At 45.0% G+C, this 102,332-nt stretch carries 107 protein-coding genes, 1 pseudogene, 1 riboswitch and 1 other annotated feature; of the genes and pseudogenes, 5 read left to right on the top strand and 103 right to left on the bottom strand.

Annotated elements, in window-relative coordinates:
- The 3 genes from MSA64_RS08015 to gpr all read right to left on the bottom strand — a co-directional run.
- Positions 1-927: GTP-binding protein (locus MSA64_RS08015; RefSeq protein ID WP_287891255.1), on the bottom strand; the 927-nt coding region annotated here is incomplete at its 3' end.
- Positions 928-1,075: 148 nt separating this feature from the next.
- A complete protein-coding gene (locus MSA64_RS08010) occupies positions 1,076-2,446 on the bottom strand; it encodes a stage II sporulation protein P (RefSeq protein ID WP_235904457.1) in 1,371 nt (456 codons plus the stop codon).
- A 181-nt stretch (positions 2,447-2,627) separates the two neighbouring features.
- A complete protein-coding gene (gpr, locus tag MSA64_RS08005; RefSeq protein WP_022172343.1) occupies positions 2,628-3,533 on the bottom strand; it encodes a GPR endopeptidase in 906 nt (301 codons plus the stop codon).
- Between the two features lie 278 nt (positions 3,534-3,811).
- On the opposite strand from gpr, the gene rpsT reads away from it, so the two are divergent.
- Positions 3,812-4,075 carry a 30S ribosomal protein S20 gene (rpsT, locus tag MSA64_RS08000; RefSeq protein WP_022172342.1) on the top strand — a complete coding sequence of 88 codons (264 nt, stop codon included), beginning with the start codon at positions 3,812-3,814 and terminating at the stop codon, positions 4,073-4,075.
- A gap of 199 nt (positions 4,076-4,274) precedes the next feature.
- On the opposite strand, the gene holA is transcribed toward rpsT, so the two are convergent.
- The 23 genes from holA to MSA64_RS07885 all read right to left on the bottom strand — a co-directional run bounded on the left by holA (position 4,275) and on the right by MSA64_RS07885 (position 33,390).
- A complete protein-coding gene (holA, locus tag MSA64_RS07995; RefSeq protein WP_277664242.1) occupies positions 4,275-5,264 on the bottom strand; it encodes a DNA polymerase III subunit delta in 990 nt (329 codons plus the stop codon).
- Positions 5,265-5,371: 107 nt separating this feature from the next.
- Positions 5,372-7,621 carry a DNA internalization-related competence protein ComEC/Rec2 gene (locus MSA64_RS07990; RefSeq protein WP_330639081.1) on the bottom strand — a complete coding sequence of 750 codons (2,250 nt, stop codon included), beginning with the start codon at positions 7,619-7,621 and terminating at the stop codon, positions 5,372-5,374.
- Between the two features lie 41 nt (positions 7,622-7,662).
- Positions 7,663-8,583 carry a GerMN domain-containing protein gene (locus MSA64_RS07985; RefSeq protein ID WP_277664244.1) on the bottom strand — a complete coding sequence of 307 codons (921 nt, stop codon included), beginning with the start codon at positions 8,581-8,583 and terminating at the stop codon, positions 7,663-7,665.
- A 17-nt stretch (positions 8,584-8,600) separates the two neighbouring features.
- Positions 8,601-10,037, bottom strand: coding sequence for a sensor histidine kinase (locus MSA64_RS07980; protein WP_227597732.1), 1,437 nt, complete (start codon positions 10,035-10,037; stop codon positions 8,601-8,603).
- A 113-nt stretch (positions 10,038-10,150) separates the two neighbouring features.
- Positions 10,151-10,840: a response regulator transcription factor gene (locus MSA64_RS07975; protein ID WP_106491853.1), complete on the bottom strand. Its 690-nt coding sequence runs from the start codon at positions 10,838-10,840 to the stop codon at positions 10,151-10,153.
- 10 nt (positions 10,841-10,850) lie between these two features.
- Entirely contained in the window at positions 10,851-11,480 is a 630-nt protein-coding gene (locus MSA64_RS07970) for a ComEA family DNA-binding protein (RefSeq protein ID WP_205839928.1), read from the bottom strand.
- A 103-nt stretch (positions 11,481-11,583) separates the two neighbouring features.
- On the bottom strand, positions 11,584-12,015 hold the full coding sequence (locus MSA64_RS07965) for a DMT family transporter (protein WP_154432064.1): 432 nt from the start codon (positions 12,013-12,015) through the stop codon (positions 11,584-11,586).
- Positions 12,016-12,095: 80 nt separating this feature from the next.
- Positions 12,096-14,363: a glycogen/starch/alpha-glucan phosphorylase gene (locus MSA64_RS07960; protein WP_022399955.1), complete on the bottom strand. Its 2,268-nt coding sequence runs from the start codon at positions 14,361-14,363 to the stop codon at positions 12,096-12,098.
- 32 nt (positions 14,364-14,395) lie between these two features.
- Positions 14,396-15,424, bottom strand: a complete 1,029-nt coding sequence (locus MSA64_RS07955) for a LacI family DNA-binding transcriptional regulator (RefSeq protein WP_022172333.1) — start codon at positions 15,422-15,424, stop codon at positions 14,396-14,398.
- Between the two features lie 20 nt (positions 15,425-15,444).
- Positions 15,445-16,920 (bottom strand): 4-alpha-glucanotransferase, encoded by a 1,476-nt coding sequence (gene malQ, locus MSA64_RS07950; protein ID WP_287891245.1) that lies wholly within the window; start codon positions 16,918-16,920, stop codon positions 15,445-15,447.
- A gap of 167 nt (positions 16,921-17,087) precedes the next feature.
- Positions 17,088-17,957 carry a DegV family protein gene (locus MSA64_RS07945; RefSeq protein WP_106491848.1) on the bottom strand — a complete coding sequence of 290 codons (870 nt, stop codon included), beginning with the start codon at positions 17,955-17,957 and terminating at the stop codon, positions 17,088-17,090.
- A 68-nt stretch (positions 17,958-18,025) separates the two neighbouring features.
- Positions 18,026-19,279, bottom strand: coding sequence for a S41 family peptidase (locus tag MSA64_RS07940; protein WP_277664247.1), 1,254 nt, complete (start codon positions 19,277-19,279; stop codon positions 18,026-18,028).
- Between the two features lie 164 nt (positions 19,280-19,443).
- On the bottom strand, positions 19,444-20,361 hold the full coding sequence (gene ftsX / locus MSA64_RS07935) for a permease-like cell division protein FtsX (protein ID WP_154432062.1): 918 nt from the start codon (positions 20,359-20,361) through the stop codon (positions 19,444-19,446).
- Positions 20,351-21,034, bottom strand: coding sequence for a cell division ATP-binding protein FtsE (gene ftsE / locus MSA64_RS07930; protein WP_022172328.1), 684 nt, complete (start codon positions 21,032-21,034; stop codon positions 20,351-20,353). Before ftsE ends, ftsX begins: the two co-directional genes overlap by 11 nt.
- Positions 21,035-21,221: 187 nt before the next feature.
- A complete protein-coding gene (locus MSA64_RS07925; protein ID WP_154432060.1) occupies positions 21,222-22,307 on the bottom strand; it encodes a PucR family transcriptional regulator in 1,086 nt (361 codons plus the stop codon).
- Positions 22,308-22,460: 153 nt separating this feature from the next.
- Positions 22,461-23,336 (bottom strand): YitT family protein, encoded by an 876-nt coding sequence (locus MSA64_RS07920; protein WP_154432059.1) that lies wholly within the window; start codon positions 23,334-23,336, stop codon positions 22,461-22,463.
- 168 nt (positions 23,337-23,504) lie between these two features.
- Positions 23,505-23,843: a PqqD family protein gene (locus MSA64_RS07915; RefSeq protein WP_118576045.1), complete on the bottom strand. Its 339-nt coding sequence runs from the start codon at positions 23,841-23,843 to the stop codon at positions 23,505-23,507.
- Positions 23,843-25,786 (bottom strand): OPT family oligopeptide transporter, encoded by a 1,944-nt coding sequence (locus MSA64_RS07910; RefSeq protein ID WP_154432058.1) that lies wholly within the window; start codon positions 25,784-25,786, stop codon positions 23,843-23,845. Before MSA64_RS07910 ends, MSA64_RS07915 begins: the two co-directional genes overlap by 1 nt.
- Positions 25,787-25,923: 137 nt before the next feature.
- Entirely contained in the window at positions 25,924-27,702 is a 1,779-nt protein-coding gene (locus MSA64_RS07905; protein WP_173884339.1) for a cobaltochelatase CobT-related protein, read from the bottom strand.
- Complete coding sequence (locus MSA64_RS07900) at positions 27,703-28,617, bottom strand: AAA family ATPase (RefSeq protein ID WP_022172322.1); 915 nt, start codon at positions 28,615-28,617, stop codon at positions 27,703-27,705.
- A 658-nt stretch (positions 28,618-29,275) separates the two neighbouring features.
- Complete coding sequence (locus tag MSA64_RS07895; protein WP_154432056.1) at positions 29,276-31,390, bottom strand: glutamine synthetase III family protein; 2,115 nt, start codon at positions 31,388-31,390, stop codon at positions 29,276-29,278.
- 182 nt (positions 31,391-31,572) lie between these two features.
- Positions 31,573-32,436 carry a class II fructose-1,6-bisphosphate aldolase gene (gene fba / locus MSA64_RS07890; protein WP_022172320.1) on the bottom strand — a complete coding sequence of 288 codons (864 nt, stop codon included), beginning with the start codon at positions 32,434-32,436 and terminating at the stop codon, positions 31,573-31,575.
- 63 nt (positions 32,437-32,499) lie between these two features.
- On the bottom strand, positions 32,500-33,390 hold the full coding sequence (locus MSA64_RS07885) for a diacylglycerol/lipid kinase family protein (protein WP_227617954.1): 891 nt from the start codon (positions 33,388-33,390) through the stop codon (positions 32,500-32,502).
- Positions 33,391-33,652: 262 nt separating this feature from the next.
- Here MSA64_RS07885 and trxA point away from each other — a divergent pair, with 262 nt between their 5' ends.
- A complete protein-coding gene (gene trxA / locus MSA64_RS07880) occupies positions 33,653-33,964 on the top strand; it encodes a thioredoxin (protein ID WP_117523987.1) in 312 nt (103 codons plus the stop codon).
- A gap of 209 nt (positions 33,965-34,173) precedes the next feature.
- Here trxA and MSA64_RS07875 read toward each other — a convergent pair whose 3' ends face one another.
- From MSA64_RS07875 to MSA64_RS07700, 36 genes are all read right to left on the bottom strand, one after another.
- The gene (locus MSA64_RS07875) at positions 34,174-34,845 is read right to left on the bottom strand and encodes a Crp/Fnr family transcriptional regulator (RefSeq protein ID WP_277664249.1); all 672 of its coding nucleotides are present in this window, start codon (positions 34,843-34,845) and stop codon (positions 34,174-34,176) included.
- 262 nt (positions 34,846-35,107) lie between these two features.
- Complete coding sequence (locus MSA64_RS07870; protein WP_022172315.1) at positions 35,108-35,299, bottom strand: hypothetical protein; 192 nt, start codon at positions 35,297-35,299, stop codon at positions 35,108-35,110.
- A gap of 38 nt (positions 35,300-35,337) precedes the next feature.
- Positions 35,338-36,513, bottom strand: coding sequence for a glycoside hydrolase family 27 protein (locus MSA64_RS07865; protein ID WP_287891238.1), 1,176 nt, complete (start codon positions 36,511-36,513; stop codon positions 35,338-35,340).
- A gap of 300 nt (positions 36,514-36,813) precedes the next feature.
- Positions 36,814-37,350, bottom strand: a complete 537-nt coding sequence (locus MSA64_RS07860; protein WP_022172313.1) for a bL17 family ribosomal protein — start codon at positions 37,348-37,350, stop codon at positions 36,814-36,816.
- Between the two features lie 130 nt (positions 37,351-37,480).
- A complete protein-coding gene (locus MSA64_RS07855; RefSeq protein ID WP_022172312.1) occupies positions 37,481-38,440 on the bottom strand; it encodes a DNA-directed RNA polymerase subunit alpha in 960 nt (319 codons plus the stop codon).
- An 89-nt stretch (positions 38,441-38,529) separates the two neighbouring features.
- Positions 38,530-39,123, bottom strand: a complete 594-nt coding sequence (gene rpsD / locus MSA64_RS07850; RefSeq protein WP_154432052.1) for a 30S ribosomal protein S4 — start codon at positions 39,121-39,123, stop codon at positions 38,530-38,532.
- A gap of 18 nt (positions 39,124-39,141) precedes the next feature.
- Positions 39,142-39,534, bottom strand: a complete 393-nt coding sequence (rpsK, locus tag MSA64_RS07845; RefSeq protein ID WP_022172310.1) for a 30S ribosomal protein S11 — start codon at positions 39,532-39,534, stop codon at positions 39,142-39,144.
- 52 nt (positions 39,535-39,586) lie between these two features.
- A complete protein-coding gene (gene rpsM / locus MSA64_RS07840) occupies positions 39,587-39,955 on the bottom strand; it encodes a 30S ribosomal protein S13 (protein ID WP_154432051.1) in 369 nt (122 codons plus the stop codon).
- A gap of 347 nt (positions 39,956-40,302) precedes the next feature.
- Complete coding sequence (gene rpmJ, locus MSA64_RS07835) at positions 40,303-40,416, bottom strand: 50S ribosomal protein L36 (RefSeq protein ID WP_003497809.1); 114 nt, start codon at positions 40,414-40,416, stop codon at positions 40,303-40,305.
- 405 nt (positions 40,417-40,821) lie between these two features.
- Positions 40,822-41,040 (bottom strand): translation initiation factor IF-1, encoded by a 219-nt coding sequence (gene infA / locus MSA64_RS07830; RefSeq protein ID WP_106491835.1) that lies wholly within the window; start codon positions 41,038-41,040, stop codon positions 40,822-40,824.
- A gap of 16 nt (positions 41,041-41,056) precedes the next feature.
- Entirely contained in the window at positions 41,057-41,323 is a 267-nt protein-coding gene (locus MSA64_RS07825) for a KOW domain-containing RNA-binding protein (protein ID WP_022172088.1), read from the bottom strand.
- A 10-nt stretch (positions 41,324-41,333) separates the two neighbouring features.
- The gene (gene map / locus MSA64_RS07820) at positions 41,334-42,089 is read right to left on the bottom strand and encodes a type I methionyl aminopeptidase (RefSeq protein WP_022172087.1); all 756 of its coding nucleotides are present in this window, start codon (positions 42,087-42,089) and stop codon (positions 41,334-41,336) included.
- Positions 42,090-42,092: 3 nt separating this feature from the next.
- Positions 42,093-42,737 (bottom strand): adenylate kinase, encoded by a 645-nt coding sequence (locus MSA64_RS07815; RefSeq protein ID WP_117523995.1) that lies wholly within the window; start codon positions 42,735-42,737, stop codon positions 42,093-42,095.
- Between the two features lie 85 nt (positions 42,738-42,822).
- Positions 42,823-44,139: a preprotein translocase subunit SecY gene (gene secY / locus MSA64_RS07810; protein ID WP_106491833.1), complete on the bottom strand. Its 1,317-nt coding sequence runs from the start codon at positions 44,137-44,139 to the stop codon at positions 42,823-42,825.
- Between the two features lie 13 nt (positions 44,140-44,152).
- Entirely contained in the window at positions 44,153-44,587 is a 435-nt protein-coding gene (rplO, locus tag MSA64_RS07805) for a 50S ribosomal protein L15 (protein ID WP_022172084.1), read from the bottom strand.
- A 23-nt stretch (positions 44,588-44,610) separates the two neighbouring features.
- Entirely contained in the window at positions 44,611-44,784 is a 174-nt protein-coding gene (gene rpmD / locus MSA64_RS07800; RefSeq protein ID WP_022172083.1) for a 50S ribosomal protein L30, read from the bottom strand.
- Positions 44,785-44,797: 13 nt separating this feature from the next.
- The gene (rpsE, locus tag MSA64_RS07795; RefSeq protein ID WP_022172082.1) at positions 44,798-45,307 is read right to left on the bottom strand and encodes a 30S ribosomal protein S5; all 510 of its coding nucleotides are present in this window, start codon (positions 45,305-45,307) and stop codon (positions 44,798-44,800) included.
- Between the two features lie 20 nt (positions 45,308-45,327).
- Positions 45,328-45,696: a 50S ribosomal protein L18 gene (rplR, locus tag MSA64_RS07790; RefSeq protein WP_022172081.1), complete on the bottom strand. Its 369-nt coding sequence runs from the start codon at positions 45,694-45,696 to the stop codon at positions 45,328-45,330.
- 17 nt (positions 45,697-45,713) lie between these two features.
- On the bottom strand, positions 45,714-46,253 hold the full coding sequence (gene rplF / locus MSA64_RS07785; protein ID WP_287891233.1) for a 50S ribosomal protein L6: 540 nt from the start codon (positions 46,251-46,253) through the stop codon (positions 45,714-45,716).
- Positions 46,254-46,349: 96 nt separating this feature from the next.
- Positions 46,350-46,751 (bottom strand): 30S ribosomal protein S8, encoded by a 402-nt coding sequence (rpsH, locus tag MSA64_RS07780; RefSeq protein ID WP_022172079.1) that lies wholly within the window; start codon positions 46,749-46,751, stop codon positions 46,350-46,352.
- A gap of 134 nt (positions 46,752-46,885) precedes the next feature.
- On the bottom strand, positions 46,886-47,071 hold the full coding sequence (locus MSA64_RS07775) for a type Z 30S ribosomal protein S14 (protein WP_022008349.1): 186 nt from the start codon (positions 47,069-47,071) through the stop codon (positions 46,886-46,888).
- Between the two features lie 18 nt (positions 47,072-47,089).
- The gene (rplE, locus tag MSA64_RS07770) at positions 47,090-47,629 is read right to left on the bottom strand and encodes a 50S ribosomal protein L5 (protein WP_022172078.1); all 540 of its coding nucleotides are present in this window, start codon (positions 47,627-47,629) and stop codon (positions 47,090-47,092) included.
- 22 nt (positions 47,630-47,651) lie between these two features.
- Positions 47,652-47,957, bottom strand: coding sequence for a 50S ribosomal protein L24 (rplX, locus tag MSA64_RS07765; protein WP_022172077.1), 306 nt, complete (start codon positions 47,955-47,957; stop codon positions 47,652-47,654).
- Between the two features lie 12 nt (positions 47,958-47,969).
- Positions 47,970-48,338 (bottom strand): 50S ribosomal protein L14, encoded by a 369-nt coding sequence (gene rplN / locus MSA64_RS07760; RefSeq protein ID WP_022008346.1) that lies wholly within the window; start codon positions 48,336-48,338, stop codon positions 47,970-47,972.
- Positions 48,339-48,374: 36 nt separating this feature from the next.
- On the bottom strand, positions 48,375-48,629 hold the full coding sequence (gene rpsQ, locus MSA64_RS07755) for a 30S ribosomal protein S17 (protein WP_022172076.1): 255 nt from the start codon (positions 48,627-48,629) through the stop codon (positions 48,375-48,377).
- A gap of 22 nt (positions 48,630-48,651) precedes the next feature.
- Complete coding sequence (rpmC, locus tag MSA64_RS07750; RefSeq protein ID WP_022172075.1) at positions 48,652-48,858, bottom strand: 50S ribosomal protein L29; 207 nt, start codon at positions 48,856-48,858, stop codon at positions 48,652-48,654.
- Entirely contained in the window at positions 48,848-49,285 is a 438-nt protein-coding gene (gene rplP, locus MSA64_RS07745; protein WP_022172074.1) for a 50S ribosomal protein L16, read from the bottom strand. The genes rpmC and rplP overlap by 11 nt, the downstream gene beginning before the upstream one ends.
- A 2-nt stretch (positions 49,286-49,287) precedes the next feature.
- Positions 49,288-49,944 (bottom strand): 30S ribosomal protein S3, encoded by a 657-nt coding sequence (gene rpsC, locus MSA64_RS07740; RefSeq protein WP_022172073.1) that lies wholly within the window; start codon positions 49,942-49,944, stop codon positions 49,288-49,290.
- A gap of 14 nt (positions 49,945-49,958) precedes the next feature.
- Positions 49,959-50,345, bottom strand: coding sequence for a 50S ribosomal protein L22 (gene rplV / locus MSA64_RS07735; RefSeq protein WP_287891229.1), 387 nt, complete (start codon positions 50,343-50,345; stop codon positions 49,959-49,961).
- Positions 50,346-50,382: 37 nt separating this feature from the next.
- Entirely contained in the window at positions 50,383-50,667 is a 285-nt protein-coding gene (gene rpsS / locus MSA64_RS07730) for a 30S ribosomal protein S19 (protein WP_022010392.1), read from the bottom strand.
- A 13-nt stretch (positions 50,668-50,680) separates the two neighbouring features.
- Positions 50,681-51,526, bottom strand: a complete 846-nt coding sequence (gene rplB / locus MSA64_RS07725; protein ID WP_154432047.1) for a 50S ribosomal protein L2 — start codon at positions 51,524-51,526, stop codon at positions 50,681-50,683.
- Between the two features lie 83 nt (positions 51,527-51,609).
- A complete protein-coding gene (gene rplW, locus MSA64_RS07720) occupies positions 51,610-51,909 on the bottom strand; it encodes a 50S ribosomal protein L23 (protein WP_022172070.1) in 300 nt (99 codons plus the stop codon).
- Positions 51,909-52,523: a 50S ribosomal protein L4 gene (gene rplD / locus MSA64_RS07715; protein ID WP_022172069.1), complete on the bottom strand. Its 615-nt coding sequence runs from the start codon at positions 52,521-52,523 to the stop codon at positions 51,909-51,911. Before rplD ends, rplW begins: the two co-directional genes overlap by 1 nt.
- 64 nt (positions 52,524-52,587) lie before the next feature.
- Positions 52,588-53,223: a 50S ribosomal protein L3 gene (gene rplC, locus MSA64_RS07710; protein ID WP_022172068.1), complete on the bottom strand. Its 636-nt coding sequence runs from the start codon at positions 53,221-53,223 to the stop codon at positions 52,588-52,590.
- Positions 53,224-53,383: 160 nt separating this feature from the next.
- A complete protein-coding gene (gene rpsJ / locus MSA64_RS07705) occupies positions 53,384-53,701 on the bottom strand; it encodes a 30S ribosomal protein S10 (RefSeq protein ID WP_287891227.1) in 318 nt (105 codons plus the stop codon).
- A gap of 302 nt (positions 53,702-54,003) precedes the next feature.
- Positions 54,004-55,212, bottom strand: coding sequence for a hypothetical protein (locus MSA64_RS07700; protein ID WP_287891225.1), 1,209 nt, complete (start codon positions 55,210-55,212; stop codon positions 54,004-54,006).
- Positions 55,213-55,441: 229 nt separating this feature from the next.
- Here MSA64_RS07700 and MSA64_RS07695 point away from each other — a divergent pair, with 229 nt between their 5' ends.
- A complete protein-coding gene (locus tag MSA64_RS07695) occupies positions 55,442-56,197 on the top strand; it encodes a GNAT family N-acetyltransferase (RefSeq protein ID WP_154432043.1) in 756 nt (251 codons plus the stop codon).
- A gap of 233 nt (positions 56,198-56,430) precedes the next feature.
- Here the strand turns inward: MSA64_RS07695 and MSA64_RS07690 are convergent, their stop codons facing one another.
- From MSA64_RS07690 to MSA64_RS07545, 30 genes are all read right to left on the bottom strand, one after another.
- The gene (locus MSA64_RS07690) at positions 56,431-56,685 is read right to left on the bottom strand and encodes an HPr family phosphocarrier protein (RefSeq protein ID WP_022172064.1); all 255 of its coding nucleotides are present in this window, start codon (positions 56,683-56,685) and stop codon (positions 56,431-56,433) included.
- Positions 56,678-57,643, bottom strand: coding sequence for a DNA-binding protein WhiA (gene whiA / locus MSA64_RS07685; protein ID WP_287891223.1), 966 nt, complete (start codon positions 57,641-57,643; stop codon positions 56,678-56,680). The genes MSA64_RS07690 and whiA overlap by 8 nt, the downstream gene beginning before the upstream one ends.
- A gap of 6 nt (positions 57,644-57,649) precedes the next feature.
- The gene (rapZ, locus tag MSA64_RS07680; RefSeq protein ID WP_106491828.1) at positions 57,650-58,543 is read right to left on the bottom strand and encodes an RNase adapter RapZ; all 894 of its coding nucleotides are present in this window, start codon (positions 58,541-58,543) and stop codon (positions 57,650-57,652) included.
- A gap of 18 nt (positions 58,544-58,561) precedes the next feature.
- The gene (gene murB / locus MSA64_RS07675; RefSeq protein WP_287891220.1) at positions 58,562-59,473 is read right to left on the bottom strand and encodes a UDP-N-acetylmuramate dehydrogenase; all 912 of its coding nucleotides are present in this window, start codon (positions 59,471-59,473) and stop codon (positions 58,562-58,564) included.
- 125 nt (positions 59,474-59,598) lie between these two features.
- Positions 59,599-59,955, bottom strand: a complete 357-nt coding sequence (spoVAE, locus tag MSA64_RS07670) for a stage V sporulation protein AE (protein WP_106491961.1) — start codon at positions 59,953-59,955, stop codon at positions 59,599-59,601.
- Entirely contained in the window at positions 59,955-60,983 is a 1,029-nt protein-coding gene (locus MSA64_RS07665; protein WP_287891219.1) for a stage V sporulation protein AD, read from the bottom strand. Before MSA64_RS07665 ends, spoVAE begins: the two co-directional genes overlap by 1 nt.
- A gap of 3 nt (positions 60,984-60,986) precedes the next feature.
- Positions 60,987-61,439 carry a SpoVA/SpoVAEb family sporulation membrane protein gene (locus MSA64_RS07660; RefSeq protein WP_106491825.1) on the bottom strand — a complete coding sequence of 151 codons (453 nt, stop codon included), beginning with the start codon at positions 61,437-61,439 and terminating at the stop codon, positions 60,987-60,989.
- Positions 61,440-61,568: 129 nt separating this feature from the next.
- Positions 61,569-61,973 (bottom strand): stage V sporulation protein AB, encoded by a 405-nt coding sequence (locus MSA64_RS07655; RefSeq protein WP_022172057.1) that lies wholly within the window; start codon positions 61,971-61,973, stop codon positions 61,569-61,571.
- Complete coding sequence (locus tag MSA64_RS07650) at positions 61,970-62,587, bottom strand: stage V sporulation protein AA (RefSeq protein WP_287891218.1); 618 nt, start codon at positions 62,585-62,587, stop codon at positions 61,970-61,972. The genes MSA64_RS07655 and MSA64_RS07650 overlap by 4 nt, the downstream gene beginning before the upstream one ends.
- On the bottom strand, positions 62,580-62,726 hold the full coding sequence (locus MSA64_RS07645; protein WP_154432033.1) for a hypothetical protein: 147 nt from the start codon (positions 62,724-62,726) through the stop codon (positions 62,580-62,582). The genes MSA64_RS07650 and MSA64_RS07645 overlap by 8 nt, the downstream gene beginning before the upstream one ends.
- Positions 62,727-62,774: 48 nt before the next feature.
- On the bottom strand, positions 62,775-63,488 hold the full coding sequence (locus tag MSA64_RS07640; RefSeq protein WP_106491823.1) for a SigF/SigG family RNA polymerase sporulation sigma factor: 714 nt from the start codon (positions 63,486-63,488) through the stop codon (positions 62,775-62,777).
- 11 nt (positions 63,489-63,499) lie between these two features.
- Entirely contained in the window at positions 63,500-63,943 is a 444-nt protein-coding gene (gene spoIIAB / locus MSA64_RS07635; protein WP_022172053.1) for an anti-sigma F factor, read from the bottom strand.
- Between the two features lie 12 nt (positions 63,944-63,955).
- Positions 63,956-64,285 carry an STAS domain-containing protein gene (locus MSA64_RS07630; RefSeq protein WP_022172052.1) on the bottom strand — a complete coding sequence of 110 codons (330 nt, stop codon included), beginning with the start codon at positions 64,283-64,285 and terminating at the stop codon, positions 63,956-63,958.
- A 103-nt stretch (positions 64,286-64,388) separates the two neighbouring features.
- Positions 64,389-66,002 carry a tetratricopeptide repeat protein gene (locus MSA64_RS07625; protein ID WP_287891215.1) on the bottom strand — a complete coding sequence of 538 codons (1,614 nt, stop codon included), beginning with the start codon at positions 66,000-66,002 and terminating at the stop codon, positions 64,389-64,391.
- Positions 66,003-66,012: 10 nt separating this feature from the next.
- Complete coding sequence (locus MSA64_RS07620) at positions 66,013-66,162, bottom strand: hypothetical protein (protein ID WP_022172050.1); 150 nt, start codon at positions 66,160-66,162, stop codon at positions 66,013-66,015.
- A gap of 11 nt (positions 66,163-66,173) precedes the next feature.
- Positions 66,174-67,481 (bottom strand): bifunctional folylpolyglutamate synthase/dihydrofolate synthase, encoded by a 1,308-nt coding sequence (locus tag MSA64_RS07615; protein ID WP_328597440.1) that lies wholly within the window; start codon positions 67,479-67,481, stop codon positions 66,174-66,176.
- 131 nt (positions 67,482-67,612) lie between these two features.
- Positions 67,613-69,808 (bottom strand): LTA synthase family protein, encoded by a 2,196-nt coding sequence (locus MSA64_RS07610; RefSeq protein WP_287891213.1) that lies wholly within the window; start codon positions 69,806-69,808, stop codon positions 67,613-67,615.
- A gap of 175 nt (positions 69,809-69,983) precedes the next feature.
- Positions 69,984-72,629: a valine--tRNA ligase gene (locus MSA64_RS07605; RefSeq protein ID WP_287891211.1), complete on the bottom strand. Its 2,646-nt coding sequence runs from the start codon at positions 72,627-72,629 to the stop codon at positions 69,984-69,986.
- A 61-nt stretch (positions 72,630-72,690) separates the two neighbouring features.
- Positions 72,691-72,966, bottom strand: a binding site (T-box leader).
- 285 nt (positions 72,967-73,251) lie between these two features.
- Positions 73,252-75,783, bottom strand: a complete 2,532-nt coding sequence (locus MSA64_RS07600; RefSeq protein WP_154432028.1) for a beta-mannosidase — start codon at positions 75,781-75,783, stop codon at positions 73,252-73,254.
- A 469-nt stretch (positions 75,784-76,252) separates the two neighbouring features.
- Positions 76,253-76,447, bottom strand: a riboswitch (cobalamin riboswitch).
- A 111-nt stretch (positions 76,448-76,558) separates the two neighbouring features.
- The gene (locus MSA64_RS07595) at positions 76,559-76,732 is read right to left on the bottom strand and encodes a DUF4250 domain-containing protein (protein WP_022172045.1); all 174 of its coding nucleotides are present in this window, start codon (positions 76,730-76,732) and stop codon (positions 76,559-76,561) included.
- Positions 76,733-76,744: 12 nt separating this feature from the next.
- Positions 76,745-79,333 carry an ATP-dependent chaperone ClpB gene (gene clpB, locus MSA64_RS07590; RefSeq protein ID WP_154432027.1) on the bottom strand — a complete coding sequence of 863 codons (2,589 nt, stop codon included), beginning with the start codon at positions 79,331-79,333 and terminating at the stop codon, positions 76,745-76,747.
- Between the two features lie 275 nt (positions 79,334-79,608).
- Positions 79,609-80,658, bottom strand: a complete 1,050-nt coding sequence (locus tag MSA64_RS07585) for a C39 family peptidase (RefSeq protein ID WP_287891209.1) — start codon at positions 80,656-80,658, stop codon at positions 79,609-79,611.
- A gap of 97 nt (positions 80,659-80,755) precedes the next feature.
- Positions 80,756-81,322 carry a phosphatase PAP2 family protein gene (locus MSA64_RS07580; RefSeq protein WP_287891207.1) on the bottom strand — a complete coding sequence of 189 codons (567 nt, stop codon included), beginning with the start codon at positions 81,320-81,322 and terminating at the stop codon, positions 80,756-80,758.
- A 124-nt stretch (positions 81,323-81,446) separates the two neighbouring features.
- Positions 81,447-81,626 carry a DUF2179 domain-containing protein gene (locus MSA64_RS07575; RefSeq protein WP_287891206.1) on the bottom strand — a complete coding sequence of 60 codons (180 nt, stop codon included), beginning with the start codon at positions 81,624-81,626 and terminating at the stop codon, positions 81,447-81,449.
- Positions 81,623-82,333 carry a YitT family protein gene (locus MSA64_RS07570; RefSeq protein ID WP_287891205.1) on the bottom strand — a complete coding sequence of 237 codons (711 nt, stop codon included), beginning with the start codon at positions 82,331-82,333 and terminating at the stop codon, positions 81,623-81,625. The genes MSA64_RS07575 and MSA64_RS07570 overlap by 4 nt, the downstream gene beginning before the upstream one ends.
- Positions 82,334-82,457: 124 nt before the next feature.
- A complete protein-coding gene (locus MSA64_RS07565) occupies positions 82,458-83,306 on the bottom strand; it encodes a Cof-type HAD-IIB family hydrolase (RefSeq protein WP_287891203.1) in 849 nt (282 codons plus the stop codon).
- Positions 83,307-83,365: 59 nt separating this feature from the next.
- Positions 83,366-85,210 (bottom strand): restriction endonuclease subunit S, encoded by a 1,845-nt coding sequence (locus MSA64_RS07560; RefSeq protein ID WP_287891201.1) that lies wholly within the window; start codon positions 85,208-85,210, stop codon positions 83,366-83,368.
- On the bottom strand, positions 85,203-86,693 hold the full coding sequence (locus MSA64_RS07555; RefSeq protein WP_287891200.1) for an N-6 DNA methylase: 1,491 nt from the start codon (positions 86,691-86,693) through the stop codon (positions 85,203-85,205). Before MSA64_RS07555 ends, MSA64_RS07560 begins: the two co-directional genes overlap by 8 nt.
- Entirely contained in the window at positions 86,663-87,190 is a 528-nt protein-coding gene (locus tag MSA64_RS07550) for a metallophosphoesterase family protein (RefSeq protein ID WP_287891198.1), read from the bottom strand. The genes MSA64_RS07555 and MSA64_RS07550 overlap by 31 nt, the downstream gene beginning before the upstream one ends.
- 12 nt (positions 87,191-87,202) lie before the next feature.
- Entirely contained in the window at positions 87,203-87,841 is a 639-nt protein-coding gene (locus MSA64_RS07545) for an endonuclease III domain-containing protein (RefSeq protein WP_106491809.1), read from the bottom strand.
- A 351-nt stretch (positions 87,842-88,192) separates the two neighbouring features.
- Here MSA64_RS07545 and MSA64_RS07540 point away from each other — a divergent pair, with 351 nt between their 5' ends.
- Positions 88,193-88,990, top strand: coding sequence for an HAD-IIB family hydrolase (locus MSA64_RS07540; RefSeq protein WP_154432020.1), 798 nt, complete (start codon positions 88,193-88,195; stop codon positions 88,988-88,990).
- Between the two features lie 149 nt (positions 88,991-89,139).
- Here the strand turns inward: MSA64_RS07540 and MSA64_RS07535 are convergent, their stop codons facing one another.
- The 3 genes from MSA64_RS07535 to MSA64_RS07525 all read right to left on the bottom strand — a co-directional run bounded on the left by MSA64_RS07535 (position 89,140) and on the right by MSA64_RS07525 (position 92,554).
- Positions 89,140-90,579, bottom strand: coding sequence for a citrate/2-methylcitrate synthase (locus MSA64_RS07535; RefSeq protein ID WP_277664262.1), 1,440 nt, complete (start codon positions 90,577-90,579; stop codon positions 89,140-89,142).
- A gap of 36 nt (positions 90,580-90,615) precedes the next feature.
- Complete coding sequence (locus MSA64_RS07530) at positions 90,616-91,812, bottom strand: NADP-dependent isocitrate dehydrogenase (protein WP_106491806.1); 1,197 nt, start codon at positions 91,810-91,812, stop codon at positions 90,616-90,618.
- Positions 91,813-91,915: 103 nt separating this feature from the next.
- Positions 91,916-92,554 carry a GntR family transcriptional regulator gene (locus tag MSA64_RS07525; RefSeq protein WP_118617970.1) on the bottom strand — a complete coding sequence of 213 codons (639 nt, stop codon included), beginning with the start codon at positions 92,552-92,554 and terminating at the stop codon, positions 91,916-91,918.
- 488 nt (positions 92,555-93,042) lie between these two features.
- On the opposite strand from MSA64_RS07525, the gene MSA64_RS12195 reads away from it, so the two are divergent.
- Positions 93,043-93,249 carry a DUF6783 domain-containing protein gene (locus tag MSA64_RS12195; RefSeq protein WP_441133788.1) on the top strand — a complete coding sequence of 69 codons (207 nt, stop codon included), beginning with the start codon at positions 93,043-93,045 and terminating at the stop codon, positions 93,247-93,249.
- Between the two features lie 299 nt (positions 93,250-93,548).
- Here the strand turns inward: MSA64_RS12195 and MSA64_RS07520 are convergent, their stop codons facing one another.
- The 8 genes and pseudogenes from MSA64_RS07520 to MSA64_RS07485 form a co-directional block, all read right to left on the bottom strand.
- Entirely contained in the window at positions 93,549-94,631 is a 1,083-nt protein-coding gene (locus tag MSA64_RS07520; protein ID WP_287891194.1) for a M24 family metallopeptidase, read from the bottom strand.
- A 156-nt stretch (positions 94,632-94,787) separates the two neighbouring features.
- Positions 94,788-94,946, bottom strand: a complete 159-nt coding sequence (locus tag MSA64_RS07515; protein WP_418888227.1) for a hypothetical protein — start codon at positions 94,944-94,946, stop codon at positions 94,788-94,790.
- Positions 94,947-95,261: 315 nt separating this feature from the next.
- Complete coding sequence (locus MSA64_RS07510; RefSeq protein WP_287891191.1) at positions 95,262-96,884, bottom strand: glycoside hydrolase family 36 protein; 1,623 nt, start codon at positions 96,882-96,884, stop codon at positions 95,262-95,264.
- Positions 96,885-96,983: 99 nt separating this feature from the next.
- Positions 96,984-97,895, bottom strand: a complete 912-nt coding sequence (locus MSA64_RS07505; RefSeq protein WP_277664265.1) for an AraC family transcriptional regulator — start codon at positions 97,893-97,895, stop codon at positions 96,984-96,986.
- A 5-nt stretch (positions 97,896-97,900) separates the two neighbouring features.
- On the bottom strand, positions 97,901-100,189 hold the full coding sequence (locus MSA64_RS07500; RefSeq protein WP_287891189.1) for an alpha-galactosidase: 2,289 nt from the start codon (positions 100,187-100,189) through the stop codon (positions 97,901-97,903).
- A gap of 73 nt (positions 100,190-100,262) precedes the next feature.
- Complete coding sequence (locus MSA64_RS07495; protein ID WP_277664267.1) at positions 100,263-101,102, bottom strand: carbohydrate ABC transporter permease; 840 nt, start codon at positions 101,100-101,102, stop codon at positions 100,263-100,265.
- 16 nt (positions 101,103-101,118) lie between these two features.
- Positions 101,119-102,018: a carbohydrate ABC transporter permease gene (locus MSA64_RS07490; protein ID WP_287891187.1), complete on the bottom strand. Its 900-nt coding sequence runs from the start codon at positions 102,016-102,018 to the stop codon at positions 101,119-101,121.
- An 88-nt stretch (positions 102,019-102,106) separates the two neighbouring features.
- A pseudogene (locus MSA64_RS07485) lies at positions 102,107-102,332 on the bottom strand (ABC transporter substrate-binding protein); the annotation flags it as partial.

Here is a 102,332-nt window from a genome sequence, read left to right as displayed (position 1 = left end):
GTCTGCCGGATAGACACCGCAGTATACCATCGGGTTAACCTTTTTGTAGCCCGGCAGCGGTTCGCTGCACGGTCTGCTGTTATCAGTTACGGTATCACCGACACGGGTATCTTTTACATTTTTGATACTTGCGGTAAAATATCCTACCATACCGGCGGATAACTCCTCACACGGAATAAACTGTCCGGCTCCAAAATAACCGACTTCCACCACATCTTCCACAGCACCGGTCGCCATCATGCGAACAGTTGTTCCTTTTCGGATCTTTCCTTCTTTGATCCTGCAGAATACGATAACACCTTTATAGGAATCGTACACGGAATCAAAAATCAGTGCCTGCAGTGGTGCTTGCGGATCTCCGGTCGGTGCCGGAACTTTTTCTACAATCTGTTCAAGAACCTCTCCTACGTTCAGTCCGGTCTTTGCGGAAATCTGTGGGGCATCCTGTGCCTCGATACCGATCACATCTTCGATCTCGTTGATAACACGCTCCGGCTCCGCACTTGGCAGATCGATCTTATTGATCACCGGCATAACATCCAGGTCATGATCCAGTGCCAGATATACATTTGCGAGTGTCTGGGCTTCAATTCCCTGTGCCGCATCCACCACAAGGATCGCGCCATCACAGGCTGCGAGGCTTCTGGAAACCTCATAGTTGAAGTCTACATGCCCGGGAGTGTCGATCAGGTTGAAGATATATTCTTCCCCGTCTTTTGCCTTATATACGGTTCTCACGGTCTGTGCCTTGATAGTAATTCCTCTCTCACGTTCCAGATCCATATTATCCAGTACCTGGGACTGCATCTCTCTTTCTGTCAGCAGACCGGTCATCTCAATGATCCGGTCTGCCAGGGTAGATTTTCCGTGATCAATATGGGCTATAATACAGAAATTACGAATTTTACTTTGATCAAAATCTGCCACTTTAGTACCTCCGATTTCTTTCTTTATACTCAGGTGCTTGTCACTGTTGAACTTTTTCTTCTTTTGGTGCCATCTACCTGATTCTCTGATTGCATCGGGTATCCGGACACTCTGTAATTTTACATTGCCTTTTATTATAGCATAGTTTTTACTGTCCCTTCAATACTTTATCCAGAATCACACTGAAGGGTTCCATCGCATTCATCGCCTCTTCCACCGTATTGGTCTGTGCGCCCACTTCCAGGAGGATCGAGCGCGGCCGCACATGAAGATTATACCGATATCCTTTGAGATAAATACACCGTGTCAACTGTGGATAGTACCGCGCCGCCTGATAAGACAGCTGAAACGAAAATGAGAGATTATCTTCGATATAAGGATTGGGAAGTGTATCCAGATTCCCGTTTTTTACCGTTCTGCTGAGTCCGTTAAAATACATGATCTGCGCTGTCGGTTTTCCGTTGATTTCCGTCACCAGATGCTTTCCTTCCGGTACTCCATCCCTGTGCAGATCGATCACCACCTGAATCGTAGGATTTTCCTCCAACACCTGCCCGATCACCGGAAGTGCATAGTTATATGCCTTGCTCCGGTCCAGCTGACCTTCCATCAGATCGAAAGTATCCTTTCTGTGGATCACCTGATATCCATAAATGTCCCGCAGAATACTCTCAAGATAATTTCCCACACCGACCACGCTTGTTGCCTCATCTCCCTCGATAGAATCGGCAAATCCTTCCTGCGAATGAGTATGGTAAATAAGGATCTGCGGAACGCTGCTGTCTTCTTCCAGTGTCAGCGAATCTCCCAAAAATGTACTGGCATTGATCTGTGACCCGTCCACTGTTGTGTTCGGATCTACCACAAAGAAATTGTTCAGCAGATAGTGAAAATCACTGAGCCGCTCCATGGAAAGGTCTATCTTTGGTGTCGACTCTACTGCTGTAGTCCACGCCGGAAGCTGTGCAGTTGCTGTACCTGCATTCTCTGTTGTCTGTGGCTCATTCTCATCTGTTTTTCTCTCCTGTTGCTCTTCTTCATTCCCGTTTTTTTCCTGTTCTCCCTCCTGTTGGCTACTCATATCATTCTCTTCATTTTCCCTGGCCGTCTCGTTCTCCCGGGTCACTGCCTGACTCTGATTTTCTCCCAACAGCCGGTCAGCGATCGTATTGCCATTGGCATGGATCATCTCATAACAGGTACTTTCATCCTCAATCACCGGATGTTGTTCTTCTTCCTGATGCTCTTTCAGATACATGCCCAGCGGATACCAGTTTTCGATCTTTGTCCACAATTTTGTTATCAGCGGAGTAGTAGTCCCCTCCTCATAAAAAATCCCCGGCATATACCACAGATACGCTTCCCGCTCTGTCTCCATACAGATATCCCCGAGTATCTGCTGTGCGCGTGTTCCCGGAGACTGCCTAAGATGCAGATATCCCCGTGCCGCGAGATATCCGCCAAGGCAGACACACAATCCCCACACCGTTGCTTTTACAATCCGTTCTGATCTTCTCATCTTTCCCTCTATGATCTTTCCTGACTTTCACCATACATATTTTTTTCGGATAAATATATATTACATTCGCATAATTAAGAAAGAACCGGCGTTCCTTCACGACCTGTCCTAAAATGTGTTCTTACTTTTACTTCTGATTTTCCTGGAGTACATACTTGTATTATATGAATTCCCCTGCTTCTTATGCCTCCATCGCGATATTGATGCCCTCTGAGATCGTATAACTGAGCCTTTTGACTGTCTCATCCACATCTTTGGGCGTAACAAACATTCTGTGCAGCCGCGGCGTGATCAGTTCCTGCAAAAACTCTTCCATCTCCGCCTCTTCCAGATTTTCCAGCAGATGAGCGATGGCATCATGAACAATCGTGGCGCCGTCTACTACAGTCGGCACACCGATACCGATCACCGGGATCCCCAGTGTTTCTTCATTCAATCCGCATCTGTGATTACAGACACCGGATCCCGGATTGATTCCCGTATCCGTTATCTGAATCGTGCAGTTTAATCTCCGTACACTGCGTGCCGCCAGTGCATCGATGGCGATCACTGCATCCGGATCCGTCTCCCGGATCACACCACGGATAATCTCCATTGTTTCCATCCCTGTCTGTGCCATAACACCGGGAACCAGACTGCTGATCTGATGTGCTTTTCTCTTTCCCATACCTGCCTTTCCATATTCTTTAATAATGTGTCTGGTGATCTTCAGATTCTGAATCACCTGTGGTCCCAGTGCATCCGGTGTGATCTCCCGGTTGCCAAGTCCCACCACCAGAATGGATTTCTCTTTCTCCAGATGAAGAAGTTCTTTCAGATGGTGCGCAAGTACCTGAGAAATCCCCCGGTGATAATCCTCATCCGGCACAATCAGATTCGGGGCTTCCATGGTAATATACGTACCTTTCGGCTTTTCCATCGCTTTCGCTCCCTGCTCCGTCTGAATCCGCACCACCGTTGTATTCAGGTCCAGAGCCTCCTCATATTTCTCCTGAATCGCCACACCCTTAATCTCCACATTGTCCTTCTCATACTTCTCCTTACTCTCCACTGCAAGATCCGTTCGTATCCCAAAATTCCCGGACATCGTTGTCACCTTTCCTTTCTGAACACCTTTTCCTGCCTGCGTTCTTTTCTCCTTTTAGATTTCCCTTTTCCTTTCGATTTATCCCTGAAAATCATTACTGTTCGCTCCGTTCACAATAACTGGTTCAAAATACATTCCAAAATGCCTTTTTTTCGGAAAAACCATTGACAAACCACGATAAATGGCATAAACTATATGGGTATTTTGAGATTAGCCTGTCCGTGTCTGGGCTGATGAATATGATAAATGATGGAATAATTTATTGGAGGTTATGGAAAATGGCAAACATTAAATCCGCTAAAAAAAGAGTTATCGTAAACAGAACAAAAGCTGAAAGAAATAAAGCTATCCGTTCTGAAGTTAAAACATCTATCAAAAAAGTAGAAGCAGCAGTTGCAGCAAAAGATCTGGCAGCAGCTCAGGCAGCTCTGAAAGTAGCTACCGCTACAATCGAAAGCGCTTGCTCTAAAGGTGTATACCACAAAAACAACGCAGCAAGAAAAGTTTCCCGCGTATCCAAAGCAGTTAACTCTATTGCTTAATTCTAATTGATAGAATAAATGTAACTGTTCAGTACCTTCACAGTTACGAATAAATAAAGAATTTAAAAAGAACAGTCATCCCGTCAGTGACTGTTCTTTTTTGTTGCTCTGTATCCGAAGGAAACTGCCAGTGGTAACTTCTGCAGGTATTCGAAAATCCCGGAAACTGTCCATTTCGGACAGCTCCCAGGATTTTTAATCACACCGGATTCTTCCGCGCATATTTTACAATTAGAAGTTCCACACTCAACACATCGCTCAGCCTTCCGGTTTTCACCTCTTCCTCTGTCTGAGTAAAATCTTCCACCGCCTGACGAAGCTGAGCTGTTGTGTATCTTCCGGTACAGCCGGTATAATTTCGAACCACGAAACTCTGCAGTCCGATCCTTGATGCAATCGTTTTCTGATCGCATCCAAGCAGCTGCAGTTCTTTCACCTGTAACAGAAGATTAAACTGTCTTGCCAGCAAAAAAAGAATCCTCATCGGCGGCTCCTTCAGCGCCAACAGATCATAATACAGATCCAGCGCTTTCTTCTGGTTCTGCTCTGCCACCGCCTGTACCATCGCAAAGATCCGGTTATTGATCTGCGTAGTACATACCGCATCGATATCTTCCCCTGTGATCACAGATCGATCCATGGTATAACATAACAGTTTCTCCAGTTCTTTTTCGATATTACTCATATCCGTACCGGTTTTTGACAGAAAATGCTCCATATCTCTCTGAGTGATCTGTTTTCCCTCCCGTTTCATGATACCAAGCACCCAGCGTATCAGTGTTTTCTCATCCTGCACCGCAAAATCCACCACCCTGCCGATCTGCTTGACTGTTTTAAACATTTTGCTTCGCTTATCCACCTCTTCTTCCACAAACAGAAGATACAGATAATCTGGAAGATTGTTCAGATATTCTGCCAGTTCCGGGCACTGATTTTTGAAAAATCCGGTATTCTCCAGCAAAATGATCCGTCGATCAGAAAAAAACGGCATGGTTTCTCCAAGTGAGATTACTTCTTTCACATCAATTCCCTTTCCTTCGAATCTGGATTCATTCATCGTATCTCCATCCGGATTCCATGCCTGAAGCAACTTGTTGCGATACTGTTTTTTCAGATAACCTTCTTCCCCGAAAAAGAGATATGCCTGCTTATACTCCTGATTTTTTATATCTTCCAATACACTTTTCATCAAATCTTCTAACCTTTCACCCAATTTTCCTCATCTGAATTTATTATACTGTTTTTTTCCTGTTTCGGCAACCGGCATCATCAGCAAAACTCCGGAATGGTTACTGCTCAGTTACTGTTCACTCCGTGCCCTGCAACATGCTCTAGATATTCTGTTACCAGAACCTCCCTCCCCCTCTTCCTTATCGTAATCGCACCACTCTTCATCGTATACCGGATCTCACATCCGGTTTTTTTTAACCGATCTACCGTATCCGGTGACGGATGTCCATACCTGTTTTTCATTGCACAGGAAATTACTGCTAACGACGGTTGTACCTGTTCCAAAAACTCCCGGCAGGTGGATGTAGCTGAACCGTGATGTCCTACCTGCAGGATCTCGCAGGCAGGCAGATTCTGCAGCAATTCCCTCTCTTTCTCCTCCGGAAGATCTCCGGTAAACATCGCCCGGACTCCCTCCCATTTCCAGAAAAGTACCAGCGAACCCGCATTTGGTTCTGCAATCTTTTCCTGTTCTTTCGGGTAAAGAACCACGGCTTCTGCCTTTCCGATTGTCAACCGGTCCCCTGCCCGGATCTTCCTACAGGAGGCTCCCGCTTCTTCTGCCAGCTTTTTCAGTTGTTTTCCCTGTTCCGTCCCTTCCATCCAGTATGGATACATAAGATTTTTTACTGTTAGCCAGCCTTTTTTTCCTTCCTCCAGTACTTCTGTTACGCCATTGATATGATCCTGATCTGTATGAGTGAGAACTACTGCTTCCAGACAGGATATTCCCTGCTGCTTTATGTATGGAAGAATCACATAAGTTCCCACATTTTTCTGACTGGTACTTCCCCCGTCAAGCAAAAGTGTCTGTCCGCCGCTCTGTAACAGGCTGGCATCTCCCTGTCCCACATCCAGAAATGTAATCTTTTCTCTCTGCTGCCAGGGATGTGCCATCAGCAAAAGCAGCAGTAGCATACTGCATAGTTCCATTCCCGGAAATATTTTCCACCGTTTTTCTCTTTTTATCAGCTGTTTTTCCACTAAAACCAGCAGAAAAATCACCAGATAATACCCTGCAATCACCGGTTTTGACGGTTGACCCGGAGTCCACATACCAACCGGCAGCTTCTCGGATATGTTCCCGATTTCCTGATATAGCTGCAACATTCCATAGGCCGGACTTCCCGCAAGACTTCCCAGAAATATATTCCATCCTGCCAGAACCACTCCCAATCCCCCGGAAGCAATGATTACCGGAAGTAAGGGAATCGCCACAAGGTTCCACAATATCCCCACCACTGACACCTGATAAAAAGTATCCAGCATTACCGGAAGAGTAAAAAGCCACAGATACCAGCCGGCCCGTATGTTTTCCAGTATTGCTCCGGCACTGCTCCCTTTTCCTCCTTTCCCTCTGTTCTTTCTTTTTTCTTTCTCCCCGATGCTCCGAAAGATTTTGTTCTTTTCACTGACATACCACCCCACACCGATCACAGCACAAAAAGACAGTCTGCACCCACCATCCAATATCAGATCCGGGTTATCCAGGAGCATCAGAATCCCGGCAAACGCCAGCGCAGACAGCAGATCGTAGGAACGCCCAAGAAGTCTTGCACCCTGAAGTACAAAAAACATCAGTAAAGCCCGTACCGCTGTGGTGGGCTGTCCGATCAGGATACCGTACCCCGCCAGCACACCAACAGAAAGTATCACCCAAACCGGCATGGGAAAACCCAGCCGTCGGAGAATCCCGGCGACTGCCAGGGCAAGAAGGCTGATATGCAAACCGGAGATGACAAGCACATGGCTGATCCCCGCTGCCTGATAAAGTTCTTTGATGTCCCCGGACAGTTCCCTCTTTTCACCAAACAACATAGCCTCGAGTATACCTGCCTCCGCATCCGGATAGATTTTCTCACATCGGTTCATCATTTCTGTCTTCCATATTTCTACAACTTCCCTGACACCGGATCTCTGTTCTTTTACTTCCAAAACAGTCGGATTCTCCAGATAAAAATCAATTTTCTTCCCGCTTTCGTAGATTCTTCGGTTAAATTGTCCCGGGTTGCGCGGAAGTTCCGGCAATACAAGCATCCCCTCCAGTCGGACATACATTCCTTCCCGCAGACTGTTTATTTTTTCTTCTTTTCCTGTACATTTGATATTTCGAATGGGATAATTTTTTGTCGATCCGGAACGGATCAGAATTGCTTTTTTCAGATAAATAACTGTGCGGGTGGTTTTTTCAATACGGTACACCACTCCTTCCGCCTGTACCTTCTGCTCTTGTTCTGCCCACTGCCATGGTTTCTTCCCGGCGGGAGATTTCCATATCCAGGAACCTCCACACCAGTCCGTCACCAGAATAATCAGGATCAGTCCTGCAAACAGCAGGCAGAGAGGACGTTTTCCCGTCAGTCCTCTCCTCCTTTCTCCAATTCATGATTGACCTGGAACAGTTGATTCATATCCACTTTATCTTTAAATAGCAAAGAAGTATCTCCGTTAATGGAAATCTGTACCTGACTTACATTGCCTGCATCAATCAGAGAATTGACAATCGAGTATATCGGAATCTGTGCATCTACCGACAGTGCCTCATCAACAAACTGTTTTCCAAGATTCACATAAGCGATTCCATCTGCCACAGATACACCGACGATTCGTGTATCGGACGGAAGGGTGGCATAATGTCCACTCTCTCCCGGACCACGAAGCAATTGTTCTACGATAACCTTTTCAATCGGCGTGTTACCATTATAATATACCTGACGTGCCTCCGGTACCAGTTGATTGCCTTCTTCATTGGTAAAATAAAGGTTGAGTTCCTTATACTGATATGCCATAATTTCTTTTCCTGTGTTTTCCAGAAAGCTGTCCAGACTCATGGCTCCTATCTCCTGCCCCTGGGAATCAACGATAGGTGTTCCTTCCGCAGTAATCGTAACCAGATAAATATTTGGAATCTGTACATAATCTTTTACAATGGAAGCTCGCAAAAGCACCTCATCTACCGGATTCAAATCATGATATTCCTGATTAAAATCTACCCGAATCATCCCGTCGTCATCCACACAGCTCTGTATCTCAATATTCTCCGGGAGCAGTGTATGCCCTTCTGCATTTTTCTTATTCAATTTTTCTGTCATCTCTTCCAGCATGGTCTGCGTTGTCTCCTCGGACGGTACAAAACTTTCCGCAAGGACTTCTCCCTGTTCTTCATTGACATAATAAATTTTGTATTTACTCTCTGTCTCTTTCTTTCCGCAGCCGGAAAAAGCAACAGTCCCAAGTACCAGTGCCATCACCAATGCTGTTATTTTTCTTTTTTTCATATTCTCACCATCCTCGATCAGTCAATAAACGTCAGCGGGATCCGCACTGAAAATGTAGTTCCTTCACCCACCTGACTCTTCACACGGATTGCCCCGTGATGCATCATGATGGCACTTCTTGTAATCGCCAGTCCAAGACCGGTTCCTTCGATCTCTGCGGAATGCGATTTGTCTACCCGGTAAAATCGTTCAAAGATATGATCAATGGATTCCTCCGGAATTCCAAGGCCGGAATCGGTTACCGTCACATAAAAATACTTATGATCTGCATTCAGTGATACTCTTACCCAGCCTTCATCCTTATTATATTTGATTGCATTTTCCACCAGATTGCTGATGGCAAGTGACAGTTTTGTCTCGTCAATCTCCGCATCCACCGGACGGAAGCCTTCCAGAATCAGCTCAATATTTCGTTTCGCAGCGATCGGATGCAGACGTTTTAGGATCATATCCAGGAGTTCATTGATATTGACCAGTTCAATGTTCATGTTGGAAGCTTTCTTATCCAGTTTTACAAGCGTCAGCAAATCTGTGATGATCTTACTTTCCCGGTCAATCTCCGCTGCGATATCCTGCATAAATTCCTGATACAGTTCCACCGGTACATTTTCCTGCCCAACCAGTGAATCTGCCAGCACTTTCATGGATGTCAACGGTGTTTTCAGCTCATGAGACACATTCGATACAAACTCCTGACGGGAAGTATCCAGGGATTGTACTCTTCCAAGCATCTTGTTAAACGCATCTGTGATCAGCTCTGTTTCCGTATAATCCGGAACTGAAATTTTCTCATCCTGGAATCCATCTGTGATATCCTCAATAGCCTTTGTGATTTTTGCAAACGGCTTTATCAGGATTCCGGCCAGAATATATCCGAAGATCAGCACCAGGACACCGCTGATCACAAGAATCCGCAGTCCTTTCTGCTCAAGAATATCAATACTTGAGACAATTTCTTCCGTTGAAATACTGATCAGCAGAACTCCCTGTGCCCGTTCTCCATCTGCACCGGGAATCGGCATAGTCATCTCAATATAACTGTTTTTCCTGTCATAATAGCTGCTCTCTTTCAATTTCTGAAAGCACTTGACCACTTCCTTGGAAATCATATATTTTCCTTTGTCAAGATCATATGTATCCTTGATTACCTGAAAATCCTGATTCACAATCAGAATACGGCCACTATATACATTAGAGAGCATTGTCAGCTCACTGTTGATTCCCTCTGAGGACGGATCCTGGAGATAATTCTCTTTTGCCAGCTGATTCACCAGGATATCACACTGATTCTTTACATTCAGCTGTCGGTTTGATACCGCCCGATCCTCGTAACTGTTTACGATTCCCTTTTCCACAATGATACTTGGCACAATACCAATAATGATCAGAATCACTAAAATTCGAAATCGCAGACTTTTTACAAACTTAAATCTGACTTTCCAATTGACTTTCATACTGTTCCTCACTGCTGTTTTTTTATACGGACTTTGACTCGTTGCTCGCGTAAACAAAGAATGCAGGTTTACACGCCTGACATACCGGCTGTGTTTGACCTGCATTCTGGATCTTACGCCTGAAAATAATATCCTACACCCCATTTGGTATGTACGTATTTTGGTTCGCTGGGATTGCTTTCGATCTTTTCACGCAATCGACGGATATGTACATCCACCGTCCGCACATCTCCGGGATATTCATATCCCCATACGATATTCAACAGATTTTCACGGCTGTATACTTTATTGGGATTAAATACCAGAAGTTCCAGTACATCGAATTCTTTCGCAGTCAGATTGATCTCTCTGGTACCGATAAAGACTCTGCGGCTTTCACAGTCCAGTCGTAATTCTCCGACCTCTACCACTTTTGCTTTTGTCTCCTGTGTGGCATTCTTACCGGCACGGCGCATAATGGCTTTAATTCTTGCTTTTACTTCCAGAATATTAAAAGGCTTGGTAATATAGTCATCCGCTCCATACTCCAGACCAAGGATCTTATCCATATCCTCGCCCTTTGCTGTCAGCATAATAATCGGAACATCTGAAAATTCACGAATCTGCTGGCATACCTCAAGTCCATTCATCTTCGGAAGCATCAGATCCAGCAGAATCATATCATATTCTTTATTCTTTGCACATTCCAGGGCTTTCTCCCCGTCGTAGGCACAATCTACTTCCATACCGTCCTGCTCCAGACTGAACCGGATTCCTTTTACGATTAATTTTTCATCGTCTACAACCAATACTTTCTTCGCCATTCTTTACTCCTCAATTGATCCTGATCTGATCTTTCAGCTTTTCATATGTTTTTTCTTTGATGCCTTCCACCTGCATCAGCTCCTCCACACTGGAAAAGCTGCCATGTGTCTCACGATATGCAAGAATTGCCTGTGCCCTTGTTTCTCCAACTCCGGTCAGTGTCATCAGCTCTTCCTTTCCTGCCCGGTTGATATCTACCCGATCATCCAAAAGGGGATCTTCTTCCTGCAGCTTCTTTTCCATCTGCCCGGCTTCCTCCTTGGTATAGATCCGGATCTTCTGACCATCTGTTAAAAGATCTGCCTGATTCACTGTCTCTAATGAAGCCTTCTCTGTACAGCCGCCCGCCTGTTCCAACACCTGAAACACCCGGCTTCCGGCCTCGATCCGATAGACCCCCGGATTCCTGACTGCACCGCATACATCCACATAGATCCATTCCTGCAGAGGTTTCTCTTCCTGTTCCGGCTTTTCATCTTGCGTCTCTGACTCCACGTTGTATACCGTTTCCGTATCCTGCTGTTCTTCCAGCGAACCGGTTTCCGGTTGGCCTCGTTTCAATATGCTGTCCTGCGTACCACAACCGACAAATATCAGCACCGGCAAAAGCATCCATAGAATTTTCTTTTTCTGTTTCATCTGCACGCTCCTTATCGCTTTCGCTCTAAGGCTCCCTCCATGCATACACAATTTATTTTACCCAATTTTCATCTGAATTACAAGACTGTAAACCCGAAATAATTCACTCCCACTTAAAAAGAACAATTCCTGCAACAACAATTGCCGTACCTGCCAGTTTTTTCCATTCAAAAGGCTGTTTTTCCACACCGAAAAGTCCGAACATCTCGATCAGATAGGAAACCACCAGTTGTGCGATCACAATCAACATCGTTGCCTGTGCCGGTCCCAGTTTTCCCATACTCCTGATCACGGTCACAGTGATAAATGTTCCCAGAATTCCTCCAAGCAGTGTATATTTGTTTTCAACCTGCCACAGTGTTCCAACCGAATCTCTTCCTGTAAAAAACCATGCTGCCACACAGACCAGAAACGCCGTCAGCTGCACCCAACCTGTCGATACCCACAGACCGGACTGTTTTGTCACCTGTGTATTCCACACTCCCTGAATACTCATCAGTGTTCCTGAAAGAATTGCAATCCATATTCCAATCATAAAAAATCCCTCCATACCATAGATCTGTTTTTTACTATAGTATGGACGGATTTCTTACTTTTATGATTACTGGAATCGCATTATTTTAATTTCCAGATGTCCTCATTGTACTGCGCGATCGTTCTGTCAGATGAGAAGAATCCCGCTTTAGCAATGTTGATCAGTGCTTTTTTGTTCCAGGTCTTACGATCTTCATAATCTGCATAGACCTTTTCTTTTGTTGTGATATATTCTTTTGTATCCAGCAGTGTCATAAACCAGTCTTTTCCGATCAGTTCTCTGTGCAGACGGGTCAGACTTTCTTCATCACCGATCGCAAGCAGTTCTTCTCCTGTGATAAAATCTACCAGTTTGTGGATAAGCGCATCCTCTTCATAGATTTCTTTGGAACTGTAAGTACCTGCCTCGTACAGATCGATGACATCCTGTGGTTTTCTGCCGAAAATATAAATATTCTCTTCGCCAACCAGATCCCGGATCTCCACATTTGCTCCATCTTCGGTTCCCAGCGTCAGCGCGCCATTTAACATGAACTTCATATTACCGGTTCCGGATGCTTCTTTGGATGCCAGCGAAATCTGTTCGGAAATATTGGCTGCCGGAATAACCTTTGCTGCTTTGGAAACATTATAGTTTTCAATCATCAGTACGCGGAAATACGGTCTTACCTCCGGATCTTTCTCAATCAGTTCCTGCAGACACAGGATCAGATGAATAATATCTTTTGCAATCACATACGCCGGTGCTGCCTTTGCTCCAAAGATCATTGTGATCGGTGTGGACGGCTTGTTGCCCGCTTTGATGTCCAGATATTTGTAGATTGCATAAAGTGCATTCATCTGCTGACGTTTATACTCATGAAGACGTTTTACCTGTACATCAATGATGGAATGTTCATCAATAGTCAGTCCCTGGGTTTCTTCCATGTATTCTTTGAATTCCAGTTTCTTTTCCATCTTGATTTCTTCCAGCTTGTTCAGCACTGTTTCATCATTTTCAAAAGCCAGCAGTTTTTCCAGTTCTGTGGCATCTTTCTTGAATCCGTTTCCGATCAGAGATTCAATATATCTGGTCAGTATCGGATTACAATGCATCAGCCAGCGACGGAACGTGATTCCGTTTGTTTTGTTGTTAAAACGTTCCGGATAGAGGTCATAGAAATTTTTCAGTTCTGAGTTTTTCAGAATCTCTGTGTGGAGTGCTGCCACGCCATTGACAGAAAATCCGTAATGAATATCCATGTGTGCCATGTGCACTCTGTCCTGCGCATCGATGATGTAAGTGGACTCATCTTTTACTGTTTTTCGCACTCTTTCATCCAGTTCCTTGATGATCGGAACAAGATTCGGAACCACTTCTTCCAGGTATTCCATCGGCCATTTTTCCAGTGCTTCCGCAAGAATGGTATGATTGGTATATGCACAGGTCTTACTTACCACTTCCACTGCCTCATCCATGGTAAATCCTTTTTCTTCGGTCAGCAGACGGATCAGTTCCGGAATCACCATGGAAGGATGGGTATCATTGATCTGGATCACTGCATGATTATTTAATTCATGCAGATCATATCCTGCATCCTCCATCTCTTTTAAAATCAGCTGTGCCCCGCAGCTTACCATAAAGTACTGCTGATAAATGCGGAGTTTGCGTCCGGCGTCATCAGAATCATCCGGATACAGAAAGAGCGTCAGATTTTCCTGTACTTTTTTCTTATTAAAATTGATACTGTTTTCCGGTACGATACTTTCATCAATAGTATCCACATCGAACAGATGCAGGCGGTTACATCCGGAATCATATCCCGGCACATCGATATCGTACAGAACACCGTCCATTGTGAAATCTTTAAATGGTACTTTACAGGTAAAAGACTGTCTGTTTAACCAGCTTTCTTTTGTGATCCACGGATTTTTCAATTCCTGCTGTTTGTGATTGGTGAATTTCTGCTGAAACAGACCAAAATGATAATTCAGTCCGATACCGTCTCCCGGAAGACCAAGCGTAGCAATAGAATCCAGGAAGCAGGCAGCCAGACGTCCCAGTCCGCCATTTCCAAGAGAAGGCTCCATTTCCAGTTCCTCAATCTCACACAGTTCATATCCATGAGATTTCAGGACTTTTTCTGTCTCCTCATACAGACCCAGGTTGATCAGATTGTTAGATAACAATTTACCGATCAGGAATTCTGCAGAGATGTAATACAGTTTCTTCGATCCCTCGTTTCTCTTCAGGTTACCGGTCGCTTCTTTCGTGATCTCCATCAGTGCATGAAACAGTTCTTCTTTTGTACATGTATCCAGTGTCTTATGAAATCTTTTTTCCAGTACTTCCTGCAATCTTTTTTCCATAATAATTTTCTCCTCTAAATAATCTCCTCAATTTACTGTTTACATCGGGCAGTTGACTCCCTTTGTATTAACTCCCCTTCATAGATCAGCTGCCGTGGCTTTTCTTTTCCTTTGATCAGATCAAATAAAAGTCCTGCCGTTGCCTTCCCGATCTCTTCCACCGGCTGACGGATCGTTGTAAGACTCGGAATATAAAATCTTCCGGCATCCATACCGTCAAATCCCGCCACAGAACACTCCTCGGGAACAGATATTCCCGCCTCCTTCAATGCCCTGCAGGCCCCGATCGCCAATGTATCTGCCGTCGCATAGACGGCGGTAAATGTTTCTCTTTTCAAAAGCTCCTGCATCAGCCGGTAACCGGACTGATAAGAGTATGTGTCCCTTTTTTCATCCATGTAACACACCAGTTCTTCCCGGTAAGGGATCTGATACTGCTCCAGTGCTGTCCGGTATCCCATCAGACGCAGCTTTCCGATACTGGCATCATTTTTCGGGGCTGTAATAAAAGCAATTTTTTTATGCCCCAGCCCGATCAGATACTCCGTCATCTTATAGCTTTCCTTAAAGTCATCCACCGATACGGAAGCCAGGGATGCACCCGGCATCCCCACCGTACAGATGGTACTGAGTACGCAGGGAATCTCCATCTGACTGATCTTTTCCTGACTCTGAGAAAAACTTCCTCCCAGAAACACCAGCCCACGTAGTCTTTTTTCTTTTCCCACACGAATCGCCACGTCCCACTCATCTTCCTGTTCGTCCACATATTGCAGGATACAGCTGTAACCCTTCTTTTCGCACTCCCGTTCCAGAATTCCTACCAATTCACTGAAAAAGGTATTGCCGATACCTTTGACAAGCACCGCGATAGCCTTTGCATCATTTCGTTTCAGATTTCTGGCACTGTTATTCGGCACATAGTTGGCTTCCTCAATGGCTTTTAATATTTTTTCCTTGGTTTCCGGATTGATATCCGGATGATTATTCATAGCCCTGGACACGGTACTGACGCCAACATGGCATTTTTTTGCGATATCTTTGATTGTCATGCCTGCCACAAGACCACTTCCTCTCTCTTTTACAATCTTCCGAACAGCTTGTTCAGATGACACATCTTTTCAAGCATCTCGTCCGTTACCTGCCCCGGCACCAGACGCCACTTCCAGTTGTTGCCAAGAGTGGACGGAAGATTGATTCTTGCCTCTGTTCCCAGACACAGATAATCCTGCAGCGGAATCACCGCAAGGTCAGCCACGGAACCGAGTGCCAGACGGATGAACTCCCACGGACGTTCATCTTTCGGTGTATCCGCATTGTTCATGTAATCTTCTGCCAGTGCGTTGTCTTCCTCACACATATCGTCCAGCCATCCACGAACCGTATTATTATCGTGAGTTCCGGTGTAAACCACACAGTTATGCGGATAATTATGTGGCAGATAGTTACTTTCCTCTCTTGAATCAAATGCAAACTGTAATACTTTCATTCCCGGATATCCTGTATCTTCCACCAGTTTCATAACACTTTCCGTCAGATATCCCAGGTCTTCTGCAATGATGTTTGCATCGCCCAGTTCTTTTTTCACTGTATGGAACAGATCAATTCCCGGACCCTTTTTCCAGACACCGTTTTCTGCTGTCTTGTCACCGTACGGGATCGCATAATACTCATCAAATCCGCGGAAATGATCCACACGAACCACATCATACAGTGTAAAGCAATGTCTCAGACGGCTGATCCACCAGACATATCCTGTCTGTGCGTGGTAATCCCAGCGATACAGCGGATTGCCCCAGAGCTGTCCGGTAGCTGCAAAAGCATCCGGCGGGCATCCTGCCACTGCCAGCGGTGTACTGTTCTCGTCAAACTGGAACAGTTCCGGATTCGCCCATGCATCTGCACTGTCAAATGCAACGTAGATCGGAATATCACCGATGATCTGGATATCTTTTTCATTGGCATACTGTTTCAGTTTCTTCCACTGTTTTGCAAATTCATATTGCTGAAAACAGATAAAATCCATCTGTTCTTTTAATTCCACTCGTTTTTCTTCCAGGGCAGCTTCCTGTCTTGTCTTCAGTGGTGCCTCCCACTCGCTCCAGGCAATTCCGCCCAGGCTGTTTTTGATCGCCATATACAGACTGTAATCTTCCAGCCATTTTTTATTTTTTTCCACAAAGGTTTCATATGCCTGATCCGGTACAAATCTGTGGAACGCTTTCTCCAGAAGTTCAAATCTGCCCATATAAATTTTTTCGTAATCCACATATGCCGGATTACTTCCAAAATCCACACTGTCACACTCTTCTTTTGTCAGCAGTCCTTCCTCGATCAGTGTTTCCAGATCAATAAAATACGGATTACCCGCATAGGTGGAAAAGGACTGATACGGGGAATCTCCATATCCGGTCGGTCCCAACGGCAGAATCTGCCAGTACTTTTCACCGCCTTTTTCCAGCTGGTCCACAAACTCATAAGCTTCCTTTGAAAAACAGCCGATACCATACGGAGACGGCAGGGATGTTACAGGAAGTAAGATACCACTTGCTCTCATTTTTTATCCTCCTTTAAATTTCCAGTACTTTCGGAAACGTTATCGGTAACGTTTCCATTCCTTGTAATCTGACAGTATCATATTATATGAAAAAAAGCAAGAAAAAAATGTAGATTTATCTCACATTCTTTTCCTGCTTTTTATATTTTGCTTTTGTAACCTTTTTCCTACCGATATTCTCCCATAAAGAACAGCGCTACTGTTCCCGGTCCGGAATGGGTTCCGATCGTAGCCCCGATCGTATTGATCAGAAAACTTTCATATCCGAACTTTTCTCTGACCAGTTTTGCCACATACTGTGCATCCTCCTCACAGTCACCATGACTGATAAAGATAATATCATTTTTATCTTTCCAGCTTCCGATGCGCTCTTCCATCATGGAGACCAGCGTCGCCAGAGATTTCTTTCTTCCCCGTACCTTACTTAATGGAATCAGATGTCCCTCGTCATCCACGTGAAGCAGCGGTTTCAGATTGATCATTGTTCCCACGATAGCTGCGGCTTTTGATACTCTGCCACCTCTGTACAGATGGAACAGATCATCTACGGTAAATACATGGCAGAAGTTCTGTTTGTGTTCTTCCAGCCATGCAGCCACTTCATCCACAGATGCCCCCGCTTCTTTCATCTGTACCGCTTTGTAAACGAACAGGCCTTCTCCAAGAGAAGCACACAGCGAATCGACTACCAGAATCTTTCTGTCCGGATATTCTTCTTTCAGTTCTTCTGCTGCCAGACGTACACTGTTATAACTGCCACTCAGCCCGGAAGAAAATGCCAGATGCAGCACATCATTTCCGGCCTCCAGAAGCGGTCGCAGAACGTCTTTCGCTTCCTCACTGTTGACCTGGGACGTGGTCGGCATGGATCCTGCTCGCATCCGACTGTAAAACTCTTTAAAATCCAGCTCATTTTCTTTATTATAAGTGATTCCATCCAGCTGGTATGTCAGATACATATATTCTACCTGATGTTCTTTATAGTAAGAATAAGGCAGATCTGCTGTATTCTCTGTCGTAATTACATATTTTTCCATACTCTGTCCTCCCCGCACTTTTATGTATTACCGGAAAGCTCCCGAAATACATTTTTTTCATTTTACCATCACTGTTCTGCCTGTGCAACCTTTTCCGAAAGAACCTCTCTTGCTTTTTTCATCTGTGCATCCTTACTCTCCCATTCCTCCTGAGAAAGCTCGTTAAACTGATTCGGATTGGTAAATTCTTCTGCATTCTCCGGCCAGTCACTCTCCACATCCGGAGTGATTCCGGTTCCCTGGATATTCACACCGTTTGGGGTATAATATCTGGAAGTGGTCAGTTTTACTGCACTGCCATCTCCCAGTGAAAAAGTCTGCTGAACAATTCCTTTCCCAAATGTCGTGGTGCCCACCAGCGTTCCCACACCGTGATCTTTCACCGCTCCGGAAAAGATCTCTGCAGCACTGGCACTGTTTTCATTGACCAGAACCACCAGCGGAATATCGATCGGTGTTTTTCCTTTACAGGTATGCTCCGTCCGATGTCCGCTCTTATCTTCGGTATACACGATCATACCTTTCGGAAGAATCTGTTCCAGCGTATCACATACCGCTGTCAGAAGTCCCCCCGGATTTTCCCGCAGATCAACCAGAAGTCCTTTCATTCCCTGTTCATTCAGTTCACTGTAGGCTTTCTTAAACTGTTCCGAAGTGCCATCGGTAAATTCTGTAATCTGAATATATCCAAGGGAATCGTCAAGCATCCGGCTCTTTACTACCGTTACTTCCACCTTTTCCAGAGATACTGTGATATCGGCAGTCGTTCTATCCCGTTCCACAGTCAAAACCACCTGCTTTTTGTTATCTTCCCGGATGATTGTGGAGATCTCTGACAGTTCTTTTTCAGTAATATCCTTTCCATCCACTGCCGTCAGGATATCTCCTTTCTGAATCCCTGCCTGCTCTGCCGGGCCGCCTTCTGCCAGATCCACCACACTGACAACTCCGCTGTCCGGATCCTTGGACATCGTAAGTCCCACACCTGTATACGCCCCCTGTGTGGACTCCTGCAGCAGCTTGTAGGCATCTTCGGAATAATAGCCGGAATAAGGATCCTGCAAACTGGCTACCAGTCCACTGTACATACCTTCTTCCATCGTATACTGGCTGTCTTCATCACCTTCTTTGTAATCCAGATAATATGTATCCACTAATTTTGCTATTTTGGATGCTTTACCAAGATCACTGAGGCTCAGACCCTGTTCTCCGATCATTGGAACGGATCCAAAGCAGATAAAGTATCCGATACCACCCACAATCACGGTTACTGCCACACCCCCGGCAAATCCTTTGATCCAGGTTTTCATTTTTTCTGTCATCTCTGTTGTCTCCTGTCTGTTACTGTCTTCTCCTGCAATTTCTCAGTTTTTACAGAAACTCATTCATATACAAAGGGGGCTGCCGCTTTCCTGCTGCACCCCCCCCTTTGTATTATTTCCAATCACCTTCGGTGATGGCATTTTGATTTCTCTTTTGTTATTTATCAGACTCTCAGATGTTTGCGGATCGTGATCACACTTCCGAACAGTCCGATACCCATACCAAGGATCAGCGCCACCGGAGTCAGTACTTCGAATACCTTTGTAACGCTCATAAACTGTACCACACTGCTCAGCATACTGAACTTTGTAAGAACATATTCAATCACTTTCTTGTACATGACAAAAAGTAATACCAGCGGAATGATGGCTCCGATCAGACCGATGATCATACCTTCGATCAGAAATGGTGCTCTTACAAAGAAGTTGGTCGCACCGATAAGTTTCATGATACCTATCTCTTCTTTACGAATTGAAATACCGATCGCTACCGTATTACTGATCAGGAAGACCGCCACACAAAGCAGGATCAGAATGATTGCCACGGATATGTAGGTCAATAAGGTGTTAAAGGAAGACAAGGTCTGTGTCGCGCCCTTTAACTGATTCACTTCCCGGACACCATCAAGCCCCTCGATATATTTTACCAGCGCATCCTGATGCTCGATCTTATCCACATAGACGGAATAACTGGAAGAATTCGCCAGCGGATTATCATTCTTAAATCCTTCTGCCATCTCAGATGCCAGTTCTGTATCCCCAAAATACTGTTTTGACCATTCATCCCACGCCTCTTCAGCGGATACATATTCAACCTTCGTTACGCCTTTATACGCCTTGATCTGCTCCCCGATACTGTTGATCGTCGCCTGATCCACACCATCATCAAAAAGAACGGTAACCGCAACGCCTTCCTCTGCATTCTTTACAATATACCGAAAGTTGATCAACAACGAAAAGAACAGACCAAATAAGAAGATACATGCTGTCATAGTGGCTATGGAAGCCGCGGAGAACATGATATTTCTCCATATATTTTTGATTCCCTGTTTGGCACTGTAGCCGATTGTACTAATCCTCAAGATATCCACCTTCCTCTTCGTCGCTGACAATTACACCTTTTCTCATGGTAATTACACGCTTTCTGAATGAATTGACGATTTCTCTGTTATGGGTTACTACCAGAACTGTAGTTCCTCTCTCGTTGATCTCTTCGAGCAGTTTCATAATCTCCAGTGAATTCTTCGGATCCAGATTACCGGTAGGTTCATCTGCCAGAAGAATATTCGGACGGTTGACCAGTGCACGGGCCAGTGCCACACGCTGCTGTTCACCACCGGATAATTCTCTCGGAAATGATTTGTACTTTTCTGCCAGTCCTACCAGTGTGAGAATCTCCGGCACACGCTTTTTGATCACCCGGTTCGGCCTCTCGATCACGCGCTGTGCAAATGCTACATTCTCATATACATTTCTATCTTTCAACAACCGGAAATCCTGAAATACAACGCCTACCCCACGACGGTATTTCGGAACCTTTCTGCGTTTCATCTTGCCGAGATTCTGATCGTTAACAATGATTGTTCCGGAAGTCGGTTCCAGTTCCTTCAACAGTAATTTGATCAGCGTAGATTTCCCGGAACCGCTGTTTCCTACTATAAATACAAATTCCCCTTTATCAATGTGCAGCGATACGTCGTTTAAAGCCGGTTGGCCCTTGGCGTAAGATTTGCTTACATTTTCCAACGTAATCATATACTCCTCCTGTTTCTATTATGTACTCTCTGAATCTTTCTGTGCCTGATTTTGTGAGATGATTTTTGTCAGTTGTGCCAAAATTTCTGAGGCATACGCAGTGCGTACATTGCGGAAATTCGGGTGCGACCTGCGGAAAATCATCCACAAAAGCAAGTGCAGAAAGACTCAGATAGTACATTATTAATCAATAGTCTAAGGTTTCCATATACTTCATATATCGTACAACCATAAGAGCGATCTTGAAGGTGATTGCATCTTCAAACACTCTCAGATCAAGACCGGTGCTCTTCTGGAGCTTATCCAGCCGATATACCAATGTGTTTCTGTGAATGTACAGCTGACGTGATGTCTCAGATACATTCAGACTGTTCTCAAAGAATTTGTTGATGGTCGTGATGGTTTCCTCGTCGAAATCATCCGGCGATTTATTCTCGAAGATCTCCTTTATAAACATCTTGCACAGCGGAATAGGAAGCTGATAGATCAGCCGGCCGATTCCCAGTGAACTGTAGGCAATAATTTCTTTTTCATCAAAGAAAATCTTTCCGACATCCAGGGCCATCCTTGCTTCTTTGTAAGAACGTGAGACCTCCTTAAGTTCTTTTACAATGGTTCCGTATGCAATATGCACAAGTTCATCCTTCTCGCGTACCGCCTGCAGAATCGATTCTGCGATCTTTTGCATCTCTGCATAACCGTCGCCGGGATTTACTTCCTTCACCACGATAATACTCTTCTCATCCACAACGGTGATAAAATCGCCCTTTTTCCCCTGAAAAATATTTTTTACATTTTCAAGAGCCGTATAATCTTTTCCCTGACCGGTTTCCAGGATAAACACCACACGTTTTGTTTCCACATCAATGTGCAGTTTTTTTGCTCTGTTATAAATATCCACCAGAAGCAGGTTATCCAGTAACAGATTTTTGATAAAATTGTCTTTATCAAAGCGCTCTTTGTAGGCCACCAACAGATTCTGGATCTGAAATACTGCCATCTGACCGATCATATAAGTATCTTCACTACCCCCGCTGACAACCAGTACATATTCCAGCCGATTTTCATCATATACTTTGAAAAACTGGTTTTCCTGTACCACCTGACTGTCCGCAGGAGACGCGGCAAATCCTAAAATATCACTGCTGCTTATTTCCGGATTCTGTGCTGTGAATGCCAGGATTTTCCCCTCTGTATCGGCCATACAGAAATCACTTCTGGTAATATTTTTCAAACCATCCAGTGTGTTTTGCAGTATCTGATTTGAAATCATAATCATACCCTCTTTCAGTACATAGTTTATTTAGAATCTGCTATCCACCCCTGATAAGCAAAGTCTCTTAAATCATATTCTAATATAAAATATACAAAAAATAAAGAGAAAAACATGAAAAAGTAACAATCAGAGCAGATTTTCACATTTTGTTCACACCTTATATTCCTGAAATCCTTCTCCCAGAACCTCCCTGGCATCTGTAACGATCATGAATGCTTTCGGATCCACCTGTGCAACCACTTCTTTCAGCTGCACGATCTGTTTTTTACCTACAACGGAAAAAAGCATCAGCCGTTCTGTGCCGGCATACATACCCTGTGCATGGACGCCGGTCACCCCACGGTCCAGATCTTCGAGAATTCTTCTCGATACCTCTTCCTGATGATCCGTAATAATATATACTGCTTTCGCATAATTCAGTCCTTCCTGAAGACCGTCGGTTACTTTTCCCACGATATAAATTGCCACGATGGCATACATTGCTTTGGTCGGTCCGAAAACAAAAGCTCCGATCACCACTATCATCCCGTCGATCACCTGCATGATTCTCGCAATCGAGATGTGTTTTACATACCGTTGGATCAGAGATGCCACCAGATCCGTTCCCCCGGTGGTTCCACGCCCTAAAAATACCAGACCGATACCGGTTCCCTGGATAACACCACCGATCAATACTGCAAGCACCATATCCCCCTCCACCAGTGGAATCACCGGGATCACGGTCAGCCAGAAAGACAGACTGACCGTACCCCAGATGGTTTTTGCCATAAAACCGAAGCCCATAATTTTGATACCAAGGAAAAACATGGGGATATTCAGCAACAGGTTGGTCACCCCCAGCGGAATACCACCCGGAAGCAGCGGTTCCGTCACCGATTTTACAATAATTGCGATGCCGCTGAACCCTCCGTCTACGATCCCGTTGGTATCAAATGCGGATTTCAATGCGATCGACATAAGTGCCGTACCGATAAAAATCAGCAGATAATCTCTGATCCATGGTTTTTGTTTGATCATACTCTTCATTTCTTCACCACGCCTTTTCTTTACCTCAAAAAAGTATCCTGAAAACCAAAATTGGTCCACTGAACCACATTATGCCCGCTGTCTGAAAGCTCTGTCCTCCCGGTTATTCTACCCGAAATACAGGTTTTCATTATTTTGCATAGTAATGATTCAGTGAACCAATTTCAGTTATTTTTTATAAGTGATATATTTGTTCTCTGCCAGAATGCGAAAAAACGTTGTCAGCCGTTCATAAAGAGGTTCTGCCTCTTTGCCGAAATGTTCTTTCACTTTCTGTCCGATCTCATAGATGTTCTGTTCTCCGTCAATTTCTTTCCAGATAAAACTTCCGAATGCATCCATGTGAATATGGCTTACCTTTGGGCGGTTGAAAGCAATCTGTGCCACTTTGGCGGCAAGGCCACGGTGAGTGACCTCCACCGTGACGATTGCCCCTTCATCCTCCTGCCAGGGAAGCTGTGGATTCTTTACAGGAACAAAATCCAGATAATTTCTTTTATCTCTCATTATTTGCTTTTTGTCTTACTCCATACAGAGAATTTCAGCAGACTCAGGATCATCAGAGCCAGTACGATCAGTCCGACAATGTTTCCTGCTGCACCGGACAGATTGAACAGACCACCGATGATAGCACCGATACTGTTGTCACCCACTTTAATGATAGCAAGAACTGCCATCAGGATACCAACCAGACCTTCGCCGGCGATCATACCGGCACAGTACAACGTACCGTTGCTGATCATTTCTTTCTTCTTCGCTTCTGCTTCTTTCTTCTTATCCAGGAACAGACGAACCACACCACCTACCATAATACCGCAGGACAGGTAGATCGGCAGATACAGACCGATAGCAAACGGCATAACCGGTACACGAAGTACTTCCAGAGCCAGAGCCAGAAATACACCCATGAATACCAGTACCCACGGGAGTTTTGCATCCATGATACCTTCCACGATCATTTTCATCAGAGTAGCCTGTGGTGCAGGGATCTCTGCGGAACCAAAGCCCCATGCTTTGTTTAACAGAGACATAACGCCTGCAATTGCAAAACCGGAAGCAACAACACCGATCAGCTCACCTACCTGCTGTTTTGCAGGAGTCGCACCTACGATAAATCCGGTCTTTAAGTCCTGAGAAGTATCACCTGCGATCGCTGCGATGACACAGATGATAGAACCGATTGCGATAGCACCGGTCATACCTGCCATACCGGTGTTACCGGTAGCTTTCAGTACAAATGTGGAAATCAGCAGAGTTGCGATCGCCATACCTGAAACCGGGTTGTTGGAACTTCCGATCAGACCAACCATTCTGGAAGATACGGTTGCGAAGAAGAAGCCAAAGATTGCGATCAGGAATGCACCCAGAAGGCTTACCGGTACAGACGGTACCAACCAGATCAGGATGATCACGATCAGAATGATTCCGAGAACAACCGGCATCTTCAGATCACGGTCAGTACGGACATTTGTTCCGCCGGATGTATTTTTCAGACTCTTCATTGCTCCGGCAAATGTTTTTATGATCAGTGGCAGAGATTTCAGAAGGCTGATCACACCACCGGTAGCGATCGCGCCGGCACCCACGTATTTGATAACGTTAGACCAAATAGCACTTGCTCCGTTTGCTTCGTAAACTTCTGCGATAGTCTGACCTGCCAGACCGGTGTTGCCCAGTGTGGCAAAATCGACGCTTCCGCCGAAGAAAACAACTGCCGGAATCAAAACCAGCCATGCAATGATACCGCCGGCAAACATATAAGAGGAAATGGATGGTCCACAGATGTAGCCAACACCGATCAGTGCCGGGTAGATCTCCACACCGATCTGTCCTGCATATCCTTTAATATTCGGGGTTGTAATATCGGACGGAACAATTTTCAGGCCGTCTACGATAAATTTGAATGCAGCACCAAGTCCCATACCTGCAAATACAGTAGAAGCGTTAGAACCTCCCTCTTCACCTGCCAGCAGAACCTCTGCACATGCCATTCCTTCCGGATACGGCAGGGTACCGTGTTCTTCTACGATCAGTGCTTTTCTCAGCGGGATCATGAACAGAACACCCAGGATACCACCAAACAGGGCGATCAGGGTAATCTCCAAGTAACCGGGCATAGCAATTTTTCCTTCCTCTGCCCACAGGAATAATGCCGGCATGGTGAAGATTGCACCTGCCGCTAATGACTCACCGGCTGAACCGATAGTCTGGACCATGTTGCTCTCCAGAATGGAGTTCTTTTTCATGATCACACGAATCACACCCAGGGAAATAACTGCTGCCGGAATGGAAGCAGATACAGTCATACCGACTTTTAATCCCAGGTATGCGTTTGCTGCGCCGAATACCACTGCCAGAATAATACCCATCAGGATCGATGTCACGGTAAATTCCGGAAGAACTTTGTCCGCACTGATATAAGGCTTGAAGCTTTCGTTCTTCTTGTCCATTTTTCTTTTCTCCCTTGTCTCATCCTCCGAACGAAGAGGATTCATATTCAGACTCCAAACTGTTACTAAAGCTTCAACAGCTTAGAGTCATACTAATTTACTATAACAAAATCGTCTGTCGGATTCAATGAGAAATATTAACAATTTTCTTCTATTTGTTTGTTCAAATAGCTACCAACGATGCGGGAAAATCTGGAAATATCACGAATATAGGCAAAGTCCCGGCCAAAGATCTTTTTTTCTGCCTCCAGATCCTTCTCTTCTCCCGCGAACACGCCCAGTACAGACACTCCGAGATTTCTTAACCGTCGTACCTCTGTTCCGGTATCCCGCACCGCATATTTTCCCTGATACGGCTGGGGATTTCTCCCATTCGGGCGGTTTAAAATCACATCGTAAGGTCTTCCGTCACTGAGAATGATCATAATCTTACGCTCCTCTTCCCGTTCAAGGAGGCCCAGAGAAGCTGCCCGGATGGCCAGTCCATCCCGGTTATTGGAAGATGTGGTAAAATTAAAAATCTTTTCATTTGCCGATGCATCTTCATCATATTCCCGGTATCGCTGCAGGATCGTATGATCCCAGAAGGTACAAAAGCTCATCACACGATGCGGGATATGCACGCTGCTCAAAGCCTGCATGATGATATATGCCTGCAGTGCCACCTGTTCCTGCCGCACCCTCTGGGAACCGCTGGCATCGATCAAAACATCCACCACAAAGGTGCTTCCGTCTGCCGGACAGATCTGGGAAAACAGTTTGGCATCCCGGCTCCTCCCAATCTTCCAGAGTCTTTCCGGGCAGATCTTTCCCCTGTCGGAAAGGATTGTTATCTCTTCCTGTCGCATGGCCATAGCTTTTTTCAGGATTCCGGAAAGAATCACAATATTCTGTTTTACCGTCCGGTGATTGTCATAATAAGCGTATTTATTTTTCCCCTGTTGTTTTTTTGCATACTCCAGCTGATAATTTTTCTTCACCGGATTGGCCAGAATTCCATCCGTAAAATACAGTCCACAGTCTGCATGGATACCGCGGCATAACTGAAAATTAATCTTTTTTTCTTCCAGCGGCGACAGATAGGTTTTCCCGAAATTCAGCTCAATATACGTATATACTTTTTTCAGATCTTCTTCTGATACCCGGACGATCTTTCTCTTCTTGGAACTTTCTTTCTCGTCTTTTTTTTCTTCTGCGTGATTCTGTCCTGTGGCAGTCATCTGCTGGCTCATCTGTTCCAGGTAGGCTTCAAAGTTTTCTTCATACATATCTTCTGTCAGAAAATCCTGCCAGCTGTATTCCATCAGTTCTTCCACTGTGACAGCAAGCACTTTGGACAGATCACCGTGTATCTGTTCGAATCCAGGATCTACCCAGGCATTATAGCAGTCGTCGATCGTGCGGATCACTTCCAGCGTATCAGCTGCCTTCTCCAGCGGTTCGATCCGGTCCAGCTGTTTCCGGATCTTCTCTTCACACCGCCTTTCCCCGGTCAGTACCTGCCGCATCATCGCCAGCTGCAGCCGCCCGAACTCTGATTTCACCATCGTATCCATCTCGTGATCCAGCACATATTCATATGCTTTTTTCTGAATCGAAGACACACCTTTTCGCTCCCGGGCGATCCGGTCTCCCACCGCTTTTTCCATACACAGCTGCGCGATTGCCACCAGCGCATCCTCACGGGCACCCAGATAGACTTTTTTTACCAGATACATACTGAGCTTTTCTTTTTCAAAATATTTTGCAAAGGCTCCCTGTTTGATCCCGTCATACAGGGCAATATATTTTGATTTCAAAAAGGCTTCCACATCCGGCTTCGCCTCAAGCGTGTAATCGCCGCACACGGTCCAGATGATGTTTTTCATCCTGTTTGCAATCTCTAACTGTCTTTCTTCCAGTTCCTCTCTGTTCATCTAAAACACCTGCGCTGCGGTCCATTCTTCCGGAATTCTGGTCATGACCACATCTTCTACAATCTCTTTTTCAAATCCGTCAAAACACTTATTGATCACACCCATCCTCACAGCCAGAGACGGTTTCAGTCCCTGGCGGATCGCCCGCAACGAAGCAAGGATTCCTCGAAGATCCAGAGCTTTTGTGGATATTTCTCCGTTCTCCGCCTTTTTTTGCAGATCCAGAAAAAGTCCGATAAACTGTTCGATGGCTTCCGGTTTTCCCTCCGGGAATGAAGTGGTAAATATTTTTTCCAGGGTTTCTTCGTTCTGGTCCGGCATCTGAATCACCAGAAAACGGGATACCAGCGCTTCGTTCAGTTCCTTGGTCCCCGCATAGCCGTAGTTCATCGTTCCGATAAAACGTGCCGCGGGATGCAGCTCAATTTTGTCATATCCCGGCACATCGATACTTCTTCGATAGTCCAGAGTTGCATGCAGCACAGATACCGCATCGTTTTTTGCCATATTGATTTCATCCAGTATGCCAAATCCACCGTATTCCGCACATTGATAGATGCTTCCTTTTCGCAGTTTGACCTGATTATCTTCAAAGGTATCCGTTCCTATCAGATCACCGCTTCCTGTGTTGACATGGAAGGAAATGTTATAAGTGGGTCTTTGGAAGATCCATGCCAGATTTTCCGCCAGAACATTTTTTCCGGTGGCTTTGGAACCGGAAAGTAACAGGTTTTCTTTCTGCAGCAATGCGGCAATTCCCATCTCCAGAATCTCGGTTCCATAGAAAGGCATCATAGGATCGCTTACCCGGTATTTTACTTTTTCTTCTACCGGGTACTGATTTCTGAATTCTTCTACTGCGCGGATCAATTGGGGATGAACTTGCTGTTGTTCAAGATATGTTCGTACATCCATCGTTGTTTTTTCTCCTTTATTCACTATTTGTTCATTTTTCTTTCAAAATACATTCACTTTTGCATCATTATTTTTTCATTTCTGTTGCATATAATACATTATAACAAATCAAAAGAAAGATACAAGCGAATTACTTTTGATAACACTTTTTCATAATTGTGCCAGGTACCTTTGGAAGGAGGTAGCTGGCACCCTCCTTTTTATGGAGGAAATGAGTTGTGAATATGCGGACGCCGACAGAGGGCACACAGCCAGGGGCAGGGAACGTGGGCAGGGCAACTTTGAGCTAGCCGCCAACTCCGACTATGATTCACGAGGGTCGGCTGACCCTCGCGAAAGTCTGCGTAGGCGTCGGATCTCAAAGCTTGCCCTAAACGCCCACAAAGTGTTCCCTGCCCCTGGCTGTGTGCCCTCTGTCGGCTGGGTATTGACAACTGGGAGGGATGACGTTGTCGTATGTTATACGTTTTTTCCATAATATTATGGATTTAAATGAGTAACTGATTTACGTATTTTGGAGTGATTGTTTCCTCTCCTCATAGTGTTGCCATTTTCATACACTGACAGATTTTATGTTCTACGTAAGAATGCCCGTAAGTGGAAGGGGATTTTTCCACTTGCGGGCATTTATTTTTATATAATTGGTTTGATTTTTTGTTTAGACTTCGAACATCAGGTCGCCGTAGGATGGCATTGGCCACATTTCTTTGTCTACGATCATTTCCAGCTGGTCGATTGGTTTGCGCAGAGCTTCCATGGCGGTGTTTACTTCATCGTGGTAGTATCTTGCCTGGCGCTCGTTGTTTTCGATCAGGGATGCAGCTTCCGTTTTTTCCTTGAGGGTCTTGAGGGCTGTCTGGCTTTCTCTCAGGAGTTTTGTGGTTTCTTTCAGAAGTTCGGTCTCCACGCTCACGTCCATACCCGGGATGGTCTGGATGGAGATAATGGCATCAGCCAGATGCTTTGCGTATTTGATCACGGCAGGGATGATCTGTTTTGCGGCAATGTCGATCATGGCTCTTGCTTCCACGTTGATTTCTTTTGCGTAAGTCTCGTATTTGACTTCGGTACGGGACTCCAGTTCTGTCTTTGTAAATACATGGAAGTGTTCGAACATGGCGATGGATTTCTCTGTGGTCAGCGCTGGAATGGCATCTACCATGGAGCGGATGTTTGGCAGACCACGGCGTTTTGCTTCTTCTACCCATGCATCGGAGTATCCGTTTCCGTTGAAGATGATTCTCTGATGTTCTGCGCAGTTTGTCTTGATCAGATCATGAACTGCCACATCGAAATCTTCCGCATTTTCCAGAATCTCGCAGGCTTCCTGGAAAGCTTCTGCCACGATGGTATTCAAAACGATATTCGGTGCTGCCACAGAATCCTGGGAACCTACCATACGGAACTCAAATTTGTTTCCGGTAAAAGCAAATGGTGAGGTGCGGTTTCTGTCGGTAGCATCTTTTGCCAGATCCGGCAGGGTACGCACACCGGTCATCAGACGGCCGCCTTTTAAGCTGTGATCTGCAGTACCGGTGCTTACCAGCTGTTCTACCACATCTTCCAGCTGTTCGCCCAGATAGATGGAGATGATAGCCGGCGGAGCCTCGTTTGCGCCCAGACGGTGATCGTTACCGACATCGGATGCGGATTCGCGCAACAGATCTGCATGACGGTCTACAGCTTTCAGGATACAGCTCAGTACCAGAAGGAACTGTACGTTCTCATGCGGTGTTTTTCCCGGCTCTAACAGATTGATACCATCATCGGTAACCAGAGACCAGTTATCGTGTTTTCCGGATCCGTTAACACCTGCAAATGGTTTTTCATGCAGGATGCATTTGAGACCGTGTCTTCTTGCCACACGTTTCAGAGTCTGCATGATGATCTGGTTGTGGTCTACGGCGATGTTTGCCGGTGCGTAGATCGGAGCAAGTTCGTGCTGTGCCGGCGCAACTTCATTGTGCTGGGTCTTTGAAGATACACCCAGTTTCCACAGCTCTTCGTTGACATCTTTCATGTAACCGGCGATCTTCTGACGGATGGTTCCGAAGTAATGATCATCCAGCTCCTGACCTTTTGGAGGCATCGCGCCGAACAGGGTTCTTCCGGTATAAATCAGATCTTTTCTCTTCATAAATTTTGCCGCATCTACCAGGAAATACTCCTGTTCCGCACCAACAGATGGGGTCACTTTTTTGGAAGTAGTATTGCCAAACAATCGGATCAGACGAAGGGCTTCTTTGTTGATGGCCTCCATGGAGCGAAGCAGTGGAGTTTTCTGATCCAGTGCTTCTCCTGTATATGAACAGAATGCTGTTGGGATGCAAAGGGTTGCACCTGCAGCATCCTGGCGCACAAACGCCGGTGAAGTACAATCCCATGCTGTATATCCTCTTGCCTCAAAAGTCGCACGCAGACCACCGGACGGGAAAGAAGATGCATCCGGTTCACCCTTGATCAGCTCTTTTCCTGAAAAGCTCATCAGTACCTTTCCGTCTGCTTTCGGTGCTGTGATAAATGCATCGTGCTTTTCTGCAGTTACACCCGTCAGAGGCTGGAACCAGTGACTGTAATGGGTAGCGCCTTTTTCAATCGCCCATTCTTTCATCTCATGAGCGACCACATCAGCAATCTCCAACGTCAGTTCTTTTCCCTCTTCCATCGTCTGTTTCAGTTCTTTGTACACTTTTTTAGGCAGGCGGGCCTGCATGACCGCATCGTTAAATACATTTTCTCCGAAAATCTCAACCACGTTTACATACTCACTCATTTTTCCTATCCTTTCCGTCTTACCACGATTTCCATCTCCATGTTTTCCGCTGCCATGTTCTCCGCCATGGCCCATCGACTGCTGGCTTCAAAAAAGGCAGTCCACTTTTTTGATAAGCAGACTGCCTACTTGTTGCCATGTATATCAAAGCTGGTCTGACCGACCAATTTTGATTAGATTTCTCAAGCTTTGTTTACAGAACCGAACAGTTCCATTTTTTCTTTTACAGTAGCTTTGATTGCTTCTGCTCCCGGAGCCAGAAGTTTTCTTGGGTCAAAGCCTTTACCTTCCAGGTCTTTTCCAGCTTCGATGTATTTACGTGTAGCATCAGCAAATGCCAGCTGGCACTCTGTATTTACGTTGATTTTGGATACGCCCAGGTCGATTGCTTTTTTGATCTGATCAGCCGGGATACCTGTACCACCGTGCAGTACCAGAGGCAGTTCTCCTGTCAGTTCCTGAACTGCTGCCAGAGTTTCAAAACTCAGACCTTTCCAGTTTGCCGGATATTTTCCGTGGATGTTACCGATACCTGCTGCCAGGAAATCAACACCCAGATCTGCGATCATTTTACATTCCTTCGGATCTGCACACTCGCCGGCACCGATAACGCCGTCTTCTTCACCACCGATGGAACCAACCTCTGCTTCCAGAGACATTCCGTGTTCTGCAACGATCTTAACCAGTTCTTTTGTTTTTGCAACGTTCTCTTCGATTGGGTAATGAGAACCGTCGAACATGATAGAAGAGAAACCTGCTTCTACACATTTCAGGCATCCTTCATAGCTGCCGTGATCCAGATGCAGAGCAACCGGAACAGTGATATTCAGCTCTTCCAGCATTCCGTTAACCATTCCTACAACAGTTTTATAACCTGTCATATATTTTCCGGCACCTTCGGATACACCAAGGATTACTGGAGAATTACATTCCTGTGCAGTCTGCAGAATCGCTTTTGTCCACTCAAGATTGTTGATGTTGAACTGTCCTACTGCATAGTGACCTGCTTTTGCTTTTTTTAACATTTCTGTAGCTGATACTAACATAATCAAACCTCCTACGTTCACGTTTTAATTTCTTGTATATTATAACCCATCAACTTCTGAAATTCAAGAGTTGATAAGAATATCAAGCGCCTGCTTTCTGTTTTTTATTCTTACCTCTTTATGCTCGCCGCCGAATTCACCGTCAAGCGTCCAGGAAATCGCTTCATCTCCGTGGATATACAGGCTGTTCGCCTTAAATGCATCGATCATATCCGTGTCATCGTACGCATTGATCAATGCGGCAATGATCTCATTTAATTCCAGCGGATTTTTCGGTTTTTTGATCAGTGTAACTTCAAACAGACCGTCATCCATCTCCACATCGTTTCCCACCAGATTACGAAATCCTCCTATGGAATGGGAATTTGTGATCATTCCATAGATATAATCGCCCTCATGGACTTCTCCGTTGGCTTCCACACACAGATGGTAGGTCTTTACATCAAAGATTCTCTTTGCGCCTTCCATCACATAGGCAAGATGTCCCAGAATATTTTTCAGATCCTGGCTTGTTTCATACGAAACATCAGTAAACATGCCGAAAGCTGCCACATAGATAAAATTATCTTCATTAAAGCTTCCCACATCCACAGAAAACAGATGGCCGTCCACGATATCCTGCGCTGCTTTCACCATATCCCGCGGGATCTCGAGGCTGCTTGCAAAATCGTTTGTACTTCCCGCCGGAATATAACCGAGTGGTACATTCGCACCGATTTCCATCAGACCGGTAACCACTTCATCAAGAGTTCCGTCTCCGCCGCTGCACACGATCAGATCGACCTCTTCAGCCATGCTCTTTGCCATTTTTTCCGCATCCTTCGCCCCCTGGGTCGGATGCACCACTACTTCATAGCCGCCCTTGACAAAAACATCGATGATGTCCATCAGTTTGTTGCGGATCTGCCCTTTTCCGGATCGCGGATTGAAGATAAACAGCATTCTTCCTTTCATAGTACACCTCATCTCTTCATTCTTTCTTACAGTTTTCCCACGATAAACCCTCTTTTTCACAGACATTTCCCTGTCTGCCCGTTTGGGCTCATTATACCACGCCTTTTGTCTTTTGTAATCAGTTTGATTTCTAAAATTTTACAGAAAATTCACGAAAATACCGTCATATTTTCTTCAGATTTGTGTTTGTGACTTAATCACAGAATCTTTCCCGGCAGATGTGGTATCCTATTATCATAAAAATACAGGAGGTCATAGTACTATGGAATATACATTTACAACAGACAATTTTGAAGCAGAAGTGCTCGGCTCCGATGTGCCGGTGCTGGTTGATTTCTGGGCTACCTGGTGCATGCCGTGCCGTATGCTTGCCCCCGTGATCGAAGAGATTGCTTCGGAAAATGAAGGCAAAATCAAAGTAGGCAAAGTCAACGTAGACGAAAACCCGGATCTGGCAAGAAAGTACCGCGTGATGAGCATTCCTACCGTTCTGGTATTTAAAAACGGCGAGCTGACAGCTACCAGCGTCGGCGTGGACAGTAAGGAAAATATTCTGAAACTGCTGGAGAAATAAACAGATCACTACAGAAAAATCCCCCGGTAAGCGGAATGTCGTCCGATACCGGGGGATTTTCTGCTGTTACAGCCTCCAGAAGAATCTGATCGCCCGGTTCATACACATGATAGCACACCAGATTGACCTCTTCTTTTCCCTGTTCTGACACAATCTCTCTTCCCTGTTGCTCGATCACTTTTTTTCAAAAAATCGTGCATATTTTCTTCTTATATTTTTTTATATAATTCTTTCCGATCGACCACACGGACGCCACCGCGGAACAACTCCACACAGCCACCTTTTACCAGACCTTTCAGTGTTCTGCTAACTGCTTCTCTGGCACTTCCAATAGCTCTTGCAATCTGCTCCTGCGTCATATAAATCTTTCCGTCTTTTTCTCCGGCCGCCTCATCCAGAAGAAATCCGACCAGACGCTGCTCCAGACTGGCAAACAGAATTTTCTGTATCGCGGCGATAATATCAGAAAAACTCTCATTGATCTTTTTATAGATAAAGTTCTCCAGATAGATATTCTTTTCCATGATCTGTCGCAGGATACCCGTCGGAAGCAGATATACTTCACTGTCCGTCTCAGCATCGATCTGAATATCAAAAGGTAGGGCCGGAAGCAGGCAGGATGCCGAAATCACACAGAGTTCTCCCGGATGTATCCGGCATACAGTAGCTTCTTTTCCGGCTTCCGATACCAGATTGGCACGCAGGATACCATCACATACCAGAAAAATCCCCAGACAGTCTCTTCCTGTGTCCGTGACCATCTGCCCTTCTTCGTAGGTACACCATCGAATCTGTTCCTGAAGCATCTTCTTTTCCTCCTCCGAAAGATGTCTCCAGAAAGAATAATTTTCAAATAACTGCTCTATCTTTGTCCGTTCCATGCCGTCTCCTTTTTCCGATCTTTTCTGTCTGCATTATAAAACAGTTGTTGAGTTACTGTCAACAAACACAATATCGGACTGCCCCATAGTAAAACTTTGCTTTTTACCTGCATAACGAGATAAAACACACTTCACGAATTCTACTTGATATCGTGTCAGTCGCAAAGGTCTCATGTAAGCATGAATTTTGGCTCGTTGCTCGCGAAAACACAAAAGCCCTCTTCACCGGAATTATACTTTTCACGGTAAAGAGGGGCTTTGTTTATCGAAACAGCACACAATTGCCAGATTCCCGATAATATCGGATGCGCTCTTCAATCGCTTTTCGTTCGCAGTGTAACGCTTCCGCCAGACAGTCCATGCACAGAAAACTCGAAGCATTTCGCGATACCAGTTTCATATAGATGGCTTTCTCATCTGTGGTGAGATGTGCACCGCATTTTCTGCAATCCATTTACTTTTCCACAACTTTCTCTTTATTTTCCTAATTATTCAGCACTGTTCTTCTACTTTTCTACAATGCGCGCGCACAACCACACAGCCATGAGATGGTACAACCGGTGCAAATCGCTCGGTAAATTCGCCCAGTTCTTCCCCTGTGATGCAGTCGTGCAGAGACAGGGATACTCCGGCAGCATATGGAATACCCATATCCCAGAATTCCAGAGACAGTTCCCTCTGTGTATCACTGAAATTAAAGATACCGATCGCAAGATCTCCATCTGTCAGAGGTTTTACCAGAATAAATGCTTCATTCTCGTTATAAACATCCGGAAGTGGTTTGATCACATAAGCCCCGCGTGCTTCCAGGTCCTGATTGATAGCAATCAGATCTTTGTTTAACAGGGTTTTCTTTGTCTCTTCGGATGCTTTTCGCAGATCACAGCCCATGATCAGCGGGGATCCCATGATCGCCCACAGGGCAAAATGTGTCAGATATTCCTGATCGGTACAGCCACCGATCTTACTTCCGATAAATCCGTCATTGCTGGCACCGTGCATTCCTACAACCAGCATGTCCATATCGTTGTGGCAGAAATTGCCGGTATAGGGCTCTTTTCCCATCTGAGAGATTGCCAGATTTGTAATGGATTCCCAGTTATCCTGAATATCCCCGGTAGAACGATAGGTATGCGCTCCGGAAGACCGGATCCAGTCGTAGACTCCGTCAGTTCCCCAGTTACATGCAGCAAACAGGATTTCTCTGCCACAATTCTTTAAAGCAAGGCTCATGCGCTTATACAGGATTTCACCCGGAATCTGCCGTGGCTTGAAGCAGTAGTCGTATTTCAGATAATCCACGCCCCACTCTGCAAATTTCTTCGCATCCTGGAATTCATGTTCAAAACTGCCCGGATAGCCGGCGCAGGTATGGGTTCCTGCACAGGAATACATGCCGAATTTGAGTCCTTTTCCATGTACATAATCACTGACCCACTTCATTCCATGCGGGAATTTTTCCGGATCCGGAACGAGATTACCGTCCGCATCACGCTGTTTCAGGCTCCAGCAGTCATCGATGACCAGATATTCGTATCCGGCCTCCAGATATCCGTCTTCTACCATGCGATCTGCCATCTCACAGATCATTTTTTCATTGATATCCCAGGTAAAGGTATTCCAGGAATTCCAGCCCATCGGAGGGGTCAGTGCGATTGGTTTGTTCATTTTGTTATCCATCCTTTCTTATAATCCGTTATCTCTTCTGTCATTCATCCCTTCCTTCGCTGATATGATGTATTTTTGTAAAATCTCAGCTGTCCTGGATGCATTTTCAGAATCTTTGATGTCTCTATCATACCTGTTAACCTGATAATTTTATATGGTAATTTGTTGATTTTTATATGTAAAAAGATGCAAAAAAATACTGGACAGAGCGTAAACAGTCTATGCAACGCAGCAAAAAAGACACCGATCTATGTTTCCACAGATCGGTGTCCTGTTAATTATCGTTTGAACACTCTGAAATTATACCAGCTCCAGAACTACTTCCATAGCTGCGTCACCTTTACGCGGTCCGATTTTGATGATTCTTGTGTAACCACCGTTACGGTCAGCATATTTTGGTGCGATTTCGTTGAACATTTTGTCTGCCATGTCAACGTCTTTTGTGTTTTTCTTTCTTCCAGCAGCTTCTGTCGGAACAGCTTTTACCGGATAGAATACTTTCATCATCTGGCGTCTTGCATGCAGTCTGGAAGGAGCGTCTTTCTTGATTTCTTTCTGTACTTCATCGTAAACAGTTACTTTCTTTCCGTCTACAACTTCTTTTACTCTTTTGCCATCAGCATCTTTACGAGCAACTTTAGCTGTAACAGTTACTGTTTCAAAGTTGTCTTTTTCTTTTACAGCCAGAGCGATCAGGCCTTCAGCAACTTTGCGGATTTCTTTTGCTTTTGCTTCTGTAGTAACGATTTTACCATGATATAACAGATTTGTTACCTGGTTTCTGATTAACGCTTTTCTCTGTGCAGATGTTCTGCTCAGTTTTCTATATCCTGCCATTTTATTTTCCTCCATTTGTGGAACAGCCGGTCATGCTTCTTTGGTCTTACTGACGGACTGCTTTATCTTCTACAAATATTCCTTTACCCTACCGGCCAGTTACCGGCAGTTGCAGCAAACAAGCTGCTTCTTATTCTTCACCAGGATTTAACTGTAATCCCAGTTCTTTTAATTTTGCAAGTACTTCTTCCAGAGATTTACGTCCCAGGTTACGGACTTTCATCATATCTTCAGAAGTTCTGTTGCAAAGTTCTTCAACGGTATTGATACCGGCTCTCTTCAGACAGTTGTAGGAACGAACGGACAGCTCCAGCTCGTCAATGTTCATTTCCAGAACTTTCTCTTTTTCATTGTCCTCTTTTTCAATCATGACTTCTGCAGTCTTTGCATTTTCGGAGAGGTCAATGAACAGTTTCAGATGCTCGCTCAATACTTTTGCAGCCAGGCTGACTGCTTCATCCGGATCCAGAGTTCCCTTTGTATAAACATCCAGTGTCAGTTTATCGTAGTCAGTGATCTGGCCGACACGAGTGTTCTGAACTGTCAGGTTTACACGCTCTACCGGTGTATAGATTGCATCTACAGCTAATACGCCGATCGGCATATCATCTGTTTTTCCTTTATCTGCACTGACGTAACCACGACCTTTTGTAATGGTCAGTTCCATATACAGCTTGCTGTCTGGTCCGCCGTTTAATGTAGCGATTACCTGGTTTGGATTCATGATCTCGATATCCTGGTCAACCTGGATATCAGATGCTCTTACCACGCCTTCGCCTTCGAACTCGATGTATGCGATCTTCGGATCATTGCTTTCGCTTGTGTTCTTGATCGCAAGGCTCTTCAGATTCATGATGATTTCGGTTACATCCTCTTTTACACCCGGGATGGAACTGAACTCATGCAGAACGCCTTCGATTTTTACCTGGCTGACTGCAGCACCCGGCAGAGAGGACAACATGATTCTTCTCAGGGAGTTACCCAGAGTAATACCATAGCCACGCTCCAACGGTTCTACTACAAAGCGGCCATATTTTTTATCATCGGAAATTTCTGTAATCTCAATTTTTGGTTTGTTAAAATCAAACATACCAGGCCCTCCTTATTGGGATAATTATTTTCACTGAGGGTAACATATGGGAAATGGCCCACACGTAAACGGTGAGCCACAACTCACAATTATTTAGAATACAACTCGACGATAAGCATTTCGTTTACAGGTACGTCAATTGCATCTCTTGCAGGAACTTCTTTAACAGTTCCTTTTAATGCTTCCTGATCAACATCCAGCCATTCCGGAACCAGTCTTCCACCGGTCACTTCCAGAATGTCTTTATATCTCTGAGAAGATTTTTTAGCTTCTTTGATCTCAATCTGATCTCCGGCTTTTACCAGGTAAGACGGAATGTTTACCTGTTTGCCGTTTACCAGTACATGTTTGTGGTCAACGATCTGACGAGCTTCTCTTCTGGTTCTTGCGAATCCCAGACGGAAGATTACGTTGTCCAGTCTCATTTCCAGCATGGCCATCAGGTTACTACCTGTCATACCAGGCATCTGGTCAGCTTTCTTGTAGTAGTTACGGAAAGGTTTTTCCAGAACACCATAGATGAATTTTGCTTTCTGTTTTTCTCTCAGCTGCAGACCGTACTCAGACATTTTACGGTTTGCTCTTTTTAACTGTCTTGTGGATTTTTTGTCAATTCCTAAATAGATAGGATCCAGACCCAGGGATCTACATCTTTTCAGAACTGGTACTCTATTTACTGCCATAATCTACTGACCTCCTAATTAGACTCTTCTACGTTTTGGTGGACGGCAACCATTGTGTGGTACCGGAGTTACGTCTTTGATACTTACTACATCAAGTCCGCATGCGGAAAGAGCACGGATTGCTGCTTCTCTTCCTGATCCCGGTCCTTTTACGAATACATCAACAGTTTTCAGACCATGAATTAACGCTGCTTTAGTAGCTGTTTCTGCTGCTACCTGAGCTGCATAAGGAGTAGATTTTCTTGAACCTCTAAATCCCAGACCACCGGCACTTGCCCATGATAAAGCATTTCCTTCAGCATCTGTCAGAGTAACGATTGTGTTATTGAAAGATGACTGGATATGTGCCTGTCCGCGTTCAACGTTTTTCTTTACACGACGTTTTGTCGTTTTCTTTGTCACTTTAGCCATTTTAAAAACTAACCTACACTTTCTTCTATTCTATGTTACTGGTTGCCACGAATTATTTCTTCTTGTTTGCTACAGTTCTCTTAGGACCTTTTCTTGTTCTTGCGTTGGTCTTTGTTTTCTGACCACGAACAGGCAGGCTCTTTCTGTGACGGATACCTCTGTAGCATCCGATCTCCTGCAGACGTTTGATGTTCATAGCGATCTCTCTTCTCAGATCACCTTCTACAGTCTGAGTCTCATCGATTATAGCACTGATTCTTTTTACTTCTTCGTCCGTGATATCTCTAACACGGGTGTTCGGATCTACATTAGCTGCTTCCAGAATACGGGTAGCGCTTGTTCTACCGATTCCGTAGATATAAGTTAATCCGATTTCAATACGTTTTTCTCTTGGTAAGTCTACACCAGCAATACGTGCCATGTAATTTTCCTCCATCTTCTACTTGACCAGTCGGGGCAGCCCATATGTCTCCATATGTCTGAAATGTGTGTCCTATCCGGTCATATTAATATTTTCCTAATTGGGATGCCGGTATGTGAAGCATCCAGCCATGTCTCCATGACCTTTCCGGCTTAGCCGGTATTAAGCAATATTATAAGGGATGCAACGCTCTCTACGGCGTTCATCCGCCGGAGGCTCTCCGGTACACCACTCCGGAGCACTCTCATTATAATATCTAAACAGTACAACACATCCAGATGTGTCCTACTGCAGCCGCACTTAATTTTGAAGCTCTCGCTTCCAAACAGTCAGATCTAATTGACGGATTAGCCCTGTCTCTGTTTGTGTTTTGGATTCTCGCAGATTACTCTGATACTACCTTTTCTTTTGATGATCTTGCATTTCTCGCAGATCGGTTTAACAGATGATCTTACTTTCATGTGAATCCTCCTTTCTCCTTCTTAGCTAAGACGCATTCTTGCGCCTGCTCATGGTGGAAGAACCCTGTTTTTTGCGCACAAAAAAAGAACGCATTCACAAAAGTTCGTCTTACAGTATAGCATTCTCTTTTCAAAAAAGCAAGCCATTTTTTCAATTTTTTTCCTGCTTTTTCAGCCTTTCTCTCCGTTATCCCAAAACCAGCACCAGCCGGATACTTTCCTCCGTCAGCAACACTTTGTGGGCGCCTAGGGTAAGCTTTGAGATCCGACACCTACGCAGACTTAGGCTCGAGCGCTCTCGCGAGAGTCTTAGTCGTAGTTGGTGGCTAGCTCAAAGTTACCCTGCCCACGTTGCTTACGGAGGAAAGTATCCGGCTGGTGCGTACCCTTCGGGATAACTATTCTTTATTTATCTCTCCAGATAATTCTACCCTTAGACAAATCATACGGAGAAAGTTCCATAGTAACCTTATCTCCCGGTAAGATACGAATAAAATTCATTCTCAGCTTACCACTGATATGTGCCAATACCACATGTTTATTTTCCAGCTCAACCTTGAACATTGCATTTGGCAATTTTTCAAGGACAGTACCTTCTACTTCAATAACATCTGCCTTAGACATTGCATTCCCTCCTGTTTTACTTTTCGCCGTATTCTCTTCTTCCACGGATGACATCCGAATCCTGAAGATCTCTTCCTTCCCGGATCACATTCTGAATCCATTCCGGAATATGCCGATCCACCTGAACATGTTTGATCCTTTTCTTTTTCGGATGATCCAGTGTACGGATCTTCCCGTCCACCAGATACACAAAAGGCTCTTTCACATCCAGAACCATATAGACCTTTCCCTTATCATGACCGGCAAGGGATCTGGCCATCATGCCAACACCATATCCTTCCATCCGGGCACCTCTATTTCGTAAAGGTCAGGATTTCAGGTTCGCCCTCAGTGATGAGAATCGTATTCTCATAGTGAGCGGCCAGTGATTCATCTTCAGTCACAACCGTCCAGTCATCATCCAGCCAGCAGACTTCCGGTCTGCCCATGGTGATCATAGGTTCAATAGCAAGTGTCATACCAGGCACCAGACGGATTCCTCTCCGCTTCTGTGCAAAGTTCGGAATCTGCGGATCTTCATGAAGGCTGGTTCCGATTCCATGACCAACCAGATCTCTGACCACACCGTATCCAAAACTTTCTGCATAATTGCCGATCGCAGCGGAAATATCATACAGATGATTTCCTGCTTTTGCCATTTTGATTCCTTCAAAGAAACTCTGACGGGTTACATCAATCAGTTTCTGAGCTTCAGGGCTGATCTCCCCAACTGCATGGGTACGGGCAGCATCCGAATGATAACCTTTGTAGATGAGTCCGGCATCCAGGCTGACAATGTCTCCTTCTCGAAGAATTCTCTTCTTACTCGGGATTCCATGTACAACCTCATCATTTACAGATACACAGATGGATGCAGGATATCCATTGTAATGAAGGAAATTCGGGGTGCATCCGAAACTTCGGATCATTTCTTCACCCAAATGATCGATTTCCCAGGTTGAAATCCCCGGTCTGATTGCTTTTGCAAGTTCGTCATGAACTTTCTCAAGCAAATGGCAGGATTCCCTCATTAATTCAATTTCCCTGGCAGTCTTTATTGATACTGACATGTTTTACGCTCCTAAGATTTCAGTGATAGCCTGGAACACATCATTCAGATCCTGTGTTCCGTCGACTTCTCTTAATACGCCTTCTTTTTTGTAGAAGTCGATCAAAGGCTTGGTTTGTTCATGATATACACTCAGACGTTTCGTAACAGTCTCGGGTTTGTCATCGTCACGCAGCACCAGTTTTGCACCACATACATCACAGATATCTTCCACTTTCGGAGGATTATGTTTGATGTGGTAAGTGCATCCGCATCCAGGGCAGGCACGACGTCCACCCATTCGGTTTACGATGTTCTCATCCGGAACTTCAACGTTGATTGCATAATCAATAGTTTCACCCATTTTCTCCAGCGCAGCTTTTAAAGCCTCCGCCTGCGGAATGGTTCTTGGAAAACCATCCAATACATAGCCGTTTTTACAGTCTGCCTGATTGATTCGATCAACGACCAGATCACAGGTCAGCTCATCAGGAACCAGATGTCCCTGATCCATATAACTTTTTGCTTTATTTCCAAGTTCTGTACCGTTTTTGATATTCGCCCGGAAAATATCTCCTGTGGAGATGTGCGGAATCTCATATTTTTCCGCAATTTTTTTTGCCTGTGTGCCTTTACCGGCACCAGGTGCACCCAACATAATTACTTTCATCTTTGTACCCTCTCCTTCTTTTTTTCGTAATTAAATAATTACTTTAATAGCACTTTAAGGCTGTGGCGTAAAACGCCACAACCTTTTAGTTATCTAAAAAACCTTTGTAGTTTCTTACCAGCATCATGGATTCAATCTGCTTCAGTGTCTCAAGGATAACTCCTACAATAATAATGATAGAAGTTCCGCCGAATGACACATTCGCACCGAATACACCATTAAAGAAGAACGGGATAACCGCTACAATGGTAAGCCCAGCTGCACCAATAAAGATGATATAATTCAACATCTTTGTCAGATAATCTACGGTTGGTTTTCCTGGACGGATACCCGGGATAAAACCACCCTGCTTTTTCATGTTATCAGCTACTTCCAATGGATTGAAAGTAATTGATGTATAGAAGTAAGCGAAAAAGATTACCATAACGATATAAGCCACCAGGCCAATCGAATACCATGGATGTTCCAGGTCAAACCAGTTATTACTGTTCATACCTGCCAGAATCTTGCCACCAATACCTGTTCCACCGGTTTTGCCCAGGAAAGAAGCAATCACACTTGGGAAAGACATAATAGAGGATGCAAAGATTACCGGGATTACGCCGGCCGTATTTACTTTTAAAGGAATATGGCTGGACTGTCCGCCCATCATTTTTCTGCCCTGCATCTTTTTGGAATACTGAACAGGAATTCTTCTCTCAGCTCCGTTCAGGATAATTACCAGAATTACAACCCCAACAATAATCGCCGCTATAATAACGCCGGAGAGGAGTGCTTTTGCAATAATTTTTCCTTTCATGAAGCTTTCGTACAGTGTCGTCATATCACTCGGGATACGAGATACGATATTGATCAAAAGTACGATGGAAATACCATTTCCAACACCTTTTTCATTGATCTGTTCACCAACCCACATTAAGAACGCCGAACCTGCTGTTAATGCAACAACTACTACAACCATTTTAACAAAACTATTGTCCGGAATCAATCCTTTATTACCGAATCCGATTGCCATGGCAATAGATTCAAACAGGGATAATCCGATGGTTACATAACGGGTAATTGCACCAAGTTTCTTTCTGCCATCTTCTCCGTCTCTCTGCATTTCTTCCAGTTTTGGAATCGCGATTGTAAGAAGCTGGATAATAATGGATGATGTGATGTAAGGTGTAATGCTAAGTGCAAAGATAGACATCTGTGAAAATGAACCGCCTGTAAATGCGTCGAGGAAGTTAAATGCATCGCCCGTCTGACTTTCAAACCAGGTTTTGAAATAACTTCCATCGACTCCCGGAACAGGGAGCTGGGAGCCAATTCGGATGACTACCAGCATCATTAACACATAAAAGATTCTATGTCTGACATCTTTCACTTTAAATGCATTCTGAAGAGTCTTTAACATATAAGCTCACCTCTTATGCTACTGTTCCACCTGCTGCTTCAATTTTTGCTTTTGCGCCTTCGCTTACTGCAGTAACTTTTACAGTCAGTTTCTTTGTCAGTTCTCCGTTACCAAGAATCTTAACACCATCCTTCGGATTGGAAACCAGACCACTCTCAACCAGAGCTGCGATAGTAACTTCTGCTCCATCTTCAAATCTGTTCAGAGCTTCTACATTGATACCAACGATTTCTTTGGTATTTCTGTTCTTGAAACCTCTCTTAGGAAGTCTTCTGTATAAAGGCATCTGACCACCTTCGAAACCTGGTCTTGGAGCTCCGGAACGAGCTTTCTGTCCTTTATGTCCTTTACCAGCTGTTTTACCATTTCCTGAACCGTGTCCACGGCCTCTACGGAAGTCATCACTCTGTCTGGAACCTTCTGCAGGTCTTAAATTAGATAAATCCATTGTGGCACCTCCTTCTATTCTAATTACGCTTCTTCAACTTTTACTAAATGCTGAACCTGTTTGATCATACCTCTTGTTGCTGCATTATCCGGCAGTTCAACAGTTTTGTGCATTTTGGACAGTCCCAGAGCTTCAATTGTTTTTTTGTGTTTTGGAACTGCACCGATTGTAGATTTTACTAAAGTAATTTTTAACATTTTCCAGTCCTCCTTAAGCAAAGATCTCTTCTACGGATTTACCGCGAAGTCTAGCTACTTCTTCCGGAGTCTTTAACTGACTTAAACCTGCGATGGTAGCAAGTACAACGTTCTGTTTATTTCTGGAACCCATACATTTTGTACGGATGTTTTTGATACCTGCTAACTCGATAACCGCACGAGCCGGACCACCAGCGATTACACCAGTACCTTCCGGGGCTCTCTTCATCAGAAGTTCAGCGCTGCCGAATTTACCAACATAATCATGTGTGATACTGTTGTTTTCATCTCTTGCTACGGTTACTAATTTTTTGATAGCATCTTCTTTTCCTTTGCGGATAGCTTCCGGAATTTCAGCTGCTTTTCCAAGTCCTGCACCAACATGTCCGTTGCCGTCTCCAACAACTACTAAAGCTGTAAAACGCATGGTACGTCCACCTTTAACAACTTTTGTTACACGTTTGATTGAGACTACTTTTTCTTCTAATTCTAACTGACTAGCATCAATGATTGTATGTCTCATGTATTTCGCTCCTCTCTTTCCTAGAATTTCAGGCCAGCTTCTCTAGCTGCATCTGCTAATGCTTTTACTTTACCATGGTATACGAAACCGCCTCTGTCAAATACAACTTCTTCGATTCCTGCCTCAACTGCTTTCTTACCGATAACAGTTCCCAGGTAAGCTGCTGCTGCTACTGTGTTGGTCTGTTCCAGTTCTGCTTTTACGTCTTTCTGAAGAGTAGAAGCGGATACTAATGTTTTTCCAACGGTATCATCAATGATCTGTGCATACATATGGTTATTACTTCTGAATACAGCCAGACGAGGTCTCTGAGCTGTACCAACGATATGATGACGCATTCTTCTATGCTTTTTAGTACGAACACTCGCTCTTGATACTTTATTAATCATTTTTGCACTCTCCTTATTTATTTCTTACCAGTTTTACCAACTTTACGTCTGATAACTTCATCAGCATATTTGATACCTTTACCTTTGTAAGGTTCCGGTCTTCTCTTTTCTCTGATTTCAGCTGCGTACTGGCCAACTTTTTCTTTGCTGATACCTTTTACAGTAATCTTGTTGCCATCTACAGTTGTTTCCAATCCTTCCGGATCTTCCATTTCAACTGGGTGAGAATATCCTAAGGAAAGAACTAATTTCTTACCCTGTTTCTGAGCTCTGTAACCTACACCGTTTACTTCCAGAACTTTTTCATATCCTTCGCTGACACCAACAACCATGTTGTGGATCAGAGTTCTGGTCAGACCGTGCAGAGCTTTCATTTTCTTTGAGTCGTTTGGTCTTGTTACTACCACATGTCCATCTTCTACTTTGATGTCCATTTCTACAGGCAGATTTCTTTCCAGAGTTCCTTTAGAACCTTTTACAACAACGCAATTGTTCTCTTTAACTTCAACTGTTACACCAGCCGGAACAACTACAGGCAGTCTTCCAATACGTGACATACCATTTTCCTCCTATTAACTTAGATTTTCGGAGAGGACGCTCAGTCCCCTCTGTTTTCAGTTTCTATATCCTTTGCTTGCGCGAAGTGACCGATCTTACCAAACGAATGCCAGAACTTCACCGCCAACCTGCAGCTTTCTGGCTTCTTTATCAGTAATAACACCCTGGTTTGTAGACAGAATTGCGATTCCCAGTCCGCCCAGTACTCTTGGCAGTTCGTCTTTACCAGCGTAAATACGAAGACCTGGTTTGGAAATTCTCTTCAGACCAGTGATGATCTTTTCGTTTTTGTCAGCACCGTATTTCAGAGTAATACGGATGTTTTTGAAGTTTCCATCTTCTACGATTTCATATTTTGCCACGTAACCTTCTTTAACCAGAATGTCTGCGATAGCAACTTTGATTTTGGATGCCGGAACGTCTACAGTAGCATGTTTTGCTGTGTTAGCGTTACGGATTCTTGTAAGCATATCTGCAATCGGATCGCTCATTGTCATGATAGTTTCCTCCTAATTATTTAGACTTTTCATGTTCTTGTTTGTATGTGTAATACCCTCTCACTTTAGCGCAGCCTTTCGGCCTTGCCAAGTGATGTGGGCTTTCATCGGATCTTTCGATCCGCTTTCAACTCTTACCAGCTTGCTTTCTTAACACCCGGGATCTGTCCTTTGTATGCTAATTCACGGAAGCAAATTCTGCAGATTCCGTATTTTCTTAAGTAAGCATGTGGACGACCACAGATTCTGCAACGATTGTATTCTCTTGTGGAGAATTTCTGTTTACGCTGCTGTTTGATTTTCATTGCTGTCTTAGCCATGAATTTTCCCTCCTATTCTTACTTTGAAAACGGCATGTTGAATAATGTCAATAATTCACGAGCTTCTTCATCAGTCTTAGCTGTTGTAACAAAGATGATGTCCATACCTCTTACTTTATCAACTTTATCATACTCGATTTCCGGGAAAATCAGCTGTTCTTTAATACCCAGTGCATAGTTTCCTCTTCCGTCAAATGCGTTTGGATTAACTCCACGGAAGTCACGTACACGAGGCAGAGCCAGGTTGATCAGACGATCAGCGAACTCATACATTTTTTCCCCTCTCAGGGTAACTTTACAACCGATTGGCATACCTTCACGGATTTTGAAGTTAGCTACGGAATTTTTTGCTCTTGTCAGAACTGCTTTCTGTCCGGAAATTGTTTCCAGATCTTTTACAGCTGCTTCCAGAATTTTAGCATTTTCTTTGGCTTCGCCAACACCCATGTTGATTACGATCTTATCGAGTTTTGGCACTTCCATGATATTTTTATAACCAAATTTCTTGGTCATAGCATCTACGATCTCATTTTTGTAAGTATCTTTCAGTCTGCTCACTTTCAATTGCCTCCTCTCTCAATTAGTCGATTACTTCGTTGCTGCCTTTTGCAACACGAACTTTTTTTCCATCTTCAACTTTGAAGCCTACACGAACAGCTTTTCCGTTGTGGATCAGCATTACGTTAGATGCATCGATCGGAGCTTCTTTGTTGATGATTCCGCCCTGCTGGTTAGCCATAGAAGGTTTTGCATGTTTTGTGATCATGTTGATACCTTCAACGATGACTTTACCGTCTTTTACAGACAGAACTTTTCCTTCTTTATCTTTATCTTTACCGGCGATTACCTTAACGGTGTCACCTTTTTTAATTTTTAAACTTGCCATCAGGTTACCTCCTTATAATACTTCTGGAGCCAGGGATACAATTTTCATAAACTGTTTCTCACGAAGCTCTCTTGCTACTGGTCCAAAGATACGAGTTCCCCTTGGTGTTTTGTCATCTTTGATGATGACAGCTGCATTCTCATCAAATTTGATATAAGAACCATCTTTACGACGAACACCTTTTACAGTACGTACAACAACGGCCTTAACTACATCGCCTTTTTTAACAACGCCGCCTGGTGTTGCATCTTTGACGGAAGCAACGATAACATCACCGATATTGGCATATCTTCTAGTAGAACCGCCCATAACACGGATACACAGAATCTCTTTTGCACCTGTGTTATCAGCAACTCTAAGTCTACTTTCCTGCTGAATCATGCTGGTATTCCTCCTATACGAATTAACTGATAACGATTATTTTACTTTCTCAACGATTTCAACCAGTCTCCATCTTTTGTCTTTGGACAGCGGTCTGGTTTCCATAACTTTAACGGTATCACCGATGCTGCACTGATTCTGCTCATCATGTGCTTTCAGTTTATATGTTCTCTTTACGATTTTTTTGTAAAGAGGATGTTTAACATGGTCTTCGATAGCAACTACGATTGTTTTATCCATCTTGTTGCTGACTACTTTACCAATACGTGTTTTTCTAAGATTTCTTTCCACGATTTAGTGCCTCCTTCTTAGATTACTGTACGTTCGCCTTTTCAGCGATTACGGTCTGAATTCTGGCAATATTTCTACGAACCTCTTTGATTCTGCTTGTATTGTCCAGCTGATTGGTTGCATTCTGGAATCTCAGGTTAAAGAGTTCCTTCTTAGCAGCTACTAATTCTTCCTGTAATTCTGTAGCTGATTTCGCTTTTAAATCTTCTACATAATTTTTAATTTTCACTGTTATCACCGCCTTCTAAGTCTGCACGAGAAACGATTTTACATTTACATGGTAACTTATGCATTGCAAGACGTAATGCTTCACGAGCTGTTTCCTCAGGTACACCTGCGATCTCGAACATTACACGACCTGGCTTAACAACTGCTACCCAGTATTCCAGAGCACCTTTACCGGAACCCATACGTGTTTCTGCTGGTTTTGCTGTTACTGGTTTGTCCGGGAAAATTTTGATCCAAACTTTACCACCACGTTTGATATAACGAGTCATGGCAACACGGGCTGCCTCGATCTGGTTGGATTTGATCCAGCAAGGATCCATTGCTACAAGACCGAACTCACCGTAGTTAATTTTATTTCCTCTTAATGCTTTTCCTCTCATGGATCCGCGGAATTGTTTACGACGTTTAACTCTCTTAGGCATTAACATAATTATTTATCGCTCCCTTCCTTAGTTCCTTTGGTTGGAAGAACTTCGCCATTATAAACCCAAGCTTTTACACCAACTTTTCCGTAAGTTGTATCAGCTTCTGCGAAGCCATAGTCAATATCTGCTCTCAGTGTCTGAAGCGGAATAGTTCCTTCGCTGTAGAACTCTGTACGAGCCATATCTGCTCCACCAAGACGTCCGGATACGGATGTTTTGATTCCTTTTGCTCCGGCTTTCATTGTTCTCTGCATTGTAGATTTCATAGCACGACGGAAGGAAATACGGTTTTCCAGCTGCAGTGCGATGTTTTCTGCTACCAGCTGAGCATCTTTGTCTGGTCTCTTAACTTCTTTAATATCAACAATCAGTTTCTTTGTTGTATATTTCTGCAGTTCTTTTTTTACTTTCTCGATTTCAGAACCACCTTTACCGATTACAACACCCGGTTTAGCTGTATAAATAATAACTTTTACACGCTCGGAAGCTCTTTCGATTTCGATCTTAGCAACACCTGCGCTGTACAGTTTCTTTTTCAGAAATGTTCTGATGTTATAGTCTTCCACCAGGTTATCAGCAAAGTCTTTTTCTGCATACCATTTGGAATCCCAGTCTTTGATAACACCGACTCTAAGGCCGTGTGGGTTAACTTTCTGTCCCATGATTACCCTCCTTATTATCTTTCATCTAACACGATAGAGATATGACTTGTTCTTTTCTCAATTCTGTATGCACTACCCTTTGCTCTCGGTCTGATTCTCTTCATTGTAGGTGCTTTGTTTGCGTAGCACTCTGCAACGTACAGATTTTCAAGGCTCATGCCGTTGTTGTTCTCGGCATTTGCGATTGCAGACTCCAGTAATTTTTTGATTACGCTTGAAGCGTAACGTGGGTTGTATGTCAGAATTCCCAGTGCTGTCTGCACATCTTTTCCACGAATTACATCCAGTACATAACAAGCTTTCTGTACGGACATTCTTGCATAGGATAACTTAGCAGATGGTCTGGTATCTTTATTAGCATTTCTTGCTCTTTTAATCTGGCTTCTATGTCCTTTTGCCATGACTAAAATCCTCCTTTCAAGATTGGGCTATACCGCTTTATTTACGAACACCTGATTTTTTCTCGTCTTTTCCATGTCCTCTGTAAGTTCTTGTAGCAACGAACTCACCCAGTTTATGTCCAACCATATCTTCTGTAACATATACCGGCACATGTTTTCTTCCATCATGGACAGCGATTGTGTGTCCTACGAAAGATGGGAAGATTGTGGAACGACGTGACCAGGTTTTAATAACTGATTTATCTCCTGCTGCATTCATAGCATCAACTTTTTTAAGTAAGCTCTGATCTGCAAAAGGTCCTTTTTTCAATGAACGAGCCATTTACGTAACCTCCTTATTTCACTAATGTTTTACCGTCTCTTCTTCTTACGATATACTTATTGGACTGTTTGTTTTTCTTTCTGGTCTTCAGGCCCAGAGCAGGTTTACCCCATGGAGTACATGGACCAGGACGGCCGATACCGGTCTTTCCTTCACCACCACCATGCGGATGGTCATTCGGGTTCATAACGGAACCACGTACAGTCGGGCGGATACCCATGTGACGTTTTCTTCCGGCTTTACCGATATTTACCAGGTTGTGCTCTCCGTTTCCTACAACACCGATAGATGCACGGCAGTTGATCGGAACCATTCTCATTTCGCCTGAAGGCAGTCTTAAGGTTGCGTATTTTCCTTCTTTTGCCATCAGCTGAGCTCCATTACCAGCAGAACGAACCAGCTGTCCGCCCTTTCCAGGATGAAGTTCTACATTGTGTACCATAGTACCAACCGGGATTTCTGACAGTGGCATGCAGTTACCAGGTCTAACTTCTGCGTTAGCTCCGTTCATAACTTTAGCGCCGACTTTCAGTCCTTCTGGTGCCAGGATGTATGCTTTCTCACCGTCTGCGTAGCAGATCAGTGCGATATTTGCTGTTCTGTTCGGATCGTATTCGATAGCAACTACAGTTGCAGGGATATCATCTTTTCTTCTCTTGAAGTCGATGATTCTGTATTTTCTTCTGCTTCCGCCTCCGCGATGTCTAACTGTAATTTTACCCTGATTGTTACGTCCGGAATTCTTTTTCAGAGATACTACCAGAGATTTCTCTGGTGTGGATTTTGTGATTTCAGCAAAATCCAGGCTGGTCATATTTCTTCTGGACGGTGTATATGGGCTGTATTTTCTGATTCCCATTGTAATTATCTCCTTTCATTCAGCGATAGTAAGAGCGATCGGATGTTCGCTCAAGTCTTATTGACTTTGTCCGCTTTGCAATCTTACAGACCTTCGAAGATTTCGATGTCTTTGCTGTTCTCTGTCAGAGTAACGATTGCTTTTTTTGTCTTAGCTGTTCTTCCAACTGTGTAACCACGACGTTTTTTCTTACCGTCAAGGTTCATTGTGTTTACAGTTTTTACTTCTGTTCCTTCGAACATTTTTTCAACAGCTTCTTTGATCATAGATTTGTTTGCTTCCGGATGAACCAGGAAAGTATATTTTTTCTCGCTCATAGCGTTCATACTTTTTTCAGTTACAACCGGTTTAAGGATTACATCATAATATTGAATGTTAGCCATTATGCATATACCTCCTCAACTTTTGCAACAGCTGCTTTGTCCAGAACAACCGTGTTGTATTTCAGGATATCGAATACATTCAGTGTTCCAACAGATGCTGTGATCACATTCGGAATGTTTCTTGCAGATACGATTACGTTTTCGTTATCGGTAACAACCATTGCTTTTTCAACTTTCAGGTTGTTCAGTACATTCTGCATATCTTTTGTTTTAATAGCGTCTAATTTCAGTTCGTCCAGGACTACCAGTTTGTTTTCCTGTACTCTTGTTGTCAGAGCAGATTTCAGAGCAATTCTTCTTTCTTTCTTGTTCATTTTGAAAGAGTAATCTCTTGGTACCGGTGCGAATACAACTCCGCCGCCTGTCCACTGTGGAGCTCTTGTTGAACCCTGTCTTGCATGACCAGTTCCTTTCTGTCTCCAAGGTTTTCTTCCGCCTCCGCTTACTTCAGAGCGGGTTTTTGCTTTCTGAGTTCCCTGACGTTTATTTGCCAGCTGGCGCACAACTGCCATATGAACAAGATGTTCATTTACTTCTACACCGAACACAGCGTCGTTCAGTTCCAGTGTGCCAACTTCATTGCCTTCCATATTATAAACAGATACGTTTGACATCTGTGTGTTCCTCCTTTTCAAGAATCATGCCTCGCGGCATCGGATCCACCGATCATCCGTTAAATTATTTTGCGCTTTTAACGGTTGCTTTGATTGTTACTAAAGATTTTTTAGGACCTGGTACAGCACCTTTTACCAGAAGCAGATTGTTTTCAGCATCTACTCTGACAATTTCCAGATTCTGTACTGTAACTTTTTTGTTACCCATGTGTCCAGCCATCTTTTTACCTTTGAATACACGGCTCGGATCGGAACAAGCACCGTTGGAACCTGCATGACGATGGTATTTGGAACCATGAGCCATAGGTCCTCTGGACTGACCGTGTCTCTTGATTGCGCCCTGGAATCCTTTACCTTTGGAGATTGCAGTAGCATCTACTTTTTCTCCTGCTGCAAAGATGTCAGCTTTGATTTCCTGAGCCACTTCATAGCTTTCAGCATCTTCTAAACGGAATTCGCGAACGAATCTCTTGTAAGAAACGCCTGCTTTGTCAAACTGTCCTTTCATTGGTTTGTTCACCAGTTTTTCTCTCTTGTCAACAAAACCAACCTGTACTGCACTGTAACCATCATTCTCAACAGTTTTAACCTGAGTTACTACGCAAGGTCCTGCCTGCAATACAGTCACCGGAGTTAAAACTCCATCTTCGTTGAAAATCTGAGTCATTCCAACTTTTGTAGCTAAGATTGCTTTCTTCATTCTTTTTACCTCCTGTTTAAACTACAGCGGAACACCAACCCGGGTGTTCATCCTAGAAACAGCCGATATAAGTGGAACACTATGACCCATAAGGGATGTTGATTCCTAAGAATGTGTTGCTTCTATATCTAACTTTTCCGGATAATTCTTTTCGATGAAATTATTTGTTTTTCATCTTGATATCGATGCTAACACCAGCCGGCATCTCCAGTCTTGCCAGAGCATCCACAGTTTTCTGTGTCGGTCCGATGATATCGATCAGTCTTTTATGAGTTCTCTGCTCAAACTGTTCTCTGGAATCTTTGTAATTGTGTACCGCACGTAAGATTGTTACTACCTCTTTCTTAGTGGGAAGTGGTACCGGTCCACTCACTACTGATCCGTTCTTTTTTACAGTTTCGATGATTTTGCTTGCAGATGCATCAACCAGCTGATGATCATAAGCTTTCAGAATAATTCTCATTACTTGACTTGCCATAAAAAAAGTCGCCTCCTTTTCGCACTTTACGAGTACGACAAGCGGTGACTGTACACTTTCCCGTGTGTGTCCTCCGGACTTTCACGCGGTTTTCCACACTTCTGGTGGACGTATTTAACATGTATACAGTGACTTGTCGCCAGTTTCTTAACTTGACATTCGCTCCACGGAAAACCTGCAATTAATGCAGCAACCTCGCGCTTCATCGCTATCAATGTCACAACACGGGTTATTATAAACGAAACCCCTCGCAAATGCAAGGGGTTTTTCAAATTTTTTCAAAAATTTTTATTTTCTTATTTTTACAGGACGTCTGAATAATCTACCAGGGTAACTCCGCTGACTTCATCTTCGATTACTTCCGGCTCATCTCCATCCGCTTCGGCCTTCTGAAGAAGTTCTTCTTTTGTGTACACCGGCATCGCAAGTTTCTTATCTCCTGTCTCCTGTTTTTCTTCTGATACCGTCTCAAGAACTACCGGCTGTGTCTGCTCTGTCGAATCCAATGGATCTGTCTCTTCCGGTTCCTCTGTCTCTTTCGTCTGATTCTCACCCATCATGCTGGCGATATCAGCAGCGAACAGACTTGCTGTTTCTTCCAAAAGTGTTTTATCCGGATCTTCCGTTTCGTCTGTCGATTCCTGTTTTTCCTGAGTTTCTTCCGTTGGTAATACGATTTCCTGTGTGTTTCCTGCGGTCTGTTCTTCCTGCATCAGTTCCTGTGGAAGAACGATTTCCTGTGTGCTGCCGGCTGCCTGTGTCTCTTCCATCGGCTCTGCCGGTATCGCTTCCGGTTCCTGCTCTGACTCATCCATCATATGAGCCTTTTGGTTCTTCTTGGCAAGTTTGGCTTCCTGTCGTTCACGTTTCGCTCTTGCTTTCGCTTCGGCTACTGCAGCTTTTTCTTCCTGTTTCTGCTTTTTCTTATCTGCTTTTCTTGCTTTTTTCTTTTGCCGTCTGGACATTACTGCAGGTTCTTCTTCCTGTCCTTCCTCAGACTCATCTTCCTGCGCATCCTCATTCTCCTCGTCCTCTTCTTCGTCATCATCTTTTTTCCAGACCTCCGCAAGAATAAACAGGATAATAACAAATACAACAGCAAGTCCCACAATGATCAGCCCTTCTGTACTTCGAAGTGCCATGGATACATAACCAATCACCGGTACAACAAGCATAACTTTCTGAACCGTGCTTCCCAGCTCCTGCTGTGTAGTCCCACCATCTGTGCTCAACTGATCGTCCAGTACCACACCGCTGCCATCGATACTGTCTACCACATATACATATTGTCTGCCTTCCTGACTGATCAGAACTTTATCTCCCTGTTTCAGTTCACTGCGATCCTTCTCCACTGCATAGGCTACGGATCCCTGTGGCAGATTTGTCTGCATATCGACATCATCCACCATCACCGTAGTAATCCCTGCAAATGGTGGAATCAAAAGACCCGCCGCAACCACAATGGCGCAAAACAGGATCACATTAACAATCGTTTTTAAAACCTTCGACATGATCTACTCTCCTCATCTGTTTTCCTATCTGTAAACTCCGCTTTCCACATTTCCAGATACTCTCTTACTGATAATACTGCCTTTTAGGGCAGTATTCATATCATGCCCCTTATTATATCCCCTTTTAACAGCTTCTGCAACCTGTTTTAAAAATTGTAAGTTTTTTCTTATTTTTTGTTGCCTGTATTTTTCTTCTTTATTATAATGAAAGTATACGGAGGTATTTACTATGAAACCCACCATCAAAATGATCGAAGATCTTTCTTTGAACGCGTGGCCCTCTCATCAGATTCAGCTCTATGACGGATGGCTTCTGCGTTTTTCTTATTTTTATACTCACAGAACCAACTGTGTGGAACAGATTGGACCATCCTCGATCCCTATCGAAGAAAAAATTAATTTCTGCGAAGACGCTTACCATCGCTGGGGAACGCCTTCCATCTTCAAGATCACGCCTCTTCTTCCGGATGATTTTGAAAAGCGGCTGATCGACCGCAGATATGCAGTGCAACACGTCACGGAAGTAATGACCCTGGATCTGGCTCCCTGGCAGATCACCATGCCACCTGTCAGTGTGCGGCTGGAACGTACCATCAATGACCGGTGGATTCAGTCGTTGTTTGCCTTAAAAAGTACAACCAGTGCCATACATCGTCAGATTGTACCTTCTATGTACCATGCAATTCCAAAAGACACTCTTGCCGCTTCCATTACCAATAGCGACGGACAGATTGTCGCTATCGGACTCGGCATTTTGGATCGTTCCTACATGGGAATCTATGCGATCCATGTGCATCCTCATTACCGCGGACGCCAATATGCCCGTTCCATTTGTACTTCTTTGTTAAATCGCGGAAAAGAGCTGGGAATGACCGGGGCTTATCTGCAGGTCGTAGAGGGGAATACTCCTGCCAAGCGGCTGTATCTTTCTCTTGGATTCGAAGACTTTTACAGTTACCATTTCCGGGTAAAAGAATTATTTTAAAATTACAAAAGACAGGGACATTCTCTTCGGACGTCCCTGTCTTTTGTAATTGTTCGCGTAACTATTCAGTAGCCACTGTACCGCGAGGTGTTTTGGCATGAATATGCCAAAATCCCGAGACATACAAGCCAAAATGCCATCACCGAAGGTGATTTTAAATGCATTTTTGCTCGTAACTGTGAAGGTACTGAACAGTTACTTGTTCGCTATATAATTGGCAAATTACCTATCTATTACTTACTTGTCAGATATTTTTCAATTCCTTCGATAGCCGCTTCTTCATCTGTACCTTCTGCACAAATTGTAACGCTTTCACCTACATTCAGCCCAAGTGTCATCATACCCATGATACTTTTTGCATTGACATGTTTATCTCCGCTTTCCACCTGGATTCTGCTTTCATACTGGCTGGCAACCTGTACAAGCATCGCTACCGGTCTTGCTTCTAATCCATTGGAAATCTGAATTGTAATTGGTTTCTTAATCATTATAATCCTCCTTATTTCCCCGCAGTTCATCGGCAATTCTTCCAAGTTTACGAAGTCTGTGATTCACTCCTGATTTCCCCACCGGAGGATTCATCATCTCCCCCAGTTCTTTCAGAGTCGCTTCCGGATAACGTAACCGACAAACTGCGGTCTCCTCCAACTCCTCCGTGAGTTGTGAGAAGCCCACATGTGTTTCAATATACCTGATATCTTCTATCTGTTTTACTGCTGCCGAAACCGTTTTCCCGATGTTGGCAGTCTCGCAGTTCACTTTACGGTTAATATTGTTGCTGATTTCCTTCCTGATTCGAATATTCTCCAGATTCATCAGAGCGATTCCTGCTTCTACCACTCCCAGAAAATCTACGATCTGGGATCCCTCTTTCAGATAAACCACCTGGTTTTTCTTTCTTGTAACAATTCTCGCATCCAGCTCAAATTCTTTCATGATAGACTGTATCTGTTCCGCCCGTTCCATAGTTGAGCAGACAATTTCCAGATGATATCCTTTCTCCGGATCGCTGATAGAACCTGCAGCTAAAAACGTTCCCCTCAAAAATGCTCTTTTACAACATTCTTTTTGTATCACCAGACGGCTCATAACAGACAGGTCATCTGCAATCTCCTGTTCCGGCGACATAAATTTGGTAGCCTGAAGAATTCGAACCGTATCCTCATGGGAAGGTACTTCTACCTTATATACATTGGACTTTTTCAGGTAAGCATTCTTCCGAACGTGAATTACAGCTTCTATATTAAATGTTTTTTCTACTAATGTAAAGTACTTTCTTGCCACAGACACATTTTCTGTATGTACGGTCACGCAAAAGTGATCGTTAGCCGAGATACTGACCTGCCCACAGACACTTAAGATCGCAGCGATCTCTGCAATCTGGCAATGACGCGCCGTGGATATCTGCCGGGATAATTCCTCTTTCACTTTACCGCAAAAGGACATGCACTCTTACCTCACTTCATTCATTTTCTTTCGGATAGCATCCTTACCAATGTCTCTGTGTTCAATCCGTACTCCATATTCTTCTGACTGTTCCAGACGCTGATACAATGCATTTGCCAGTGTCACCGAACGATGTTTTCCACCGGTACATCCGATGCTGACAACCAGTTGATTCTTTCCCTCCAGAATATAGTTCGGAATCAGGAATGAAACCATGTCTGCCAGTTTATCCAGAAAAATTCTGGATGCTTCACAGTTCATCACATAATCACTGACCGGTTTGTCATTTCCACTTAACGGACGGAGTTCATCAATGTAATATGGATTGGGCAAAAATCTCACATCGAATACCAGATCTGAATCCGATGGAATTCCGTATTTAAATCCAAAAGACAGAACGGTGATCATCAGATTTTTAAAACCCAGATTTTTCACGAAGATCTTATCCAGTTCTGCCTTCAGTTCTCTTGTCAGAAGCTGGCTGCTGTCGAGAATATAATCCGCATGCTCTTTCAGATATTTTAATCTTCTGCGTTCTTCCCGGATGCCGTTCTCCACTCTGCCGCTTCCGGCCAGCGGATGTGTTCTTCTGGTTTCCTTATAGCGTTTTACCAGTACCTCATCTTCGGCATCCAGAAACAGTATCTCATATTCAAGTCCGGTCAGCCGGATCTCTTCCAGCGCTTTTTCCACTCCTTCCATCCCGCCGCCGCTTCGCACATCTACTCCAAGAGCCACCTTCTGGATACTTCCCGAGTTTCCTTCCACAATAAACTGTGCGAATTTTTCCAGAAGTGGAATCGGAAGGTTATCCACACAAAAATAACCTGCATCTTCCAGTATTTTCAGTGCAGTACTTTTTCCCGCACCGGACATTCCCGTAACAATTACAAATCTCATGTTGCTCCTCTTTCGCTTTTAAAATTCCCCAAGAAATTTCACTTCTGTATCCAGCTGCACCTGAAATTTTTCATATACGATCCGCTGTACATCGTGAATCAGATTCACCACATCTGTCGCTGTCGCATTTTCTTTATTGATCACAAAGCCACAGTGTTTTTCCGATACCTGTGCACCACCAACCTGATAACCGCGAAGACCGGCATCCTGAATCAGTTTTCCGGCAAAATATCCTTCCGGTCTTTTGAAGGTACTTCCTGCACTTGGATACTCTAATGGCTGTTTTGTCACACGCTGCTCTTTCAGTTCATCCATACGGCTTTTTATCGCTTCCGGATCTCCTTTTTTCAGATTCAGAACCGCTTCCAGAACAATATAACCCTTTTCTTTTACCACACTGGTCCGATATCCCAGCTGCAGTTCTTCTTTATACAGTTTCTTCTGTTCTCCCTTTGGTGTGAGCACAGTGACGGATTCCAGAATATCTTTCATCTCCCCGCCGTAAGCGCCTGCATTCATAACTACAGCGCCTCCCAGAGTTCCCGGAATTCCCGCTGCAAATTCCATGCCGGTAAGTCCTGCATCCAGTGCCTTTCTGGCTATAGCGGATAACAGCGCTCCTGCCTGTACCTGCAGCTGTTCTCCATTCACCGCAACCTGATTCATATTTTTATAGATCTGCAACACAGCTCCGTCATATCCCTGATCACTTACCAGCAGATTGCTGCCATTTCCAAGAATAAAGCAGGGCGTCTTTTCTTCCTGACAGATATGTACGATTTCTTCAATCTGTTCTTTTGTGGATGGCATCAGAAAACATGCTGCCGGTCCTCCTACACGGAAAGTAATATGTTTCTTCATTGGTTCATTCCGCAGAAACTGATCATTTTCCACTGTCTGTTCCAGTCTTTTGATTACTTCTTCTCTCAAATTAATCACCTTTTCATTTTCTGTTGCGGGATCTTTGTATCGATCCCGCTGGCACTTACACATAAACTATATTATTATACTATATCTTTTCCGTATGTGGCAAGAGCTGAAGGTCTCTTTCTTCTTTATTTTTTCATCTGCGGATGAAAAAACAGGCTCGCAAGATATCCGAAAATCAGCGCAGCACTGATACCTCCGGCACTGGCTTTTAACCCTCCGGTAAATACTCCCAGAACACCCACCTGTTCCATCTCTTCTTTCACACCCTGAAATAACAAATGTCCGAATCCGATCAGCGGAACACTGGCACCTGCACCGGCATAATCCACCAACGGTTCGTACAAATGCAGAGCACTCAGCACACTTCCCGTACATACCAGAAGAACCATGACTCTTCCCGGCATCAGCCTGGTCTTATCCAGAAGGATCTGCACCAGTGCACAGATCAGTCCGCCTACCCAGAAAGCATGGATATAATTCATCAGCATGTCTGTTCCACCTCCCCTTCTTCCCATTCCAGTACTACGCCCTGGGCGATTCCCGGCACACTGTTTCCTTCATAAAAGCTCACTTTTGACATCAGCGCCCCTGTTGGCACAAAAAGTACCCGTTTCCAGTCACCGCAGGCAATCTTTGGCAGGATATAACCGGCAAGTACAGAAGCACTGCAGCCACAGCCGCTTCCTCCCGCATGGGTATCCTGTGTTTTCTGATCGTACATCAAAATTCCACAATCTTTGTGATTTTTCCCTGCCTGATACCCTTCTTTTTCCAAAAGGTCCAGTAATATCTGCTGTCCGATATAACCAAGATCTCCGGTAATAATCTGATCATACTCTCCGGGTTTTCTTCCAAAGTCTTTCAGGTTCTGTACTATGGTGCTGCAAGCTGCTGGTGCCATACATGCTCCCATATTCTGGGAATCTTTTAATCCATAGTCTACCACTTTCCCGATGGTAAGCCCCGTGATCTTCACCCTCCCCTTTTTCCTGTTTAACACACAGGCACCACTTCCCGTAACAGTCCAGGAAGCGGACAATGGCCTCTGGTTTCCGTAACCCAGCGGAAAACGAAATTCTTTCTCTGCCGTTGCAAAATGACTCGATGTCACTGCCAGAACCCGTTCTCCGTGTCCTGCCGAAACTGTGATCGCCCCAAGGCTCAGTGCTTCACCCATCGTGGAACACGCCCCGAATACTCCATACATTGGACGCTCCAGTTCGCCGCTCCCGAAGGAAGAAGCGATGGACTGTGCCAGCAGATCCCCCGCGAAGATGATTCGTATATCTTCCGGGCAGCATCCTGCTTTTTTGATTGCCAGCCTCGCCGCCTTCTGTTGCAGCATACTCTCTGCTTCTTCCCAGTTATCCTGCCCCAGCTGATCATCCGTCGCAATCTCATCAAAAAAAGGAGCCAGTGGACCTTCCCCCTCTTTTTTTCCAACAACCGATGCCCAGCTTTCCACATAGACCGGCTTTTCCAACCGAATACTCTGTTTCCCGATCTCCATCTGCTACCACCTTTCTGCCACGTACTGTATCAGACCCAACGCCCATGAGGTCAGCACCCCATAAAGTATCACCGGTCCCGCTATGGTAAATATCTTGCTTCCGATTCCAAATACCTGTCCTTCTTTCTGGTATTCCACTGCCGGTGCCGCCACAGAATTGGCAAATCCTGTGATCGGCACAAGGGTGCCTGCTCCTCCCCATTTTGCCAGCCGTGGATAAAGGTTCATACCCGTAGTCAGGGCACTCAGAAAGATCAAGGCAATGGAACACCAGGTTCCAGCTGTTTTCTCATCCATACCTGCTGCCAGTGCCCATTCAGTGACTGCCTGTCCTGACACACAGATCAGACCGCCCACCAGAAAGGCTTTTACCATATTGGCAGGCAAACTGTGCGTTGGAGTCACCTTTTTGACATATTCTTCATATAACTGCTGTTTTTCTCTGTCTTTCTGCATCGTTTCATCCTCATATCCAGGTAATTTTACCTGTCTTTTTTCTGTTTTTCATTTCTTACACACTCAGTATCTTCCGGGCTTCCTGGTTTTATCCCCGGATTTATCATTTTTTCGGTTATTGATCTCCCGTCAGAAAAAGAAAAACCAAAGAGAACCCACCACTTTTCCAAGTGCCATGCTGAGGATTACCAGTCCAATTCCTTTCACAAGACCGATCCTTCGAATCAAAATCGCATAAATATTCACCACCTCACCCAGTGCCACCACCCAGCTTCCAAGAAAAATTCCGGAAAAGCTTCCGTAAACTGCAAGTCCCGGATTACCCAGTGGCAATGCTCGCTGATACAGAAAAACCACATTGCCAAGCACCGCCCCCAGCATGGAGCATTCCTCATACAGACGCACCTGTGCGGCACTTCCGGTAATCCCGGCAAACCTTGGAACAATTCCAAGGCTTATAATAAATGCCACCACGCCACTTGCAATCGTTGTTCCCATGCAAAGTCCCAGCATGCCAAGAAAGATTTCTCTCATCCGGAATTGTTCTCCTTTCTGCTCTCCATCTCCAGAATCGTCTGATCTACCTGCTCCTCGTATGCACGCATCTCCACTTCCATCGGTGTCGGATCCTCGGTGATCTTCCATTTTCCAAAATGGTTAAAGAAAAATACAACACCAATACCGATCCCCACAGAATACGTCACTTCCAGAATCGCCAGTCCTCTTGGATCTGAAGTAAACTGGCTGCTGATCCGCTCAAACAATTTTAGAATATCTACATCCGTGTTGAAAGTCATAATAGAAAACATCGTACCAAAAAATGTGACCAGACACACAAACGCAGTTTTCAACCAGCTCATCCTCTCACTTTTTCCAGCCGGATCCTCGTACGTCAGGATAAACTGCGGTTCACCGACATGAACCACTTCCACCTGTTTTTCTTTTTTCTGGATCAGTTCTATCAGTTTCATGACCGAAACCGCATATCTGCCATATTTCCCCGACTCCAGAGTCAGTACCCGAAGCACCTTGCACCTTTGCAATACTTCCGGATTATTGCTTGTAAGATCTGAGATATCACCAAGCCTGACATGTGGATCTGTAATCTTCCGGTTTTTGTCTGTCTGTATATACAGTACATCACCCATAGCACGTTGCCTCCTGTCTTTGTACCAGGGTTCCTCCTTTTTGCTTCTCCGGCATATTCTGCTGCATCAGAAGCACCACTAGTACTCCGGCTGCTGTGAGAATCGCAAACAGCCAGATCCACCATTTTTTTCCTGCCATCCTACCACTTCCTTTCTTTTGTAAGTAGTATGTGTCAAAATGAATCCTCTATACTTCCTCCTGTATTTTTCTCAGAATTCTCTTTTCCATCCGCGAGACCTGTACCTGTGAAATTCCCATCTCTTTTGCAATCACACTCTGTGTTTTTTCCTGAAAATACCGCTGATAGATCAATTCCCGTTCTTCACCTTCCAGTTTTCCAAGGATTTCTTCCAAAAACAACCTGTTCAGCACCTGTTCACTCTGGTTCACTTTTTCTTCCAGTTTGTCTATCAGAAGGATGGTATTGCCTTCTCCCTGGTAAATTGTCTGCTGCAGGGATTCCACCTGCGCATAAGACTCCATCGCCTCCATCAGTTCCTCCGGTGGGATTCCCAGTATCCCGGCAATCTCCCGGACAGTCGGCTCTCTTCCCGTCTGCTTTTCCTGCTGCTCCCGGATCCGGTAGGCTTTCCCCGCTGTTTCCTTCAGGGAACGGCTTACTTTCAGTATCCCGTCATCTCGCAGATACCGTTTGATCTCTCCGGCAATCATCGGAACTGCATAGGTGGAAAAGCAAACCTCATAGCTGCAGTCGAATTTATCCACCGCTTTGATCAGCCCGATGGTTCCGATCTGAAACAGATCTTCCGATTCCACACCTCTGTTTTGAAATCGGCGAACAATACTCCAGACAAGCCCGACATTCTCTTCCACCAGTATGTCCCTCGCCTCCTTATCCCCTTCGTGTGCTCTCTGTATCAATCTGAGGGTACGCTCCATAGGGCCTCCTTTTATGCAAATGGCTGCTGTGTCTGTCCGATTGTCTTTTTCATCCGGACAATTGTTCCCACACCTGCTTCCGATTCCACTTCCACCTGATCCATAAATGCTTCCATGAAAGCAAAACCCATCCCGGAGCGATCCAGATCCGGTCTTGTTGTATACATGGGTTCCATCGCCTTTTTCACATCTGCAATTCCCTTTCCGTCATCTTCCACCTCTACATACAAGGTCCGGTCACTGACTCGACAGCGGATCCGGATCTTTTTCACCTGGTTGTCATATCCGTGAATAATTGCATTTGTAATTGCTTCAGATACAGCGGTCTTGATATCAGCTACCTCTTCCAGTGTGGGATTTAACTGTGTCGTAAACGCCGCTACTGCCACTCTTGCAAATGATTCATTACTGGATCTGCTGTCAAACGTAATCATCATTTCATTCTTCTGTTCCATCGTTTCTCCCCCTTATTTGCTTTCCTTCCAGTTTCGTTCTTTTTCTACTTCAATCACCTTTGTCACTCCTGCAAGATGCAAAATTCTCCAGATTCGATCGCTGACGTGGGTCACTGCCACACTGCCTCCAAGCAGCCGCAGCTTTTGATACCGTCCCATGATCACTCCGATCCCTGAGCTGTCCATGAATCCGGTGTCTCGAAAATCAAATTCAATCCGCTGAATATTCTTCTCGCCGATCATGCGATCTGCTATTCCCGGAATCTGCCCCGTGGTATGGTGATCTAGTTCTTTCGGCATCCGTATGACCAGAGTCCGCCCCTTAACCTGAAATTGTTCCATAAATATCCTCCCCTTTTCTAATTATTTATAACGGTTCCTTATCTTTACAAAAAAACGGGGGAAATACAAATTCTTTTGTATTTCCCCCGTTTTGAGGTTTCTCTTATTGTCCGTTTTCTCCGGAAGTTCCTTCGGCTTCTCCTCCATTGCCGTTCTGATCGGCCCCGGTCTCGCCTGTATTCTGTGTATCTGACGTATCACCTGCACTGCTTTGTTCTGCAGTATCCTGTGAAACAGTCTCCTGATTCCCTGTCTGATCCTGTGTCTGTGCAGTTCCTGTTCCGGAACTGTTTTTCTGACCAACGCTGTCAAATCCCTTTCCACCGTTATCAATATATTTCTGTGCGGTGGAAGCACGTTTTGTTCCCGGAAACTGGTCTACGATCTTCTGGAAAATCTCCACTGCTTTATCATACTGTTCGTCAAGCCGATAAGAATGCGCCAACAGATTTAATACTTCATAATCGCTGTCATCCATCTCCAGTGCCTGATTCAAATCTGTAATTGCCGTCTCATAATCCTTGGCATAAAATGCCTGTTCACCCTGGCTTTTCAGATTATTCTTCATCGTTGACTGGATACTCTTGTAAATTGAATCATAAATTTCTTTTGCATCTACAGACAGCAGATCTGCCTGCACATTCTGCAGAACATTCGCTGCCGAAGTATAATTTCCACTCTGAAAAGCGGCATATGCTTTAATCAGATTCTCATAACTGCTTGTCTGATTCTGGGCATCCTCAATCTGCTGCTGGGCAGATGCCACCGTCTCTTCAGACTGGTCAATCTGTTCCTGGAGCTTATTCATCTCAGCAGACTGTGTCGCCATAGTGTTGCTGTAGCTTACGACTTTTTCGTTTGCCGCTTTATTGATCCGCTGTGTGTTTGCAGGTACCATCAAAAACCATACCAGACAGGCCCCCACCAGAAAACCAAATCCAAGATTCAGCAGTGTCGCTGCCATGGAGCTTTCACGGAAGGTCGGTGGCTGGATCACCACATCATTTTCTGTCCGATAGGCAATCGACTGATTACCCGAAACCTTTTCTTCCTTCTCACGCAGACCAAATGCCCACCTTCTTGGTTCCAGGCTGGTAATTGTTCCGGTCTGTTCGTCTACTTCCCGCAAAAAGCGCAGCGTTGTGGAGTTTGTCTTATCAATCTTCGCCGCTTTTTTCAGAATTCGTCTTGCTTTTTCATATTCTTCTTTTTTCAGGTAGATCAGGGCCAGCAGATGATATCCCTTGATTAGCTTCGGATTCTGATTCAGAATCTTTTTCAGCTGGATCACCGCCACATCCTCACTGCCTTTGCGACAGCATTGCAGACTGTCATTATACTTTTTGATAGTCTGATTGATCACATCCAGTTTGTTGGCATTCTGCTGCAGCCGTTCGATGTACTCGGAAGCGATGTTATTCTCCGGCATGATATTTTTACTGATGATCCATTCACTCAACGCTGCCACTGCCTCACCGGTCTCAAAATATACCAGTCCCAGCAGGTTTCTCGCCTGAACATTCAGCTTGTTAAACTTCAGACTGCGTTTTAACAGATCAATGGCTCCGGACAGATCCCGGATCTGTGCCTTGTCCAGTCCCAGATTGTAATAGGTATTGGACAACTGCCAGATTTTCTTCTGTACTTCCACATGAAAGCCGCAGCTCGTACAGTAATCCGACTTTCCGATCGGAGCTCCGCAATTCATACAATTCATGTTTTACCCCTTATTCTTTCCGGTCTTTTTTCTCTGTTTTCAGCATCTCCTGCAGGATATCCACGATATCGGTCAGATCCCGTGTATATACCGCACTCTCGATCTCGTCCACATCAAGACAGGGTTTGAATTTTTTCAATTCCTCTTCGTAATTAATCATTCTTTTCTCTCCTATGCTTCTGGATTCTTCTGAAGGTACTCCTTGATCTCACCTACCAGATAAAGAGATCCAACGCAGAATAACATTCCATCGCCCTTTAAAGACAACGCTTTTTCAAATGCCTCTCCTACATTTGCCTCGGCGATCACCTGTTCACATCCGTCTTCCTTGAAAAACTCTGCCAGTTCCGTAGCCGGTACAACTCTGCTGCCGCCAACTTCTGTGGCAACTACTGCTCTCGGACGGATCTTTTCGCTGACTGTACGGATCATTTTTTCATAATCCTTATCAGCCACTGCCGAAAATAACAGCGTAATCGGATGTTCTTTTCCAAAATGACACGCCGTCTCCACAAACCGCGCCACACCATCTGCATTGTGTGCCCCGTCTACGATCACATCCGGTAAAACAGTCTCCATACGACCTTCCCAGTGCGTATTTTTCAATCCCTCGATCAGCTTTTCCAACGGAATCTTATGCACATCCCGCAGCTGTTCCATCGTGAAAAACGCCAGCGATGCATTCATCATCTGGTACGGTGCAATATATGGAATCGACAGTTGAACAGTATTATAATACTTACAATGAAAGGAAAAATCAATGCCCTCTCTTGTATTTTTCTGCATTTCATACATGTCCTCGGTCAGTGCAAATGCCGGGGAACCCAGTTCGTTGGCACGTTTTTCAATCACTTCGGAAGCCTCCGGCTGATGTCCGTCATAGATCACCGGAACCTGTGGTTTGATGATTCCTGCCTTTTCACCGGCAATTTTTCCGATGGTGTCTCCCAGATATTCCACATGATCCAGACTGATAGAAGTAATGATGCATGCCAGCGGATGATCTACAGTGTTGGTCGCATCCAGTCTTCCACCAAGGCCGGTCTCCAGAACCACATAATCCACATCTGCTTCTTTAAAAACAACCATTCCCATCAGAAACAGTGTCTCAAAATAGCTCGGGTGATCCAGTCCGTCTTCCTGTGCCTTTTTAATAATCTTCTGTACTTCTTCAAAAACTTTTACAAACCGTTCATCGGAAATCATCTCTCCGTTGATTTTAAAACGTTCATTGATCTTTACCAGATGTGGCGAAGTAAATAAACCAACTTTGTAACCTCCTGCCCGGAGCATGGAATCCAGATATGCACAGACGCTTCCTTTTCCATTGGTTCCCGCCACATGGATCACCTGCATCTGATTCTGGGGATCGCCCAGACACTTCAGCAGTGCCTTCGTGTGATCCAGCGGATTTTTCGATGTAAACTTCGGTATTTCTTCAATATAATCTACGATTTCTCTATAATTCAAAATTACCACCACTTTATCTAATGTATTTGTCCGGTTTCCCGGTACTTTCCATTATATAATAGTGGTGGTAATAATCAAGTAAATTATGTCGCAACTTTTGACTTTTTCCAGTTTCCGTAATACCGGAAGCCGGTCTTTTCTCAGGATTCCGGTGTGGACGCAGGTGCCGGTGTCAGAGACAGTTCCTGTGTTGTTTCCTCTGTTGGCGTTTCTTCCGCTGCCTGCCCGTCATCCTCTGTTTTCTCTGCATGCTGTTCCTTCAGCCGCTCAAGCATCGCTTTTGCTGATTTTTTTGCCTGATAGTTTTCCTGTGACATCAGTTCTCCATTATCCTCATTGTATGTAAGATAATCGGTTCGTGACAGCACTTTCTTTGTGGAACTGTTACTCTGTGTCGCAACTGACACCTGATCGCCATCTGCCAGTTCCACATTCTGCACCAACAGCTGTGTCGGACTGATGTACTGTGTTTCCTGCAGTTCTTTGTTAATCTCCAGTCTGCTCGCTGCCGTAAAATTGGTTCCATAGACATAATAGCTTCCATTTCCGATGGACTCCAGCCGTTCCAGTGTTGCAGGATAGATCCCAAGCTGCATCTTTGTTGCCTCAAACGGATTCTCACCACCGTAAACATACTGTTTTCCATACAGGATATCATACTGCAATGCCTGCAGATCCAGCTGATAATTCCTGCTTCCTTTTCTGGTCTGATGATAGTTAAAGACCGTTCCCTCATGAATTCCCAGACGATTAAACACTTCCGCTGCCATCTGGTAAGCGGCAATGTTTTTGTCTTTTTTCTTCATGTCGAAGTTGCTCCACATCACATATTTTGTCTGGAACAGATAACGGTTTTTCATGTCCTCCACTTTCAGATCCATGGTCGGCAGATGATCTCCATACATAACGAGAACCACCCGCTCATCCAATTCAGAGAGACGATCCGTCAGTTCTTTGACAAACTGATCCATCTCGTGAAGCTGATTTACATAATATTCCCATGCATTATTTTTCTCTTCAGATTCCGCTCCCGTTACTTTGATCTCCGGATCAGAAAGTACCGGTTCGGTTGGATAATCTCCATGTCCCTGTACCGAGATCGTATATACATAATCCGGACCTTCTGTGGATTCCATGGCCTTAAAAATTTCATCAGTCAGAATATGATCTTTCACCCATCCCATCGGTGTGGTATCACTGATGTCCGGCATATATTCCTCAGAAGTAAAGGTGTCAAATCCAAGTCTGGAAAATACGGTTCGTCTTCCGTAGAAATTCGCTTCATTGTTATGGATCGCATGAGTACTGTAACCGAGCTTCTTAAGATCATAGGCTGCGCTCTCGCAGGTCGTCTCTTTCAGAATCGTCTTATACGGATACTCTCCCGCCCCAAAATAATGAAGACTCATACCGGTGATAGATTCAAACTCCGTATTCGCGGTTCCCGCACCTACTGCCGGCACTTTGTAGTAGCCGGAAGAATATTCCTCACTTAACTTTCGGAAGTTCGGGATCGGATCCTCGGAAAAAGAAAGAAAATTCACTTCGGTCGGATCGATAAATGTTTCCAGCTGTAAAAACAGGATGTTGACATCCGTATTCTTTTTCTTGGTTTCCTTGATCTCACCTTCACTGTTCACGATATCTTCCATCAATGCTTTAGAATATCCGTTCGGCTCATTGATTCCGGTATCGAAAATTGTAACTGCCAGACAGTATGGATAACCGTAATCCTGATATGCATACGCAATATTTCCAAAATACGTGGATAACAGACGATTATCAATCGCCAGCTTACTTGTCAACGCAAAAGCTGCCACACCAGCAACAATCAGCGGAATATTCAGCCAGTAGCGCATCTTTCCCTGAAATTTCCAGCCTTTTCGGAACATCCAGATGAAAAATAACAGCAGGACACCAAGCCCGACCAGTACGGCAACCACCAGTCCCGGGGACAGATACTTGTTCAGAATACGCATTGCGTCATTAATCAGTTTCAGATCCGGTCCGGTAAATGGAGTTACACGGTTTAACAGTAAGAATCCGTTCACGCATCCCAGAATAAACCAGAAACATCCCACGATAGTTCTGGCAAGGATTCTGTGTTTAAACAGATATACCACAAGGCTTGTGGTAAAAATTAAAAATGCATTGTATAAAAAGATCAGAGGGCTTCCTGTCATATACTGCCAGGCTTCCCGCAGCGAATGACGGGAAAGCGCCTCGATTACCAGATACAGTACACAGCACCCCAGAAACTGCAGGGGTACAGACAACAAGTTACAGATCCGAATCACCTGATTGCGGGTAGGTTTTTTCAGATTGATTTTTTTCATGTTTTTTTCTGCTCCTATCTGCTGCGTAAATACAGAAGCGTACCTGATATCTCATCGTATTCAGATACGCCCCCAAAATCGGTTCGAAACACGCACTACATGTTCCGAACCGATATCGCGGCAATCACCGGTGTCTCATGTAATTGCATGGACTTTGACTCGTTGCTCGCATAACTTACCGCAGCTGTGCCAGTCTTTCTTTTACCTGTTCCATCATCTGTGTGTATTTTTCCAGCTTTCCTTTTTCCTCATCAATCTTGGCCTGTGGGGCTTTGCTGATGAAACGTTCGTTACTCAGCATACCGTTGACACGGGCCAATTCTTTTTCCAGACGTCCTTCCTCTTTTTCCAGACGCTGGATCTCTTTTTCAATATCCACCAGTTCTGCAAACGGAATATAGATTACCGCCTGCGGAATTACTGCAGATACTGCATCTTCTGCGATACCGCTCTTATCAGACTGTACCAGAACTTCACTTGCGGATGCCAGTGTTGCAAAGAAGATTTTACCCTTTTCAAAGGTTTCTCTTACAGATGCATCTTCTGCCACTACATATACGGTAGCTTTTTTGCTCGGCGGTACATTCATCTCGGTACGTACGCCGCGGATGCTTCTGACTGCCTCTTTAATCATCTCAACATCTTTTTCATCCTGTTTGAAATCCCACTCTTTTTTCCATTCCGGCCAGGAAGCGATCATAATGGATTCTTCTTCCGGATTCAGAGTACAGTAAATTTCTTCTGTGATAAACGGCATGTACGGATGCAGCAGTTTCAGTGCACCGCCAAGAACCGTTTTCAGTGTCCACAGTGCTGCTGCCTTTGTGGTATCCCCATCGTTATAAAGACGCGGTTTTACCATCTCGATGTACCAGTCACAGAATTCTTCCCAGATAAAGTCATATACTTTCTGTACAGCAATACCCAGTTCAAATTTTTCCATGTTATCGGTAACGTCTTTTGCCACATCATTGAACTTGCACAGAATCCACTTATCTGCAGCCGTCAGGTTTGCAAGATCCATAGAAGACGGAACTTCCGCTTTTTCCAGGTTCATCATGATAAAACGGGAAGCGTTCCAGACTTTGTTTGCAAAGTTTCTGCTGGACTCTACACGCTCCCAGTAAAAACGCATATCATTACCAGGTGCATTACCGGTCATTAATGTAAGACGCAGGGCATCCGCACCGTACTTGTCGATGACTTCCAGCGGATCGATACCGTTACCCAGAGATTTACTCATCTTTCTTCCCTGTGAATCTCTTACCAGACCGTGGATCAGTACGTGATGGAAAGGTGCTTTTCCGGTCTGTTCCAGAGCGGAGAATACCATACGGATAACCCAGAAGAAAATGATATCGTATCCGGTTACCAGTACATCTGTCGGATAGAAATATTCCATCTCTACGGTGTTGTCCGGCCAGCCCAGTGTGGAAAATGGCCACAATGCGGAGGAAAACCAGGTATCCAGAGTATCTTCATCCTGATGGAAATGATTTTTTCCACATTTCGGGCAGATCTTCGGCATCTCTTTTGCCACTACGGTCTCACCGCAGTCATCACAGTAATAAGCCGGGATTCTGTGTCCCCACCATAACTGACGGGAGATACACCAGTCACGGATGTTTTCCAGCCAGTGCAAATAAGTCTTATCAAAACGTTCCGGAACAAACTGAAGATCGCCGTCTTTCAAAGTGTCAATAGCTGCTTTTGCCATCTCGTCCATCTTTACAAACCACTGTGGTTTGATCATCGGCTCTACGGTTGTACCACAACGGTCATGGGTTCCTACACTGTGACTGTGGGGTACTACTTTTACCAACAGTCCCAGATCTTCCAGATCTTTCACCATAGCTTTTCTTGCTTCATAGCGATCCATGCCTGCATATTTTCCACCCAGATCGTTGATGGTTGCATCATCGTTCAAAATGTTGATTTCTTCCAGATTATGACGTTTTCCTACTTCAAAGTCATTCGGGTCATGTGCCGGTGTGATCTTTACACATCCAGTTCCAAACTCTTTGTCTACATACGCATCGGCGATCACCGGAATCTCACGGTCGGTCAGCGGCAGTTTCAGCATCTTTCCTACCAGATCTTTATATCTGTCATCTTCCGGGTTTACCGCTACTGCGGTATCTCCCAGAAGTGTCTCCGGACGGGTCGTTGCGATCTCTACGAATTTTCCTTCTTCTCCAACTACCGGGTAGTTAATGTGCCAGAAGAATCCGTCCTGATCCTCATGTTCTACCTCCGCGTCAGAGATAGAGGTCTGGCATACCGGACACCAGTTGATGATACGGGATCCTTTGTAGATATATCCTTTGTTGTACAGACGGATAAATACTTCCTGCACCGCTTTGGAACATCCTTCGTCCATCGTGAAACGCTCTCTTTCCCAGTCCGCAGATGCGCCCAGTTTTTTCAGCTGGTTAATAATCTTTCCGCCGTACTCTTCTTTCCATGCCCAGGCATGTTTTAAGAATTCTTCTCTTCCGATCTCGTTTTTGTCGATGCCCTGTTCTTTTAATTTGTTGATAACCTTAACCTCTGTAGCGATTGCCGCATGGTCGGTTCCCGGCTGCCACAGTGCTTCGTATCCCTGCATCCTCTTGAAACGAATCAGGATATCCTGCATAGTCTCATCCAGTGCATGGCCCATATGCAGCTGTCCTGTTACGTTTGGCGGCGGCATAACAATGGTAAATGGTTTCTTCGCTTTGTTTACTTTTGCATGAAAATAGCCGCTGTCCAGCCATTTCTGGTATAAACGGTCTTCGAGTCCTTTCGGATCGTAAGTCTTTGCCAGTTCTTTACTCATGGTTGTCTCCTTTGTCTTTTTGAAGATTAGAAACGCCCTCCACTCAGATGTTCTCATCTGTGTGAAGGGCGAATGTCTCGCGTTACCACCTTGCTTATATGAAACAACAAGCGTTCCATACATCTCATTATCCGATAACGGGGATCAGCCGTGAAAGCTTACTGATTTTCTGTCTGAAAACGGTAACTGTTCAGCATCTTCACAGTTACAATCAAAAACGTTCAGTCTTCCGGTTCCAAAGCTACCTTCGATATTGTCTGCCGGGGATCTCTCACAGCCACGAAGTTCCCTCTCTTTACGGGGTACAATATCTACTCCTCTTTGTCACTACCTTTTTCTCTGTACCTCTTCCTGTTTTTGAAACAGTTTCGGCTGACATTACTATAGTAGGCTTTTTTTCTTTTGTCAAGGTTTTTGTTGATACCAGGATCAAAAGTTCGGAAATCTGACGCAAGCTTGCTTGCACGAAGATTTATGAACTTGGGATCCGCCAAAACATGAGTAAGTAGCCATTTTCCGAAGAAAAATGAGCGGATTACGAATGTTTTTGAGGATTGCGGGAGTACAAAGTACGGAGCAATCCGGTATCAAAGGGGCAAAATGCTTTTTGCCCCAACATCTTTTACCGAATATCGTAAACGCTTCGCAGTTTCAGACCGTCCGCAAGCTGCTCTTTTACCTGGTTCTCCCAGTCTGCAGGGGCTTCCACTTTTCTTGATGCTTTGCCAAGAATCTTTACCCTCTTTTCTCCCGCACTCATATCAAAATAGTTGTCCGACAGGATCAGATCTTCGGACAGATTCAGGATCTCCACGCCTTTCGCGTAGGCTTTCGCGCTGACTACGATCTCGTCTCCCTCGATCCGATATGACAGCTGCGGATCCAGATAATGGAAGTACTTCGGATAAGAGAAGATCACGCTGCCCTCAGAGATGCAGGTATCACCCTCCCATGCCTCATAGCTTACATACTGGCCGAATACATCCACATCCGGGTATTCTTCTTTATCCAGCCATACACTGGAAAGTGCCGGCACCGTTACTTCTCGCTCCTCTGCTTTCACAACAGATGCATCGGCGTTTCGAAGTGCCCATTTTACCAGAACTTTCTTATCTTCCAGGGTCTCGTTGGTCACATTCAGGCGGATAGATTTTTCATATACAAAATGTTCACGGTTCATATTCGCTTCCGCAGTCATCCAGTTCTGTTCTTCACAGGATACCATCACCGGTGCAAAGAACCGTTTTGCATAATAATGCAGGGCTTTCCATCTTCCCTCATAATCTACCGATGCCCAGGAAGCTACCGGCCAGCAGTCATTTAACTGCCAGTAGATCGCACCCATACATCTGCCCCTGTTTCTTCGGAAATGTTCCACCCCGTACTTGATAGCTTCTGCCTGCAACATCTGGGAAGCATATAATAACGTGGTAAATTCGGTTGGATAGCGGAATGTCTGCTGCAGATAATTCAGGATCTTTCCGTTTGCGCCTGCATTTCTCTGATGTTTTTCCATAACATAAGAGAAAATGTTCCAGTCTGCCGGATCATCGGTAAAAGTTTTGATTGTCTCAAAAGACGGGAAGGACTGGAATCCAAATTCACTTGCATAGCGGAAATAGTAATTCCGGTAATCCGAGAACGGCTTGTTTCCATGCCATACATCCCAGTAATGCACATCTCCACGGTTCGGATCTGACGGATCATCGAAGCATCCGCCGGAAGACGGACTTGCAGGCCAGTAGAAGGTTTCCGGATCGTATTTTTTCAGAATCTCCGGAATCACGCGCTCGTACATGAAGAGATAATCGCGCACCTCGCTCGGTTTGGTTACCCACTCGCCCTGTTTTACAAACATTTCCATCTCATTGTTACCACACCACAGTCCCAGGGATGCGTGATGACGTAATCTTTTTACATTATCAATAAATTCTTCCCGGATATTCGCCTCAAAGTCCGGTGTCAAATCATAGACTGCACATGCAAACATAAAGTCCTGCCATACCATCAGTCCCAGTTCATCACACAGATCATAGAACCAGTCTTCCGGATAGTAACCGCCGCCCCATACGCGGACTGCGTTAAAGTTGGCTGCCTTACACTGTTCCAACAGTTTTCTTGTAGTTTCCGGTGTCACACGCCCCAGGAGATGATCTTCCGGGATATAGTCTGCACCCATGGCAAAGATATCCTTTCCGTTCACCTGATGAGCAAAACTCTCGCCCCACTCATCCGGATGAATATCCATCGTCATCGTGCGAAGACCAATCTTTCTTGTCCATCTGTCCACCGGCTGTCCGTCTTTTGCCAGCGTTACGTTCACTTCATATAATGGCTGTTCGCCCACACCGTTTGGCCACCAGAGCTTCGGCTGTTCGATCACCAGATCCTCCGGGGTATCTTTTGCAATGATCTTTGTACCATCCGGTGCTGTCACAGTTACTTCATAGGTATAGCCATCTGCCTCTTTTCCCACCGGGATCTCTTTTCTGAGATCCTCTTTCGGGTTTCTGCTCACATCAAAATGCAGGGTTACTTTTCCCTCTTCGTGTTCCTGACGGATATACACGCTGTCTATTCTGCCTTCGGTCATCGTCAGCAGATATACCGGACGAAAGATTCCCGCATCCGGCAGATGAGCACCCCAGTCCCATCCGAACATGCAGTGTGCTTTGCGGATATGCACAAAGCCATCCATCGCATCTTCACTTCCGTGTGTCGGCTGTTTTTCGTAAGCTTCTTTAATATACTCCAGCGGAGAATGGAAATACACACGCAGGATATTTTCTCCTGCTTTCACCTTTCCTGTTACATCAAACTCCCAGGTTCTGTGCATGTTATATGTATTACCGATTTTTTCTTCATTCAGATAGATATCACAGATCGTATCCAAACCTTCAAAGCGAAGCCACTGTCTCTCGCCTTCCTGTGCTTCGGTTCCCTCAAACACGGTCTCATACTCATAATCTTTTTCCATCAGATCCAGTGCTCTGTATTCATTGTCCTTCCAGAACGGATCTTCCATCTGTCCGTTTCTTAACAGATCTGTATACACAGTTCCCGGAACCTGCGCCGGATACCACTGTGCATCGCCTGCAGTATGCATCTTCCATACCGTTGCAAACTGCTGTTTTTTCGTTGTAAAACCCTCCATTTTATTGCCTCCATTTTTGTTTTCCGTAGCTGTTTTTACAGTTACTTTACTATCTCAGTGTACCATGAAGTTCCGGTGCTTTCAATTGCAAAAGTTATTTTTCTATGCAGCCATATGTTGCAGATTTTTCACGTGAAAAGCACAAAAAAAGAAGCCTTTTCAGGCTTCCATTTTCAAGGCTAACCGGATGAAACCATCCTGCTTCTGCACAAGATCCAAGAGGAATCTATATCACTTGGTTGCGGAGGTAAATGATACAGTAGATCTACAGAAACAGGATTCTGTTCATCCTGTCGTTTAATCGTGCATAAATTCAAATAGTCAAGGTCTCGAAACACTACGCTCCTGTTTCGATCATTCCATAAGTTCGTGTTTTTGTAAATATATAAAAAAGATGTCTTTTCCCCGACAGAAAGCTGACATCTCATTTTTACTACAAACAGGATGTAAAACTTTACTCGGAAGTTTTAACCTTACGACATACAAGCAGGTTTCCTGACTTACAGATCAACAGTCGGCCCTCCTTCTCATACCTTGCGGTACAATGGATCCTACCGGGCTTTCCTCCCTGATTACAGTGACCGGATCGCTCAGGACTCACACCTGATTCCCTCTCTCACCGACGAACTATGTTCGCAGGTGCACTTGATATGTTACTATGGAATTTATACAAGAAGTATATTAGCACTATGTTAACTTTCTGTCAATACTTTGTTTAAATGGCTTATCAAAAAAAGAAGCACTCCTACTTTTTTTTGCAGGAATGCTTCCCTTATCACACAAACTGATTTCGATCCACCTCATACACATACTCAATGGACTTCATCTTCTCCACCAGTTCTTCTTTTCCAATACCCTTATCCTCACAAAGAGCATCCAGACTGGAATAATAATCTCTCAGCTGCGTATTTACATAACTGAGCAACATCACCGGATCGTTCGGTATCATCTCAAAACTCCTTTATACAGACTGTACAGAAGCTGTCAACTCACCATCCGTTACATCCAGAACGATTGTATCATCCTGACCGACTTTTCCACCAAGAATCATCTTTGCAGCCAGTGTTTCCACATATTTCTGCAGATAACGTTTCAATGGACGTGCGCCATATACCGGATCATACCCACCTTCGATGATGTGGTTCTTTGCCGCAGCTGTCAGACGGATATGAATCTCCTGATCTGCCAGACGGTTGTTCAGCTCTGCCATTAACAGGTCTACGATACCACCAATATTGTCTTTGGTCAATGGTTTGAACATAATGATCTCATCCAGACGGTTCAGAAACTCCGGTCGGAAATGCCCACGCAGGTCGTTCTGTACCATCTCTGCTGCTTCCGGTTTGATACTTCCATCTTCCCCAATGCCATCCAGCAGATAGGAAGAACCGATGTTGGAAGTCATGATCAGAATCGTATTCTTGAAGTCAACGGTACGTCCCTGAGAATCCGTGATCCGGCCATCATCCAGTACCTGTAACAGTACGTTAAATACATCCGGATGTGCTTTCTCAATCTCATCAAACAGTACTACCGAGTACGGTTTTCTTCTGACAGCTTCCGTCAGCTGACCTCCTTCTTCATAACCTACATATCCCGGAGGTGCTCCGATCAGACGGGATACAGAATATTTCTCCATATACTCGCTCATGTCGATTCGCACCATATTATTCTCATCATCAAACAACGTCTGTGCCAGAGTTTTTGCAAGTTCTGTCTTACCGACACCGGTAGGTCCAAGAAACAGGAATGATCCGATCGGTTTTGTAGGATCTTTGATACCGGCTTTAGAACGGATGATCGCATCGGTCACTTTCGTTACCGCTTCATCCTGTCCGATCACACGTTTATGAAGGACATCTTCAAGACCTAGAATCTTCGTTTTTTCTCCCTCGGTCAGTTTCGCCACCGGGATACCGGTCCAACGGGAAATAATTCTCGCAATTTCTTCATCGGTAACACTCTCATGTACCAGAGAAAGATCCTCGTTTTTCACTTTCTCTTCTTCAATCTCCAACTGTTTTTGGAGTTTCGGCAGTTCGCCGTACTGCAGTTCCGCTGCTTTATTCAGATCATACTGCTGCTGTGCCACCTGGATCTGACGATTCAGATCTTCAATCTGTTCACGCAATGTGGAAAGTTTCTCTACAGAATGTTTCTCATTCTCCCACTGTGCTTTCTGTACGGAAAATGCATCTTTATATTCTGCCAGTTCTTTTTGCAGATCTGCCAGACGTTCCTGACTTAGCTTGTCGGTCTCTTTTTTCAGTGCTGCTTCCTCAATCTCCATCTGCATGATCTTACGTTGCTGCTCATCCAGTTCTGCCGGAAGAGAATCCAGTTCGGTCTTGATCAGTGCACAGGCTTCATCTACCAGATCGATAGCCTTATCCGGCAGGAATCGGTCGGAGATATAACGGTTGGAAAGTGTAGCTGCTGCAACGAGGGCACCATCGGTAATCTTTACTCCATGGTATACCTCATACCGCTCTTTCAGTCCACGAAGGATGGATATGGTATCTTCCACAGAAGGTTCATCTACCATTACCGGTTGGAAACGACGTTCCAATGCGGCATCTTTTTCAATGTACTGGCGATACTCATCCAGTGTGGTAGCACCGATACAGTGCAGTTCTCCACGGGCAAGCATCGGTTTTAACATGTTGCCGGCATCCATCGCACCGTCGGTTTTTCCTGCTCCGACGATCAGATGCAGTTCATCGATAAACAGAATGATTTTACCTTCGCTCTTTCTGACTTCTTCCAGAACGGCTTTCAGACGTTCCTCGAATTCACCACGGTATTTTGCACCGGCTACCAGTGCACCCATATCCAGAGCAAAAATCGTTTTATCTTTCAGACCTTCCGGTACATCGCCACGGACGATTCGCTGTGCCAGTCCTTCTACGGCTGCCGTTTTACCTACACCTGGCTCACCGATCAGTACCGGATTGTTTTTTGTCTTTCTGGAAAGAATACGAATCACATTTCGAATCTCGCTGTCACGGCCGATGACCGGATCCAGCTTCTGATTTCTCGCACGCTCTACCAAATCCTGACCGTATTTTTCCAGTGTATCGTAAGTTGCTTCCGGATTATCCGAAGTAACTCTCTGGTTTCCTCTTACAGTGCTCAGCGCCTGTAAAAAGCGTTCTCTTGTGATTCCATATTCCTGGAACAGTTTTTTGATACTCGGGCTCGGATAACGGAGCATTGCCAGAAACAGATGTTCTACGGAAACGTATTCATCTCCCATGGCTTTGGCTTCGTCTTCGCCGCTTACCAGTACCTTGTTCAGGTACTGTCCGATATATTGCTGTCCGCCGGATACTTTGACTCTGGCGTTCAGTGCATTTTCCACGTTGTCCAGAAAATGTTCTTTGTTAATTTCCATCTTTTCAATCATCTTTAAGATCAGACTATCTTCCTGATGAAGCAGATTGTACAGTAAATGTTCCTGCTCGATCTCCTGGTTACCGAAGTCATATGCGGTCTTTTCCAGATTTTGAACAGCCTGCAATGATTTTTGCGTAAATTTGCTGATATTCATAAGCGTCCCTCCTTTTGGAACACATTGTTTTCTTTGTTCTAGTTGCAATATAACACATATTTTAGCACTCGTCAAGAGGGAGTGCTAATAATTTTTAATTTTTTTCCAGACAGACGCGAAAGAGGCGGTAGCGATTTGCGTAGTCAATCAGCGAATTGCGAATATTGAGAGGATTGCGGGAACAGCTAAGCTGCGGAGCAATCCGTAGTATCAAATGAGTGGCAGAAGACCTTTTGACACTCATATCTTTATATACAAAAAGGGATACCGTATGTTCAGGTACGGTATCCCCAGCTTTGACGGATCTGTGGTAATATTTCGGTCATGGACCAGTGTTTTTGGGTGTTGGCGGGGCTGTTTGGGTCGTTAACGGTAATTGCACCGTTTTCATCAATACCGGTCAGAACGATAAAGTGACCCGTGTAGGTAAAATCACCCGGATACATGGAACAGATCAGGGGGATGCCGGACCGCAGGGCGGCAAGGATGTTTTCTTGTGTTACCGGGATGTTTTCTGCTGTGAGGCCCAGGTTGTTGGCACCTTCGGTCATCAGCGACCAGGAGGTTCCTTCACCCGGTACGTAATAACCCTCTTTTTCTGAAAACTGAGCTACGGTCAGGGGATTCCATGTTTCGGAGCCGGTCAGACCACAGGTGATCATGGACAGGCAGGTTGGACCGCAGCCGGTGACAGCAAGGAAATCGCTGCCGTAGGTTTCATACCCCCAGCGTTCATCCCACTGCAAAAAATACGGTATCTCACTGTTTTCTCTGGCAGTTTCCACTTCGGATGAAATATCTATAGTCTGATAGTGTCTTCGCTTCGGATAATTTTTTACAAAATCTGTAGCCTCCGGATATTTTTCTTCCATGTTAAGAAGGCTCTCCGGAATCTGCTCGTGCTGCCGGATCCAGGTTTTCCCTGCCAGCACAACGATGCAGAATGTGACCAGCAAACCGACGGTCCAGACTATTCTTTTCCGTGTCATATGAAATTTATGACCGCTTTGATTATGTATTTTTTGCTGTTTCCGATGGTTTGCCTGTGATGCCGCTGTCGCTGCAACGGATATTTCCTGTTTTACCCTGTAATTGTTTACTTCCCGCAACTCACGTTTTCTTCTGGCTTTCCGCGCTCTTTCTCTTCTTATTCTGTGTCTCTTTGTCAAAAAGCCGATCAGTTTCATCACAAAATACATCAATAATGCAATGCCAAAAATAATCAATGCCCCTTCTTCCGTCAGTCCTGCTGTACTGTCCAGCCAGATGAGCACTCCGACCACTGCCATCAGATACAGTAACAATTTCAATATTTTCTTTCCCATTCCCCTCTAAACCTCTTTCTGCCCGGATGGCGTTCTTTTCTCTCTTATTATAAAGAACACCACACGGGCAGACAATTACGTTTCTTTTAAGATTTTCTTATTTCTTCGTCCTCTTCTTTCCGATCCACAGAACCAGACAGGAAGAAAAGATTCCGACAAACATGCCTCCCAGCACATCGGTTGGATAATGCACACCCACATACAGGCGTGAAAATGCGATCAGTGATGCCAGGATCAATGCAGGTACACCGTATTTTTTCGGTAGAATCCGGTACAACACCAGCGCACAGGCAAACGATGCACAGGTATGTCCCGACGGGAATGAATAATCCGTCGGTTTGTCGATCAGCGGCACCAGTCCCTCTACCACTTCATAGGGGCGGGGACGTGCTACCAGATTTTTCAGACACACATTGGTGATCAGTGCACCGGCTCCCATCGACAACAGACCATACCAGCCGGCTCTTCCGATTACTGCCCGGAAACAGTTTTCATTTTTTATTGAACATTTTTCTCCGGAGATTTTGGCAAGTACAACCATCAGGATACATAATACGATCCAGAACCATCCACCGTTTCCCAGGGATGTGATTCCTTTCCAGAACCAGTTCATGCCCTCCCAGCGGAAGTGATCCTGTATCCACAAAAGAATATTTCCATCCATATTTTTTTCACTTTCTGTTTATAATAATGATATGATGTTGGGGGCAAAAGGTATTTTGACCCCTTTGATACCGGATTGTTCCGTACTTCATACTATCACAATCCTCAATGATATTTTTGTCGTTTCAGACTTTGTCCGTATTTGCTCCATACACATCCGCAATTTCTGCAATCGAGATATAAGCGGAGCGATCATTTCCATGAACCAGTTCTTTCATCTTCCCAACCTGAAAACGGTTTACCACGATGTACACCACTGTCTTCGGGGAATCCGAATAATATCCCTTCGCCTCGGTGATCGTCATCCACACTCAAAGGCTTCGGAGAGTGCCGCGCAGACCTCATCCGGATGCACCGTGACGATTGTAGCCGCTTTGGATCGATCCAGACCTTCCACAATAAAGTCCACTGTCTTCAGCGCTGCCCCGTAGGTTACGATCGAGTACAGTGGAAGGATCCAGCTGTGAATCACAAATCCACAGATAATATACAGTACCAGATTATATGCCATCACAAACGTACCCACCGTGATTCCCAGCCGTTTTGCAAAGATGACAGCGAGAACTTCGATGCCGTCCATCGCTCCTCCAAACCGAATCGCCATACCACTTCCGATACCGGAGATCAGCCCGCCAAAAATAGCGCAGAGAAGCAGATCCGATCCGGCAAGTGGCGATACGATACTTACATCCACCGGCAGTACATCTGTGATCAGCCATGCCCCGAAAGAATAGACCACCACCGTGTAAATCGCATAGATAGTAAATACCACACCCTGTTTTCTGAGTCCGCATAAAAACAGAGGAATATTCAATACCATCAAAAAGAAGGACAGTGACAGCCATTCCGGTGTCAGCTGTGACAGCAGGATCGATGTTCCGGAGATTCCGCTGTCATACAGATCCACCGGGGCAATAAACATCGTGACTCCGAAGGCATTCACTATACCTGCAATCGTGAGGAAGAGAAAGTTCTTACATTTCAGCTTTCCAAGTTGTTGTTTCAAAGTCATGCATAAACTCCTTTCATTTTCCGTATGTGCTGTTTCTTCTCATTTTCCTTCGCTTTTCCTTTTTCTTCCCGTTGCCATACCTGATACCGCAGCCAATTTGTTTTCTGCCATTCAGGCAAATCTGTCATCCATTTTTTAGCACAAACTGCTCAACAGCATAAGCAACGCCGTCTTCCTCATTCGACTTTGTGATAAACGCTGCCTTTTTCTTCGTCTCTTCATCTGCATTCGCCATCACGACCGGAAGTCCGGCCATCTCAAGCATGTTCCAGTCGTTTGGCGCATCGCCGCATGCCATGATTTCTTCCCTTTTGATACCGAGGATCTTTCCCAGTGCCACCAGCGCGTTCCCTTTTCCAGCCCTGCCGGAAATAATTTCAATATTAAACGGTGTCGCATGGCAGATACTCAGATTCGGAAACATCTGTTGCAGTTCCTTCTCTCTGCAGTCCCGTTCTCTTGTATCGGCAAAGATCAGATGCAACTTTTCCATCCCGATCTTTTCCTCCCGGATCTTCTCTGTCAGATACTTCCGGCGTGTCCGGGTACTTCGGATGTACCGCTCCATCGCAGGACTCATCGATTCATGTTTCACAAAATGATACGTTTCTTCCTCAACATAAATATTACCGGCAAAATATGTTTCCCAGTTGCATGATTCTCCTGCCCACTGTTTCATCACTTCGATCACCTGCAATGCGACCTCCCAGGGAATCAGTTCTTCATATACCGTCTCCCCGGAAGGAATACGGATAATGCGGGCTCCGTTGGAAGTCAGTGCGTATTCCACACCGGGAATCTCCAAAAATGCACCCGGAAGTCCGATTTCCGGTCTTCCGGTGGCCGGAAGCACGATGCAGCCCTGATGGATCGCCTCTTTCAGCACACTTCTGGTATGCGTGGTAATCTCTTTATTGTTATTAAATACCGTTCCGTCCAGATCCAGTCCGACCATGCGAATCTTCGGTTTCATATGTTCTGCCTCCTTTTCTCGGTTGCAACCGTTCTGTACCCCGACTGCCTGTTGCATAGTTACTTCCCATTCTCTCCACGCACCAGCCATCCGCATGCACCCAGTCCGGAATACTCCATTAGTATCTCCCAGCCACACACTGCCATCTGCCGGATCTGTGCTGAATCCCAAAGTTCATCCGTAGCGATCCCGTCTTCTCCCTGGAAGGCCAGATGGGCGTCCTGCGGATTATCGTTTTCGCTTTCCTGTAAAAGTTCCTGTAAAAAGTACATCGGTGTAGCGTATCGTTTGCTCAATTCCTCATTTCGATAGGTCAGGAAATCCTTCTCGAGCAGGTATTCCCGCTGTCCCTTTTTATCGGTAAAAGAAACCGCTGCCGGCTGAAAATAGGGCTGCGCAATCCGGAAAATCTCCTGCCGTTTCTTACAGTATACACCGGTTCGTTCATCTCTCGGTGCCCAGCAGCAGAGCACACCAAGAATCAGATGTGCCGTCTGCTTCTGTTCTTCGGACAGTTCCACCGGCCTTCTTTGCATCCTCTTCCCTGTTTTTCCCGAAACCACTTTCGACTTTTCTTCCTGTAACCCGGCTTCTGTCTGCTCCGCTTCACCGGCTGCACCTTCCGAAGTTTTCGCATCTGCCATAGTTTCCAGATCTTTCCCTGTGGATTCTTCTGTCTCCGCTTTCGTAACAATTTCCACATCTTCAATGCTTATTGCATCTGTCTTAGCCTCTTCCTCCGGTTCTTTCCTCAGCAACAGCCATCCCATACCGGAAAATGCTGCCTCTGCCAGTGCAATTTCCCGGTCCAGATTTCTCTCGATCTCACGGATTTTCTTCAGACATCTGCTGTAATCTTCCTGTTTTTTCATGGACAACTGCGGCAGAATCAGCTTTTCCACCTCGGCGGCACGAATCGGACGTTTTCGGTTATCGCCCTCTTTTCTGGCTCCGTAGAGAACTTCACTCATACAGGACTGACTCAGATAAGCATATAAGGCTTCCGGCAGAATCTGCCCCTGATCCGGCACAATGCGCAGCACACTACGATCCAGATACAGTGGATCTTCCACCCGATCTACCAGAATCAGCTTTCCATTTCGAAGAAGGATATCTCCCGGGCAGACACGGTATTTCTCTTCGATCGCCCAGTCTGCACCAGCATTTACCTCCGCTTTTTCTCCTGCATGGAGTCCTGTCAGATAAGTCTTCCGAAAATTCTCCAGACGCACACAGGGGAATTCTCCGTTTGGCTCTTCATTTTTCGGAATACCGGTTCCTACCGGTTCTTTCAGATAGTTGCGAAGTCTCGCCTTTTCTCCGTATCGCAGCTGAGAGGAAAAGATTCTCTGAAATAATACCTGTTCATACTGTTCCATCCGGCTTCGCATCTCTTCTTTTTTCAGCTTGATCTCTTCAAAACGCCGCAGCTTATCCACAATCTTCTGCTGTTTTTCCAGACTGTCCGGCACATAGATTCTGTACTGTCCCAGGGTTTTTCTGCTGATCAGCGCCATCGTGGTCTGATTGGACAATTTGCGGATCTCTTCCGCATGATACCGGAGTGCATAATATCCGTACAGTGGCAGCACTCGGGTCTCATCAAAGATCAGGGATACGATCTGCTGATTCGTGGCAAGTTCCCGGCCGGCGATTCCTACTTTTCCGACTGTACCGACGATGGAAAATAACACACTGTTTTCCGGTACCAGATTAACCTTTTCTTTTCCTTGTTCGGACAGGTATTCCGCTGTCTCCCGGATATAACCCTGATCCAGATTTTCAATCTTGACCCATGGTGTTCCGGTCTCTGCATAGTATTCCTTCTGCTCCCGCTCCGGCGTTCTTCCGGAGATCAGCCGGGCGAGAGATTCCAGTTTGTACATATTTTTCTTCTTACTCATAGTCCCCCGCCATCTCCATCAGTTCCTGTACTTTCTTCATCGTATCGGTTTCCAGATCTGCCAGTTCTTTCAAAAGCTGTGCCGGAGATTCGGTCACAACCGTCTCCTGCTCTTTCCATGGTTTGTATCTTCCCGCAGACAGATTATTGTCATTTTTGGCGATCGTATCCAGACTTGCAAACCAGCAGGATTTTTCTTCCCAATGTGCCGGAACCGGATTTTCCCACTGGTTGTGCGCAGCAGCTTCCTTCAACTGATGTTTCCACTGATCTGCCAGTTCTTTCCGGTTCTCCCATGATGTCAGCATTGCCGGAATGTCATCCACCCCCGTACTTTCCTGGCGACGATCCAGGCTGTATCCGAGATTCTGGATCTCATAGAACCATACCGGCTGCTCTTTGTCAATCTCTTCTTCTCTTGTAAAGATCAGCACCGAAGCCTTACTTCCTGTATAGGGTAAAAATGCTCCCGCCGGAAGGGAAATGACTCCCTGGATCTGGTAGTCATTTAACAGATACTGGCGGACTTTCTGCTCTGCATCGTACATAAACAGGGTTCCCTCGTTGACTACCGCGATCACCATGCCCTGCTTTTTCACATGATTCATCAGCATCTGCATGTACTGCAGCTGTGCTTTTCTGGTACTGATCCAGTACCGGTCCTGATCTTCGATCGGCAGTTCCCCTACCGGTGGATTGGTCACGATCAGATCGTATTCCTCGTAGGTCGGCACTTCCCCTTCCGGTGTGCGCTCCCCGGTTTTATCGATGCGGTCGGCTTCCAGCGGATCTTCCCGACGGATTCCCTCCATACCGCCGCCATGATAAAACTGCAGCATCCGGGCAATCTGCCACTGACTTTTCTCTTCTTCACATCCGTATAACTGCCACTGTGGATACTGTCTGTGGGCTGCTGCAAGAAAACCGCCGGTTCTTGTCGCCGGATTCCAGACTTTTTCGATATTACGACCATCTGCCAGCCGGATCAGTGCTTCCGTAAGGTTCTCCGGCATCAGAAACAGTCCTGTAGTTCCCCAGGCATACATCTGACGGAGCATCTCTTCAAGCAGCGCGCCGAACAGATGTGGCATCCCTTCTTCCCAGTCACAGTGGTCAGCTGTCCAGTCAATGAGTTTACATAATTCTTTTATCCACAGACTGTTTTCTTCCAGTCTTGCAGTTTCCATAAAATGTCCCTGCTCCACCATGGAAGAACAGTACTGTACCTGATACTGCAGCTGCCAGCTGCGCTGACCATCCTCCACTTCTTCCTCTCCCGGTATCCATTCCATTGGGAATCCGGCAAACGGAAAGCTCTCCTGCAGGCTGACCCTCTTCTGTGATTCGATAAACAGGCGGACATACATCAGATATCCCACCTGCTCCACCAGACGCAGCGGCTTTTTTTCCTGCTCCGCTTTCAGTGTTTTTAAAAGTTCCTGTATTTTTTCTCTTACTTCTGTTTTGGTTGTGTTTTTTTCCATACTATACTCCTGTTTTCCACATACCGGTTGGAAATCGTGATTTTTTCCACCGTCCACTCCTGGTTTTCCACTCCGTCTTCTATCGTAAGCACTGCCAATGTCAAAGGTGCGCCGAACCGCGGTCTGCCGCAGCTTCCCGGATTCAGCCAGAGTCTTCCGTCGATTTCTTCCACGCTAAACTTATGACTGTGCCCGAAGACAACCACCTGTACACCGTCCAGGTCCCAGGAAACATCTTTTCTGTCATGCACCATGAAAAAGGAAACACCAGCCTGACAAAACCGTTGTGTTTTCGCGATGCGCTCCGCCCATCCCCGGTCGTTATTTCCACGTACCAGATAAAAAGGGGCATTTGGTTTCAGATGCATCCAGAGCTGATCCAGTGTCTGACTGTTATCCACATCTCCGGCATGCAGGACCACATCGCAGGAAGCGGTCAGCTCCAGAACCGGTGGATGTAATTTTCCATGAGTGTCTGATATGATCCCGATTTTCATCGTTTCATCCTCCTACTCCACACCCACCTTTTTACAGATATCGTTCAGGCAGCAGCGATCACAGTACGGTTTGGTTCTTGCCGTGCAGATTTCTCTTCCATGCATCACCAGACGGTGACAGAAATCGCTTCCCTCTTCCGGTGGAACCAGCTCCCACAGTGCCATCTCCACTTTTTTCGGATCTTTGATCCCGTCTACCAGTCCCATCCTGTTGGTCAGCCGGATGCAGTGGGTATCGGTCACGATCGCCGGTTTTCCAAAGACATCTCCCATGATGAGATTGGCACTTTTCCTTCCCACACCCGGCAGTTTTAATAATGTTTTGAAATCGTCCGGTACTTTTCCCCCGTATTCATCCCGCAGCATCTTCATGCAGGCACTGATATCCCGTGCCTTGCTCTTTCCCAGACCGCAGGGACGCACGATTGTCTCGATATCTTCCACATCTGCCGCTGCCAGTGCTTCCACACTGGGGTATTTTTCAAACAGTCCCTCCACAACCACATTCACCCTGGCATCGGTACACTGCGCTGCCAGCCGCACGCTCACCAGCAGTTTCCACGCCTGGTCATAATCCAGGGTGCACGCCGCATCGGGATATTCTTTCTTCAACCGCTCTATAATCTCCAGGGTTCTCTGTTTTTTTGTCATTTTCTCCCTCCTGAAAATTTATCTTTTTGTAACTGCTTCATAGCTTCACTCTTTTCCACTCACCATACAGTTACACCTGTTTTAATCATTTTTCTGCGGATTCCTTCCTATTTTCCCGCTGAATAGTTCTATTTTAACATACTTTGCCCACTCTGAAATCCCCAGATTCTATTTTTTCTCATCAACTTTCTTTTTAACTGTCAAAATGCGTTTTCCTCTACCATTCTTCTCATTGCTTTTGTTCATCTTATCTCTTTACATTTTGGATTCTCAGGCAGTATAATAAACTGCGCTTGTAATAAAAATCGGATTACCAAACAGTTACAGAAAACATTTATACGGAGAATCAACATGAGTACAAATAAGAAAGCATTATTTTTTGATATCGACGGAACCATCTTAAGTGAAGTCACCGGTGAGATCCCCGAATCTGCCTCTGCTGCCCTGCAAAAAGCCCATGATCTCGGACATCTTTTATTTATCAACACCGGACGGACCATCTGCTGTCTGCCGCCGATGATCTGTCGGCTGCCGTTCAGTGGTTATCTGTGTGGCTGCGGAAGCTATATTGTATACAACGATGAGGTGCTCACCTCCACGCAGATCCCGAAGGATCGTCAGGCAGAGATCATCCGGCAGGTAAAAGCGGCAAATGCAGGACTGCTTCTCGAGGGAAAAGAGGACTGCTACCGTTCTTCCCATATTACCCGGTTTGCAAAGCTGGAGGGAACCTGCCGTTATCTCGCCACACTGGGACTGACCAGAGAACACTATATCGAAAGCGGACTTTGCGACTTTGACAAATTCGTCATCTACACCGATGAGCAGACCGATACCGACACCCTGTTCCCTGCACTGGCAAAAGATATGGATCTGATCGACCGGCTGGGCGGTATCTATGAAGTTGTGCCGAAAGGATATTCCAAAGGAACTGCCATTGATTTTATCCTGAAACACTTCGGACTGGGACTGGATGATGCTTATGTCTTCGGTGACAGCAGTAATGACCTTGCCATGTTTACTTATGGTAAACACACCGTGGCTCTTGGACATCACGACCCTGTGCTCGATCCGTATACGGAGTATGTCACAGATACTGTGGAAAATGACGGACTGATGAAAGCAATGGCTCATTACGGACTGATCTGATTCACCACCCTTCTGGCTCGTTGCCCTCCCCGTTCACTATTGCGGCAGTCGTCAAGGTCTTGTGCAAGCCCGGACTTTGCCTCATTACCCGCGTATATACCAAAATCCGCCCGACAGATTTTCTCTGTCAGACGGATTTTTGCTTTTATTTATGCATTTTTAATGCTCTTAATCTTATATTTTCTCTGGTATTCCTCGGTGAACGGGTTCTGTTCCTCGCGGTCTTCCACTTCCAGATACGGTCTGTGGTGTCCCACATAACGGTATGCCGGACGGATGATCTTACCGGCGTTGACCAGTTCCTCCAGACGGTGTGCGGACCATCCTGCCATACGAGAGATCGCAAAGATCGGGGTGAACAGCTCTCTCGGGATGCCAAGCATCGTGTAAACGAATCCACTGTAAAAATCGACATTTGCACATACCGGTTTGAATAGTTTTCTCTTGTGCATGATCAGTTCACCTGCAATCTCTTCCACTTTCTCATACAGGGCAAATTCTCTGTTCTTTCCTTTTTCTTCTGCCAGGAATTTTGCATAACGTTTCAGGATCACTTCACGCGGGTCGCTCAGTGTATATACCGCATGTCCCATACCATAGATCAGGCCTGCATGGTCAAAGACCTTCTTATCCAGAATATCATTCAGATAATCTCTCAGAGATTCTTCATTTTCCCAGTCGGGGCAGTTTTCCATGATATTTTCAAACATGTCCTGAACTTTCAGATTGGCACCACCGTGTTTTGGTCCTTTCAGGGAACCGATAGATGCCGCTACAGCAGAATAGGTATCCGTTCCGGAAGATGTTACCACATGATTGGTAAATGTGGAGTTGTTACCACCACCATGCTCTGCGTGAAGAACCAGTGCAATGTCCAGAACTTTTGCTTCCAGTTCGGTAAACTGACCGTCTTCACGAAGCATATACAGGATATTCTCGGAAAAGCTGTACTCTTTCTTCGGGTTTTTGATCAACAGGTTTTCATCCTGACGGAAATGCCGGTAGGAATGATAAGAATATACAGCGATCAGCGGCATTTTTGCGATCAGCTGCATGGACTGGCGCAGGGCATTTTCCACGCTGGTCTTATCCGGATTATCATCGTAGGTGTACAGAGTCAGCACACATCGCTGCATGGCATTCATGATATTTTCGTTGGATGCTTTCATGACAACATCACGGATAAAACGGTTGTTCAGATTCATCATATCCGACAGCAGATCATTAAACATCGCTGACTGTCTTGCGTTCGGGATACGTCCGAACAGCAGTGTATAGATGACTTCCTCGAAGCCTTTTTTTCTTTTCTCCAGGCTCGCCACCATATCCGCTACGTTATATCCCTGGAAAAATAACTGTCCGTCTGCCGGGATCTTTCTTCCGTCTTCATACGTATAACCGACAACGTCCGAGATCTCTGTCAGACCGGTCAGTACACCTTTTCCGCTGGAGTCACGCAAACCTCTTTTTACATCATATTCCTGATACAGGTTCTGATCGATCCGGCCGGATGCCAGACAGTACTGTAACAGTTCGCTAAACTCCTGTTTATGTTCTTCTTCTATATTCAGAAATTCTTCTGCTCCCATGGGTCTTCCTCCTGTTTTTCTCTATTATTTCTGCTCTTACAGATTCTCAGCGATTGCTTTGATAAATCCTTCACTGTTTAATACGGTTGGATCTTCCATGGTTGTGATCAGAGCCAGGTCTTTTGTCATCTTTCCTTCTTCGATGGTGCGGATGGTCGCTTCTTCCAGACGATCTGCAAAATCCATCAGTTCTTTGTTGTCATCCAGTTCTCCACGTTTTCTCAGAGCACCGCTCCATGCAAAGATCGTTGCCACAGAGTTGGTGGATGTTTCTTCCCCTTTCAGGTGTTTGTAGTAGTGACGCTGTACGGTTCCGTGTGCAGCTTCGTATTCGTAGTAGCCGTCCGGAGATACCAGTACTGAGGTCATCATTGCCAGAGAACCGAAAGCAGAGGATACCATATCACTCATCACATCGCCGTCATAGTTTTTACATGCCCAGATGTAACCGCCCTCTGATTTCATCACACGGGCTACGGCATCATCGATCAGTGTATAGAAATAAGTGATTCCTGCCTCTTCGAATTTTTCTTTGTAATCCGCATCAAAGATTTCCTGGAAAATGTCTTTGAAGGTATGGTCGTATTTTTTGGAAATAGTATCTTTGGTTGCAAACCACAGATCCTGTTTCGTATCCAGTGCGTAGTTAAAGCAGCTTCTTGCAAAGCTTTCAATGGAGTTGTCCAGGTTGTGCATACCCTGTGCAACACCAGGTCCTTTGAAATCAAAGACCAGTTCTTTTGTCTGAGTTCCGTCTTCTGCGGTGTAAACCAGTTCTACTTTTCCAGGTCCCGGAACTTTCATCTCGGTGTTTTTATACACATCGCCGTATGCATGTCTTGCGATGGTGATTGGTTTTTTCCAGTTTTTTACGCACGGCTCGATACCTTTCACAACGATCGGAGCACGGAAAACGGTTCCGTCAAGGATCGCACGGATGGTTCCGTTCGGACTTTTCCACATTTCTTTCAGATCATACTCAGTCATACGTGCGGCGTTTGGAGTAATGGTTGCACATTTGACTGCAACACCGTATTTCTTGGTTGCCATGGCTGCATCGATGGTTACCTGATCATCGGTTTCGTTTCTGTGTTCCAGACCCAGATCGTAGTATTCGGTTTTCAGGTCGATGTAAGGAAGCAGAAGATCATCTTTGATCATCTTCCAAAGAATTCTTGTCATCTCGTCTCCGTCCATCTCTACCAGTGGTGTTGTCATCTGAATTTTACTCATTTCTTATCTCCTCCTGTTTATTCTCTTATTTTATTCTGCTTTTTTTCTTTCGAACCGTTTGAGGTTTCTGGTTTTTCTCTTTTACAGATTTTATTGGTATCTTTCAGTGCAGATCCAGGTTTTCGATTACATGCTGAATATGTTCGTTTGCCAGCTGCTCCGCCAGATCTCCATCTCTTTGTCTGATTGCTTCCAGGATCCTTTTATGTTCTTTCACGGATTCCTGCGCACGGTGTTCTGTTTTTACGGAATGGGAGCGCGCCATTTTCACATAATGAAGGAAATCGGTCAGCACGTGTTCGAGCATCCGGCTTCCCGATGCCCGGTACATGATCTCATGAAATCTTCCATCCAGCCGGACCATCTGCTTGCTCTCCGGCTTCTTTACATGAAATTCAGATAGAAGGATTACTTCTTCTAATTCTGCCAGTTCTTCTTCTTTGATTTGTTCTGCCGCTTTTCTCGCCGCCAGACCTTCCAGTCTTGCCCGCATATGATAGATGTCTTCCACATCTTTCCGGGAGATGCCGATTACTTTGGCACCACGGTTGGGTGCGATCTCCACCAGACCTTCCAGATCCAGCTGCCGCAGGGCTTCCCGCACCGGTGTCCGGCTGACTCCCAGTTGTTTCCCCAGGGTTGCTTCTTTCAGTTCTTCACCGGGAGTGTAGTTTCCGGATAAGATGTCGTCCCGGATCCGGTTGAAGATCTGGCTCCCCAGGGATTGTTCCTGATATTCCATAGTTGCCTCCAGATTGATTCTGTGCTTTTGTTCTTTATTTTTGTATTGCATGCTTGTATTTTTGTATCTTTGTATGATTGTATACAATTATACAGGATATGTCAACAGGGAATTGAAAGAAATAATTGTTGGAGGGATTTTTCAGGGCGAATTTTTCAAGGCGGACGCATCAGGCAGGGATTTGCTCTTCTGGCAGCGTGGGCAGGGGAACTTTGAGCTGGCCGCTAACTCCGGCTATGATTCACGAGGGTCAGCTGACCCTCGCGAAAGCCTGCGTAAGCGTCGGATCTCAAAGCTTCCCCTAAGCGCCCACAAAGTGCTGCCTGCAAAGCAAATCCCTGCCTGATGCTGTTCGTTGGCTGAAATTATGAAAGCTGAAACTCCATAAAATATATAGCAGAATTTAGATCATGTATTATAGTTGCGAATATGATTTGAATATTATTATAATTGAATAAATGAAAAATTTAATATGATATTCTTATTTTATTGGTAGAGCTTATCTAAAAAAGGCTTTTCGTAAGCTGCGAGTCACAGTTTGTGGGAGATTTTATCCGAATGAGGGCGTCGTAGCGGGCTACGGCAACCGAACGAGAGTAAAATATACCGCAAAGTGGGGCTTGCAGATTGCGGAAATGATTTTTCAGACACGCTCTGGTAGCGTCTCTGTTCTATCTTATATAGATAATTGCTAACTATTCAGTAGCCTCTGTTCCGCGAGGTGTTTTGACATGAATATGTAAAAATTCCGAGACATACAAGCCAAAATGCCTTCACCGAAGGTGATTTTTTATGCATTTTGGCTCGTAACGGTGAAGGTACTGAACAGTTACGATAATTATATAAATAAAAAGAAATAGCATCACACATGCCAAAGTGATTGCTATTTCTTTTTAATATAATATCGCAGAGGGCAAGTCGGCTTTTCACCGGATTCCCTTCCTATGTAGATGATTTCCCAGACTGTCTTTCAGGGAGCGCATTTTTTTACTTGCTATGCTTCAACCTCAATCAGATCTTTCGTAAAGTGGTTCAGGACTTCGCAACCGTCTTCGGTGATCAGGACCAGGTCTTCGATTCTTACGCCAATGCCACCCGGGACATAGATGCCCGGTTCTACGGAGAAGCACATGCCTGGTTTCAGGACTTCTTCGTTGGTGAAGGAGACATCGCCAAACTCGTGGACTTCCAATCCGATGTTGTGTCCGGTACGATGGGTGAAGTATTGGCCATAGCCCTGTTCTTCGATGTAGTCTCTGGCTGCACGGTCTACGTCGCAGAATCTTGCACCCGGTTTTGCAGCTTCGATTCCGCGGCGGTTGGCTTCTTTGACGATCGCATAGATTTTCTTTGCCTCTTCGCTGGCTTTTCCGATAAATACAGTTCTTGTCATATCAGCACAGTATCCGTTGACCAGGCATCCCACATCCAGGACTACCGCATCGCCATAACTTCCTTTGGAATCGTCTGTTTCATGATGCGGATCTGCTGCATGGGCGCCGTACGCGATGATCGGCTCGAAGGAATGTCCCTGAGCACCGTTTTTCAGATAGATTTTCAGGAGTTCTTCTCCCAGCTCCGCTTCTGTCATTCCTTTGCTTACAAGCGGGATCAGTTCTTCAATACTGGTATCGTTACAGCGGGATGCCACACGCATCTTTTGCTGCTCTTCTTCTGTTTTGATCTGGCGGATATGATCTATGATCGTGGATGCATTACTATACGTATCTCCCACCTGAAGTTCCATCAGGCGAAGCAGAAACCGCGCCGGCCAGGTTTTGTCGATACCGATGGTTCCGCCTTTTCTCATATGGGAAGCCAAAACTTCCACACAGTCATCGGTATCATCAAAGTATACGACTTTGATTCCCAGTTTTTCTTCATCCTGCGGAAACAGCTTTCCGATCACCAGTACCGGCTCTTTTTCCACATCCAGTCGGAGAACCATCATACGTTCTCCACATGCATAATACTGTCCGGTCAGATAATACACAGCCATCGGATCTGTCACAAGAAACTGTTCCAGATTCATCTTGCGCATGTCTTCGATTACTTTTTCTATTCTCGTCATGTCCATTTTCATTCGTCCTTTCTTTTGCACCCGGTTTTTCTTTTAAGTTTTCCCGGTGCACCCGTGTTTCTCACGGTCTCTGCCCTGCATTATACACCTGTTTATTTCCATATACCATACTATTTTGTCAGTTCCGTTTATTCTCCGTAAACTTTGCAACTTCTAATATTTCATCCAGACTTTCTCCCTCGCTTCATATTCCAGCCTTTTCTTCTCATCCGCACTCATATGTTTTAACATCTCATACGCTTCGTCTATATAAGAGTCTTCTTTCGCCATCTTCTCAAACTCCTTTCTGCTTTTCGCTCCAAGGAAACGCATCCAGCAGATAATTCCGGATTCATTCTGTTCTTTTTCCGGCAACTTTTTCAGTTTATCATAACTTTTCCCTGTCTTACCTTTGCATTCTGCATCAGTTCTTTAAAGCAGAAGTCTACCGTCGGAAGCATAATGAAATCTTCTCTGTTTTGCGTTCCCTGTGTCATTGTATTTTTCTGTCTGTAAAATGCCTGCGGCTACTATATCTTTTTTGTTATTATAGTAATTTTTTCTTTTTATACAAGATTATATTTTTACGACAAGCAAAAAGAGAAAAGCCACTGAATAACTTTTCTCCTTTTACAATCATCCTGTTTTTTATGACAGCGGAATATACGCATGATACAGTTGGTCATTTCCTTTTGCTACCGGTCCGGCTTCTTCGTACCAGTTGTATTCTACTTCTTCCTCTTCGTCTCCCCACACTTCCGGGCAGTCGGTTTCTTCCCAGTCTAACGGGATTTTGTGATGATCCTGCCGGGATGCTTTTAACATAATCTGGTGCAGTTCTTCGTTTTCTTCTGCTGTCAGCACCCCTGGTTTTGCTGAGACAAACAGAGAGGTTCCGGACTCTGCAACAACATCCGCCCACTGACGGTTCAGGCTCCACGGGATGGAACCCGTAATACCTACGCAGTCCGCATCCACATCAAAAAATGTTCCATGCTGTGGCAGACAGAATGCCAGGGTGTTGACTCCCATTTTCTTTGTTCTCTCCCAGGTGATACCGCTGGTATCGTCTCCGGTTCGCTGCAGCTGCATCAGACCTGCCCCCAGATGGCCAATGGTATTACAGCCCATGATCAGAGTATGGTGCTTTTTCGCAGCCTCATAAATTGCCTGGTACAGTCCGGTTACAATCTCCGCACTGGTCTTTGAAGTATCGTAAAATTGCCATCCATCCTCTGTCGGGAACGGGTTCATCTCCACGCCCCACCTTCCGAAGATATCAAAAGTGGTAAAATCATGCTTGATCAGTGTATAACCCCAGTTACAGATCCTTTCCACATCTTCCTGAATATAGGAAAGGACTCCCGGATGGGAAGGATCCAGACAATCGTTATGGGATAATCTCCACTCCTGAGGAATCGTCTCTTCTTCATTCAATAAGAATCGAACCCAGATGCCAGGGCGTACGCCTTTTTCTTCCAGTTTTTTTGCCAGTGCACCCATATCAGGGAATTTTATATTTCCTTTTTTCCATGGTCCACCATTATACTCATCCAGTCGATGATGCTCCTGCCAGCAGTCATCGATCACCATATACGGCGGATTGTCCACGCCTTTGGTCAGTTCCACGATATAGTCGGTATCCTGCAGGATCTCTTCTTCTGAACTGTCTCCATAAGCATAATACCAGTTATTACTTCCATAAACCGGATAGTCCGGGAAGATCGGATCGGTACACATGACTTTGCAAAACTCTCTGGCACTTTCGAAAGTCCCCATTCCTTCAGTTTGCATCGCTACGATCTGAGCAGCCCGAAGTTTTCTACCAGAAAGCTGCACACCGGTACCACCACAGCGCACATCCATCACCAGTGTAATTCCACGGGTATCTGCCTGCCAGAAACACATGGCGGAAGGTCTTACCTTTACCCCATATCCTGTCACAGTTTCTCCGACCGCTGCCAGAAAATACCACGGCATAAAACGACTGCCGCTGACACCTTTCCAGTCCACATCCCCGTATGTTCTCTCCCAGGAACCGCCAAGGATCCGCGATTTCTTATTGACCGGGGTGTTCCAGCGGAGTTTGATCGTTTTTACTTTTGTCTGATCTGCGGTCAGCCAGACTTCTTCTGTCTCCGGCGTGGTTTCATATCCTACCATAACATCGCCTTTTTCTGTTCTCTTTGCATCCTTCTCTCCGATCCAGACACTATCTTCTGTCTCTACCGTAATAAAAGAAGGAATTCCTAATCTATATTGTCTTTGCATGATTCTGCTTCTCCTTTTTGTCTTCTGTAAGTTTCCGTTATGGCCTGTCTGTTTTCCTGTGTTATTACGTAATTGCTCCACACCATCACAGATACACTCTTACATTTTTTTCGAAGTATACTTCCCTTTTTCGCTTACAAGCTGAAGTTCTTCTCCCATCTCCCGGTAGGCTTTGGGGCTCGTTCCGAAATGCTGCTTGAAAATCTTGGAAAATGCCAGCTGGTCCTGATACCCCACTGCGGCAGCGACAGCATTGATCTGCATACCGGTATTCCGCAGCATCTCTCTTGCTTTTTCCATCCGGAGGTTTACCAGATATTCCTGTGGTGAACACCCGATTGCCTTTTTAAAACTGCTGGTAAGGTAGCTTCGGTTGACTCCGATATAATCTGCCAGTTCATTAATTTTGATTTTTTCCCGGTAGTGATAGGCAATATATTCCATCGCATGCTTTACATAAACACTTCCCGGATAGGAATGCTGATTGGCTATGGCCGGAACAATCTTTTTATAGTCTTCCATCAGTGTTGCAAAAAACAGCATCAGATAACCATTTCTTTTCAGTTCATCCGTATAAGAAAGCTGATGTGCCTCCAGCATTCCGTCAATATAACTATTCAGTTCTTTTCCACAATTCACTTTACGAATCGGAGTTCTTTTTGTAAATCCTGCATGCCCTGCATATTCCTGTGCACGATACCCGGTAAAGCCGACCCACATATAAGACCATGGATCTTCCCTGTCCGCCTCATACCAGGCTTCAATATCGGGACAAAGCAAAAACGCATCACCTGCGGTCAGTTCATATTTCTGATTATGAATCTCCAGTGTTCCCCTGCCACTTCTGATAATATGCAATACGTAAGTCGTACGCATATTCGGACCATATCTGTGGCCGGGCTCACAATATTCCCAGCCACAGTAGATCAGACACAGGTCTGCCGAATCCTTTTGCAGATCTTCCAGAGCACAGTATCTTGCAGAATTGGTATAGCCTGATACATGTTTCATTCTTATCAATCCACTTTCTTAATTATATACAGTAAGGAAGCAAAATCTCCACCCTTTTTATTCAGCTCCTGTCTGTCGACCGGGATACCTGCACGCATCAGTTCATCCCCGTATGCTTCATATGTTTTTACCTGATTTCCTTCTGTATCGTAACCGTAGCGTTTTGCCAGTTCTGTGTCGAAAGAAGAGGACGGGGTCAGATCACAGCTTACCTGATATTTTGCATCCGGATCCAGACCTTCCAGTTTCAGGCGCAGCCAGGATGCATTGACTTTGTTCAGTCTCTGGTACAGTGCCGCCACTGCCTGTGTCTTATCCTGAGAAACAACCATCCATGCCGTCTCATTTCCTTCAAACGGATTCAACAGACGGTAGAAATCGCCGTCTACCTGGATCAGTTCCCGGTATTCTTTCATAAATGCAATTTGTTTTTTAACACTTGCCATCTCCGCATCACTGAGCAGATTCAGATCCAATTCATAACCGAAAGTTCCAAAGTAAGCAACATTCGCTCTTGTCTCGATCGGTGTCGTACGGTATAACTGATGGTTCGGTACCGCAGATACATGAGATCCCATGCTGACGATCGGATATACATAAGAAGTACCGTACTGGATCTTGGTTCTCTCACTGGCATCGGTATCATCACTGGTCCATGTCTGTGGTGCAAAATACAGCATGGCAGGATCAAATCTTGCGCCACCGCTTGCACAGGACTCAAACAGGATCTCCGGGAATTCTGTGGTCAGTCTAGTATACAGATCATACACACCTAAAATATATTTGTGCATCACTTTACCCTGCTGGGACGGTTCGGTTCCTTTACTGTAAGGCTCCGTCATATAACGATTCATATCCCATTTAATATAGGAAATCGAGGATTCACGGATCACTTTCGCAACCATCTCATAAATATAGTCAACCACTTCTTTTTTCGAAAAATCCAGAACAAACTGATGTCTTGCATGCGACTCAAAACGTTCCGGTGCACTGATGATCCAGTCCGGATGTGCACGGTAAAGATCACTGTCTTTGTTGACCATCTCCAGTTCTACCCACAGACCAAATTTCAGTCCCAGTTCTTCTACTTTTCTGGACAGACCACTGATGCCGGATGGCAGTTTTTCCAGATTGACATACCAGTCACCCAGTCCACGGTAGTCATCGTTTCTCGCACCAAACCAGCCGTCATCCAGAACAAAGAGTTCCACACCTGCTTCTTTCGCTTTTTTCGCAATATTCAGGATTTTTTCTTCATTAAAATCAAAATAGGTTGCTTCCCAGTTGTTTAACAGGATCGGGCGTGCCTGATCTCTCCAGGTTCCATGCATCAGACGTTTCCGGTAGATTCTGTGATATGTCTGACTCATCTTATTCAGACCCTGATCGCTGTAAACCATAACTACTTCCGGTGTCTGGAAGGATTCTCCCTGTGTCAGTTCCCAGCTGAAGTCTTCCGGGTTGATTCCCATCATCACACGGGTCATATCAAAAGTAGAAACTTCTACCTGTCCCAGATGATTGCCGCTGTATACCAGGCTGAAGCCGTATACTTCGCCCTGATTTTCCGTGGTATGCGGACGTTTCAGTGCCAGGAAGGGATTATGCTCTGCACCACAGCAGGTTCCGTTCAAACTCTGGATACTCTGGATACCCATCTCCAGTTTTCTGTTTTTCACATACCGTTCTCTTGACCATCCACCGGAAAGCTGTACCATCTCATAATCCATGTCGTTGAATTCCACACTGGCACTCATGATCTTATCCAGAACGATCTTTTCGCTTCCATTATGAGAAACCTTTGCATTTCTTGTGATCACCGGATACTCTTCATAAATGGTATAAGACAGAATCAGATCGGTATCCATCACTGCATCATGAAGTGTTATTTCCAGTGTCTGTGCCTCATCCCCGCTTTCTACATAGGTGGCTGGAAGCGGAAGAATATTTTTCTTTCCGTTGTAAATCTCATGAAATGCATAAGTAAAATTCACGATCCTGCTTCCGTTCTCCTGTGCGATCGTCAGTGCCGGGCTTCTGTAATCACCGGTTCCATAAGTCGGGAATTCCTGTTTTGTATACTGCATGGAAAGGATACCCGGTTCCGGAACATTGATGGACATCTGGGAACGCATACACTCTTCATGAAGGTAGGTAAAATCTTCCCGGTCATGAATTCTCTTTCCATAATATAACTGCTCTAACTGTTCGTTTTCCATGATACGGATGATATAACTTACTTCAGCGTTATACAGATGAAAACATCTGCTCTCTTTGTGGAATACAATTGCCATTTTCTTCTCGTCTCCTTCCAAAATAAGCCGACGCACATACCTGTCACGCCGGCTTTGTCTCGATTTATATTTATTATAACTTACCACCGCTGGTTGCGATACCCTCGATAAACTGTTTCTGGAAAATCATATATAAAATGATCATCGGGATACATGCGATCAGAGATGCCGCCATCAATTCCGGGAATTTGGAACTGTACTGACCCTGCATCTTCGCCAGTGCGGAAGAAAGAACCAGCATATCTTTATCTGTATTTACGATCATCGGCCACATCAGATCTTTAAATGCGAACACTGCGGTAAAGATACCCAGTGCAACCATACTGGATCTGGTCAGCGGAGCCATGATATACAGGAAGGTCTGTCCGATATTACAGCCATCCAGACGGGCTGCTTCTTCGAGATCATTCGGCAGTCCCATATACCCCTGTCTGAGTAGGAAAGTTCCGAAAGCGGTTACCATACCTGGGAATACCAGTGCGAAAATAGTATTCAGCATGCCCATCTTACTTACCATCAGGTACTGCGGTGTGATAAAAATCTGACCAGGAACCATCATCTGTAAAAGAACCAGAGAGAAACAGAAATCTCTTCCTTTAAATTTCAGACGGCCGAAAGCGTAACCTGCCATGGTTGCTGTCAGAACTGCACAGAGTACTCGGAAAAAGATCATCAACAATGTGTTCTTATACAGCAGAAGAAAGTTCATGTTTCTGATAACTTCTTTGAATGCGTCTGTTCTCCACTCTTTCGGGAAGATAACAAATGGATTTACACTGGTTGCCTCTGTTACTGTCTTAAATGCAGTCAATACCATCCATAAAAACGGTACCAACATTGTGATCGATACGATGATCATGATGACCTGAATCAGGACATTGATCACTGTCTGTTTTGTTTTCATGCTGTCCATACTGTTTTCCTCCTTTCTAGTTGTAGAATACCCATTTTTTCTGAGCTACCATCTGGAACGCTGTGATGATCAGGGTAATGATCAGCAGCAGAATAACAATGGTGGAACCATAGCCTACGTTCTTATTGGTAAAGCTGTACTTATAGAACAGGAATACCAGAGACTGGGTTTTTTCCAATGCCGGATTGGATTTTTCCATTACCATGTAGATCAGATCGAATATCTGCAGGGATCCGATGATACGTGTGATCATAACAAAGAAGATGGTCGGGGATAACAGTGGGATGGTAATGTTAAAGAAACATTTGATCCCGGTAGCACCGTCAATTTCTGCTGCCTCGTAGTAATCATGAGGGATTTCCTGAAGACCAGCGATAAACAGTACCATGTTATAACCGATAATGGACCAGATACCGATGACTGCAATAGAGAATACAGCAATCTTCGGATTGGAGATCCATTTTACATTTACGTGGAACAGGTTGTTGATCAGACCAAAATCCGAGTTAAAGAGCCATCTCCATACCATAGCTACCGCTGCCGGAGCTGCAACCATAGGAAGGAAGATAATAGTACGATAGGCGCTTCTTCCTCTCATCTTTCTGTTCAGCAGAACTGCCAGAACCAGCGCGATACAGATAGAGAACGGTACTTCTACAATCGCATATTTAAATGTGTTGATCAGTGCCTGCCAGATTTCCTGGCTACCAAATACTTTCTGGTAGTTTTCAAAACCGATAAAGATATTTCCTTTACCGAAATCACCGGTCTTAAAAAAGCTCTGATAAATTGTCTGGAAAATCGGGATAATATTTAATACAACCAGACCGATCACGGTTGGAAGGATAAACAGCCAGCCCCATAAAAATTCGCTTCGCTGTCTTCCGGTTGTTTTCACTTTCGCTTTACCTGCCAAACTACTCACTCCTTTTTCAAACACAGGCAGATTCTTTCGAACCTGCCTGCTCTTTGGTTACTGCTTAATTTTTCCAGTTACTGTCGAATTACTGCTCGTCTGCCAGGCATTCGTTCATCTGATCTGCCATTGCTTTACAAGCTTCTTCCATAGTTTTGTCACCACTGAATACGTCTTTCATGATTTCACTGTCTTCATTTTCCCATGTTACAGTGGATCTGGAGTATGGTCTGATTACCATGTCATCCATCATGTTCAGATAAGCCTGCAGGTTGAAGTCTGCGGATTTTGCCCATGCATCAGATGTTCCTGTA

The organism is Oliverpabstia sp. (assembly GCF_022785585.1).
In the GTDB taxonomy this organism is placed as follows: Bacteria; Bacillota; Clostridia; order Lachnospirales; family Lachnospiraceae; genus Oliverpabstia; species Oliverpabstia intestinalis.
This window is presented reverse-complemented; position numbering and strand designations above follow the sequence as displayed.

What these genes read in the sequence shown, in the direction of transcription:
- MSA64_RS08010 (WP_235904457.1), bottom strand. Translation starts at nt 2,446, where the DNA reads ATGAGAAGATCAGAACGGATTGTAAAAGCAACGGTGTGGGGATTGTGT.
- gpr (WP_022172343.1), bottom strand. Translation starts at nt 3,533, where the DNA reads ATGTCCGGGAATTTTGGGATACGAACGGATCTTGCAGTGGAGAGTAAG.
- rpsT (WP_022172342.1), top strand. Translation starts at nt 3,812, where the DNA reads ATGGCAAACATTAAATCCGCTAAAAAAAGAGTTATCGTAAACAGAACA.
- holA (WP_277664242.1), bottom strand. Translation starts at nt 5,264, where the DNA reads ATGAAAAGTGTATTGGAAGATATAAAAAATCAGGAGTATAAGCAGGCA.
- MSA64_RS07985 (WP_277664244.1), bottom strand. Translation starts at nt 8,583, where the DNA reads ATGAAAAAAAGAAAAATAACAGCATTGGTGATGGCACTGGTACTTGGG.
- MSA64_RS07980 (WP_227597732.1), bottom strand. Translation starts at nt 10,037, where the DNA reads ATGAAAGTCAATTGGAAAGTCAGATTTAAGTTTGTAAAAAGTCTGCGA.
- MSA64_RS07975 (WP_106491853.1), bottom strand. Translation starts at nt 10,840, where the DNA reads ATGGCGAAGAAAGTATTGGTTGTAGACGATGAAAAATTAATCGTAAAA.
- MSA64_RS07970 (WP_205839928.1), bottom strand. Translation starts at nt 11,480, where the DNA reads ATGAAACAGAAAAAGAAAATTCTATGGATGCTTTTGCCGGTGCTGATA.
- MSA64_RS07965 (WP_154432064.1), bottom strand. Translation starts at nt 12,015, where the DNA reads ATGATTGGAATATGGATTGCAATTCTTTCAGGAACACTGATGAGTATT.
- MSA64_RS07960 (WP_022399955.1), bottom strand. Translation starts at nt 14,363, where the DNA reads ATGGAAAAAAGATTGCAGGAAGTACTGGAAAAAAGATTTCATAAGACA.
- malQ (WP_287891245.1), bottom strand. Translation starts at nt 16,920, where the DNA reads ATGAGAGCAAGTGGTATCTTACTTCCTGTAACATCCCTGCCGTCTCCG.
- MSA64_RS07945 (WP_106491848.1), bottom strand. Translation starts at nt 17,957, where the DNA reads ATGGAAAAATATGTAATTACGACAGAGAATACAGCAGATCTGCCTTAT.
- MSA64_RS07940 (WP_277664247.1), bottom strand. Translation starts at nt 19,279, where the DNA reads ATGACAGAAAAAATGAAAACCTGGATCAAAGGATTTGCCGGGGGTGTG.
- ftsE (WP_022172328.1), bottom strand. Translation starts at nt 21,034, where the DNA reads ATGATTACGTTGGAAAATGTAAGCAAATCTTACGCCAAGGGCCAACCG.
- MSA64_RS07925 (WP_154432060.1), bottom strand. Translation starts at nt 22,307, where the DNA reads ATGATTTCAAATCAGATACTGCAAAACACACTGGATGGTTTGAAAAAT.
- MSA64_RS07920 (WP_154432059.1), bottom strand. Translation starts at nt 23,336, where the DNA reads ATGAAGAGTATGATCAAACAAAAACCATGGATCAGAGATTATCTGCTG.
- MSA64_RS07915 (WP_118576045.1), bottom strand. Translation starts at nt 23,843, where the DNA reads ATGAGAGATAAAAGAAATTATCTGGATTTTGTTCCTGTAAAGAATCCA.
- MSA64_RS07910 (WP_154432058.1), bottom strand. Translation starts at nt 25,786, where the DNA reads ATGGACAAGAAGAACGAAAGCTTCAAGCCTTATATCAGTGCGGACAAA.
- MSA64_RS07905 (WP_173884339.1), bottom strand. Translation starts at nt 27,702, where the DNA reads ATGAACAGAGAGGAACTGGAAGAAAGACAGTTAGAGATTGCAAACAGG.
- MSA64_RS07900 (WP_022172322.1), bottom strand. Translation starts at nt 28,617, where the DNA reads ATGGATGTACGAACATATCTTGAACAACAGCAAGTTCATCCCCAATTG.
- MSA64_RS07895 (WP_154432056.1), bottom strand. Translation starts at nt 31,390, where the DNA reads ATGAGTGAGTATGTAAACGTGGTTGAGATTTTCGGAGAAAATGTATTT.
- fba (WP_022172320.1), bottom strand. Translation starts at nt 32,436, where the DNA reads ATGTTAGTATCAGCTACAGAAATGTTAAAAAAAGCAAAAGCAGGTCAC.
- MSA64_RS07885 (WP_227617954.1), bottom strand. Translation starts at nt 33,390, where the DNA reads ATGAAAGGAAGAATGCTGTTTATCTTCAATCCGCGATCCGGAAAAGGG.
- trxA (WP_117523987.1), top strand. Translation starts at nt 33,653, where the DNA reads ATGGAATATACATTTACAACAGACAATTTTGAAGCAGAAGTGCTCGGC.
- MSA64_RS07875 (WP_277664249.1), bottom strand. Translation starts at nt 34,845, where the DNA reads ATGGAACGGACAAAGATAGAGCAGTTATTTGAAAATTATTCTTTCTGG.
- MSA64_RS07870 (WP_022172315.1), bottom strand. Translation starts at nt 35,299, where the DNA reads ATGGATTGCAGAAAATGCGGTGCACATCTCACCACAGATGAGAAAGCC.
- MSA64_RS07865 (WP_287891238.1), bottom strand. Translation starts at nt 36,513, where the DNA reads ATGAACAAACCAATCGCACTGACCCCTCCGATGGGCTGGAATTCCTGG.
- MSA64_RS07860 (WP_022172313.1), bottom strand. Translation starts at nt 37,350, where the DNA reads ATGGCAGGATATAGAAAACTGAGCAGAACATCTGCACAGAGAAAAGCG.
- MSA64_RS07855 (WP_022172312.1), bottom strand. Translation starts at nt 38,440, where the DNA reads ATGTTTGATTTTAACAAACCAAAAATTGAGATTACAGAAATTTCCGAT.
- rpsD (WP_154432052.1), bottom strand. Translation starts at nt 39,123, where the DNA reads ATGGCAGTAAATAGAGTACCAGTTCTGAAAAGATGTAGATCCCTGGGT.
- rpsK (WP_022172310.1), bottom strand. Translation starts at nt 39,534, where the DNA reads ATGGCTAAAGTGACAAAGAAAACGACAAAACGTCGTGTAAAGAAAAAC.
- rpsM (WP_154432051.1), bottom strand. Translation starts at nt 39,955, where the DNA reads ATGGCACGTATTGCTGGTGTAGACTTACCAAGAGAAAAACGTATTGAA.
- rpmJ (WP_003497809.1), bottom strand. Translation starts at nt 40,416, where the DNA reads ATGAAAGTAAGATCATCTGTTAAACCGATCTGCGAGAAATGCAAGATC.
- infA (WP_106491835.1), bottom strand. Translation starts at nt 41,040, where the DNA reads ATGTCTAAGGCAGATGTTATTGAAGTAGAAGGTACTGTCCTTGAAAAA.
- MSA64_RS07825 (WP_022172088.1), bottom strand. Translation starts at nt 41,323, where the DNA reads ATGGAAGGATATGGTGTTGGCATGATGGCCAGATCCCTTGCCGGTCAT.
- map (WP_022172087.1), bottom strand. Translation starts at nt 42,089, where the DNA reads ATGTCAGTATCAATAAAGACTGCCAGGGAAATTGAATTAATGAGGGAA.
- MSA64_RS07815 (WP_117523995.1), bottom strand. Translation starts at nt 42,737, where the DNA reads ATGAAAGTAATTATGTTGGGTGCACCTGGTGCCGGTAAAGGCACACAG.
- secY (WP_106491833.1), bottom strand. Translation starts at nt 44,139, where the DNA reads ATGTTAAAGACTCTTCAGAATGCATTTAAAGTGAAAGATGTCAGACAT.
- rplO (WP_022172084.1), bottom strand. Translation starts at nt 44,587, where the DNA reads ATGGATTTATCTAATTTAAGACCTGCAGAAGGTTCCAGACAGAGTGAT.
- rpmD (WP_022172083.1), bottom strand. Translation starts at nt 44,784, where the DNA reads ATGTTAAAAATTACTTTAGTAAAATCTACAATCGGTGCAGTTCCAAAA.
- rpsE (WP_022172082.1), bottom strand. Translation starts at nt 45,307, where the DNA reads ATGAGACATACAATCATTGATGCTAGTCAGTTAGAATTAGAAGAAAAA.
- rplR (WP_022172081.1), bottom strand. Translation starts at nt 45,696, where the DNA reads ATGATTAATAAAGTATCAAGAGCGAGTGTTCGTACTAAAAAGCATAGA.
- rplF (WP_287891233.1), bottom strand. Translation starts at nt 46,253, where the DNA reads ATGTCACGTATTGGAAGACTGCCTGTAGTTGTTCCGGCTGGTGTAACA.
- rpsH (WP_022172079.1), bottom strand. Translation starts at nt 46,751, where the DNA reads ATGACAATGAGCGATCCGATTGCAGATATGCTTACAAGAATCCGTAAC.
- MSA64_RS07775 (WP_022008349.1), bottom strand. Translation starts at nt 47,071, where the DNA reads ATGGCTAAGACAGCAATGAAAATCAAACAGCAGCGTAAACAGAAATTC.
- rplX (WP_022172077.1), bottom strand. Translation starts at nt 47,957, where the DNA reads ATGGCAAGTTTAAAAATTAAAAAAGGTGACACCGTTAAGGTAATCGCC.
- rplN (WP_022008346.1), bottom strand. Translation starts at nt 48,338, where the DNA reads ATGATTCAGCAGGAAAGTAGACTTAGAGTTGCTGATAACACAGGTGCA.
- rplP (WP_022172074.1), bottom strand. Translation starts at nt 49,285, where the DNA reads ATGTTAATGCCTAAGAGAGTTAAACGTCGTAAACAATTCCGCGGATCC.
- rpsC (WP_022172073.1), bottom strand. Translation starts at nt 49,944, where the DNA reads ATGGGACAGAAAGTTAACCCACACGGCCTTAGAGTCGGTGTTATCAAA.
- rplV (WP_287891229.1), bottom strand. Translation starts at nt 50,345, where the DNA reads ATGGCAAAAGGACATAGAAGCCAGATTAAAAGAGCAAGAAATGCTAAT.
- rpsS (WP_022010392.1), bottom strand. Translation starts at nt 50,667, where the DNA reads ATGGCTCGTTCATTGAAAAAAGGACCTTTTGCAGATCAGAGCTTACTT.
- rplB (WP_154432047.1), bottom strand. Translation starts at nt 51,526, where the DNA reads ATGGGAATCAGAAAATACAGCCCATATACACCGTCCAGAAGAAATATG.
- rplW (WP_022172070.1), bottom strand. Translation starts at nt 51,909, where the DNA reads ATGGCTAACATTCAATATTATGATGTAATCCTTAAACCGGTTGTAACT.
- rplD (WP_022172069.1), bottom strand. Translation starts at nt 52,523, where the DNA reads ATGTCAAACGTATCTGTTTATAATATGGAAGGCAATGAAGTTGGCACA.
- rplC (WP_022172068.1), bottom strand. Translation starts at nt 53,223, where the DNA reads ATGAAGAAAGCAATCTTAGCTACAAAAGTTGGAATGACTCAGATTTTC.
- rpsJ (WP_287891227.1), bottom strand. Translation starts at nt 53,701, where the DNA reads ATGGCAAGTCAAGTAATGAGAATTATTCTGAAAGCTTATGATCATCAG.
- MSA64_RS07700 (WP_287891225.1), bottom strand. Translation starts at nt 55,212, where the DNA reads ATGTCGAAGGTTTTAAAAACGATTGTTAATGTGATCCTGTTTTGCGCC.
- MSA64_RS07695 (WP_154432043.1), top strand. Translation starts at nt 55,442, where the DNA reads ATGAAACCCACCATCAAAATGATCGAAGATCTTTCTTTGAACGCGTGG.
- MSA64_RS07690 (WP_022172064.1), bottom strand. Translation starts at nt 56,685, where the DNA reads ATGATTAAGAAACCAATTACAATTCAGATTTCCAATGGATTAGAAGCA.
- whiA (WP_287891223.1), bottom strand. Translation starts at nt 57,643, where the DNA reads ATGTCCTTTTGCGGTAAAGTGAAAGAGGAATTATCCCGGCAGATATCC.
- rapZ (WP_106491828.1), bottom strand. Translation starts at nt 58,543, where the DNA reads ATGAGATTTGTAATTGTTACGGGAATGTCCGGTGCGGGAAAAAGTACT.
- spoVAE (WP_106491961.1), bottom strand. Translation starts at nt 59,955, where the DNA reads ATGAATTATATCCATGCTTTCTGGGTAGGCGGACTGATCTGTGCACTG.
- MSA64_RS07665 (WP_287891219.1), bottom strand. Translation starts at nt 60,983, where the DNA reads ATGGAGATCGGGAAACAGAGTATTCGGTTGGAAAAGCCGGTCTATGTG.
- MSA64_RS07660 (WP_106491825.1), bottom strand. Translation starts at nt 61,439, where the DNA reads ATGCAGAAAGACAGAGAAAAACAGCAGTTATATGAAGAATATGTCAAA.
- MSA64_RS07655 (WP_022172057.1), bottom strand. Translation starts at nt 61,973, where the DNA reads ATGAGAGAAATCTTTCTTGGCATGCTGGGACTTTGCATGGGAACAACG.
- MSA64_RS07650 (WP_287891218.1), bottom strand. Translation starts at nt 62,587, where the DNA reads ATGGGTGATGTACTGTATATACAGACAGACAAAAACCGGAAGATTACA.
- MSA64_RS07645 (WP_154432033.1), bottom strand. Translation starts at nt 62,726, where the DNA reads ATGGCAGGAAAAAAATGGTGGATCTGGCTGTTTGCGATTCTCACAGCA.
- MSA64_RS07640 (WP_106491823.1), bottom strand. Translation starts at nt 63,488, where the DNA reads ATGGAGCGTACCCTCAGATTGATACAGAGAGCACACGAAGGGGATAAG.
- spoIIAB (WP_022172053.1), bottom strand. Translation starts at nt 63,943, where the DNA reads ATGGAACAGAAGAATGAAATGATGATTACGTTTGACAGCAGATCCAGT.
- MSA64_RS07630 (WP_022172052.1), bottom strand. Translation starts at nt 64,285, where the DNA reads ATGGAACAATTTCAGGTTAAGGGGCGGACTCTGGTCATACGGATGCCG.
- MSA64_RS07625 (WP_287891215.1), bottom strand. Translation starts at nt 66,002, where the DNA reads ATGAATTGTATGAATTGCGGAGCTCCGATCGGAAAGTCGGATTACTGT.
- MSA64_RS07620 (WP_022172050.1), bottom strand. Translation starts at nt 66,162, where the DNA reads ATGATTAATTACGAAGAGGAATTGAAAAAATTCAAACCCTGTCTTGAT.
- MSA64_RS07610 (WP_287891213.1), bottom strand. Translation starts at nt 69,808, where the DNA reads ATGAAAAAAATCAATCTGAAAAAACCTACCCGCAATCAGGTGATTCGG.
- MSA64_RS07605 (WP_287891211.1), bottom strand. Translation starts at nt 72,629, where the DNA reads ATGAGTAAAGAACTGGCAAAGACTTACGATCCGAAAGGACTCGAAGAC.
- MSA64_RS07600 (WP_154432028.1), bottom strand. Translation starts at nt 75,783, where the DNA reads ATGGAGGGTTTTACAACGAAAAAACAGCAGTTTGCAACGGTATGGAAG.
- MSA64_RS07595 (WP_022172045.1), bottom strand. Translation starts at nt 76,732, where the DNA reads ATGATACCGAACGATCCGGTGATGTTGCTCAGTTATGTAAATACGCAG.
- clpB (WP_154432027.1), bottom strand. Translation starts at nt 79,333, where the DNA reads ATGAATATCAGCAAATTTACGCAAAAATCATTGCAGGCTGTTCAAAAT.
- MSA64_RS07585 (WP_287891209.1), bottom strand. Translation starts at nt 80,658, where the DNA reads ATGGGAAAGAAAATATTGAAATTGTTACTGTATCTGATGGCAGTGGTC.
- MSA64_RS07580 (WP_287891207.1), bottom strand. Translation starts at nt 81,322, where the DNA reads ATGGATGGAAATATTCTTTTGTGGATACAGGATCACTTCCGCTGGGAG.
- MSA64_RS07575 (WP_287891206.1), bottom strand. Translation starts at nt 81,626, where the DNA reads ATGACGATCACCGAGGCGAAGGGATATTATTCGGATTCCCCGAAGACA.
- MSA64_RS07570 (WP_287891205.1), bottom strand. Translation starts at nt 82,333, where the DNA reads ATGACTTTGAAACAACAACTTGGAAAGCTGAAATGTAAGAACTTTCTC.
- MSA64_RS07565 (WP_287891203.1), bottom strand. Translation starts at nt 83,306, where the DNA reads ATGAAACCGAAGATTCGCATGGTCGGACTGGATCTGGACGGAACGGTA.
- MSA64_RS07560 (WP_287891201.1), bottom strand. Translation starts at nt 85,210, where the DNA reads ATGAGTAAGAAGAAAAATATGTACAAACTGGAATCTCTCGCCCGGCTG.
- MSA64_RS07555 (WP_287891200.1), bottom strand. Translation starts at nt 86,693, where the DNA reads ATGGAAAAAAACACAACCAAAACAGAAGTAAGAGAAAAAATACAGGAA.
- MSA64_RS07550 (WP_287891198.1), bottom strand. Translation starts at nt 87,190, where the DNA reads ATGAAAATCGGGATCATATCAGACACTCATGGAAAATTACATCCACCG.
- MSA64_RS07545 (WP_106491809.1), bottom strand. Translation starts at nt 87,841, where the DNA reads ATGACAAAAAAACAGAGAACCCTGGAGATTATAGAGCGGTTGAAGAAA.
- MSA64_RS07540 (WP_154432020.1), top strand. Translation starts at nt 88,193, where the DNA reads ATGAGTACAAATAAGAAAGCATTATTTTTTGATATCGACGGAACCATC.
- MSA64_RS07535 (WP_277664262.1), bottom strand. Translation starts at nt 90,579, where the DNA reads ATGGGAGCAGAAGAATTTCTGAATATAGAAGAAGAACATAAACAGGAG.
- MSA64_RS07530 (WP_106491806.1), bottom strand. Translation starts at nt 91,812, where the DNA reads ATGAGTAAAATTCAGATGACAACACCACTGGTAGAGATGGACGGAGAC.
- MSA64_RS07525 (WP_118617970.1), bottom strand. Translation starts at nt 92,554, where the DNA reads ATGGAATATCAGGAACAATCCCTGGGGAGCCAGATCTTCAACCGGATC.
- MSA64_RS07520 (WP_287891194.1), bottom strand. Translation starts at nt 94,631, where the DNA reads ATGGACATGACGAGAATAGAAAAAGTAATCGAAGACATGCGCAAGATG.
- MSA64_RS07515 (WP_418888227.1), bottom strand. Translation starts at nt 94,946, where the DNA reads ATGCGTTTCCTTGGAGCGAAAAGCAGAAAGGAGTTTGAGAAGATGGCG.
- MSA64_RS07510 (WP_287891191.1), bottom strand. Translation starts at nt 96,884, where the DNA reads ATGCAAAGACAATATAGATTAGGAATTCCTTCTTTTATTACGGTAGAG.
- MSA64_RS07505 (WP_277664265.1), bottom strand. Translation starts at nt 97,895, where the DNA reads ATGAAACATGTATCAGGCTATACCAATTCTGCAAGATACTGTGCTCTG.
- MSA64_RS07500 (WP_287891189.1), bottom strand. Translation starts at nt 100,189, where the DNA reads ATGGCAATTGTATTCCACAAAGAGAGCAGATGTTTTCATCTGTATAAC.
- MSA64_RS07495 (WP_277664267.1), bottom strand. Translation starts at nt 101,102, where the DNA reads ATGGACAGCATGAAAACAAAACAGACAGTGATCAATGTCCTGATTCAG.